Below are 98,206 nucleotides of genomic sequence, written 5' to 3'. Positions count from 1 at the left end.
TCGTGGGCGGCGTCGAGGATCTGCTGGATGCGGTGCACGTGGCTGGCGAAGGACGCCACGATGATCCGCTTCTGGGCACCCGCGAAGACCCCGCGGATGGCGTTGGAGATGTCGCGCTCGGGCGGGACGAAGCCCGGGACCTCGGCGTTCGTGGAGTCGGAGAGGAGAAGGTCGATGCCCTCTTCGCTCAGACGCGCGAAGGCGTGCAGGTCGGTGAGGCGCTTGTCCAGCGGGAGCTGGTCCATCTTGAAGTCGCCGGTGGCGACGACCATGCCGGCACCGGTACGGATGGCCACGGCCAGGGCGTCCGGGATGGAGTGGTTGACCGCGATGAACTCGCAGTCGAACGGGCCGAGGGCCTCGCGCTCGCCTTCCTTCACCTCGAGGGTGTAGGGGCGGATGCGGTGCTCCTGGAGCTTCGCCTCGATGAGGGCCAGCGTCAGCTTGGAGCCGATCAGCGGGATGTCCGCCTTCTCCCGGAGGAGGTAGGGGACGGCGCCGATGTGGTCCTCGTGACCGTGCGTCAGGACGATGCCGTCGATGTCGTCGAGGCGGTCCCGGATGGAGGTGAAGTCCGGCAGGATCAGGTCGATGCCCGGCTGCTCCTCCTCGGGGAAGAGGACGCCGCAGTCGACGATCAGCAGGCGGCCGTCGTACTCGAAGACGGTCATGTTGCGGCCGATCTCGCCGAGACCACCCAGGGGGGTGACCCTGAGGCCGCCCTTGGGCAGCTTCGGCGGCGGACCGAGTTCCGGATGCGGATGGCTCAAAAGTGTCTCCTCACCACGCACGCCACGTACCCCGGAAGGCACGTGGCGCGCATGTCATTCGTGCACTTGCTGTTGTCTGTTCGGTATGTGTTTGTTCGCGCTTATTCGGTTGTGAAGTCTGTTGTCAGAGCTGTACCCCGCCGGCGGCAAGATCGATCTTGAGCTGGGCCGTCTCTTCGGCGGTCAGCTCGATCAGCGGGAGCCGCAGCGGGCCCGCGGGCAGGCCCTGCAGGTTCAGCGCGCCCTTGGTGGTCATCACACCCTGGGTACGGAACATGCCGGTGAAGATCGGGAGCAGCTTCTGGTGGATCTCGGTCGCCTTCTGGACGTCTCCGCCCAGGTGGGCCTCCAGCATGGCGCGCAGCTCGGGGGTGACCACGTGGCTGACCACGGAGACGAACCCGACCGCGCCGACCGACAGGAGCGGCAGGTTCAGCATGTCGTCGCCCGAGTACCAGGCCAGGCCGCTCTGCGCGATGGCCCAGCTTGCACGGCCGAGGTCGCCCTTGGCGTCCTTGTTGGCAACGATACGGGGGTGCTCGGCCAGCCGGACCAGGGTTTCGGTGTCGATCGGGACACCGCTGCGGCCGGGGATGTCGTAGAGCATGACCGGCAGCTCGGTGGCGTCGGCGATCGCCGTGAAGTGCCGGAAGAGGCCTTCCTGCGGCGGCTTGCTGTAGTACGGGGTGACGGCGAGCAGGCCGTGTGCGCCGGTGCGCTCGGCCTGGCGGGCCAGCTCGAGGGTGTGGCGGGTGTCGTTGGTACCGATGCCGGCGACCACGTGGGCGCGGTCTCCGACGGCTTCGAGTACGGCTCGTACGAGGTCGTTTTTCTCCGCGTCGGTGGTGGTCGGCGACTCACCGGTGGTGCCGTTGATGATGAGGCCGTCGTTGCCTGCGTCCACCAGGTGGACGGCGAGCCGCTGCGCGCCGTCGAGGTCGAGTACGCCATCCGCCGTAAACGGCGTGATCATGGCGGTGAGGACCCGCCCGAAGGGGGTCTGCGGAGTCGAGATCGGAGCCATGGGTAACACGCTACTCGCTGCCATGCTCGCGGTGTCCCCTCGGGGGACGTCAACGGGGTGTTGGACGCCGGCACTGCCTGCTCGGGGGTTCAAGCAGTGCCGGGTCCGTTTGATCAGCCTAGATGAAGTTCACGAAACGTCGCAATACGGACACTTAGGACTTGACGCCGTACATCTGTACGCCGCGGGTGTACCGGCCCTTACGGGGCAACGCGACCGTTGCCGTTGTAGGCGGCGTACGTCAGCGGCATGAGCTTCGCCCAGTGCTGCTCCATCTTCTCGCCGACCATCTCGATCTCCCGCTGCGGGAAGGACGGGACGGCCGCGAGCTCGTGCTGCGTGCGCAGACCGAGGAAGTGCATCAGCGAGCGCGCGTTGCAGGTGGCGTACATCGAGGAGAAAAGACCGACCGGCAGGACCGAACGGGCAACCTCGCGGGCCACGCCCGCGGCGAGCATCTCGCGGTAGGCCTCGTAGGCCTGCACGTAGGCGTCCTCCATGACGCGGCCGGTCAGCTCCTGCTGCGCCCGGGTTCCCTCGACGAAGACGTACTTGCCCGGGCGGCCCTCCTGGACCAGCTTGCGCTCGGCGTCCGGGACGTAGAAGACCGGTTCGAGCTCCCTGTAGCGGCCCGACTCCTCGTTGTAGGACCAGCCCACGCGGTGGCGCATGAACTCGCGGAAGACGAAGATCGGGGCGCTGATGAAGAAGGTCATCGAGTTGTGCTCGAACGGGCTGCCGTGGCGGTCGCGCATCAGGTAGTTGATGAGGCCCTTGGAGCGCTCCGGGTCCTTCTGCAGCTCCTCCAGCGACTGCTCGCCGGCCGTGGAAACGCGAGCGGCCCACAGTACGTCTGAGTCGGCGGCGGAGTGCTTCACCAGCTCCACCGTCACGTCACTGCGGAAGCTGGGTTTCAGATCTGAAGCGGCGGTTTCGCTCACCGGGGGTCCTTCCAAACGTGCGTCCTGGGGCGCGCCCACTCTACGGCGCCCCTCGCACGGCCGGCGCCGGCGCACGCGGCCCGCAGGGTCCGCGCGGGGCGTCGCACAGCTGACGCACAGCCATGAATTTTGCCTAATGTCCCGAAATCCGGCACCGATTGACGGGCCCGTACGTCTTACCCAAGAGAACGCACGCCCTCCACCCCGAGGAGATTCACCCTGATGTTCCTCCGGCGCGAACCCGTCCCGTTCGCCTTCGTCTCCGAGGCCGACCGGTTCCGAAGCAACGTCACTCCACCGCCGCGCGAGCGCCTGGGCCGGACCCAGTTGATCGCCCGTACCCTGGTCGGACTGACCGTGGTTGCGGGGCTCGCCGGCTCACTGCTCCTCGGCATGCCCGCACTGCAGCCGAGCAAGGCGCCGGAGAAGTCGCAGCAGTCGGAGGCGTCCCAGGGGCGGTAGCCTCACGGGCATAGCCCAACCGAACATGCATGTGAGTGAGGTCCAGTCGTGCCCCTGCCCTTCTTGACGGCCGACGGCGTGTCCGATGTGGATGACGACGGCGACGAGATCCTGGCCCATGCCGACCAGGACCGCTGGCGCCGGCCCTACCGCCCCGGCCCCTGGCGCGTGGGCATCGGCGCGCTGCTGCTCCTGCTGTCGGCCTTCATGCTGCTCGCCACGATGATCGTCGCCTTCGCGGGCGGCTCGGGCGGAGCCCTCGTCTGCCTGGTCGCCGCCCTCGCGGTCGTCGGGTCGGCGGTGCAGACCCTGCGCATCGGCGTATGGGTGAGCCCCGCGGGGCTGCGCCGGGTGGGGTTCTTCGTGACCCGCACCACCGCGTGGAGCGAGATCGGCGAGCTCCGTACGGTGCAGCAGCCGGTGCGCTGGCTCGGGCTGCCGAGGACCGTACAGGGTCAGGCCCTGACGATGGGCGCGCAGGGCGGCGCGGAGGCGCCGGTGCTGCTGACGGACCACAACGCCGACTTCCTGTCGCGGACCGAAGCCTTCGACCGGGCCGCCGACACGGTGGGCGCCTGGGCCGACGAGTACCGGCCCGTGGCCGCCTGACCGGCCCGAACCGCCCCCGGAAGCCCGTACAGGGTCAGACCTGTACGGGCTTCTTGTCGTGCAGGGCGATCGCCCGCTGCATCGCCTTGCGCGCCCGCGGGGTGTCCCGGGCGTCGTGGTAGGCGACGGCGAGCCGGAACCAGCTGCGCCAGTCCCCCGGCGCGTCCTCGGTCTCGGCCTTGCGGCGCGCGAAGACCTCGTCGGCAGAGTCCCGCAGGATCCGCCCGTACGCGTCCCGTTCCAGCTCGTCCACGGGCAGCCCGCCCTCGGCCTCCAGCTCGGTCGCGAGGTGGTTGGCCCGCGTGACGAAGCGGGTGTTCTGCCAGAGGAACCAGACGCCGATGACCGGCAGGATCAGCACGGCCACCCCGAAGGTGACGGTGAGCCAGGTGCCGTGCTGGATGAGCATCAGGCCCCGGCTGCCGACCAGGACGAAGTAGACCACCAGGACGGCGGCCGTGATGAAGTACGTGATCTTCGCGCGCATCGTGAAATCAGTCCGGTCAGCCCAGGTCGAGGAAGTGTTCCAGGCCGAAGGTGAGGCCCGGGGTCTGCGCCACTCGGCGCACGCCGAGCAGGATGCCCGGCATGAAGCTGCTGTGGTGCAGGGAATCGTGACGGATGGTCAGGGTCTCGCCCTCGCCGCCGAGGAGCACCTCCTGGTGGGCCAGCAGGCCGCGCAGCCGGACGGCGTGCACCGGGACGCCGTCGACGTCCGCGCCGCGCGCTCCGTCGAGGGCGGTGGCGGTGGCGTCGGGCTGGGCGCCGAGGCCGGCCTCGGCGCGGGCGGCCGCGATGAGCTGCGCCGTACGGGTCGCCGTGCCGGAGGGGGCGTCCACCTTGTTGGGGTGGTGCAGCTCGACGACCTCGACGGATTCGAAGTAGCGGGCGGCCTGGGCGGCGAACTTCATGGTGAGGACGGCGCCGATGGAGAAGTTCGGGGCGATGAGCACACCGGTCTCCGGCGAACCGTCGAGCCAGGTGCCCAGCTGCGCGAGGCGGTCCTCGGTCCAGCCGGTGGTACCGACCACTCCGTGGATGCCGTGACGGATGAGGAAGTCCAGGTTCCCCATCACCGATGCCGGGGTGGTCAGCTCGACCGCGACCTGGGCGCCGGCCTCGGCCAGCGTCTCCAGCTTGTCGCCGCGGCCGAGCGCCGCGACCAGTTCCATGTCCTCGGCGGCCTCGACCGCCTTGACGGCCTCGGCGCCGATGCGACCCTGGGCGCCGAGGACTGCCACGCGCAGCTTGCTCATGTTGCTTCCTTACTCACGTACGGAACTAGGCGACCGCTTCGTCGAGACGGGCGGCCTGCTTCTCCTTCAGCGGGCCGATCACCGCGAGCGAGGGCCGCTGGGCCAGTACATCCTGTGCCACCGAGCGGACGTCGTCCGGGGTCACGGCGGCGATCCGGGCCAGCATGTCGTCGACCGACATCTGGTCGCCCCAGCACAGCTCGCTCTTGCCGATGCGGTTCATGATCGCGCCGGTGTCCTCCAGGCCGAGGACGGTGGATCCGGAGAGCTGGCCGATGGCCCGCTTGATCTCGTCGTCCGCGAGGCCCTCCGTCGCGACCTTGTCGAGCTCGGCGCGGCAGATCCGGAGCACGTCGTGCACCTGGTTCGGGCGGCAGCCCGCGTACACGCCGAAGAGGCCGGTGTCGGCGAAGCCGGAGGTGTACGAGTACACGCTGTAGGCGAGGCCGCGCTTCTCCCGGACCTCCTGGAAGAGGCGCGAGGACATGCCGCCGCCGAGGGCGGTGTTCAGCACGCCCAGCGCCCAGCGGCGCTCGTCGGTACGGGCGAGTCCGGGCATGCCGAGGACCACGTGGGCCTGCTCGGTCCTGCGGTTCACCAGGTCGACGCGGCCGGCGGTGCGGATGCGCTTCGTCCCGGTGCGCGGGCCGATCGGCTCGGCGTCGGTGCGGGTCAGCGCGCCGGCCTTGTCGAAGGCGGCGCGGACCTGGCGCACGACCTTGTTGTGGTCGACGTTGCCGGCAGCGGCCACGACCAGGTGCGTCGGGTCGTAGTGCTTCTTGTAGAAGCGGCGGATCCGGTCGGCGCCGAGCGCGTTGATCGTGTCGACGGTGCCGAGGACCGGACGCCCCAGGGGGGTGTCCCCGTACATGGTCTGCGCGAACAGGTCGTGCACCATGTCGCCCGGGTCGTCCTCGGTCATCGCGATCTCTTCGAGGATGACGCCGCGCTCGGCGTCGACGTCCTCCTCGCGGATCAGCGAGCCGGTGAGCATGTCGCAGACCACGTCGATGGCCAGCGGCAGGTCGGTGTCGAGCACCCGGGCGTAGTAGCAGGTGTACTCCTTCGCCGTGAAGGCGTTCATCTCGCCGCCGACCGCGTCGATCGCGGAGGAGATGTCGAGGGCACTGCGCTGGTGGGTGCCCTTGAAGAGGAGGTGCTCCAGGTAGTGCGTGGCGCCGTTCAGCGTGGGCGTCTCGTCACGGGAGCCGACGTGCGCCCAGATGCCGAAGGTGGCGGAGCGGACGGAGGGCAGCGTCTCGGTGACGATGCGCAGTCCGCCGGGCAGGACCGTGCGCCGGACGGTGCCGATGCCGTTGCTGCCCTTGAGGAGGGTTTGGGTACGGGCGACGGCCCGCCCCTCCGAAGAGGGGCGGGCCGTCACACGGGAACTACGCGACATCACTTGTCGGAGTCGTCCTTGTCAGCGTCGTCACCGGCGGCCTCGCCGTCGATCACGGGGATCAGGGAGAGCTTGCCGCGCTGGTCGATCTCGGCGATCTCCACCTGGACCTTGGTGCCGACCGCGAGCACGTCCTCGACGTTCTCCACGCGCTTGCCACCGGCGAGCTTGCGGATCTGCGAGATGTGCAGCAGGCCGTCCTTGCCGGGCATGAGGGAGACGAAGGCACCGAAGGTGGTGGTCTTGACGACCGTACCCAGGTAGCGCTCGCCGACCTCCGGCATGGTCGGGTTGGCGATCGAGTTGATCGTGGCGCGGGCGGCCTCGGCGGCCGGGCCGTCGGAGGCACCGATGTAGATGGTGCCGTCGTCCTCGATCGTGATCTCGGCGCCGGTGTCCTCCTGGATCTGGTTGATCATCTTGCCCTTGGGGCCGATGACCTCACCGATCTTGTCCACCGGGATCTTGACGGTGATGATCCGCGGGGCGAACGGGGACATGGCGTCCGGCGTGTCGATCGCTTCCATCATCACGTCGAGGATGTGGAGGCGGGCGTCGCGGGCCTGCTTGAGGGCGGCGGCCAGGACGGAGGCCGGGATGCCGTCGAGCTTGGTGTCCAGCTGGAGCGCGGTGACGAACTCCTTGGTGCCGGCGACCTTGAAGTCCATGTCGCCGAAGGCGTCCTCCGCACCGAGGATGTCGGTGAGGGCGACGTAGTGCGTCTTGCCGTCGATCTCCTGGGAGATCAGGCCCATGGCGATACCGGCGACGGGGGCCTTGAGGGGCACACCGGCGTTCAGCAGCGACATGGTGGAGGCGCAGACCGAGCCCATGGACGTCGAACCGTTGGAGCCGAGGGCCTCGGACACCTGACGGATCGCGTACGGGAACTCCTCGCGGGTCGGGAGGACCGGCACGATCGCGCGCTCGGCGAGCGCGCCGTGGCCGATCTCGCGGCGCTTCGGCGAACCGACGCGGCCGGTCTCACCGACGGAGTACGGCGGGAAGTTGTAGTTGTGCATGTAGCGCTTGCGGGTCACCGGGGAGAGGGTGTCCAGCTGCTGCTCCATGCGGAGCATGTTGAGGGTGGTGACGCCCAGGATCTGGGTCTCGCCACGCTCGAACAGCGCCGAGCCGTGCACGCGCGGGATGGCCTCGACCTCGGCGGCGAGGGTACGGATGTCCGTGATCCCGCGGCCGTCGATGCGGACCTTGTCCTTGATGACGCGCTCGCGCACCAGGGCCTTGGTCAGGCTGCGGTACGCGGCCGAGATCTCCTTCTCGCGGCCTTCGAAGGCCGGGAGGAGCTTGTCGGCGGCGAGCTCCTTGACGCGGTCCAGCTCGGCCTCGCGGTCCTGCTTGCCCGCGATGGTCAGCGCCTGGGAGAGCTCGCCCTTGACGGCGGCCGCGAGGGCCTCGTACACGTCGTCCTGGTAGTCCAGGAAGACCGGGAACTCGCCCTCGGGCTTCGCGGCCTTGGCCGCCAGGTCCGCCTGGGCCTTGCAGAGGACCTTGATGAAGGGCTTCGCGGCGTCGAGGCCGGAGGCCACGATCTCCTCGGTCGGCGCCTCGGCGCCGCCCTTGACGAGGGCGATGGTCTTCTCGGTGGCCTCGGCCTCGACCATCATGATCGCGACGTCGCCGTCCTCGAGGGTGCGACCCGCGACGACCATGTCGAAGACGGCGTCCTCGAGCTCGGTGTGCGTCGGGAACGCCACCCACTGGCCGCGGATCAGCGCGACGCGGACGCCGCCGATCGGACCGGAGAAGGGCAGGCCGGCCAGCTGGGTGGACGCGGACGCGGCGTTGATCGCGATGACGTCGTACAGGTGGTCCGGGTTGAGCGCCATGACGGTGGCGACGACCTGGATCTCGTTGCGCAGTCCCTTCTTGAAGGACGGGCGCAGCGGGCGGTCGATCAGGCGGCAGGTGAGGATCGCGTCCTCGGAGGGCCGGCCCTCACGGCGGAAGAAGGAGCCGGGGATCTTGCCGGCCGCGTACTGCCGCTCCTCGACGTCCACCGTCAGGGGGAAGAAGTCGAGCTGGTCCTTGGGCTTCTTCGACGCGGTGGTGGCGGACAGCACCATCGTGTCGTCGTCCAGGTAGGCAACGGCGGAGCCGGCGGCCTGGCGGGCCAGACGGCCCGTCTCGAAGCGGATGGTGCGGGTACCGAAGGAACCGTTGTCAATGACGGCCTCGGCGTAGTGGGTCTCGTTCTCCACTAGCGTTTTCTCCATTTTCGTCGTCTCCGTCCGCCGCCCGTGTGGCGGTGGACGGTTGCGGAGAAGCGCTCCTGGCGTGCGGGCCGGTCTTCGATCGAAGCATCCGGTTCGTTGCCCCCTGGGGCATTCCGGGTGCCACTACCGAGGACCGGCGGCGTGGGAGGGCGCTCCTCCTCTTCAGTTGTGCGCGTCTTCCTCAGACGCGCACGTGCGTCCGTTCCAGACTACAAAGGGTCCGGTCCGGTGCGCACGTACAGCAAAGGGAGCGGCCCCCTGATGTGGGAACCGCTCCCTCCACAGCGCTTTACTTGGCGCCGGCCGCACCGCGGCGGATGCCGAGGCGCTCGACCAGCGTACGGAAGCGCTGGATGTCCTTCTTGGCCAGGTACTGCAGCAGGCGGCGACGCTGGCCGACCAGGATCAGCAGACCACGACGGGAGTGGTGGTCGTGCTTGTGCGTCTTGAGGTGCTCGGTCAGGTCCGAGATGCGGCGGGAGAGCATCGCAACCTGGACCTCGGGGGAGCCGGTGTCGCCCTCCTTGGCACCGAACTCGGTGATGATCTGCTTCTTCGTAGCGGCGTCGAGCGGCACGCGTACTCCTCGTAATAGGTCTTCGTTGCCACCGAGTGCCCCAGGTCTGAGTCTCTGGGGAGCTTCCGTTACTCGGGAGGCGGGGTCCGCTGAGCGCAGTCCACAGACCCCCTTGGTGAGGAATCCGGGGGACGCGTACACAAACGGCCGTCACATAGCGTACCAGGCTGCCGCTCCGCCAGGTCTCAGCTGGTCAGGGACCTGGCGCGGGAGTACACGTCCAGCACGGCCAAGGTCAGCGGCACGAGGCTGAGCAGGACCGCGGCCTCGGTGAGGTCGAGCAGCCGCCCCCAGAAGGGTGACAGGCCCTTGCGGGGGATGACAAGCGCAATTCCCGCGAGGAGGGCCGCGCCGGCGGCGACGGCAGCGGTCAGCCAGATCGTACGCAGGTCCAGGCCGCTGCTGTCGTGCTCCCGCAGGAGGGCTTCGAGCAGGTCGGTCGGCGGGTTCAGGGCCATGCCCAGGATCAGCAGGGCGATGGCGGCGAGGCCCGCGGTCAGGGCGCAGACCACCTGGGAGGTGTAACGGAAGAGGCGGGCGCGCAGCAGCATGGCGAGGCCGGTGGCGAGCGCCAGCAGGCGGCCCCAGGTGTTCTCGGAGAAGCCGAGGACGGCAGCGGCGCCGACGGCGACCGCGGCGCAGCCTCCGACCAGGCCGAGCAGCATCTCGTGGCCGCGGCGGGCCTGGGCGGCGATGGCCTCGGCGTCGAGCGGGGCGGCGCCCGGCTCGTGCGGGTCGGAGCCGGGCTGCTCACCGTACGGCTCGGTCTCGTAGCGGTCCGGGGTCTCGTAATCCTCGGTGGCGCTCTGCGGGGCGGCGTAGCCGATGGGCAGGCGGGCGAAGCGGGCGGAGAGGCCGGGGAGGAAGGCGACGAGGCCGATGGCGACGGGGGCGCAGACGGCGGCGGTGTAGGTGGCGGAGGCCTCGGCGGCGATGGCCACGAAGGTGGCGATGGTCCCGGTGGCGGCGACGAAGGTGGCCGCGACGAAGGGGGCGTCCCCACTGGGGGTGAGCGCGACCAGGGCGACGGAGGCGATCAGGGCGCAGACGCAGCCGAGCAGGAACTGCAGGCGCCCGGGTCCCTGGCCGACGGCCGGGGCGATGATCCCGGAGCCGGCGATCATCAGGTGCGGGAGGGCGCCGAGGCCGAGGGCGACGGCGGAGAGGCGGTCGCGGTAGACGCGGGCGCGCACTCCGGCGACGGCGGTGAGCAGGATGCCGACGGCGCCCGCGATGATCCCGGGCAGGCCGTGCATGTCGTGGCGCAGCGGGTCGGCGTACCAGAGGACGAAGCCCAGCATGACGAGCAGCACGGCGGCGCCGGCCAGGCCAGCGCCGCGCAGCATGTCGTCGCTCCAGCGGTGCCGGTCGCGGACGACGGCGGCGGCGACGGCGTCGGACACGTCGTCGAACACGGCGGGCGGCAGGGACTCGGCGAAGGGGCGCAGGCTCAGTACCTCGCCGTCGAGGACCTGCTGGCCGGCGAGGGTCCGGGCGCCGTCGAGGACGGTGCCGGAGCGGCGCACGAGGTGGAAGCCGGTCGGGGCGCCCACCGGCTGGGTCTGGCCGGTGAGGCGCAGCAGCTCGGGATAGACGTCGGCGACGGCGATGTCCTCGGGGAGGGCGACGTCGATGCGACTGTCGGGGGCCACGACGGTGACCCTGCAGAAACCCGTCGTCCCGGCCGTACTCACCTGTGTGACCCCCCTGGTTGGTACCCGCACCGGCGGATGATTCGCGGATGCGCATGCTGCGCGCGCCACCCTACCGGGCTAATGACCGACTGTCGGCAAGTAGGATCACCGTCGCGTGGGGGAGACCCCCTTCGCGCCCGGGACTTGGGGGCGCCGGTTGCGACGTCCCGTCCGTTTTCGAGGGATTGATGCTCCGGTGAGCCAGATCGTCGTCAAACGCCCGCCGCGGTCCCTGCCGCCCGAGGTTCCGACGGAGGAGCTGCGGCTGGAAGCTCCGCCCGAACTTCCGCGCGGGCAGCAGGAGGGCATGCTGATGCAGCTCCTGCCGATGCTCGGCATGGGCTCTTCCGTCGTCTTCTTCTTCATGCCGGGCGCGGCCCCCTTCATGCGCATCATGGGTGTGCTGATGCTGGCGTCGACGGTGGCCATGGTGGTCGCCCAGTTGGTGCGCCACCGGCGCGGTACGCAGGGGCAAATGGCCGATGTGCGCCGGGACTACCTCAAATATCTCGCGCAGACGCGCCGTCAGGTACGCCGGACCGCGCGGGCGCAGCGCGACGCGCAGCTGTATCTGCACCCGGCCCCCGAGCAGTTGTGGTCGGTGGTGGCGGAGGGCTCCCGGCTGTGGGAGCGGCGGGTCGGCGACCAGGACTTCGGGCAGGCGCGGCTCGGACTGGGCGCGCAGCGCCTGGCGACCCCGCTGGTGGCGCCGGAGACCGCACCGGTGGACGAGTTGGAGCCGCTGACCGCGGGCGCGATGCAGCGGTTCCTGAAGGTGCACTCCTCGCTGGACGGGCTGCCGATGGCGCTGTCGATCCGCGCCTTCTACCACGTGACGGTGTCCGGCGAGCCGGAGTCCGCGCGCAGTACCGCGCGGGCGATGGTGGCGCAGCTGGCGACGCTGCACTCCCCCGAGGACCTGATGGTGGCCGTGGTGGCGGCGCCGGGTGCGGTGCCCTCGTGGGACTGGACGAAGTGGCTGCCGCACACGCAGGTCCCCGGTCAGGTCGACGGGGCCGGTACGAAGCGGCTGTTCGGCGATGACCTCGTCGAGCTGGAGGGGCTGCTGGCCTCCCGGTTGGAGGGCCGGCCGCGGTTCAGCCGCGAGGTGTCCCCGGTGCTGGACCAGCCGCACCTGGTGGTCGTGCTGGACGGGGGCACGGTGCCGCCGGACTCGGTGTTCGCCGCGGCCGAGGGCCTGCAGGGCGTCACCATCGTCGAGGTGGTCGCGGGCGAGCTGGACGACCCGCGCGGCGGGCTGTCGGTCGTGGTGCGGCCGGGTCGGCTGCGCCTGGAGTCGAGCACGGGGGTCGCGTACGAGGGCGCGCCGGACGCTTTGTCGCTGCCCGCGGCGGAGGCGCTGGCCCGGCAGCTGGCGCCGATGCGCACGGGCGGCGGGGACGAGGACGAGCCGCTGCTGGCCAATCTGGACTTCACCGACCTGCTGAACCTGGGCGACGCGGCCGCGGTCGACGTCGCGCGGACCTGGCGGCCGCGGTCGGCCGGCGAGCGGCTGCGCGTGCCGATCGGTGTCGGTGAGGACGGCGCCCCGGTCATGCTGGACCTGAAGGAGGCCGCCCAGGAGGGCATGGGTCCGCACGGTCTGTGCGTGGGTGCGACCGGTTCCGGCAAGTCGGAGCTGCTGCGCACGCTGGTGCTGGGTCTGGCGGTCACGCACACGTCGGAGACCCTGAACTTCGTGCTCGCCGACTTCAAGGGCGGTGCGACCTTCACGGGCATGGGGCAGATGCCGCACGTCGCGGCGGTGATCACCAACCTGGCCGACGACCTCACGCTCGTGGACCGCATGGGCGACTCGATCCGCGGTGAGCTGCAGCGCCGTCAGGAGCTGCTGCGTTCGGCGGGCAACTACGCGAACATCCACGACTACGAGAAGGCCCGTGCGGCGGGTGCCCCGCTGGAGCCGCTGGCTTCGCTGGTGCTGGTCATCGACGAGTTCAGCGAGCTGCTGACGGCGAAGCCGGACTTCATCGACATGTTCATCCAGATCGGCCGCATCGGCCGTTCGCTGGGTGTGCACCTGCTGCTGGCCTCGCAGCGCCTGGAGGAGGGCAAGCTCCGCGGGCTGGACACGTACCTGTCGTACCGGATCGGTCTGCGGACCTTCTCGGCGGCGGAGTCGCGGACCGCGATCGGTGTGCCGGACGCCTACCACCTGCCGTCGGTGCCCGGTTCGGGCTATCTGAAGTTCGGTACGGACGAGATGACCCGCTTCAAGGCGGCCTACGTCTCGGGCACCTACCGTTCGGGCGGGCCGGACCTGTCGGTGGGGCAGTTCCCGGTGGAGCGGCGGCCCGCGCTGTTCACGGCGGCCCCGGTGCCGGTGGTGTACGCGGCCCCGGACCCGGCGTACCTGGCGGCGCAGGCGCCGCGGGAGGACGACGCGCTGGCGGACACGGTGCTGGACGTGATCGTGAGCCGGCTGGAGGGTCAGGGGGTGCCGGCGCACCAGGTGTGGCTGCCGCCGCTCGACCAAGCGCCGCCGCTCGACCAGCTGCTGCCGGCGCTGGCGCCGAGCCCGGAGCGCGGGCTGCACGCGGACGGGTACACGCGGCCCGGCGGGCTCGTCGTCCCGCTCGGCCTCATCGACAAGCCGTTCGAGCAGCGGCGCGAGGTGCTGTACCGGGACTTCTCGGGTGCGGCGGGCCACATGATGGTGGTCGGCGGTCCGCAGTCGGGCAAGTCGACGCTGATGCGGACGCTGATCTCCTCGTTCGCGCTCACCCACACCCCGCGCGAGGTGCAGTTCTACGGGCTGGACTTCGGTGGTGGCAGCCTGTCGTCGATCGCCGAGCTGCCGCACGTGGGCGGGATCGCGTCGCGCCTGGACCCGGAGCGGGTCCGGCGCACGGTCGCGGAGGTGGTGGGCATCCTCAACCGCCGCGAGGAGTTCTTCCGCTCGAACAACATCGACTCGATCGGCACCTACCGGCGCCGTCGGGCGGCCGGTGACCTGCCCCACGAGCCGTGGGGCGACGTGTTCCTGGTCGTCGACGGCTGGGGCAACTTCCGGGGCGAGTACGAGGGCCTGGAGCAGATCGTCACGGACATCGCCTCCCGTGGTCTGGGCTACGGCATCCACGTGGTGATCACCGCGGCGCGGTACATGGAGGTGCGGGCCGCGCTCAAGGACCAGATGCTGAGCCGTCTGGAGCTGCGGCTCGGTGACACGATGGACTCCGAGTTCGACCGCAAGGTCGCGGCGAACGTCCCCACGGGGATGCCGGGCCGCGGCCAGGTCCCGGAGAAGCTGCACTTCCTGGGCGCGCTGCCGCGGATCGACGGTTCGCACGAGGCGGCCGACCTGTCGGAGGCCACGGCCTCCTTCGTGGCCGCGGTGAAGGAGAACTGGGCGGGGCAGGCGGCTCCCGGCGTACGGCTGCTGCCGCGGCTGCTCCGTTCCGACCAGCTGCCCAAGGGCGGGGAGTACCCCGGCCGCGGGATCGCGATCGGCATCGACGAGATCGACCTGGAGCCGGTGTTCGTCGACTTCGAGTCGGACCCCTTCCTCCTCGTCTTCGGTGAGAGCGAGTCGGGCAAGACGAACCTGCTGCGGCTCATCGCCAAGCAGATCTCCGAGCGCTACACGCCGGACCAGGCGCGTCTGGTCGTCGGCGACTACCGGCGGAGCCTGCTCGGGGCGCTGCCGGAGGAGCACCTGCTGGAGTACGCGCCGATGGCGAGCTCCCTGCAGATGCACATGGAGGCGCTGGGCGGGGTGTTCTCGCGGCGGCAGCCGCCGACCGACGTCACTCCGCAGCAGCTGCGCGACCGCAGTTGGTGGACGGGCCCGGACGTGTTCATCATCATCGACGACTTCGACCTGGTCTCCACGAGCCAGGGCAATCCGCTGGCGCAGCTGGTGGAGTTCCTGCCCTTCGCCCGTGACACGGGTGTCCGCTTCATCATCGCGCGCAACTCGGCGGGTGCCTCGCGTTCGCTGTACGAGCCGTTCATGCAGCGGATCAAGGAGCTGGGCGCGCAGGGTCTGGTGCTGTCCGGCGACCCGTCCGAGGGCGATCTGGTGGGCACGGTGCGGCCGCGTCCGATGCCGCCGGGCCGGGCCAGCTTCGTCTCGCGCAGGCGGGGGACGTCGCTGGTGCAGCTCGGCCGGATGCCGGCCGGCACGTGAGCCGTCCCTCCGGTGACCGGCGCCATCGCCGCCGGTCACCGGAGGATCGGGCCATCGGCCGGAAAGCTGTCCCGGCCGATGGCGCAGCCCCGATAATCGGCCGTGAAGACCGCGTCACCGAGGGAAAGGCCGCCCATGGGCACCCAGCAGGAGAAGGACGAGCTGTACGCGCTCGACATCAGCGGTGTGGAGTGGGAGGGGCCGCCCGGGACCAGTCCGGACGAGGAGCGGGTCGAGATCGCCCGGCTCCCCGAGGGTGCGGTGGCCATGCGGTCCTCGCTGGACCGGGACACGGTGCTGCGGTACACGGCCGCCGAGTGGGAGGCCTTCGTACTCGGGGCCAGGGACGGTGAGTTCGACCTCGACCGCCCACAGCCTGAGTGAGGGTCCTGGAGCACACGCCGAAGGGGCGCGCCCGGTGCGGGCGCGCCCCTTCGGCACGTACGGACCCTCGCGGGTCCCGGCTCAGTACGCCTCGGTGAACAGGCGCGAGGCCTTCACGTCGGTGGCGCGGTAGTCGCCCTTGCCGCGCTCGATCAGCTGGGCGACGTGCTCCAGCTGCTTCTGCATGCTGTCGGCCTTGCCCTTGTACTTCGTCTGGAGCTGGACGTACTGCTCGTGCGCGGTACCGTCCCAGGTGTCGGTGACGACCTTCAGGGCCGAGTCCATCTCCTCGAGGTCCTTGAGGATGTTCTTGGAGACGGTGCGGATGCGGTCCGCCATCTGCTGGACCGTCTCATACCGGACCCGAGTGTGCCCGTCGTTAGCCATGTTCTTCTCCTTGTCGGTGCGGCCGGGTGGTGAAGGGCCCGGTGTCAGACGCTGTTGAGGCCGGAGCTGTTGCCGGACTGGCTCTGGACGGCCTTGAACGCGGCGCGCACCTCGTCGTCCTGGGCGTTGCTGAGGTTCTTGGTCTGCGCCACGGCGTTGTGCAGGACGCCGAGCATCCGGCGGATCTCGTCGTGGTCGTCGTTGACCATGGTCTGCGCGGCCGTGAAGCCCGAGGCACCCACACCGGTCCAGCCGGCGCTCACGGTGGCCAGGATGTCGGCCAGCTCGCGGGCCTGCGTGGTGACGGCGTTGGCCGTCTGCTCGATCTTGTTCTTCGCCTGGACGACCGGATCGTCTGCAAGTCCGAAGGTGTTCGTGCTCATCGAAGCTCCTCACTTCTCAATTCGCCGGCAGAACCGACGGATTGCGCAGCGGAGTGGACGTGCCCGACGCGGTTGTCAACCACGCGCCCGGGCCTTCCCCCTCCGCTTCACGCGATCCCCCGATCACACTCGTGAAGCCTGGTGCCACTCTAGCCAGTTCACCGCCCGCCCCCAACACCAGTAGGGCGCTTCCGTAGATGAACTGTGACCGTTCACTGCAAACGGCGCTTGCGGCTGCGGGCATCCCGAACGACGGTCGCGGTACCGGCGATGACGGCGATCAGGATCGCGCCGATGCCGAGAGCGTACGTGCCGAACCGTTCCTCGCGCTCCTGGGCCGTCTCGGTGAGTCGCAACGGCGCCGCCTCCGGGGCGGTCGCCGGGGGCGGGCCGGGGTCGGGGACCGGGGCCTTGGGGGCCTGCTGGTCGTGGGAGAGCGCGCGCACCGGGTCGACGACGCCCCAACCCACGTAGTCGTCACGGCCGTTGACCGCGCGTTCGGCGGTGTTCTGGATCTGCCAGATGATCTGCTGCGCGGACCAGTCCGCATGCTTGGCGCGGAGCAGGGCGGCGACGCCGGCGACGTACGGGGCGGAGAAACTGGTGCCGTTGTCGATGCACTGGCCGAAGCCGGGGACGGTGGAGACCATGTCGACGCCGGGCGCCGCCACCCCGATGAAGTCACCGGGCTGGGAGAACCCGGCCCGCTCGTTGTTGCGGTCCGAGGATCCCACCGCGAGCACGCCGGGGAAGGCCGCCGGGTAGGTCTTGCGCTTCTGGCCGCTCAGGCCGTCGTTGCCCGCCGAAGCCACCACCACGACGTTGGCGGCGACGGCCTTCTGGACCGACTTGCCGAGATCGGAGTCGACGGACAGCTGCGCCTCGGTGTCCTGGGAGATGTTGATCACTTGGGCGCCCTTGGCCACCGCGTGGTCGATGGCCTGGCTCAGGTTCGCGGCGGTGCCCTTGCCCTGCCCGTCGTTCTGCCGGATCGGGATGATCGTGGATTCCGGGGCCAGGCCGACGAAGCCGGTGCCCTGCTGGGGGCGGGCCGCGATCAGCCCGGCGACCTTGGTGCCGTGGCCGATGGTGTCGACCGTGCCGTCGCCGCCCTTGGGGTCTACGTAGTCCTTGCCGGCTCCGGTGTCGATGGCCGCGCTGAGTTGCGGGTTCGCCCGGTCCACGCCGGTGTCGATGACCGCGACGCGGACGCTGTTGCCGCTCTTGTCCTTGCCCTTGGTCTGCGCCCACAGCTCGTCGAGCAGCAGCCGCTGGAGGGACCAGGGCCGGTCCTCGATCTGCTGCTTCATCGGGAAGGTGCACTCCCCCGCGCCGTCGAGGTGCAGCGCGTACGGGAGCCGCGCGGACGCCACGGGCGCGTACGGGGGCTGCGGCGCGGCGGCTGCGGCCGCGGCGGCCGTGCCCGCGCCGCCCGGGGCCAGGGTGAGGACGAAGGCGGCGGCCAGGAGGGCCCGCCGGGGGGCGTGGGTCTGGGTCATCGGCGGCTTCCTCACGAACCCTGGGGCTGGCGGGCGGAGTTGGTGTCCAGGCGCGGCCCCTTGGAGAGGAACTCCGACCAGGCGATGGGCACCATGGCCGGGTTGACCCCGCCGTAGCCGAGCCGGACCTGCGCCTGGCTGGGCTCGGGACGGCCGTCCGTACCGGTCTTCGACTGGTCGGGCGCACCGATCTTCGACTGCTCGGCGTCGCTGTCGCCGTTGGCCTGGACGGCGTACCGCAGACCGGTGTCGGTGACCAGGAAGAGGGAGCCGCCGGCCGTGGTCTGCTTGCCCTGGACCTGGGTGTACAGCAGGCCCGAGCCGGGGGTGACGTACGCGCTGGTGCCGCTGGCGGTGATGTCGATGGGGAAGCCGGTACCGGCCCACGTGCTCAGGGTCTGGTTGCCCTGGCCGTCGACCGAGCGCAGGACGCTGCAGACCGTGTCGCGGTTGTTGGCCCCGCCGGTCTGGGTGCCGGCGGGCGGCGCCGTCTGGTTGATCCGTTCGGTCTTCTTCTGGGGCCACTTGATGTCGCCCGCGAACGGGGTGCCGTCCGGATTGATCGACTGGAGGTCGACCTCGCGGGGCTTGCCGTGCATGTTGAGGCCGTCGGTCGCGGGAGCCGAGATCAGCAGCCAGGCGACGAAGTCGGAGACGGGTGCGACCTTCCCGGGCAGCACCACGTAGTGCTGTGCGCCGGAGCCGGTCTGCGCCTTGAGCACCATCCCGACCTTGTTGTCCGCGGTGCTCAGGCCCTTCACCCCGGCGTCGGTATTGGCCTTGCCGGGCAGCGGCGGGAAGGACAGGTCGTCGCCGGAGTTGAGGGTCCCCAGCCATTCCGGGCTGACCTGCTGGGGGGTGGCGCCGGTGCCGACCAGCGCGTTGGTCATCGTCCCGGCGGCCGGGGTGCCCTCCGGGAACTTGTACTTCGTCCCGGCCGCGTCGACCAGGTAGCGCTCCTGGCCGGCGGCCGTGCTCTGCACGTACAGGGCCTGGGTGTCCGTGAGCCTGCGGGCGTCGTCCGTCTTGGTCGCCTCGCGGTCGGCGAGCACGAAGGTGGCGGTCTGCACGCCCCGGCCGTTGCCGCCCGGCTGCTGGCAGACGGCCCAGCGCTTGGCCTTGCCCGCGTCGTCCTTGGAGGGGAGCCGGTCGGGGGCGTACGGGATGCCGATGATGGGGCCGCGCGGCGGGTCGCCCGCGTCGAGGACCTTGTCCTCGACCTGGATCACCTTGAACTTCGCCGGATCCAGCAGGAGTCGGGCGGAGGCGAGGTTCAGCACCGGGTGCAGCCGGGTCTGGTCCTTGCCGCCCACCTTCGTCGTCAGGACCACGTACCGCGTCGTCGAGTCCTTGCCGACGATGACCCTGGTCCCCGGTTCCGCCCAGCCCTTGGGGGCGGTCGGCTTGAACATGCCCCAGGCGCCGAATCCGGCGAGCACGAGCGCGCCGACGATCAGCCCGGGAAGGACCGCGCGGAGCGGGCGCGGCGCGCCTTCCTCGGTACCCGTGGCGGATGGCTGGAGGAACGCGGCCACCGTGCGCCGCTTCGCAAAGGTGTACGCGTTGAGCTCATCACGTCGTGATGCCATGACCGCCTGTTTCTCCCCGCACGGCCCGGCCGGTGAGTACGGTCCCCGGGCCTCGATTGTCGGACCGGGCACCTACTATGCCTCTTGACGGACGGTATGAAGGGGCCGGGTAGGGTGAGGCTGCCGCCCAGCCCCTTCCGCACCGGGTCAATCAGGGCTTGTTGGGGTGGATTGGGGAGATTCCGGGGTCGTGCGGCAGGTGTCGCGCAGTGCCGGAACTCATGGGGTCTGGCCCCGGAAAGGGGAAGTGCGCGAGTGATGGCCACCGCGACGGAGCAACAGACCGGCGCACCCGCACCGGCGCGTGTCGGGGTGACGCCGCATCCGAAGTCGAGCCCCGGCCGCTTCGGTCCGTTCCGACTGCAACAGCTCGTGCTGCTCCAAGTCGCAGCAGCCTCCCTCCTGGTGGCCTGGGTGGTCGAACCGCTGCTGCTGGTTCCCACCGGTGTGCTCGCGCTCGTGCTGGTGGTGCTCGCCGTCGTACGCCGCCACCAGCGCTCCCTTCCGGAGTGGATCGGCGGCGTGCTCGCACTGCGTTCGCGCCGGCGCCGGGCCGCCTCCTTCACCGTGCCCGCGGGCACGGAGCCGGGACTCGCCCCGCTGGTCGAGGCCGATCCGGCGCTGCGCACCCTCACCTTCAGCGACCGTGACCGGCGTCCGGTCGGGATGGTCGGCGACGGGACCTTCCTGACCGCAGTCGTCCAGGTGGACACGGACGCCACCGCGCTGCGGCCCGACCGGGCGGCGCGGCCGCTGCCGCTGGCCGTCGTACGGGACATCCTCGAAGTGGACGGCATCCGGCTGGAGTCCGCGCAGCTGGTGCAGCACACCCAGCCGGCGCCGGCCCCGCACCTGCCCGCGCAGTCGATGGCGACCCGCAACTACGCTCCGCTGCAAGCCCGGACGGGTACCCCGGCGGTCCGGCTGACGTGGATCGCCCTCAAGCTCGACCCGGAGCTGTGCCCGGAAGCGGTCACCGCGCGCGGCGGCGGGCTGGCCGGTGCGCAGCGCTGCCTGGTGCGCGCGGCGGACCAGTTGGCGAGCCGGCTGGCCGGGGCCGGGTTCTCGGCCACCGTCCTGACCGAGCAGGAGCTGACGGCGGCGCTGGCCACCTCCTCGTGCGCGAACCCGATGGCGATCACCCAGGCCGGGCGGTCGAACAGCACCGGACGGCGGACCGAGGAGACCTCGCGGACCTGGCGCTGCGACGACCGGCGGCACACGACGTACTGGATAGGCCGCTGGCCGCAATTGGGCGGCGCCGGTGCGGCGCTGCCGCAGTTCGTGGCGCTCCTCACCTCCCTGCCCGCGCTGGCGACGAACTTCAGCCTGACGATGGCCCCGGCGGAGCGACAGGGCGTCACTTTGAGCGGACACGTACGGGTGACGGGGCGGAGCGACGAGGAACTGGTGGCGGCACGACGGGAGTTGGAGAGGACGGCACGGGGCGTGAAGACCGGGCTGGTCCGGCTCGACCGGGAACAGGTGCCGGGGCTGCTGGCTTCGCTGCCGCTGGGAGGGGCCCGATGAGGGGCGGATTCGGGCTGGTCGGCCCGCGCCGGGAGCGGCACGTGGTCCCCGTCGCGGACCTGGATCTACTGGCGCTGCCCGTCGGGGACGACGGGGTCGTCATCGGTGTGGACGCCGAGGGCAGGTCGGCGGTGCTCGGCATCAACCGGCCGACGCCGTACGAGGTGACGCTGATCGGCGGCCTGTGGACAGCACAGGTACTGGCGCTGCGCGCGGCGGCCACGGGTGCGCGCGTGGCCGTGGAGACCGGGCGCGGGCAGGTGTGGTCCGGGCTGGCCCAGGCGGCGGGCGGCGGGCAGCAGTGCGTGACCCTGCACGAGGTGGGCCGGATCCCGCCGCAGGGCGCCTCGGCGGGCAGCCCGGTGCTGGTGATCCGTGACTGCGGGATGCGGCCGCCGCGCGGGCGCGTGGTGGCCGGGCCGTGGCAGTCGGTCTTGACCCTGCTGCCGTACCTGAGCCCGACGGCGCCGCGCCTGCTCCAGCAGTCGTCCCTGGTGGGGGTGCAGCGGGTGTCCCCGGACGAGGCGGAGCAGATCGGCCGTCTGATGCGGCTCCCGAGACAGGCGGTGGACTCCCTGCCGACGCTGGGCGACGGGGTGACCCTGTGGTGCACGCCGCGGGACCGGCAGTTCGTGATGACCCAGGGGACGGACGCGGAGACGGGCCTGCTGGGCGGGGCCCGGCGCATCGACTGACCCGGCCCTCCGAGGGGGGCGGACAGTGGTGTCGGGGCGCGATTAGGCTGGGTCCGGGCGCGGCGAGGTGGGCGCCGGACCAGTGTTCGACAGACCAGGAGGACCAGTGAGCGGCGATCGGAACGAGAGGCGCGGCGGGGCGTGGGACGTCCCGACGGACGATCAGTCCGACGCGGAGCCCGAAGTGACGGGCGAGTTCACCATCGACTACACCCCGCCCGCCTGGTACATGCAGGGCGGGACGCCGGCCGTGCAGGTACCGGGACTCCCCGAGGGCAGCGGCTTCGAGCCCCACCGCCCGTCGGAGCTGGAATCACCCTCGACGATGCGGATCGCTCCGCCGGTTCCGCGGACGCCGTCCGACGGCGCGGGCCTGCCCGCTCCCTTCCCGCCCGCTCCCGCCGCCCCGGTCGAACCGGCCCCGGCGCACCAGGCTCAGGCACTGCCGTACTCGACTCCGGCTCCGGTACCCGCCCCGGCCGAGGTTCCCGCACCGGCACCGGCCGAGCCTCCGGCTCCGGCTCCGGCTCCCTTCGAGTCTGCGCTGCCTTACGCGACCCCTGCTCCTGCTCCTGCCGAGGCTCCGGCCCCGGTTACGGTTCCGGCTCCCGCCCCTGCTCCTGCCCCGGTCGAGGCTCCGGCTCCCGCCCCTGCCCCTGCCCCGGTCGAGGCTCCGGCTCCGGCTCCCGCCGAGAACGCCCCGTCAGCGCTCGACGCCCCGACCCCGGTCACCGACGTGCCCGTACCCGTGCCCGCGGCCGAGGAGGTCGCTCCGGAGCCGGCTCCCGTCGACCCGCCGCCCGTGACGCCGTTCCCCGCCCTGCCGCCCGTCGACGTGGTCACGCCGTACCCGGCCCTTCCGTCGGCCCCCGTCGTGGAGCCGGTGGCGGAGCCGGTCGCCGAGCCCGTCGCGGAACCGGCGGCGGAGGCTCCGCCCACGCCCTGGGCCGGACCGCAGAGCACTCCCGCCGAGGGAACGCCCGTACTGCCGCCGGCCGAGCAGCCCGCCGAGCAGCAAGCAGCGGCGCCCGCGCCGGTCAGCCCCGCGGACGCGCCCCCGGCCGTCGCGGAGACCCCGTTCCGGGGACCCGTCAACGAACTGCCTTCGCCGCCCCCCGCGTTCGGGGCCCCGGACGCCTACCCGTTCGCGCCGCCGGCTCCCGCGCCGCAGCAGCCCCAGCAGCCCCAGCACTACGACCCGCGCACCGCCGGTCAGTGGTCGGCCGGGCCCGGGCAGCAGCAACCCCCGCAGCACCAGCCGCAGCACCAGCCGCAGCACCAGCCGCAGCACCAACACCAACCGCAGCCGCAGCCGCAGCCGCACGACCCGCGCTACTCGGCCGGCCAGACCGGTGGCGGCGCGCCCCTCGGCTACACCGCCGCCGTCGAGCTGTCGTCCGACCGCCTGCTGCGCAACAAGCAGAAGCCCAAGAACAACAACGGCGTCGGCGGCCTGTTCCGCTTCGGCGGCAAGGCGGCCGAAGCGGAGCGCCAGCGCAAGCTGGAGCTGATCCGCACCCCGGTCATGTCCTGCTACCGGATCGCCGTCATCAGCCTCAAGGGCGGCGTCGGCAAGACCACGACCACCACCGCCCTCGGTGCCACCCTGGCCACCGAGCGCCAGGACAAGATCCTGGCCATCGACGCGAACCCCGACGCCGGTACGCTCGGCCGCCGGGTCCGCCGCGAGACCGGCGCCACCATTCGGGACCTGGTCCAGGCGATCCCGTACCTGCACTCGTACATGGACATCCGCCGGTTCACCTCGCAGGCGCCCTCCGGTCTGGAGATCATCGCCAACGACGTGGACCCGGCCGTCTCCACGACCTTCAACGACGAGGACTACCGCCGCGTCATCGAGACGCTGGGCCGCCAGTACCCGATCATCCTCACCGACTCGGGCACCGGCCTCCTCTACTCCGCCATGCGCGGCGTCCTGGACCTGGCCGATCAGCTGATCATCATCTCGACGCCGTCCGTGGACGGCGCCAGCAGCGCCAGCACCACCCTCGACTGGCTCTCCGCGCACGGGTACGCCGACCTCGTCTCGCGCTCCCTCACCGTCATCTCGGGGGTCCGCGAGACCAGCAAGATGATCAAGATCGAGGACATCGTGCAGCACTTCGAGACCCGCTGCCGCGGTGTCGTCGTGGTGCCGTTCGACGAGCACCTCGCGGCCGGCGCCGAGGTCGATCTCGACATGATGCGGCCCAAGACGCGCGAGGCGTACTTCAACCTCTCCGCACTCGTGGCCGAGGACTTCCTGCGGGCCCAGCAGCAGGCCCCGCAGGGGCACTGGGGTGCGCCGCAGCAGCCCCAGGCTCCCCAGCAGCCTTACGGGCAGCAGCCCCCTCAGCAGCCGCAGCCGCACGGTCAGCCCCAGGGCCAGCCCCCGTACCAGCAGCCGCCGCAGCCGCAGCCCTACGGGCAGCCGTACCCCCAGCCCGGGCAGCCCTGGCAGCAGCCCCAGGCCCCGCAGCAGCAGCCGCCCCAACCCCAGCAGCCCCCGCGCGACCCGCGCCTCGGCTGACCGGCGACACGACGAAGGGCCCGTACCACCCCGAGGGTGGTACGGGCCCTTCCGCTTCGTTCGTCAGCGCTTCAAGTCGTACGCGTCCGTGAGCACCCGTGCCCGCTTCACGTCGTTCGCGATCGCTTCCAGCAGCCCGTCCAGCGACTCGAACTTCGCCATCCCCCGCACGTAGGCGAGGAAGTCGACGGCGACGTGCATCCCGTACAGGTCCAGCCCCACGCGGTCGATCGCGTACGCCTCCACGGTCCGCTCGGTCGCGTCGAACTGCACGTTCGTCCCCACCGAGATCGCCGCGGGCATCCGCTCGCCGTCCGCCGTCAGCCAGCCCGCGTAGACCCCGTCCGCCGGGATCGCGGTGTGCGGCTGCGTCTCGACGTTCGCCGTCGGGTAGCCGAGTTCGCGCCCGCGCTGCGCACCGCGCACCACCACGCCCTCGACCCGGTGCGGACGTCCCAGGATCTCGGCCGCGCCGTCCATGTCGCCCTCCGAGACCAGCCTGCGTGCCAGCGTCGAGGAGAACGGCACCCCGCCGCCCGCCTCGCCCCGCTCGACCAGGTCCACGACGTCCACCTCGTAGTCGTACGTGGAGCCCAGCTCGCGCAGGAAGTTGACGTTCCCGGCGGCCCGGTGGCCGAAGCGGAAGTTCGGGCCCTCGATGACGGCGCGCGCGTGCAGCTTGTCGACGAGGACCTTCACGATGAAGTCGGCCGGGGACAGCTGGGAGAACTCCGCCGTGAACGGCAGGATCAGCAGCGCGTCCACGCCCAGCCCGGCCATCAGCTCGGCGCGCCGGTCGTACGGCGCCAGGATCGGCGGGTGGCTGCCGGGGCGGACCACTTCGCTCGGGTGCGGGTCGAAGGTGACCACCACGGAGGGGACGCCGAGCTCGCGCGCCGTGGCCACCGCCCGCCCGATGATCAGCTGATGTCCCCGGTGCACGCCGTCGTAGGAGCCGATGGTGACGACGCTGCGTCCCCAGTCCTGGGGGATGTCCTCCAAGCCACGCCAGCGCTGCACTGTGACCGCTCCTCGCCCGAACCCGTTTAGTCCTTGAACTGATTGCCGATTGCAGGTCTAAGACTGCCATGCCGGTGGCCGGTGCCCCGCATCGGCATCTGACTGGACGCGCCACCGTGTCTGTCGTCACGTCACGTCCGCGGCCGCCCTGCTCAGCGTCTCCACCGTCCGCCGGGCGCTCGGCCCGAGCAGGGCCGCGGCCTCCGCTTCCGCCGTCGCCTGCCAGCGGGCCACCAGCGCCCCGAAGGCCGGTTCGGCCCGGGCCAGCTCCACCGTCCGCCGTTCGAAGACCGCCGCCCCGCCCGGGGCCCGCAGCAGCTGCCGCCCGGTGCGCCGCAGCAGCTCCCGCGTACGCTCCTCCCGGCGCCCGGCGGCTCCGGCCGCGACGGCTCCGAGGAACACGTCGAGCACGTGCGGATCGACCTCCTCGCGCAGCAGGGTGTCGGCCAGCTCCCCGCGCAGCGGGTGGGAGGCCTCGCCGCCCGGCGCGGCGAGTACGACGGCCAGCGCGGCCCGCACCACGGCCGGGGCGCCGAGGAGCAGGTCCACGACCAGGGGCCGCACCACCGGGGCGGCGGCCGGGCCCTGGTCGAGCCGCCGGTCCACGAAGAAGGCGGCGTGCGGCGCGTCCCCGGGGTTCCGCGCGAGGTGCTCCCGTACGAGGTCACCCGCGCGCCGGGCCAGCCCCGGCGTGGTCAGCGCGGCCAGGGCGCGCACCACCTCCCCGTCGGCCCGGGCCCGTAGGGCGGCGAACACCTCGCCCGGATCGGGCAGCACGGGCAGGGCCGCGACCAGCGCCGCCGCGGGCAGCCGGGAACCGGACTCGGGATCGCGGAAGCGGGCGAGGGCGTCGGGCAGGTAGCGGCCGCGCACCTGCGGGTCGCGGAGCAGGATCGCGAGGGCGCTGCCGTGCAGGGTGGTGTCGGCGGAGCGGGCGAGCAGCGTCTGTGCGGCGCGGCGCAGCAGTTCGCGGTCGGCGGGAGTGCGCACGTGCGGGGCGGTGGCGAGCCCGTAGGCGGCGGCCGCGACCCGCCGCCCGGGCCGTTCGTCCTGCGCCCAGCGGTCGACGGCCCGGCACAGGGCGGCGGGCTCCTCCTCGGCGAGTACGGCGAGCAGCTCGTCGGCGCGCGGGTGCGCGGCGGTGACGAGCGCCTCGGTGAGGTCGTCCACGGCGAGGCCCCGGTGGGTGTGCAGCAGGGCCTGCGCCGCGGTGGCGACGGTGGCCCCGGGGCGGCCGCGCAGCCGGCGCCCGTCGGTGAACCAGGCGCAGAGCAGCGGCTGCGCGCGCTGCGGGTCCCGGGCGAGGCGGCGGGCCGCGGCGTCGAGGTAGCGGTCGCCGGGAACGGCCTCGGCGGGGTCGGCGGGCAGCAGCCGGCGCAGCAGGTCGAGGCGGTCGGGCTCGGGCAGCCGCAGCCGGTTCCAGAACCAACCGCCGAACTCCCCCGGGCCGGCGCGGGCCACGTGCTCGGCGAGGGCGTGCAGGACGGGGAGGTGGGGCCGGGCGTCGGGGGCCCGGAGCAGGGTTTCGCGCAGCAGCCGGGCGGCCCACCAGGCACGGTCCGCCGTAGCCCGCTCCGGTTCCTCCGTGAAACGGTTGAGCCGGTGGACCAGCCCGGTGAGCTCGCCGCGCAGCCGGTCGGGGGCGAGCCTGCGCAGGGCCTCCAGGACGGGCCCGATGCGGTGCCGGGGCACCGGTAGCCCGGGCTCGGCGGGGCCGTGGACGAGCAGGCCGAGGGCCGCCGGAACGTCCAGGTGGCCGGCCTGGATCCAGTCGGACAGCTCCTCGTGGGCGAAGCGGTAGCCGGGCCCGGCGGGCACCAGCAGTCCCTCGGTGAGCACGGCGGAGGCCCAGCCGGTGCGCCAGGGGAACAGCTCCTCGAAGGACGCCCGGTCCAACTGCCCCTGCCCGGGTCCCAGAGCGCGCCGCGCGGCCTCGTGGACCCGGCCGGCCACGCGCGCCGCGAGCCGCCTGACCCCGGGCCCGTGCACCTTGGCGCCCCCGGCGTCGGCACCGGCCGCGGCGATGCGGACGGCGGTGCGCAGGCACAGCAGGTCCAGGTGCGCGGCGAAGACCTCGTCGCGGCCGGGGCGTCCGGCGGTGACCTCGGCGGCCCGGATCCCGGCGAGCAGGTGCAGGGTGAGCGGGTGCCGGGCGTCGGCCTGCCGGACGGCGTCCGCGGGGATGCCGAGGCGGGTCCGGACGGTCTCTGCCTCGGCGGCGTCGAGGTCCGCGAGCGGGAGGGCGGGCGGCAGCCGCCGGGCGGGCCGGGCCGGGGTGTGCAGCGCCCCGGGCGGGTACAGGGCGCCGGCCCCTTCCCAGAACTCGGGCCGGGCGGCGACGACCAGCCGGGTCCCGGTGTCGTCCAGCCACCCGGCGGTGGCGGTGGTCCAGGGGCCGAGCCGGTGGGCGAGCTCCGGCGGCATCTCCTCCGGGGCGTCGAGCACGACGAGCAGGCGGCGGCCGGCGCGGGCGACCACGTGCGCAAGGTGCGCTGCGGCTCCCGCCGGGGCAGCGGTTTCCCCGGCGGGGCCGGTGCTGCCGGTACCCGGTGCGGATGGGCTGCGCCGCCCGGCGGGGGCGGTTCCGCCGGAGCGGGTTCCGCCCGGGCCCGGCGCCGGATGGCTGGTCCGCTCGACCGGGGTCGTTCCGCCGGAGCCGGGTAGCGGTTGGCTGCACCCCTCGGCCGGTCCGGTTCCGCCGAAAGCCGGCACCGACCGGCTGCGACGCCCGGCCGATGCGGTTCCGTCCCGGTCGGCCCGCGGTTGGCTGCGCTGCTCACCGGGACTGGGCGCCGGCTGGCTGCGCCGCTCGACCGGGGTGGTTGTGGTGGGGTCGGGCACGCGCCGGGGCGCCTCCTCGGACACCGGACGTGGTGAGGGGTCGGGGGGCGCGGCGGCAGCACGTTCGGCGCCCGGCGGGGTTGGCCCCGGCACGCTCCCGGCCCCGTCGGAGCCCGCGCGCGGGTCGGGTCCGCCCCGAGCGGAACCGACCCGGCCGGAAACAGGGCTCGGGCCGACGGTGTCCCGCCCGGAGCTCCCGGCCCTGTCGGAGCCTGCGCGCGGGTCGGCTCCGCCCCGAAGGGAACCGGCGGCCGCGACGATCCGGGCCGCCTCGGTCAGGGCCCGGGTCGCCGCGTCGGCCAGGGAGCTGTCGGTGGCACGGAGGTCCGCGCCGCGCAGCCACAGGGTCGGCGCCGGGCAGGCACCCCGCGCGCGGCGTACGGCCAGGGCGGCCAGGGTCGTGGTGCGGCCCGTGCCCGGGTCTCCCACGAGGCCGAGTACCGGGCGGTCCCCGGTGGTGAAGGCGGCCAGTTCGGCAGCGATGCCCGGGCGTTCCACGGGTTCCGGCTCGTCCGGGGGGACGTGGGCGCCGAGCGTGGTCGCGGTCAGTTCCAGTGCCCCGGCGAGGTTCAGGTCGGCGCCGTGGCCGGGCACGGTCGCGGCATTGCGCTCCAGCAGTGCGGCCAGGGGGCCGTCCGGATCGGCGTCGGCCGCCGCCCGCAGGGCCACCGCGAAGCCTCCGGAGCGGTGTTCCGCCCGCAGGGCGGTGCCCACCACCGCGAGCACCGCTCCGGTCTCGGCGTCGAGCACCGGGCCCCCGCAGGCCTCCCCGCCCAGCAGCAGCGCGTCCCGGCCGTCGGTGCCGATCGCCAGCTCCACGGCGACGCCCCCGGGCACCGTGTGGGACCGGTCCGCCGCCGGGTAGCTGACCTCCGCGCCCCCCAGCACCCGTGCCTGCCGCCATCCCCGCGCGGGCAGCCGTACGTAGGTCCCGGGATCGATCGCCTCGCGCAGCGCCACTGGGAGCGGCCGCATCCCGAGTCCGTCGGTCCGCACCAGCGCCAGTGCGAGCCCCGGCAGGGCGGTCACGTCCGCCGCCTCGGCCAGCCAGGTCCGCCCGGCGGGTCCCGGCGCGTGCAGTACCACTCGGGTCAGCCCGTCGACGGCCTCGTGACTGGTGATCACCGTCCCGCGGTCGTCGGCGACGAATCCGCTGCCGCGCGCCCGCCCGGCGGGATCGCAGATCTTGACGAGCTCCGCCATGGCCGCACCACTCCCCGCACCGCTCCCCCGCAACACCCCGTGCTCACGACGGTAGGCAGGTGAAGATCAGCACGAAAAGCACGCGAGGCGAAAGCGCCCCCTTGCGCTCCCTCCATCACTCCGAGCGCCTGCTCGGACGGGTGAATAGAGGGGCCCGGGTGGATAGAGACCTACCCGAGGGGGGTCGTGGAGCGGTGAGCGGCAGTCCATGTGCGCTCACCGCTCCACGTCAACACCCGATCGTCAGGCGAAGACCGCGAGGGACTTCGCCTTTCCGTTCTTGTTCTCGACGAGCCCGAGCAGCTGCCCCTGCGGCCCGAAGACCGCGACCGTGCGGCCCGCCCCGTACTCCAGCGGCATGTCGATCCGCACGCCGTTGGCGAGCAGCGAGGCCCGCCGGGCGTCCAGGTCCCAGCGCGGGAAGGCCGCGGCTGCCGCCTCGCCGATGGGCATGACGGTCAGCTCCTCCTGGAGCTGGTCCAGGGTCCGTGCCTTGTCGAGCTTGTACGGGCCCACCCGCGTGCGGCGCAGCGCCGTCAGGTGCCCGCCGACGCCGAGGTCGGCGCCCAGGTCACGGGCGAGGGCGCGGATGTACGTACCGCTGGAGCAGACGACGGAGACGACGAGGTCGACGACCTTCGTGCCGTCCTCGGCCTCCGCCTCGCGCATGTCGTACACCTGGAACGACGAGATGGTCACCGGCCGGGCCGGGATCTCGAAGTCCTCGCCGTCGCGGGCGCGCTTGTATGAGCGCACGCCCTTGATCTTGATGGCGCTGACCTTGGACGGGACCTGCATGATCTCGCCGGACAGCTTGGCGATGCCCGCGTCCACGGCTTCCCGGGTGACCCCGGTGGCGTCCGTCGAGGAGGTGATCTCGCCCTCGGCGTCGTCCGTCAGGGTGTCCTGGCCCAAGCGGATCGTGCCGAGGTACTCCTTCTCCGTGAGCGCGAGGTGGCCGAGGAGCTTGGTGGCCTTCTCGACGCCCAGGACCAGCACGCCGGTCGCCATCGGGTCGAGCGTGCCGGCGTGGCCGACGCGGCGGGTCTTGGCGATCCCGCGCATCTTGGCGACCACGTCGTGCGAAGTGAAGCCGGACGGCTTGTCGACGATGACAAGACCGTCCGGAGTCTTCCCTGCGTTGGTGCTCATTCCGCGGCTGCGTCCTCGTCGGAGTCGTCGGCGTCCTCGCCCGGCTTCTTGTACGGGTCGGCGTCGCCGGCGTACTGCGCACCGGAAGACACCTCGCGCACCTGGGCGTCGGAGGTCCGCGCCTTTTCGAGGAGGTCCTCGATGGTCTTGGCGTTCTCCGGGAGTGCGTCCGCGACGAAGGTCAGGGTGGGCGTGAACTTGGTGCCCGCCGCCCGGCCGACCGCGGAGCGCAGTACGCCCTTGGCGCTCTCCAGGCCCGCTGCCGCGCTGGCGCGGTCCTCGTCGTCACCGTAGACCGTGTAGAAGACCGTGGCCTCCCGCAGGTCGCCGGTGACCCGGGTGTCCGTGATGGTCACGTGCGTACCGAGGCGGGGGTCCTTGACTCCGCGCTGCAGCTTCTCCGCCACCACCTCCCGGATGAGGTCCGCCAGCTTCTTCGCCCGCGCATTGTCGGCCACTGGTCCGTCTCCTTCTTATGTCTTGCTATCAGTCTTCATCACCGTGGAGGCGCCGTCGTACGGACAGCAGCTCCACTTCCGGACGCGCCGCGACCAGCCGCTCACAGCGGTCGAGTACGTCCGAGAGGAACCCCGCGTCCCCACTCACCAGAGCGACCCCTATGCGGGCCCTGCGGTGTAGGTCCTGGTCGCCCACTTCCGCCGCGCTCACGGAGAACTTGCGTTGGAGCTCGGCCACGATGGGCCGGACCACGGAGCGTTTCTCCTTCAGCGAGTGAACGTCGCCGAGGAGCAGATCGAAGGACAGAGTCCCCACGTACATGCAGTTCCGGATATCCCGCCGGTGCGGGTTCGGTGGCCTGCCGGCCGTCGCTCGGCAGGGTCACCAAACCGTACACGCAACGGCCGGGGCCGATCGACGGATATTCCGCCGACCGGCCCCGGTGTTACGAGCTACGACACGGTGCGATGTGCCTCGCGCTTACGCGCGCGGCTTCTCGCGCATCTCGTACGTCGCGATGACGTCGTCGATCTTGATGTCGTTGAAGGAACCGAGGTTGATACCACCCTCGAAGCCCTCGCGGATCTCGGTGACGTCGTCCTTGAAGCGGCGCAGACCGGAGATGGTGAGGTTCTCGGCGACGACCTTGCCGTCGCGCAGGAGCCGCGCCTTGGTGTTGCGCTTGACCTCGCCGGACCGGATGAGGACACCGGCGATGTTGCCCAGCTTGGACGAGCGGAAGATCTCGCGGACCTCCGCCGTACCGAGCTCGACCTCTTCGTACTCCGGCTTGAGGAGACCCTTCAGGGCCGCCTCGATCTCCTCGATGGCCTGGTAGATCACCGAGTAGTAGCGGACGTCGACGCCCTCGCGGTCCGCCATCTGCGCGGCACGGCCGGCCGCACGGACGTTGTAACCGATGACGATGGCGTCGGAGCCCATCGCCAGCGAGATGTCGGACTCGGTGACCGCACCCACACCGCGGTGCAGGACGCGGATGTCGACCTCTTCGCCGACGTCGAGCTGGAGCAGCGAGGACTCGAGGGCCTCGACCGCACCGGACGCGTCGCCCTTGATGATGAGGTTGAGTTCCTGGACCAGACCGGCCTTGAGGACCGAGTCGAGGTCTTCCAGGGACACCCGGCGGACGCGCTTGGCGAAGTTGGCGTTGCGCTCGCGCGCAGCACGCTTCTCGGCGATCTGACGGGCGGTGCGGTCCTCGTCCACGACGAGGAAGTTGTCGCCGGCGCCGGGGACGTTGGTGAGACCCAGGACCAGGACGGGGGTCGACGGACCCGCTTCCTCGACGTTGTTGCCCTTGTCGTCGAGCATGGCGCGCACGCGGCCGTAGGCGTCGCCCACGACCATCGTGTCGCCGACGCGGAGGGTACCGCGCTGGACGAGGACGGTGGCGACGGCACCGCGGCCGCGGTCGAGGTGGGACTCGATCGCAATACCCTGAGCGTCCTGCTCCGGGTTGGCGCGGAGGTCGAGCGAGGCGTCGGCGGTGAGGACGACGGCCTCCAGCAGGGAGTCGATGTGCAGACCCTGCTTGGCGGAGATGTCGACGAACATCGTGTCGCCGCCGTACTCCTCGGCGACCAGACCGAACTCGGTGAGCTGACCGCGCACCTTGACCGGGTCGGCACCCTCGACGTCGATCTTGTTGACCGCGACGACGATCGGGACGCCGGCGGCCTTGGCGTGGTTGAGCGCCTCGATCGTCTGCGGCATGACGCCGTCGTTGGCCGCGACCACGAGGATCGCGATGTCGGTCGACTTCGCACCACGGGCACGCATGGCGGTGAACGCCTCGTGACCCGGGGTGTCGATGAAGGTGATGCGACGCTCTTCGTCGTTGACCTCGGTGGAGACCTGGTACGCACCGATGTGCTGCGTGATGCCGCCGGCCTCGCCCGCAACGACGTTCGTCTTGCGGATGGCGTCGAGCAGTCGGGTCTTACCGTGGTCGACGTGACCCATGACGGTCACGACCGGCGGACGCGGCATGAGGTATTCCTCGCCGCCCTCGTCCTCGCCGAACTCGATGTCGAAGCCCTCGAGGAGCTCGCGGTCCTCTTCCTCCGGGCTGACGATCTGGACGACGTAGTTCATCTCGCCGGCCAGCATTTCGAGCGTCTCGTCGGAGACGGACTGCGTGGCAGTGACCATCTCGCCGAGGTTCATCATCACGGCGACGAGCGACGCCGGGTTGGCGTTGATCTTCTCCGCGAAGTCGGTGAGGGAGGCACCGCGCGACAGGCGCACGGTCTCGCCGCCACCGCGCGGCAGCATCACGCCGCCGACGGACGGGGCCTGCATGGCCTCGTACTCCTGGCGCCTCTGACGCTTGGACTTGCGACCACGACGGGCCGGACCACCGGGACGGCCGAAGGCGCCCTGCGTGCCACCACGGGCACCGGGACCACCGGGACGACCACCGAAGCCGGGACGACCGCCGCCACCGGCACCGGCCGGACCGCCGCCGAAGCCGCCGCCACCGGGACGCGGGCCGCCGAAGCCGCCACCGCCGCCGGGACGCGAGCCCGGACCGGCCGGACGACCGGCGAAGCCGCCGCCCGCGGGACGACCGGCACCGCCGGGACGACCTGCGCCGCCCGCACCGGGACCACGGCCGCCGGGGCCGCCACCGGGACGGGGACCGGGACCACCGGCAGCGGGACGCTGCGGCATCATGCCCGGGTTCGGACGGTTACCACCGGGAGCACCACCGGGACGCGGGGCGCCGCCCTGCGGACGCGGCATGCCGCCCGGGGTCGGACGGGCGCCGCCGGGACCCTGCGGACGCGGAGCGCCGCCGGGACCGCCCTGCGGACGCGGAGCACCCTGGCCGCCACCGGCGCCGGGGGCACCGGGACGGGGCGCGCCGGCCGGACGGGGCGCCTGGGGGCGCGCCATGCCGGTGGAGCCGCCGGAGGTGAAGGGGTTGTTGCCCGGACGGGGACCCGCCGGACGGGCACCCTGCGGACGCGGCGCCTGGGAGCCGGGGGCTCCGGCGGGACGCTGCGTCTGGGCACCGGGAGTGGCGCCGGCCGGGCGCGGGGCGCCGGGACGGGCACCGCCCTGGCCGCCCTGACCCTGGGCCGGACGCTGCTGCGCCGGACGGGGGCCGGGAGCCGCGGCGGGACGCTCGGTGCGCGCCGGGGCGGCCGGAGCCGCCGGGGGCGCGGAGAACTCGGTCGCCACGGGCGCCGCCGGAGCGGGCTTCGGGGCGGCCGGAGCCTTCGGGCCGGGACGCGGGCCGGGGGCGGCCGGAGTCACCGGGGTGCTTGCGGCCGGAGCCTCGGCGACGACCGGCTTGGGGGCCGGTGCACCGGGCTTCGGGGCAGCAGGACGTGCCGCAGCGGCCGGGGAGGGCGCTGCGGGCTTGGCGGGCGCGGCCTTGCGGGGCGCGCCGGGCTTTGCAGCGGACTTGCCGGCGTTGCCGCCGGGCCCCTGCAGTGCGTCAGTCAACTTGCGTACAACCGGCGCCTCGATCGTCGAGGACGCCGAACGGACGAATTCACCGAGTTCTTGGAGCTTGGCCATGACGACCTTGCTCTCGACCCCGAACTCCTTGGCGAGTTCGTATACCCGGACCTTAGCCACTTCGCTCCTTTTAGGTCCGGGTTACGCCGGACCGTCGCTACTTCATGGGCGTACTCATCGCGTACTCATCGAGTGCTCATCGCAATCTCGACCTACTTCCAACTCGCGAGGTACCTGACCGCACGGGGTATCCGTGCCGTACTACTTCTTTACGGTGTGGCCCCGGCCTCACGGGCCACGGCTTTGCGCAGGTTCTCCGTGTCGAGCGCTCCGGCGGACCGAAGGGCCCGGGGGAACGCACGGCGGCGAATCGCCTGGTCGAGGCAGACCACGGCGGGGTGCACGTAAGCACCCCGTCCCGGCCGCGTACCGCGTGGATCGGGGACGCATGCGTCCCCATCCGCCACGACGCGCAGCAGATCGTTCTTGGCCGCTCGCTCCCGACACCCCACACAGGTGCGTTCGGGGCATGCGCGGGCTTGCGTCCGGCCAGACACGCCTAAGTCTACCTCCCCGCACCGACCTCTCCCCCGGCAAGTCGCGGGGGAAAGATCGAACGGTTGTCGTGTTGTCTTGTATCCGCTGCCGGAGCAGCGGCCGTGCACCCTGTCTACCGTCCGGGGAAGCCCGGACGGTACCGGTTTATTCCCCGCCCCGGCCCCGGTCGGCGTCCGGGGACACCTCGGTGTCGGGACGGATGTCGATGCGCCAGCCGGTGAGCCGCGCGGCGAGGCGGGCGTTCTGGCCCTCCTTGCCGATGGCCAGCGACAGCTGGTAGTCCGGGACGGTCACCCGGGCGGACCGGGAGTCCCAGTCGACGACCTCGACCTTGCTCACCCGGGCGGGTGACAGCGCGTTCGCGACCATCTCCGCCGGGTCGTCCGACCAGTCGACGATGTCGATCTTCTCGCCGTGCAGTTCGGCCATCACGTTGCGCACGCGGCTGCCCATCGGGCCGATGCAGGCGCCCTTCGGGTTCAGACCCGAACGGGTGGACCGGACTGCGATCTTGGTGCGGTGACCGGCCTCACGGGCGATCGCCGAGATCTCGACGCTGCCGTCGGCGATCTCCGGGACCTCCAGCGAGAAGAGCTTCTTCACGAGGTTGGGGTGGGTCCGCGAGAGGGTCACGGACGGACCGCGGACGCCCTTCGCCACCCGCACGACGTACGCCTTCAGGCGCAGACCGTGCGTGTACTCCTCGCCGGGCACCTGCTCCTGCACGGGCAGGATGGCTTCCAGCTTGCCGATGTCGACGAGGACGTTCTTGGGGTCCTTGCCCTGCTGGACGACGCCGGTGATGACGTCGCCCTCACGGCCGGCGAACTCGCCGAACGTCAGGTCGTCCTCGGCGTCGCGCAGACGCTGCAGGATCACCTGCTTGGCGGTCGTCGCGGCGATCCGGCCGAAGTCCGACGGGGTGTCGTCGAACTCCTTGGGCTCCTGGCCCTCTTCGAGATCCCTCGGGTCTTCCGTCGCCCACACGACCACGTGACCGTTGGTGCGGTCCAGCACGACGCGGGCGCGGCGGAAGCTCCCCTCGGTCCGGTGGTACGCGATGAGGAGGGCCGACTCGATCGCCTCGACGAGCAGGTCGAAGGAGATCTCCTTCTCCCGGACCAGACCCCGCAGGGCACTCATGTCGATGTCCACGGCTACGCCTCCTCTTCCTTCTTGTCCTTGCGGTTGAACTCGATCTCGACACGCGCCTTGGCGATGTCGGTGAATGCAATGCGTCGGGCGGTCGCCTTGCGGCCCTTCACGCCCGGTACTTCGAGGTCCAGGCCCTCGTCGTCGACGTCGAGGATCCGGGCGACCAGTTCCCCGGCACCCTTCTCGCCCTCGGCGGACAGCTGGAACTTCACGAGGCGACCGATGGCCCGCACGTAGTGACGGTGCTCGGTCAGCGGGCGGTCGGCGCCCGGCGAGCTGACTTCGAGGACGTACTCGTCCTCACCCATCACATCGGTTTCGTCGAGCTTGTCGGAGACCTCGCGACTCAGCTCGGCACACGCGTCCAGCTCCACGCCCTCGTCGGAGTCCACGATGATCCGCAGCATCCGACGCTTGCCCGCCCGCGACATCTCGATCTCTTCGAGGTCCAGGCCCTTGGCGGCGACGAGCGGCTCCAGCAGTTCGCGCAGCCTGTCGCTCTGGGTGGTGCTCATCCGGGTGACTCCTCGGCCGCGTGTGCTGTTGTGGTTTCCGTCGTGCGTCAGGTCAAAGGGTATCCGGTGTCGGAGGGTGTTGCCGTCCGCCCTGTGGACAGGGCCCCGGGTACCGTGATCACACCCTGCCCCGCCATCAGCCCCGTCATCACCCGGAGGACGTCGCCGTGTCCTGGACCCTGCCTTCGAGACCCTCGCGCAGGAGCCTGCTCGCCGGCGCGGCCGGCGCGGCCGGCGCCGCGCTGCTGACCGGGTGCTCCGGCGACCTCCCGACGGAGGCCACCCTCACGATTCCACTCGAACGGCGGATGCGGGAGACGGCCGTCCGTGACAGTACGCGACTGCTGGAACGTTACGACGCCACGGCGGCCGCCCATCCGGCCCTGGCCGCGCGGCTCGCTCCGCTGCGCGCCGCCGTCGCCGCCCACGCCGCGGCCCTGTCCCCCACCCGTTCGGCCCCGCCGTCCCCCTCCCCGTCCCCCTCCGGCGGAGCGGGGGCCGCCGCGCCCGCGGCGAGCGGCGAGCCGGTGCCGCCGAAGCCCGACGAGGCCCTGACCGCGCTCGCGGACGCCGAGCGGAGCCTGTCCGAGTCCCGGACCATCGACCTGGCCGGGGCCCCCGGGGAGCTGGCCCGGCTGCTGGCGTCGGTGGCCGCCTGCGGCGCCGTACACGCGTACCTGCTGACCTCGACCCCCGGAGCCACCTCGTGAAGCCCGAACCCTCCCCCGCCGGCCGGGTCCTGGAAGCGGCCCAGGCCGCGCTCGCCGCCGAACACGCGGCCGCGTACGGATACGGGGTGATCGGTGCCCGGTCCGCCGGCGCCCGCGCCGCGCAGGCCCGGGAGTCGTACGGCGGCCACCTCGCGCGGCGCGACGCGCTCGCCCGGACCGTACGGGAGCTGGGCGGCGCGCCCCGGCCCGCGGAGGCCGCGTACGCCCTGCCGTTCGAGGTGCGCAGCCCGGCCGACGCCGAGCGGCTGGCCGCCGAGATCGAGGACCGGGTGGCCGGCGCGTACTCCGATCTGGTGCGCGCGGCGGAGGGTCCGCTGCGCCGCGAGGCGGCGGACGCGCTGAGTGCGGCGGCAGTGCGCGCGGCACGCTGGCGTGGTGTCGGCGTAGCCTTCCCTGGGCTCACGGAACGCGCTGACGAGGCGCAACGGGCCCAGCACAGCTGAAAGGGACCACGCACGCATGGCTTTCGAACCGCCGCAGCGGCTTGTACGGGCGCTCGGCGAGATGCCGGAATCGGCGCAGGACGCGGACTGGCTGGGGCAGTTGCCCCGACTCACCGAGGCCGCGCTGTCCCGGCGCGGGGTGGAGGCCCGGCGGGTGCAGGCCCCGGGCGGCCGCAGCAGCCTGGTGGTCCTCGTCACGTACGCCGACGGGACCCCGGCCGCGCTGAAACTGGCGCCGCCGCACGCCCGGCCCGACCGCGAGTTGGCCGCGCTGGCCCACTGGGGCGGTTTCGGGGCCGTACGGGTCCTCGACACGCGGCATCACGACGACGACGGGGCGCTGCTGCTGGAACGGCTGCACCCCGAGGTGTCCCTGCGGTCGCTGCCGGAGGCGAAGGCCCTGCTGGAGGCGAGCGGCACGCTGCGCAGGCTCTGGGTGGCGCCGCCGGCCGGGCACGGGTGGGAGACGGTGGCGGAGCGCACCGAGTGGCAGTCGGCGGCCCTGCGGGCGGCCCCGGCGGAGACGCGGGCCCTGGCGGACGCGGCGCTGGCGATGCGGGCCGAGCTGGTGGCGGCCCCGCCGGAGGAGCTGCTGCTGCACGGGAACTTCCGACAGGGCAAGGTACTGGCGGGCGAGCGGGCTCCGTGGCTGACGGTGGGTCCCGATCCGCTGGTCGGCGAGCGGGCGTACGACCTGGCGCGGCTGGTCCGGGACCGGCTGGAGGACCAGGTGGCCTCCTCGGCGGGGGCGGCGGGGGCCCGGCGCCGGGTGAACAAGCTGGCGGACGCGCTGGACGTGGACCGGGAGCGGCTGCGGGGCTGGACGGTGTTCCGGGCGGTGGAGTCGGGCAACCGCGCGCTGGCCGCCGGGCGGCGCCGCGACGCGGAGCTGCTGCTGGAGTTCGCCGCCTGGCTGTAGGGCATACCGTAGTTAGGTAGATATGTCCGGCAGGGGGCCGTCATGGTCGAAGAACTGCTGACAGCGGCCATCGCCGCGGGCGTGGGCGTCGCGGTGTACATGGGCGCCGCGGCCCGCGTGGTGAAGCAGTACGAGCGGGGTCTGGTCTTCCGCTTCGGCAGGCTGCGGGAGGGCATACGCCCGCCCGGCTTCGCGATGATCGTTCCGGTGATCGACCGGCTCCACAAGGTGAACATGCAGATCGTGACGCTGCCGGTGCCCGCGCAGGAGGGCATCACCCGGGACAACGTCACCGTGCGGGTGGACGCCGTCGTGTACTTCAAGGTCGTCGACCCGGCGAACGCGATCGTGGCGGTGGAGGACTACCGCTTCGCCGTCTCGCAGATGGCACAGACCTCCCTCAGGTCGATCATCGGGAAGTCCGACCTGGACGATCTGCTGTCCAACCGGGAGATGCTCAACCAGGGCCTGGAACTGATGATCGACAGTCCGGCGGTCGGCTGGGGCGTGCAGATCGACCGGGTCGAGATCAAGGACGTCTCCCTGCCCGAGACGATGAAGCGGTCGATGGCCCGGCAGGCGGAGGCGGACCGCGAGCGCCGGGCCCGTGTGATCAACGCGGACGCGGAGCTCCAGGCCTCGCACAAGCTCGCCGAGGCGGCGGGGGTCATGTCGGAACAACCGGCGGCGTTGCAGTTGCGCCTGCTGCACACGATCGTGGCGGTCGCCGCCGAGAAGAACTCCACGCTGGTGCTGCCGTTCCCGGTGGAGCTGTTGCGCTTCCTCGAGCGCTCGGCCCCTCCGCCTGCGGCGGCGCCCGCGCGGGAGGAACCGGCCCCGGCCGGCCCGGCTTCCGAAGGCCCCGGGCCGGCCGAGGTCGACGGCGCGCTCGACGCGGCCCCGGCTCCGGACGCGCTCGACGGGGCCCCGGCTCCGGACGCGCTCGACGGCTCCGTGGACGGGCTGATGCTGGACGCGCCGCCGCCGGAGCACGAACGGGACGGGCTGCGCGAGTAACCGCTGCGCCCTTCCACCGTTGCCCGGGCTCCGCCCGGACCCTCCCCCCCCGCTACTGCTGAAACTGCTCGGCCTCGGCCAAGATCCAGCCTCGCCGGCGTTCGAGGCGCGGGGGGCGGGGGCGGGGTGCGGGGCGGAGCCCCGGTTACGCCAGGCGGGACAGGGCCTCCGCCAGGGGGAGTTCCTCGCGGGTGCCCGACGCGCGGTGCTGGAGTTCGACGACGCCGTCGGCGGAGCGGCGGCCCGCCACCAGGATCCACGGCACGCCGATCAGTTCCGCGTCCGTGAGCTTCACGCCGGGCGACAGGCCGGGGCGGTCGTCCAGCAGCACCCGCAGACCCGCCGCGGCCAGGGCCGTCGCCGCCTCCTCGGCCAGTGCGAGCGGCACCGCCTTGCCCGCCGCCACCACGTGGACGTCGGCCGGAGCCACCGCCGCGGGCCAGCACAGCCCGCGCTCGTCGGCCGTCTGCTCGGCCAGCGCCGCCACCGCGCGGGAGACGCCGATGCCGTAGGAGCCCATCGTGACCCGGACCGGCTTGCCCTCGCGGCCGAGGACGTCGAGCCCGAAGGCGTCCGCGTACTTGCGGCCCAGCTGGAAGATGTGCCCGATCTCGATGGCCCGGTCGAGCTTCAGGCCCGCCCCGCAGGACGGGCAGGGGTCGCCCGGCTCCACGACCACCACGTCCAGGTACTGGTCGACCTCGAAGTCCCGCCCGCAGACCACGTTCCGGGCGTGCGTGTCCGCCCGGTTGGCCCCCGTCACCCACGAAGTACCGGGCGCGACCCGCGGGTCGGCCAGGTAGCGGACCTTCTCCAGACCCTGCGGGCCCACGTAGCCGCGCACCAGGTCCGGGCGGCCCTCGAAGTCCTCGGCCGTCACCAACTCCACCACGGCCGGGGCCAGGTGCTCGCCCAGCTTGCCGAGGTCCACCTCCCGGTCCCCGGGCACGCCGACGGCCGTGATCTCGCCGTCGACCTTGACCAGGAGGTTCTTCAGCGTCGCCGAGGCGGGTACGCCCAGGTGCGCGGCCAGGGTCTCGATCGTCGGGGTGTCCGGGGTGTCCACCTCTTCCAGCGCCGGGTGTTCCGCGGAGCCGGTGGCGGGGGCGAGGGCGAAGGTCACGGCTTCCGTGTTGGCCGCGTAGTCGCACGAGGGGCAGTCCACGAAGGTGTCCTCACCCGCCTCGGCCGGGGCCAGGAACTCCTCCGACGCCGAGCCGCCCATCGCGCCCGACACGGCCGACACGATCCGGTGGTCCAGGCCGAGCCGCTCGAAGATGCGGACGTACGCCTCGCGGTGGAGCCGGTAGGACTCCTCCAGCCCCTCGTCGGACACGTCAAAGGAGTACGAGTCCTTCATCTGGAACTCGCGCCCGCGCAGCACCCCGGACCGGGGCCGCGCCTCGTCGCGGTACTTGGTCTGGATCTGGTACAGCATGACCGGCAGGTCCTTGTAGGAGGTGCACTGGTCCTTCACGACGAGGGTGAAGATCTCCTCGTGCGTCGGCCCGAGCAGGTAGTCCGCACCCTTGCGGTCCTTGAGCCGGAACAGCAGGTCCCCGTACTCCGACCAGCGCCCGCTGACCTCGTACGGCTCCTTCGGCAGCAGGGCCGGGAGCAGCACCTCCTGGGCCCCGATCGCGTCCATCTCTTCGCGGACGACGCGCGAGACGTTGTCCAGGACCCGCTTGCCGAGCGGCAGCCACGTCCATACCCCGGCCGAGCTGCGCCGGACGTAACCGGCGCGGACCAGGAGCCGGTGGCTGAGGGTTTCGGCGTCGGCCGGGTCCTCGCGGAGGGTCTTGGCCATGAGGCGGGACATGCGCTGCACGTGTTGCGTAGACATGTCGGGAGGTTACCGGGGGCCCGGCGGCCCGCGGTACCGGTTTCAGGGCCTGGTCAGCGGCAGGGTGGCGCCCATGACGGCGTACGGCATGCTCGCGCTCGGGAAGTGGACCTGGCGGGCGAGGTCGCTGTAGCCGAGGGCCCGGTAGAGGCCGCGGGCGGGGCTCTCGGTGTCGATGGCGGAGAGGATCGAGCGGGGTTCGGCCGCGTCGTCGGTGATGCCCGTGATGAGGGCGCGGCCGACGCCGTGGCCCTGGAAACCGGGGTGGACGTGCAGCTCGGTGATCACGAAGGATCCGTCGAGCCAGTCCTCGTACCCGCCGGCCCGCAGGTAGGGCTCGACGATGGTGGACCACCAGTGGGTGCGGTCGTTCGGCATCCCGTACACGAAGCCGGTGAGCGCGCCGTCCTCGGCGAACGCCCCGAGGGCGCGGGCGCCGCGGCAGGTCATGTGGCGCTGGACGATGTACCGCCGGATGCCGACCTCCTCCTCGCTGAGGCCGAAGGCGACGGCCTGCACGCGCAGGGCCTCGTCCACGCGGGCGGCGAGGTCGAGGGGACCGATGCGGACTCCGGAAGGCAGCATGCGGCGACCTTACTTCGCGGTACGGGGCTGCCGGAATGCCATGGCCGAGGTCCGTGGCCCGCCGTCCGGATCAGGTGCGGCCGGGTGTCAGAAGAGCACGCTCATGAACGCGCCGACCTCGCGGAAGCCCACGCGGCGGTAGGACGCCCGCGCGGCGGTGTTGAAATCGTTCACGTACAGGCTGACCACGGGGGCCACGTCCCGCAGCGCGTAGGCGACGACGGCGGCCATCCCGGTCTCCGAGTGGCCGAGGCCGCGGAACTCGGGGTCCACCCACACGCCCTGGATCTGGCAGGCGCGGGCGGTGGCGGCGCCGATCTCGGCCTTGAAGACGACCTTGCCGTCGTCGACGCGGGCGAAGGAACGGCCGCTGGCGACGAGTTCGGCGACGCGGGCCTGGTAGAGCAGCCCGCCGTCACCGGCCATCGGCGAGATGCCGACCTCCTCGGTGAACATGGCCACGCAGGCGGGCATGATCAGGTCCATCTCGTCCTTGCGGATCCGGCGGACCTGCGGGTCGGCCTCGACCGTGGTGGACGGGCGCTCGATGACCATGAGCGGCTGGTGGGAGCGGATCTCGCGGGCCGGGCCCCAGCTGGGCTCCAGGAGCTGCCACAGCAGCCGGGTGGCCTCGGCGGGGCCGACGATGGAGGAGCAGCGGCGGCCGGTGCGGCGGGCCCGGTCGGCGAAGGCGCGTACGGCGTCGGGTCCGGCGCAGACGGGGACCAGGTTGGCGCCGGCGTAGCAGAGCGAGCGGAGCTCGCCGTCGGCGTACCAGCCCCACATCTCGCCGCCCAGGCGCCAGGGGTCGAGTCCGGCGACCTGGACCCGGGAGGTGACGAAGGCGTTCTCGACCGGCTCGCGTCCGAGGATTTCCATCGCGGCGTCGAGATCACTGGGCTCAAGGACCCGGGTGGTGGTCTGCGTCAACACTGGGGCCTCACCATGCAAGTCTGCTGATCTCCGCACTGTACCCGGCGGGGCCCGGGGATGCCGCGTCCGAGGTCACGAAAGAGCCCCGGACCGCCCCCGAACTGCGGGAACGATGCCGGGGCCACTGACGAAGCCCGCACCGGGCGAGCGAGCCGAAGGGGCGCGCCGGGGAGTGACGGTGAGCGCGCGCAGGAATCGTGAGGCACGAGCGATTCCGAGCACGCACGCCGTCACGAGCCGGCCACCGGCGCCCCGGAGACGAGCCGAGCCCAAGAACACAGGCGAGCGAGCCGAAGGGGCGCGCCGGGGAGTGACGGCGGGCGCGCGCAGGAATCGCGAGGCACGAGCGATTCCGAGCACGCACGCCGCCACGAGCCGGCCACCGGCGCCCCGGAGACGAGCCGAGCCCGGAAGGTCAGACGCCGATGGCGACCGTGGGCTCGCCGCTGGTGATGCCGTCGGCCTCCATCTGCGCGGCGATCTTCATGGCCTCTTCGATGAGGGTCTCGACGATCTTCGACTCGGGGACGGTCTTGATGACCTCGCCCTTCACGAAGATCTGGCCCTTGCCGTTGCCGGAGGCGACGCCGAGGTCGGCCTCGCGGGCCTCGCCGGGGCCGTTGACGACGCAGCCCATGACGGCGACGCGCAGCGGGACCTCCATGCCCTCCAGGCCCGCGGTGACCTCCTCGGCCAGCTTGTAGACGTCGACCTGGGCGCGGCCGCAGGACGGGCAGGAGACGATCTCCAGGCGGCGCGGCTTGAGGTTCAGGGACTCCAGGATCTGGATGCCGACCTTGACCTCCTCCGCCGGCGGGGCGGAGAGGGAGACGCGGATGGTGTCGCCGATGCCCTCGGAGAGCAGTGCGCCGAAGGCGACGGCGGACTTGATGGTGCCCTGGAAGGCGGGGCCGGCCTCGGTGACGCCCAGGTGCAGCGGGTAGTCGCAGGCGGCGGCGAGCTGGCGGTAGGCGTTGACCATGACGACCGGGTCGTTGTGCTTGACCGAGATCTTGATGTCGCCGAAGCCGTGCTCCTCGAAGAGGGAGGCCTCCCACAGCGCGGACTCGACCAGCGCCTCGGGGGTGGCCTTGCCGTACTTCTTCAGCAGTCGGGCGTCGAGGGAGCCGGCGTTCACACCGATGCGGATCGGCGTGCGGGTCTCGTTCGCGGCCTTCGCGATCTCCTTGACCTTGTCGTCGAACTGCTTGATGTTGCCCGGGTTCACGCGGACCGCGGCGCAGCCGGCGTCGATCGCGGCGAACACGTACTTCGGCTGGAAGTGGATGTCGGCGATGACCGGGATCTGCGACTTCTTGGCGATCACGGCGAGCGCGTCGGCGTCGTCCTGGGTCGGGCACGCCACGCGGACGATGTCGCAGCCGGAGGCGGTGAGCTCGGCGATCTGCTGGAGCGTCGCCCCGATGTCGGAGGTCCTGGTGGTGGTCATCGACTGGACGGAGATCTGTGAGTCGCCGCCGACGGCCACCTTGCCGACCTGGATCTTGCGGCTGACCCTGCGGTCGGCAAGCTTCGTCGGCACGGCCGGCATTCCGAGAGAGATGGCAGTCATCTGCTGTGCAACCCCAAGGTGTGGATCAAGGTCCCGAGATCGGCGGGCTCCAGGCTTCGAGATTACGCCAACCCAGGAGCGGGCCGTGCATCCGAGGGGGTGCGCCACCCGATCGTAGGGAGCCGGGCACGATCCGTGCCCGGCTCCGGTACGACTGGGTCACGCCCCCGGCAAGCTAGGTGATCTTGATCGGGTTGACCACGTCGGCCACCATCACCAGCAGCGTGAAGCAGATGAACAGGCCCGCGACCACGTACGCGACGGGCATCAGCTTCGCCACGTCGAACGGGCCGGGGTCGGGGCGCCGGAAGATCCGTGCGACGGTGCGCCGGACCGACTCCCACAGGGCGCCGGCGATGTGTCCGCCGTCGAGCGGGAGCAGCGGCAGCATGTTGAACAGGAACAGCGACAGGTTGAAGCCGGCCAGCAGGTTGAGGAAGAAGACCAGCTGGTGCTGGGCGGGGATGTCGAGGGTGAAGATCTCACCGCTGACCCGCGCCGCGCCGACGACGCCCATCGGGCTGTCCTGCTTGCGCTCGGCCCCGTTGAAGGCCGCGTTCCACAGGTCGGGGACCTTGGTCGGGAGTTCGACCAGCGACTGGACGCCGGCCTGCATCATCTCGCCCATGCGGTCGACGGACTGGCCGAAGGACTGCGGGACGTAGCCGGAGGCGGGGGCGAAGCCGAGGAAGCCCGCGGTGACGTACTCGTCCTTGACGTACCGGCCGCTGCCGTCCGTCTTGGCGACCTTGTTCTCGATCAGGTTCGCCTTGAGGTCCACGCGCTGTCCGGCCCGCTCCACCGTGATCGTGGCGGGGCCGACGGTGGCGCGGATGTTCTTCTGCAGGGCGGACCAGTCGCCGACCGATCGGCCGTTGAAGGCGACGATCTTGTCGCCCGCCTTCAGGCCCGCGGCCTTGGCGGGGGCGGCCGGGTCACTTGGGGCGCACTTGTCGCGCTTCTCGCTCTGCTGGATGACGCAGTCCGAGACGGTGGCGACCGAGGTGGTCTGGGTGTTGAGCCCGAAGGTCATCAGGGTCGTGAGGAAGATCGCCACGGCCAGGATCAGGTTCATGAACGGCCCGGCGAACATCACGATCACGCGCTTCCACGGCTTGCGCGTGTAGAAGAGCCGGCTCTCGTCCCCGGGCTGGAGCTCCTCGTACGCCGCCGAGCGCGCGTCCTCGATCATCGACCGGAACGGCGAGGTGGAGCGTGCGGTGACCTTGCCGTCCTCGCCGGGCGGGAACATCCCGATCATGCGGATGTAGCCGCCCATCGGGATGGCCTTGATCCCGTACTCGGTCTCGCCCTTCCTCCGCGACCAGATGGTCGGCCCGAAGCCCACCATGTACTGCGGCACGCGAATGCCGAAGACCTTGGCCGTGGAGAGGTGCCCCAGCTCGTGCCAGGCGATGGAGACCAGCAGGCCGACCGCGAAGACCACGACCCCGAGCACCGTCATCAGTAGTGTCATGCGCGCGCCTCCACGGCGGCCCGAGCCGCCATCTCCCGCGCCCGGGCCCTGGCCCAGGCCTCTGCTTCAAGGACGTCCTGGACCGTCAGGGAGGTTCCCGACTCAGGCGTCCCGTGCTCGTCGACCACGGCAGAGACCGTATCCATGATTGCTGTGAACGGCAGCCGACCTGCCAGGAATGCTTCGACGCACTCCTCGTTGGCCGCATTGAACACGGCCGGGGCGGTGCCGCCAAGCGTGCCGACGTGCCGGGCGAGGCCCACCGACGGGAAGGCCTCGGTGTCCAGCGGGAAGAACTCCCAGGTGGAGGCCTTGGTCCAGTCGAAGGCGGGGGCCGCGTCCGGGATCCGCTCGGGCCAGCCGAGGCCGATGGCGATGGGGCCGCGCATGTCCGGCGGGGTGGCCTGGGCGAGCGTGGAGCCGTCGGTGAACTCCACCATCGAGTGCACGTAGGACTGCGGGTGGACCACGACCTCGATGCGGTCGAAGGGGATGTCGTAGAGCAGGTGCGCCTCGATGACCTCCAGCCCCTTGTTGACCAGGGTCGCGGAGTTCACCGTGATCACCGGGCCCATGGCCCAGGTGGGGTGCGCGAGCGCGTCCTCGACGGTCACGCTCGCGAGCTCTGCGCGGGTGCGGCCGCGGAAGGGACCGCCGGAGGCGGTCACCACGAGCTTGCGGACGTCGGCGCGGGTGCCGGCGGCGAGCGCCTGGAAGAGCGCCGCGTGCTCGGAGTCCACCGGGATGATCTGGCCGGGCTTCGCCAGGGCCTTGACCAGCGGGCCGCCGACGATCAGCGACTCCTTGTTGGCCAGGGCCAGGGTCCGGCCCGCCCGCAGTGCGGCGAGGGTCGGCGCGAGGCCGATGGAACCGGTGATGCCGTTGAGGACGGTGTGGCACTCGGAAGCGGCGAGTTCGGCCGCGGCGTCCGGACCGGCCAGGATCTCGGGCAGCGGCTCGGACGGCCCGTACCGGGCGCTCAGCGCCTCTTTCAGGGCCGGTACGACGTCCTCGCGGGCGACGGCCACGGTCGTGACCCGCAGCAGCCGGGCCTGCTCGGCCAGCAGCTCCACCCGCCCGCCGGCGGCGGACAGGGCGGTGACCCTGAACCGGTCCGGGTTGCGCAGGGCGAGGTCGATGGCCTGGGTCCCGATGGACCCGGTGGACCCGAGGATGACGATGTCCCGGAGGCCGGCCGCGGGGTCGAAGAGGAGGTGCGGGTCGGCGAGGGGGGCTGGGCGGTCGCTCATGCCCCCCATTGTTGCCGCAAGTCATGAGCGGCCGGACACGGAGCCCCCTTCCGTTACCCGCAGAAGCAGGTGCGGGAGCGTTCCGGCGAACTCCGGGAGCGTCCGGGCGACGCTCCACCAGGCCTCGGGGTCCTCGTCGAGGGCGAGGGCCAGGAGCTGGTCGGCCTCGGCGTGCGAGGCGAGGACGGCCGCGGGGCGGTCGTGCCGGTCGGGATGGTCCACGTCGCCGAGCCAGTGGTCCTGGTCCAGGGCCCAGCAGGCCGGCAGCTTGTGCCGGATCACGTCCTGGCCGGTGAGCAGGCCGCGGTCGATGCAGTCGCGCACCCAGCGGATGTCCTCGGCGACGCTGTCCATCGGCACGGCGAGGCTCGCCAACGCCAGCTCGCGCTCCACGCCCCCGTAGGGTTCGACGGCCTTCGGGGCCAGGTGGCGCACCGCGCGGACGAGGTCGGGTCCGGGCGCACCGGCGTCGGCCGCCTCGGGCACGGTGCCGTCGGTCAGGGCGGCGACCAGCGCGGGCAGCGGGCCCCGGTAGCCGGGTGCGTGCCTCAGTAGCTCGGCCCACAGGCGGGGATCGTCCCCCAGCGGGCGCAGGGTCCGTAGGACGGCCGTCTGCATGCCGGCCCGTTCGGGCAGGGTCCAGCGCAGGCCGTGGGTGTCGGGGAGGCGGGCGAGCAGCAGGGTGCGGTGCGCAGGGGCGACGTGGGCGACGAGTTCCTCGTGCGTGACCGCTCCCATCCGCACGGCGCGGACGGCGGGCCGGTGCCAGGAGCGCCCGTCCGGCGCCGCCGGGGCGGCCAGGAACGCGTGGACGGTCTCCAGGGGCAGGTCCAGGGCGAGCAGCAGGGCCTCGACCGCGCCGGTCGGCAGCGGCTCGCGGAGGTGCTCGGCGAGCAGCAGCTCCGGGTCCGGCCGGTGGCGCAGCGCCAGGACGTCCAGCGGGACCCGCGGTCCGCGCCTGCCGTGCCGGCGCAGCAGGCCGACCAGCTCGGCCGCGCTGAGCGGTTCCTCGGCGGGGTCCCTACCGAGCTCGGCGCGGAGCACCGGCAGGAGTTCGGGCGGTGTGCGGCGGCGGGCGTAGCGGATGGGGCCGGGCAGGCCGGGCAGCGGCCTGCCCACGACCCGGGGGTTGCGCGCGATGAAGGTCCGGTCGGCCGCGCCGCCGTGGCGCAGCAGCAGGGTGACGGTCGAGGCCGACAGCCACTCGTCCCGGCACAGGTACTTGCGCGTGGGCTCGTCCAGCCTGCCGATCATGTCGGTGACGACGCGGTCCGGTGCGTGGCGCAGCAGGTGCGCCACGCACCAGGCCAGCCGTCGGCTGGTGCGGTCTTCCTCGGCCGTCGGCATCGTTCGTCCGCCTCGCGCTGTGCTCGTACGGGTACCAGTACTCGTACTCATCCTCGTACGTCTGTCCGACGTCCGGCGATGATCGCAGGTCAGCGGATGGGGCGGTGCACGTTTTTCTGTGTCGAGGGTCCGGGCGTCGCGTCCGCGATCCAGGGGCCCTCGCCGGAGGGGTCGAGGACGCCCTCCTCCAGCCATGCGTAGGTGCCGGACAGGACGCCCGCGACCACCTTGCGGTCGAGGTCGTCGGTGTTGGACCAGAGCCGGCCGAAGAGCTCCTCCACGCGCAGCCGGGACTGCTCGCAGAAGGCGTCGGCCAACTGGTAGGCCTCGCGACCGTGGGCGCCGGTGGCGCGCAGGTGCTCGGCGCGGACGCAGGCCGCGCTCATGGCGAAGAGCTCGGCGCCGATGTCGACGATCCGGCCGAGGAAGCCCTGTTTGGTCTCCATCCGGCCCTGCCAGCGGGACATGGCGTAGAAGGTCGAGCGGGCGAGTTTGCGGGCGCTGCGCTCCACGTAGCGCAGGTGGGTGGAGAGGTCGGGGTGGCCGCCGGGGTGGAAGGCGCGGTAGGTGCCGGGGACCTGGCCGGGGCCGGTGGCGAGCTTGGGCAGCCAGCGGGCGTAGAACCCGGCGGCGCGGGCTCCCGCCTTGGCCTTGTCGCCGAGTGCCTTCTCGGGGTCGATGAGGTCGCCCGCCACCGAGAGGTGGGCGTCGACGGCTTCGCGGGCGATCAGCAGGTGCATGATCTCGGTGGAGCCCTCGAAGATCCGGTTGATGCGCAGGTCGCGGAGCATCTGCTCGGCGGGGACGGCGCGTTCGCCGCGGGCGGCCAGGGACTCGGCGGTCTCGAAGCCGCGCCCGCCGCGGATCTGGACCAGTTCGTCGGCCATCAGGCAGGCCATCTCGGAGCCGTAGAGCTTGGCGAGGGCGGCCTCGATGCGGATGTCGTTGCGGTCCTCGTCGGCCATCTGGGAGGCGAGGTCGACCACCGCTTCGAGGGCGAAGGTGGTGGCGGCGATGAAGGAGATCTTCGCGCCGACCGCCTCGTGCCGCGCGACCGGCCGGCCCCACTGCTCGCGGACGGCGGACCACTCGCGGGCGATCTTCAGGCACCACTTCCCGGCGCCGACGCACATGGCGGGCAGGGACAGCCGGCCGGTGTTGAGCGTGGTCAGGGCGATCTTGAGCCCGGCGCCCTCGGCGCCGATGCGCTGGGCCGCGGGGACCCGTACCCGGTGGAAGCGGGTCACGCCGTTCTCCAGGCCGCGCAGGCCCATGAAGGCGTTGCGGTGCTCGACGGTGATGCCGGGCGAGTCGGCCTCGACGACGAAGGCGGTGATCCCGCCGCGGTGGTGCTCGGACTTCGGGACGCGGGCCATCACGACGAGCAGGTCCGCGACGACCCCGTTGGTCGTCCACAGCTTCACGCCGTCGAGCACGTACGTGTCGTCGCCGTCCGGGACCGCCGTGGTGGCCAGGCGCGCCGGGTCGGACCCCACGTCGGGCTCGGTGAGCAGGAAGGCGCTGATGGCGGTGGTGGCGCAGCGGGGCAGGTAGGCGTCCTTCTGCTCCTGCGTGCCGAACATCTTCAGCGGCTGGGGCACGCCGATCGACTGGTGGGCGGAGAGCAGGGCCCCGATGGCCGGGCTCACCGAGCCGACGAGGGCCAGCGCCTTGTTGTAGTAGACCTGGGTGAGACCGAGGCCGCCGTACTTGGGGTCGATCTTCATGCCGAGGGCGCCGAGCTCCTTGAGACCGCGCACGGTCTCGTCGGGGATCTTCGCCTCGCGCTCGATGCGGGCCCCGTCGATGCGGGTCTCGCAGAACTCCCGCAGCCGGGCCAGGAAGGCCTCGCCCCGCCGGACGTCCTCGTCGGCGGGGAGGGGATGGGGGTGGATCAGGTCGAGCCGGAAGCGTCCGAGGAACAGTTCCTTGGCGAAACTGGGTTTGCGCCAGTCCTGTTCCCGGGCCGCCTCAGCGACCTGCCGTGCCTCGCGCTCGGTCACCTTGGGCTGTGTTGCGGACATGAGGGGACTCACCTCGCCGCCGGAGTCGGGGGTCCACCGGCACTACCAGCCGGTGCTACCTGTGAGTCGTACCCTGTCCGGCCCGCCGGGAAAAGCCGGGCCGTCCGAGCGGGGGAAATCCGGCCCGGCCGCGCGGCTACGCCCGGGCGAGTGAGCCGAAGGGACGCGCCGGCGAAGGACGGCGAGCGCCCGCAGGAACCGTGCGGAACGAGCGGTTCCGAGGACGCACGGCGTCCTGGAGCCGGCAGTAGCGCCCCGGAGGCGACCCAGCCCGGAAAAGAAAAAGCCCGGAAAAGAAAACCGGAAAAGAAAAGGGGACGGCCGGAGCCCCCGCACAGTAGGCTCCGGCCGTCGGCTTTTGGGCCGTACGAGATCAGATGTCGAGGCCGGTCAGGACCAGGACCCGCTCGTACGTGTAGTCGTCCATCGCGTAGCGGACGCCCTCGCGGCCCACACCGGACTGCTTGACGCCGCCGTACGGCATCTGGTCGGCGCGGTAGGACGGCGCGTCGCCGATGATCACACCGCCGACCTCGAGCTCGCGGTGGGCCCGGAACGCGGTCTGGACGTTGCGGGTGAAGACGCCGGTCTGCAGACCGAACTTCGAGTCGTTGACGGCGGCGAAGGCCTCGTCGGTGTTCTCGACCTTCTTCAGCGTCAGGACCGGCCCGAAGACCTCCTCGGTGGCGAGCTTGACGCCGTCCGGCACGTGGGCCAGGACGGTGGGCTCGTACGAGGCACCCGCGCGCTTGCCGCCGGTGAGCAGCTTGGCTCCGCCGGCCACGGCCTCGTCGACCCAGGACTCGACGCGCTGGGCGGCGGCCTCGGAGACGAGGGGGCCGACATCGGTGGCGGAGTCGGACGGGTCGCCGGTGACCTGGGCCTGGACCTTCTCGACGACCTTCTCGACGAGGCGGTCGTAGACGGAGGCGTCGGCGATCACGCGCTGCACGGAGATGCAGGACTGGCCGGCCTGGTAGTTCGAGAAGGTCGCGATGCGGGTCGCGGCCCAGTCGAGGTCGGCCTCGGAGGACCAGTCGTCCAGGACGACGGCCGCGGCGTTGCCGCCGAGCTCCAGGGTGCAGTGCTTGTGGGGCACCGACTGCTGGATGGCGTAGCCGACGGTGTCGGAGCCGGTGAAGGAGATGACGGGCAGGCGCTCGTCCTTCACCAGGGCCGGCATCTTGTCGTTGGCGACCGGCAGGACCGACCAGGAGCCGGCCGGGAGGTCGGTCTCGGCGAGCAGCTCGCCCAGGATCAGCCCGGACAGGGGCGTGGCCGGGGCGGGCTTGAGGATGATCGGAGCGCCGACGGCGATGGCCGGGGCCACCTTGTGGGCGCACAGGTTCAGCGGGAAGTTGAACGGCGCGATGCCGAGGACCGGGCCCTTGACGAAGCGGCGGGTCAGCGCGAGACGGCCGACACCACCGGCGTCGGTGTCGAGGCGCTGGGCCTCTCCGCCGTTGAAGCGGCGGGCCTCTTCGGCGGCGAAGCGGAACACGGACACCGCACGGCCGACCTCACCGCGGGCCCACTTGACGGGCTTGCCGTTCTCGGCGGAGATCAGCTGGGCGATCTCCTCGGTGCGCTCGGTGAGCCGCTTGGACACGTGGTCCAGGGCCGCGGCCCGTACGTGGGCGGGGGTCGCGGAGAACTCCGCCGTCACGGCGTACGCCGCGGCCACGGCCTCTTCGACCTGCTCGTCGGTGGGCACGCTGACGGCGGCGACCAGGCGGCCGTCCCACGGAGAGTGGACGTCGAAGCTGTCCTCGCCGGTGGCCTGGCGGCCGGCGAGCCAGAAGGCGTGGGTGGAAGTCATGCGAATCCCGGCCCTTCGGAAGTGTGCGGTGGGTCCTGACCCCTCCACCGTAGAACTCCGTCGACGTTTCGGCGTTTGTCCCTGATGGAGCGGCGGGTCGTCGCGCTTCGCCGCTTTGTCACTGTCCGGCCCGCCGGGTGCGCGCTCCTGCCCCCGGGGGGTGTCCTGCGCCGGGCCCGGCTCGACCGGCAGGACGCCCCCGGCCGCCTGGGCCGCTCTTTTGGATCTTGCCGGCCGAGCCCGCGGCGTCCGGTGCCATGGGGTCTCCCCAGGCCCGTAGGGCCGAGGGGAAGCAGGGCCGGGGCAAAGCAGGGCAGGTTGTCGGGGGGATGAGGTGCGGTGCCGGGCGTCGCGGGCCCGGCAAGATCCGAAAGAGACGGCCTAAGCCGGGGTCGAGGTCGCCTTGAGGGCGAGCCACAGTTCCATGCGGACGTCCGGGTCCTCCAGGGAGCGGCCGAGGATCTCCTCGACCCGCTTCATCCGGTAGCGCAGGGTGTGCCGGTGGACGCCGAGGTCGGCGGCGGCCGCGTCCCACTGCCCGTGGCGGGAGAGCCAGGCCTGGAGCGAGGCCACCAGGTCGCCGCGCCCGGTCGCATCGTGCTCCCGCAGGGCCCGCAGGGTGCCGTCCGCGAAGGCCCGTACGGCGTCGTCGGCCAGCAGCGGCAGGACCGAGCCCGCCGCCATCTCCTCGTGCTCCACCATCGGCCGGCCGCGGCGCCGGGCCACGGCCAGGGCCTGGTCGGCCTGTTTGAGGGCCGCCGCCACACCCCCCGGTCCGGCCGGTGCGGACAGGCCGACCACCAGCTCGTCCGGCTCCGGCCCGGCCGCGTCCCGGCCGCGCCGCGCCTCCAGTGCCTCCGCGTGGTCCACGCACGCCTGTACGGCCGAGCCGCCGTCGGTGGCCAGGACCACGAGCCGGCCCGCCTCCGGGACGACGAGCAGCGCCTCCCCGGTCCGGGCCGCCGCCGACTCCACTGTGTCGGACAGCAGCGCCAGGCCTTCCGGCTGCGCGGTGCCCGCCAGGGCCGGCTCGGCCACGATGAGCCGGAACGGTGCTTCCAGCAGGGCCCCGTACAGGTCCCCGGCCACGGACCGCGCGTGGTCCGCCTCGCCCGCGAGCAGCATCCGCAGCACCGCCGCCCCCAGCCGGGACTCGGCGTCGTGCAGCGAGCGCGAGCGCTCGGTGGTGAGGGTGAGCAGCGCGACCGCGGAGTGGACGGCGTACCGCTCGGCCGTGCCCAGCGGGGCCGCGGTGCCGACGGCGAGCGCACCGCGCGCCCGCCGGCCCGTGCCCAGGGACTGGAGTTCCACGCGGTCCTCGGAGCCGCCGACCACGGCGCTCGCGGGGGCCGGGCGCTCCCGCAGCCGTTCGACGTCGGGGGTGAGCCGGGCGGCGCGGCGCGCGGCCCAGTCGGGGGCGGCCGCGACGACCGCGCCCGAGGTGTCGTAGAGCGCGGCCCAGCCGTGCACGTGCGCGGCCAGCTTCACCAGCAGCTCGGTGGGGCCGTCGACGGAGAGCGCGGCGCGCGTCAGCTCCCGCTGGGCCTCGAATCCGGCGGTGACGGCCCGGTACTGGTCCGCCGCGAGGGCCGCGGAGACCGCCTTGCTGATCGCGAGGAAGGGGGTCCGCCGCGGTACCTCCAGCAGCGGCATGTCCTCGGTCCGCGCGGCCTCGACCAGCGCCTCGGGGATCTCCTCGTAGTTGACGCCGATCGCGAAGCCGATGCCGACGACCCCGGCCGCGGCGAGGCGGCGCACGTAGGCGCGCATCTCCTCCGGGTCCCCCGCGTCCAGCTTCATCGCGGTGATCAGGAGCAGCTCCCCGCCCTCCATGTAGGGGACGGGGTCGGCGAGCTCGCTGACGTGGGCCCAGCGCACCGGCGTATCGAGGCGCCCCTCCCCGGCCCGCACGCTGAGCTTGAGCGCCGAGTGCTGGACGAGTGAGGCGAGGGTGAGCGGCATCGGTTACCAGTGGCCTTAGCGGGAGGGGGCGAGGGGGAGGGTCAGGAGGCAGACCGCCGACGGTTTTCGCCGTGTCGTACGAACGACTCCCCTCGATTCTGCCACCTCGTACGGGTCGGGGTCCGGGTCAGGACGTTCCGGACAGGCGGACCAGCAGCGGAGCCGCCCGTTCCCCGCGCACCGAGGTGAGCGACAGCACCGCGTGCCCCGGCGGCACGGCGTGCGCCAGGTCCGAAGCGGACCACCGCTCCCGCTCCACCTGGCGCACGGTCACCGCGTCCGTGGTGACCGCCTTGCCGGTGACGAGCTTGCGGAAGGAGTGCATCAGGCGGGTGAGCGGCTGGTCGGCGAAGACGGTGCGGTGGGTGACGTCCCGCGTCTCCACCCACTCGGTGCCCCAGGCCTCGGCGAACCGCTTGCCGTCCCAGGTGGTGACCCCGGAGAAGGCCATCCGGCAGCCGACCGACCCGAGCAGCGGGGTCCGCAGCACCTCCGGTACGTCGTCCAGCGTGCGCAGGGTGAGCAGGACGCCCGCGTTCGCCGAGCGCAGCCGCTGAACGCCACGGACGGTCTCGGGCGTCAGGGTCTGCGAGGCGTCGTCGAAGGCGAGGAAGGCGAAGAGGGAGCGGTCGGTGCGGGCGGCCGCGGCGGCGTTGAACTGGGCGAGCAGCAGCCGGGCCAGCATGCGCGAGGCGTCGGCGTGCCCGCGTTCGGGCAGGTCCACGCGGACCCGGACCGGGTGCTCCAGGGCGCGCAGCGAGAACGGCCGGCCCTGGCCGGTGGTGTCGAAGAAGCCGGCGAACGCGGGCCGGTCCAGCAGGGCCACCCGGTCCGCGAGGGCCTGACCGGGGTCCGCGTGGGACCCGTGCTGGCGAGCCCGGGCATCGAGCTCGCGCAGCATGGCGTGCTGCCCGGCGAGGTCGCGGCGCAGCGCAGCGAAGGCGGTGGGGACCTGGTCGAGCAGCTCGCGGAGTTCGGGCACGGTCGGGAAGCGGTCGTAGGCCGCCCGGAACGGCCCGAGGAGCTGGGCGAGGGCGGTCGCGGCCCGGCGTACGTCGGTCCCGGGAACGTCTCCGACGAAGGACTCCGCAAGCAGGGTGGCCGCCTCGTCGGGGTCGGTTGCGCCGCCGTAGAGATCGAGGTCGTAGACGGAGGCAGGGTCGCCGACCCGGACCACGACGTCGAAGGCGGCGTCCGGCCCGAGTTGGGCGCCGGCCGCGCCGACGGCCACGACGGCGGCCTGGCCGGCGAGGGCCTGGAGCGAGAACGACTCGACGACGGGCCGCACCAGCTGCCGGGTCTTGCCGGTGCCGGAGGGCCCGACGGCGAGCAGGGAGGTACCGAGCACGTCGGGGTCGAGGGCGAGGGCGGTACCGCGGCGGGAGTACGGGTTGCGGGCACCCTCCTCCACGGTGCCCAGCAGCACCTGCCGGACCAGCAGATCGTGTCGGGCGGCCCGCACGGGCAGGTCTCGCGCCCCGGACGGGTGCACACAGGCCCCGGCGCCCTTGTCGCGCACGGCGTCGGCGAAGGCCCGCATCCGCGAGGGGTCGACGCGCACGGAGTCCCACGCCCGCCGGATCCGGGCGTAGTCCACATCGTTCATCCGCCCGCCCCCGGCTTCCGTTTCCAGCCGATCAGCAGCCTCCACCAACCCCGCCTCGCGCACTTGCGGCCACATCGCGGGGTCTTCAAGCGGATTCTCAGCAGGGAGCCGCTGCGGGCGATCCGCACCTCCCACGGTCGTCGGCTCCGTTGACCGTGAGGTGGCGGGCGAGGAAAGCAAGGGCAGTCGGCGCAGCAGCCGGGCGCCGCCACCGAGCCATGCGAATGCCGCGATCAGAACCACATCGATCACGGTCCTGGCCGTGCTCATGAGATTGAGGTTGGCCTCCTGGTCGCCCCCCGGCCTGCGGTCGAAGTCGAGGAAGCCCTCCACCAGCTGCCGCAGCGGCAATTGGTAGTTGTGGACGAGCAGCAACGTCACGTAGGCGATTGGTACGACCGCCAGGGCCTGCACCCATGGGCCCCGGGCGACGACCAGGCGGCTCCAGGCAGCCTTCCAGCTGCCGAGCCGGCCGAAACCGTAGAGGAGCACCAGGACGAACAGCAGCTCATAGATCGGTTTGGCCTGGACTCCCCCCGTGTCCCGGACCGGCTCGCCGTTCGCCGCCCACCAGCTGTGAGGCGTGAAGAGCTTGAGCGGCGCGTCCCAGAACGGGATGTAGGCGTTGCGCATGAGGGACCAGACGAGGACGCAGGCCAGGAAGGAAATGACGGCGCCAGTGGCGAGGGCCCGGTCGGGGGTCTGCGCGGCCTCCACGGCCGGACGCGGGGTGTGGCCGTACCTCCAGACACCCGGCTCGGCGACCGGGCGGGCGGTGCGCAGCCAGTCGGTGAGGGTCGGTCCCCGGCCGGGGGCGTGGCTGGGCTTCGGAGGGTGCATGGGGGGGCCGGCAGGTCTCGGTACTTGACCTGCACGGGTCGCCTGTCCCTCGTACGCACCCTCGGTGTCCATGAACCCCTGCCCCCTGCCCGTGCTATGCGCTGCGGCGCTCAATCTAGTGCCCGACGGAGGCCTGGGACCTGCACCCCGCAATGATCCACAAGATGTGCGGCGCATCCTTCCTATGGCCGTCGCGGACAAGGACACGCGGTGATCACTACCGAACGGAGCATGCAGGACCCCCGCTCCCGGGCCTAGCCTGCGGACAAAGAGACAAGTGCGTCCGAAAACACCCCCCAGGAGCCCCCTATGACCGCTGTTCCGCAGGAGCGCAAGATCGTCACCGCGATCCCCGGCCCCAAGTCGCAGGAGCTGCAGGCCCGCCGCCTCCAGACCGTGGCCGGTGGCGTGGGCTCCGTGCTGCCCGTCTTCACGGCCCGCGCGGGCGGCGGCATCATCGAGGACGTCGACGGCAACCGCCTGATCGACTTCGGCTCCGGCATCGCCGTGACCTCGGTCGGCGCCTCCGCCGAGGCCGTCGTGCGCCGCGCCTCCGCGCAGCTCGCCGACTTCACCCACACCTGTTTCATGGTCACCCCGTACGAGGGCTACGTCGAGGTCTGCGAAGCCCTCGCCGAGCTGACCCCGGGCACCCACGCCAAGAAGTCGGCCCTGTTCAACTCCGGTGCCGAGGCCGTCGAGAACGCCGTCAAGATCGCCCGTTCGTACACCAAGCGCCAGGCCGTCGTCGTCTTCGACCACGGCTACCACGGCCGTACGAACCTCACCATGGCGCTGACCGCGAAGAACATGCCGTACAAGCAGGGCTTCGGTCCGTTCGCCCCCGAGGTCTACCGCGTCCCGGTCGCCTACGGCTACCGCTGGCCCACCGGTGCCGAGAACTGCGGCCCCGAGGCCGCCGCCCAGGCGATCGACCAGATCACCAAGCAGATCGGCGCCGAGAACGTCGCCGCGATCATCATCGAGCCGGTCCTCGGCGAGGGCGGCTTCATCGAGCCGGCCAAGGGCTTCCTGCCCGCGATCGTGAAGTTCGCCAACGACAACGGCATCGTCTTCGTCGCCGACGAGATCCAGTCCGGCTTCTGCCGCACCGGCCAGTGGTTCGCGTGCGAGGACGAGGGCATCGTCCCGGACCTGATCACCACCGCCAAGGGCATCGCGGGCGGTCTGCCGCTCGCCGCCGTGACCGGCCGCGCCGAGATCATGGACGCCGCGCACGCGGGCGGCCTGGGCGGCACCTACGGCGGTAACCCGGTGGCCTGCGCCGGTGCGCTCGGCTCCATCGAGACCATGAAGGAGCTCGACCTCAACGCCGCGGCGAAGAAGATCGAGTCCGTCATGAAGGCCCGCCTGACGGCCATGCAGGAGAAGTACGACATCATCGGCGACATCCGCGGCCGCGGCGCCATGATCGCGATCGAGCTGGTCAAGGACCCGGTGTCCAAGACCCCGTTCCCGGAGGCGGCCGGCGCGCTCGCCAAGGCCTGCCACGCCGAGGGCCTGCTCGTCCTCACCTGCGGCACCTACGGCAACGTGCTCCGCTTCCTCCCGCCGATCGTCATCGGCGAGGACCTGCTGAACGAGGGCCTGGACCTCATCGAGGCCGCGTTCGCGGCCATCGGCACGGCCATCTGATCGAACGGCTAGAACGTTCGCACGCAGCGACCGGCCCCTACCGGCGGTAACGGGCGGACGCTGTGAAGAAGCTGTGGGGGGCCGATGGCGGGAGCGCGATCCTGCTGTCGGTCCCCCTTTCACTGCCGTACGGTTTCTGCAGATGAGTGAGACACCCCGCTCCAGGGAAACCGGGGGCGACACCAGTACTGGGCTTCCCCAGCACCGTACTGGGCATGCGTTCGCGCACACTCCTCACCGATCGGACAGCCGTTCGCCCCAAACCCCCCGGGGCGCCCGGCAACCCGATCTGGGCGGCCGTCCCGGAACCATCCCCCCTGTTCCGGGACGGCCGGCCACTCCTCTCCTGATCGCCGCGCTCTGCGGCCTCCTCTTCTTCCTGGTCACCTGGCAGGTGCTGGTCTCCGGCCCGCTGCTGGCCCCGGACCACGCGCTGAGCCGCGCCCTGGTGCGCTCGGTCCCGGACTCCGTCACCGAGCGCCTCTCCGACCTCGGCAACGTCCCGGTCGCGGTGCCCGTCCTCGTCCTGGCCATGGCCTACGCCGCCTGGCGCGGGCGGGCGCTGGCCGCCGGGGCCGCGGGCCTGGCGATGGCCCTGGTGCCGGCCCTGGTCATCCCGTTCAAGGCGTGGACCGCCCGGCCGGGACCCCTGGAACCCTGGGCCGCCGGCTACTTCCCCTCGGGCCACACGGCCACCGCGGCCGTCGCCTACCTCGGCGCGGCCCTGCTCGTGCGCCCGTACACCCGCCGGGCATGGCCGACGGCCGCCGCCCTGGTCCTCACGGGGGCGACGGCCGTCGGGCTGGTCCTGCGGGGGTGGCACTGGCCGCTGGACGTCCTGGCCAGCCTGCTGATGTGCACTCCCCTGCTGCTCGGTGTGGCCCGGGCCGTCCGGATGGGCCGGCCGGGCCCGCCGGCTCAGCCGCCGAAGTAAGCGTCGAAGTTCCGGCTGAACTCCCAGCCTCCGAAGCGGTCCCAGTTGATCGACCAGGCCATCAGGCCGCGCAGCCCCGGCCAGGTGCCGTGGGTCTGGTACGTCCCGCAGTCGGTCCTCTTCGTCAGGCAGTTCAGCGCCTTGTTCACCTCCGCGGGCGAGGTGTGCCCGTTGCCCGCATTGGTCGTGGCCGGGAGGCCGATGGCGACCTGGTCCGGGCGCAGGGCCGGGAAGACCCGGGCCGCGTTCCCGGCGACCGGGAAGCCGGTGAGCAGCATGTCGGTCATGGCGATGTGGAAGTCGGCGCCGCCCATGGAGTGGTACTGGTCGTCGAGGCCCATGATCGAGCCCGAGTTGTAGTCCTGGACGTGGAGCAGGGTGAGGTCGTCGCGCAGGGCGTGGATGACCGGGAGGTACGCGCCGGCGCGCGGGTCCTGTCCGCCCCAGGGGCCGGAGCCGTAGTACTGGTAGCCCAGCTGGACGAAGAAGGTCTCCGGGGCCATGGTCAGGACGAAGTCCGGGCCGTACGTGGCCTTCAGGGTCTTCACGGCCGAGATCAGGTTGACGACGACCGCGGTGGTGGGCGCCCGGAAGTCGGTGTCCCCGGTGGCCAGGGACAGGGAGCGGCCCTCGAAGTCGATGTCCAGGCCGTCGAGGCCGTACTCGTCGATGATCTTGCTGACGGAGGAGACGAAGGCGTCCCGTGCGGCCGTGGTCGCGAGCTGGACCTGGCCGTTCTGGCCGCCGATCGAGATCAGCACCTTCTTGCCGGCGGCCTGCTTGGCCTTGATGGCCGCCTTGAACTCCGCCGGGGATTCGACGTTCGGGCATTCCGCGACCGGGCAGAGCCGGAAGCGGATGTCGCCCGAGGTCACCGAGGTCGGTTCGCCGAAGGCGAGGTTGATGACGTCCCAGGAGGCGGGCACGTCGGCCATCCGGACGTATCCGGAGCCGTTGGCGAAGCTCGCGTGCAGGTAGCCGACGAGTGCGTGGGCGGGGAGGCCGCCCCCGCCGCCCCCGCCGCCCCCGCCACCGCCGGGCGTGGTCGCGGAGGCGGGCGCGCTCTGCGGGGACTCGCCCGCTGCGTTCACCGCGCTGACCCGGAAGGTGTACGTGGTGGCCGCGGCGAGGCCGGTCACGGCCGCCGAGGCGGAGGTGACGCCGAGGGGCGCCGCGCCGTCCCGGTGGACGGTGTACGAGGTGGCGCCCGGCACCGCCGACCAGGACAGTGCGACCGCGTTCGAGGAGGTGGCGGAGGCGGTCAGGCCGGTGGGGGCGGCCGGGGGCCGGGGCTGCCCGGGACCGCCGGGGTCCGGGCCGACCAGGGTGAGGTCGTCGGTGACGTGGGCGGGCTGGCCGTACCAGCCGTGGGTGTAGACGGTCACCGAGGTCGTGGACGGGCCGGTGCGCAAGGTGGCGGTCAGCTGCTTCCAGGCCCCCGGGGACTGCGTCCAGGTCGACACGTCGGTGGTGCCGGTGCCGGTCGCGCCGAGGTAGACGTACGCGCCCTGCACCCACGCGCCGAGCGTGTACGTCGAGTCGGGCTCGACGGTGACGGTCTGGGAGCAGCGGGCGTTGTCCTGGCCGGCCGGGGCGGCCTTCAGGACGGAACTTCCCCCGTGGACGGGTGTGGTGACGACGGCTCCGCTGCCGCCCGAGCAGCTCCAGCCGTCGAGGCCGGCCTCGAAGCCTCCGTTGCGCACGAGGTCGGCGTCGGCCGCCGCGGCCGGCGGGCCCGCGGCGAGGAAACCGGCCACCGCGAGGGCGGCGGCCGCGAGGAGGGGTAGGGCTCTGCGCACAACTGCCTCCGGTGCATGGGGGGATGGAGGGGGTCAGCGGCGCCCAAGATGGTCCAGACCAATACTCTTGCCAAGACGTCCGGCCTCCTCCGTCAGCACGCGCGCGGCCGCCTCGTGCATCGCCAGCTCCAGCACGGCCGGATCGGTGAGCGTCCCCTCGCCGTCCGGGAGCACCAGCCAGCGCAGCCCGACGGTCGCCCGCCCGGGGTACGGGACCACGATCCAACTCCCGTGCCCGGCACCCCGTACGCCCGTGCCGAGCCACCGCGACGCCGTGCCGGCCGGTACGAAGAAGCCCAGCCGCGGCATCGACGTGCGGCTCCACCGCGTGGCACCGGAATCGGCGAGCACCGGGCCGGGCCGGTCGAGCAGCAGGCCGAGCACGTCAAGGGTGGGCCGCCCCAGCTCCCCGGGCAGGACCAGTACGTCCCAACTGCGGCCGGCGGGCAGCAGGGCGACCCCGAGGGGGTTGCGCTCCCACTCCCACCGGCAGGCGTCCGGATCCGGCGCCACCGATACCAGCCCTTCCACCGCCGTCTTGGCCCCCGGGATCGTCATCGCCCGGCCTCCGTTCCCTGTAGGTGAGGGGTTCTCACCTGGAGAGAGCGGGGCCGGGCGCGGGTATGACGCGGGTTCCGTTACTCCTTGGTAGTGAATCGGGTCACACCGTGACGGCCGGCCGGGCGCCGGGGCGCGGCGTCAGGACGGCCTAGCTGTCGAAGCCGAGGCCGAAGCGGTCCAGCGTCTTGAGCCACAGGTTCCGGTGTCCGCCGCGGGCGTCCGCGCGGGCCAGCGACCACTTGGTGAGCGCGATCCCGGTCCAGGCGAAGGGTTCGGGCGGGAACGGCATCGGCTTGGACTTCACCATCTCCAGCTGGGTGCGCTCGGTGGTGAGCCCGTCCAGCAGGTCCAGCATCACGTCCGCCCCGAAGCGGGTGGCTCCCACGCCGAGGCCGGTGTAGCCGGCCGCGTAGGCCACCTTGCCCGAGTGCGCGGTGCCGAAGAAGGCGGAGAAGCGCGAGCAGGTGTCGATCGCGCCGCCCCAGGCGTGGCTGAACTTCAGCCCCTCCAGCTGCGGGAAGGCGGTGAAGAAGTGCTCCGCGAGCTTGAGGTAGGTCTCGGGGCGGTGGTCGTACTCGGAGTCGAGCTTCCCCCGGTAGGGGTAGATCGCGTCGTAGCCGCCCCACAGGATCCGGTGGTCGCGGGTGATCCGGAAGTAGTGGAACTGGTTGGCGCTGTCGCCGAGCCCCTGCCGCCCCTTCCAGCCGATCGCGGCCAGCTGGGCCTCGTCGAGCGGCTCGCTCATCAGCGCGTAGTCGTAGACCGGAACGGTGAACGGGCGGACCCGGCGGACCAGCGAGGGGAAGATGTTGGTGCCGAGGGCGACCCGGCGCGCGAGGATCGTGCCGTAGGGGGTCGTCACGGTCATCCCGGAACCGGCCGCGGCCAGCTTGAGGCCGCGGGTGTTCTCGTAGATCCGCACCCCGAGCTCCAGGCAGGCCCGCTTGAGGCCCCAGGCCAGCTTCGCCGGGTTGAGCATGGCGACGCCGTCGCGGTCCCACAGGCCCGCGAGGAAGGTCGGCGAGTCGACCTCGGCGCGCACCGCCTCGCCGTCCAGCCATTCGGAGCCGTCGGCGAGGCCCAGGCGCAGCGCCTCCTCGTGCAGTTCGCGCAGCTCCTCGACCTGGTGCGGTTCGGTGGCGACGTCGATCTCGCCGGTCCGCTCGAAGTCGCAGTCGATGCCGTAGCGGGCGACGGCCTCCTCGATGGCGTCGAGGTTGCGGGCGCCCAGCTCCTCCAGCTTGGCCAGCTCGCCGGGCCAGCGGGCGAGCCCGTTGCTGAGGCCGTGGGTGAGGGAGGCGGCGCAGAACCCGCCGTTGCGGCCGGAGGCGGCCCAGCCCGCCTCCTTGCTCTCGATCAGTACGACGTCCCGTTCGGGGTCGCGCTCCTTGGCGATCAGGGCGGTCCACAGCCCGCTGTAACCGCCGCCGATGACCAGCAGGTCGCAGCGCTCGTCGGAGGTGAGCGCCGGCTCGGCGGCGGGCTTGCCGGGGTCGTCCAGCCAGTACGAGACCGGCTTCGCTTCGGAAAGTGATGCAGCAACACTACGCATGGCGACTGGGGCCATGGCTTCCAACTCCCTACGGAACTGATGACGTGCTTTCCCGAATTACTTCGGTTGTGCCTTCTTGCGGCGGTTGCCGACCATCTGGCCGGCGAGGACCACCAGCACCGCGATGACGAACATCGCCGTGCCGATGACGTTGATCTGCACGGGCGTACCGCGCTGGGCCGATCCCCACACGAACATGGGGAAGGTGACCGTGTTGCCCGAGTTGAAGTTGGTGATGATGAAGTCGTCGAACGAGAGCGCGAAGGAGAGCAGCGCGCCCGCCGCGATACCGGGTGCCGCGATCGGCAGGGTGACCCGTACGAAGGTCTGCACCGGGCCGGCGTAGAGGTCGCGGGCGGCCTCCTCCAGCCGCGGGTCCATGGACAGGACGCGTGCCTTGACGGCGGCGACGACGAAACTGAGGCAGAACATGATGTGCGCTATCAGGATCGTCCAGAAGCCCAGCTGGATGCCCATGTTGAGGAAGAGCGCGAGCAGCGAGGCCGCCATCACGATCTCGGGCATGGCCATGGGCAGGAAGATCAGCGAGTTGACCGCCCCGCGCGCCCGGAAGCGGTAGCGCACGAGCGCGAAGGCGATCGCGGTGCCCAGCGCGGTCGCCACCAGGGTGGACCAGAGGGCGATCTGGAGCGAGAGGGACAGGGAGCCGCACATGTCGGCGACCCCGCAGGGGTCCTTCCACGCGTCGAGGGAGAACTCCTGCCAGGCGTAGTTGAACCGCCCGGTGGGGTTGTTGAAGGAGAAGACGGTGACGACGACGTTCGGCAGGATCATGTACGCGAGCGTGCCGAGGCCCGCGATGACGACCAGGTTGCGCCGGAGCCAGGTGAGGGGATTGCGCATCAGACCAGGTCCTCCGTCCCCGCTCGGCGGATGTAGATGGTGACCATGATCAGCACGATGGCCATGAGAATGAAGGACAGCGCGGCCGCCGTCGGGTAGTCGAGGATCCGCAGGTACTGCGACTGGATGACGTTGCCGATCATCCGGGTGTCCGTGGACCCGAGCAGCTCGGCGTTCACGTAGTCGCCGCTCGCCGGGATGAAGGTGAGCAGGGTCCCGGAGACCACGCCCGGCATCGAGAGCGGGAAGGTCACCTTCCGGAAGACCGTGGCGGGGCGGGCGTACAGGTCCCCGGCCGCCTCGTGGAGGCGGGTGTCGATGCGCTCCAGCGAGGAGTACAGCGGCAGGATCATGAAGGGGAGGAAGTTGTACGTCAGACCGCAGACCACCGCGAGCGGCGTGGCCAGCACCCGGTCCCCCTCGGTCATGCCGAGCCAGCTGGTGACGTCGAGGAAGCCGATGTTGTTGAGGACGGCCACCACCGGTCCGCCGTCGGCCAGGATCGTCTTCCAGGCCAGCGTGCGGATCAGGAAGCTGGTGAAGAACGGGGCGATCACCAGGACGAGGAGGAGGTTGCGCCAGCGGCCGGCCTTGAAGGCGATCAGGTAGGCCAGCGGGTACCCGAGCAGCAGGCACAGCGCGGTCGCGGTGCCCGCGTAGAGCAGGGAGCGTAGGAACTGCGGGTAGTACTCGGTGAAGGCGTCCCAGTAGGTCCCGAAGTGCCAGGTGACCTGGAAGCCCTCTTCGAGGGAGCCGGTCTGCACCGAGGTGGAGGCCTGGTAGACCATCGGCAGTACGAAGAACACCAGCAGCCACAGGATGCCGGGGAGCAGCAGCCAGTACGGGACCAGCCGCTTGCGCACGGAGGGCTTGTGCACCGGCGGTTCGGTGGAGGCGGGCGCCTGGGGCGGCGCCGCGGTGGTCGTCATGCGTTCTCCTCCACCGTCTCGATGCCCGCGTCGATGTCCTGGTCGGCATCGAGGCCGAAGGTGTGCTCCGGGTTCCAGTGCAGGACCACCTCGGCGCCCGGGACCAGCCGGCTGTCGCGCTCGATGTTCTGGACGTAGACCTCGAGCTCGGGGCAGACGGGGCTGTCGATGACGAACTGCGTGGAGACTCCGATGAAGGAGGAGGCGGCTATGCGGCCGGTGATCTTGTTCCGGCCCGTCGCGATGGCGTCCTCCTCCTCGGCCGGGACCAGGGACACCTTCTCCGGGCGCACACCGACCAGCAGCTTTCCGCCGGCGCGGGGCGTGGTCGAACATCGGGCGGCGGGCAGCCGGAGGGTGGTGCCGGAGGCGGAGACGACGACCTCGGAGCCTGCGGATTCCACCGAGGCCTCGATGAGGTTCGAGGTGCCGAGGAAGTTGGCCACGAAGGTGGTGCCCGGGTTCTCGTACAGCTCGGCGGGGGCGCCCAGCTGCTCGACCCGGCCGCCGTTCATCACGGCGACCGTGTCGGCCATGGTCATGGCCTCCTCCTGGTCGTGCGTGACGTGCACGAAGGTGATGCCGACCTCGGTCTGGATCCGCTTGAGCTCCAGCTGCATCTGGCGGCGCAGCTTGAGGTCGAGGGCGCCGAGCGGCTCGTCGAGGAGCAGCACCTGCGGGTGGTTGATCAGGGCGCGGGCTACGGCGACGCGCTGCTGCTGGCCGCCGGAGAGCTGGTGCGGCTTGCGCTGGGCGAACTGGCCGAGCTGGACCAGCTCCAGCATGTCGTCGACCTGCTTCTTGACCGACTTGATGCCGCGGCGGCGCAGCCCGAAGGCGACGTTCTCGAAGATGCTCAGGTGCGGGAAGAGCGCGTAGCTCTGGAAGACCGTGTTGACCGGGCGCTTGTACGGCTGCAGGTCGGTGACCTCCCGGTCGCCGAGGTGCACCGTACCGGTGGAGGGCTCCTCCAGGCCGGCGATCATGCGCAGCGTGGTGGTCTTCCCGCAGCCCGAGGCGCCGAGGAGGGCGAAGAAGGAGCCCTGGGGGATGGTCAGGTCCAGCGGGTGCACGGCGGTGAAGGTGCCGTAGTGCTTGCTGATCCCGGAGAGGCGGACATCGCCGCCCGCGGTCTTGTCAGTCATGGATGATCCCGGGGTTGGGTGGGCAAGGGGTCGAAGGCTCGGCGGAACGGGCCGGTCCGCGCCGCCGCCGGAGGGTCCTGCGGCAGTGCCGCGGTCCGGCGGGCGGCGCCGCGGTCCGGCGGGATCGGCTCGCCGCGGGCGTGCGTCAGGCGCCGATGAGCTTGGCGAACTTCTCCTCGTACGCCGTCTCTTCCTCGCTGGTGAGGGAGCGGAAGGCGTGGGCCTTGGCGGCCATCGCCTTGTCCGGGACGATCAGGGGGTTGTCCGCGAGCGCGGGGTCGATCTTGGCCAGCTCGTCCTTGACGCCCTCGACCGGGCAGACGTAGCTGATGTACGCGGCCAGCTGGGCGGCGATCTCGGGCTCGTAGTAGAAGTCGATGAGCTTCTCCGCGTTGGCCTTGTGCCGGGCCTTGGCGGGGACCAGCAGGTTGTCGCTGGAGGTGATGTATCCGGGGGCCGGGATGGCGTACTTGATGTCCGGGTTTCCGGCCTGGAGCTGGATGACGTCGCCGGCCCAGGCGAGGCAGGCGGCGAGGTCGCCCTTGTCGAGGTCGGAGGTGTAGTCGTTGCCGGTGAAGCGGCGTATCTGGTTCTTGTCCACGCCCTTCTGGAGCCGGCCGATGGCCTCGTCGAAGTCGGCGGTGGTGAAGGTCGCCGGGTCCTTGCCCTGGTCGAGCAGGGTCATGCCGACGCTGTCGCGCATCTCGGTGAGGAAGCCGACGCGGCCCTTGAGGGAGGGGTCGTCGAGCAGCTGGGTGACGGAGTCGACCTTCTTGCCGCCGGTCGCCTTCTCGTTGTAGGCGATGACGGTGTCGATGCCGGTCCAGGGGTAGCTGTAGGACCGTCCCGGGTCCCAGTCGGGGGTGCGGAACTGCGGGATCAGGTTGGCGTAGGCGTGCGGGAGGTGCGCCGGGTCCAGCTTCTGCGCCCAGCCGAGGCGGATGATGCGGGCGGCGAGCCAGTCGGTGACGACGATCAGGTCGCGGCCGGTGTCCTGGCCGGCCGCGAGCTGGGGGCGGATCTTGCCGAAGAACTCGACGTTGTCGTTGATGTCCTCGGTGTACTTGACCTTGATGCCGGTCCGCTTGGTGAACTCCTCCAGCGTGGGACGGCTCTTCTCGTCCTCGCTGGTGTCCATGTACTCGGTCCAGTTGGAGAAGTTGATCTCCTTCTCCTGGGCCGAGTGGTCGTCGGAGGCCACTGCCGCGTCGCCCTCGCGTTTGGCGGGCGGGATCCCGCACGCGGTGAGGGCGGACAGCCCTCCGAGGGTGAGCGCTCCGACTCCGGAGGCGCGCAGCAGCGAGCGGCGGGTGAGGGCCCCGCGCCCGGTGGTGAGGCTGCGCCGCATCGCGGCGAGTTGCGCCGCCGAGAGGCGGTCGGGCTCGAACTGCTCCATGCGCTGTGCCCTTTCGGGAGGTGTACCGCTGGTCAGGCGGTGGGCCCACGCGGCGTCGGCCGCGGATGGTTACGGACGGTCCCCGAAGATCGTGCGGTGCCAGTCCTTCTCGGCTACCGCCGTGTTGTCGTACATGACGTGCTTGACCTGCGTGTACTCCTCGAAGGAGTAGGTCGACATGTCCTTTCCGAAGCCGCTGGCCTTGTAGCCCCCGTGGGGCATCTCGCTGATGATCGGAATGTGGTCGTTGACCCAGACGCAGCCCGCCTTGATCTCGCGGGTGGCCCGGTTCGCGCGGTAGAGGTCACGGCTCCAGGCGGAGGCCGCGAGTCCGTACGGGGTGTCGTTGGCCAGCGCGATGCCCTCGTCGTCGGTGTCGAAGGGCAGGACGACCAGGACCGGACCGAAGATCTCGGACTGGACGACCTCGCTGTCCTGGGCGGCGCCGGCGATGAGGGTGGGCCGGTAGTACGCGCCCTCGGCGAGGTCCCCGGCCGGGATCTCGCCGCCGGTGACGACGGTGGCGTAGGCGCGGGCGCGCTCGACGAAGGCGGCGACCCGGTCGCGCTGGGCGTGCGAGACCAGCGGGCCCAGGTCGGTGGTGGGCGCGAAGGGGTCGCCGAGGCGGACGCTCTCCATCAGCTCGGCCACCCGGGCGACGAAGGCGTCGTGCAGGGGGCGCTGGACGTAGGCACGGGTGGCGGCCGTGCAGTCCTGGCCGGTGTTGATGAGGGAGGCGGCGACGGCGCCGTGCGCGGCGGCCTCCAGGTCGGCGTCGTCGAAGACGAGGAAGGGGGCCTTGCCGCCGAGCTCCAGGTGGAGCCGCTTGACGGTGGCGGTGGCGATCTCGGCGACCCGCTTGCCGACGGCGGTGGAGCCGGTGAAGGAGGTCATCACCACGTCGGGGTGGCCCACCAGGTGCTCTCCGGCCTCGCGGCCGGCGCCGGTGACGATGTTGATCACGCCGTCGGGCAGGCCCGCGTCCTTGGCCGCCTGCGCGAACATCAGGGAGGTCAGCGGGGTGAGCTCGGCGGGCTTGAGGACGATGGTGTTGCCCGCGGCGATCGCCGGAAGGATCTTCCAGGCGGCCATCTGGAGCGGATAGTTCCAGGGCGCGATCGAGCCGACGACCCCGATGGCCTCACGGCGTACGTACGAGGTGTGGTCGCCCGAGTACTCGGCGGCCGCCTGTCCCTGGAGGTGGCGGGCGGCGCCCGCGAAGAAGGCGGTGTTGTCGATGGTCCCCGGTACGTCGAACTCCGTGGACAGCTTGATCGGCTTGCCGCACTGGAGGGACTCGGCGTACGCGAAGTCCTCCGCCTGCTCGGCCAGTACGGCCGCCAGCCGGTGCAGGGCGTCCGAACGCTCGCCGGGAGTGGCGCCGGACCAGCCCGGGAAGGCCCTCTTGGCGGCGGCGACGGCCTCGTCGACGTCCGCGGTGCTCGCGAGCTCGTAGGTCAGGACCTCGTCGCCGGTCGCCGGATCGACCACGGTGTGTGACTGTCCGGAGGTGCCGGACCTCAGTCGCCCGTCGATGTACTGCGCGCCGTCCGCGAAGCGGTCTTTGACCTGGAAGCGGTTGCCCATAACGCTCTCACGCTCTCCGTAGCTACAGTTCGAGCTACAGCTCGAATTGAGTGCCGATCCTGACAGAGGTGATGCCCTCGGCCAAGTGATTCCGTTGTTGCCTTTTGATTACGCGACGGAATCGGTCGACCATGTGTCGAGGCACACCGAAAATCCCGTACGAAGTGTCAGTGGCGACTGCCAGACTCGCGTGCATGGAGATGATGGACGAACTGATCAAGCAGGTCAGCCGCGGTGAACGGGTGAAGTACCTGCCGTTCTGGGGGCACCGGCCGCAGCCGGACGGCAGGCTCGGTCCCAGCTGCCTGAGCCAGTGGTGGCCCGCTTCCTTCACCGTCGGTGACGTCCGATATGCGACTGCTGAGCACTGGATGATGGCCGGCAAGGCCCGGCTCTTCGGGGACCCCGAGGCGGAGCGCGCCGCGGTGGAGGCGAAGAGCCCGGCCCAGGCGAAGAAGATCGGTCGGCTCGTGCGCGGCTTCGACAACGCGATATGGGAGCGGGAGCGGTTCGCCCTGGTCGTGGAGGGCAGCGTGCACAAGTTCGACTCCGACCCGGCGCTGCGCGGGTACCTGCTGGGCACCGGGAACCGGGTGCTGGTGGAGGCGAGCCCGATGGACCGGATCTGGGGCATCGGGCTGGCGGCCGACGACGAGCGCGCCCTGGACCCGGCGCGCTGGCGCGGACTGAACCTGCTGGGCTTCGCCCTCATGGCGGCCCGCGAGCGGCTGCGCGAAACGGGCGGGTGACGCGCGGCGGCGCGGGTCCCGGGTAATTGTGTGGCGGCGGCCCGGACGGGCCGCCTAACGTGATCAGCGTCCAGGTGTGAAGGCGAGACCTCCTTCGGCTGTCGCGGGTTCGAGTCCCGTCACCGGCTTCGGGCCGGTGTAGCTCAGTTGGTAGAGCACCTCATGGTTTCGCCGACTTCGATCTCTGGACACCTACGTCACGCACCTCCCGGTGCGCAGGCTGCGGCTCCTTCTTTTGCAAAGAAACCCAGGCCGCCGCCACCTTGATCTCGGGAGGCCGGCGTGGGGGATGCCCGGTGCGCAGGCGACGGTTACTTCTGGGGACCCGGAGGTCGTGGGTTCGAATCCCACCCGGCTCGTCACCCGCAAGGGAACGGGCCGGTGGAGCAGCCAGGCAGCTCGTCGGGCATAAAGTCCGCCGCCGACTCCCGATCTCGGGCATCCCCCACCCAACGCCTCCCCCGCTTCCATCGAATTCGGGGGGATTCTCATGGCTCGCTTCAACCAGCGCGCGCCCAAGTCGGCGCCCGCCTCGCCCACTTCGCCGGTGCGCTCCACCGGCCCCGCCCGCACCGCTCAGGGCGGCCCGGGCCACCTGCGCGACCCGCGCTCCGAACTGTTCCTGCTCGCCGTCGCCAACTTCGTCACGCAGCGGACCGCCTACGAGGGCGGCGAGGCGCGCGACGACCGGTTCGCGGCGCTGGTGCGCACCCTCGCCGTCGAGGATCCCGCCTGGACGGCCGGCCTGCTGGGCTGGCTCCGCGGCGACGCGAACATGCGGACCGCCTCGCTCGTCGGCGCCGCCGAATACGTGAAGGCCCGGCTCGACGCGGGCGTCACCGACGGGCCTTCGAACCGCCAGGTGGTCGACTCCGTGCTGCGGCGCGCGGACGAGCCCGGTGAGCTGCTGGCTTACTGGACGGCGACGTACGGGCGCAACGTGCCCAAGCCCGTCAAGCGCGGCATCGCCGACGCCGTACGCCGGCTCTACTCCGGCACCTCGCTGCTGAAGTACGACACCGACTCCAAGGCCTACCGCTTCGGCGACGTCCTCAACCTCGTGCACGCCTCTCCCGACCCGGCCAAGCCCTGGCAGGGCGAGCTGTTCCGCTATGCCCTCGACCGCCGGCACAGCCCGGAGAGCGCCGAGGTCCCGGCGGGCAACCGGACCCTCGCGGCCCACCGGGCGTTGATGGAGCTGCCGGTGCAGGAGCGCCGGGCGCAGATCACCGCCCCGGACGGGGCGGAGCGGCTCGCAGCGGCGGGCATGACCTGGGAGTCGCTGGCCGGTTGGCTGCAGGGGCCGATGGACGCGGCCGCCTGGGAGGCGGTCATCCCGTCCATGGGTGCGATGGCGCTCCTGCGCAACCTGCGCAACTTCGACCGGGCCGGGGTCTCGGACGCGGTGGCCGCACAGGTCGCGGCGAGGATCTCCGACCCGGAGGTCGTCGCCCGGTCCCGCCAGTTCCCCTTCCGCTACCTGGCCGCCTATCAGCACGCGCCCTCGCTGCGCTGGTCGTACCCGCTGGAGCAGGCTCTCGGCCACTCGCTGGCCAACGTACCGGCGCTGCCGGGCCGGAGCCTGGTCCTCGTCGACCGGTCCGGGTCGATGTGGTCCCCGCTGTCGGACCGCTCCGAGCTCAACCGGGCGGACGCCGCGGCCATTTTCGGAACGGCGCTGGCGCTGCGGGCCGAGCGGGCCGACCTGGTGCAGTTCGGTACGACCAGCGAGGCGGTCCGGTACGGCCGCGGCGAGTCCGTGCTGAAGGTGCTGGAGCGCTTCGGGGACCTCGGCGGGACCTACACGGCCAAGGCGGTGAAGGAGCACTACGACGGTCACGACCGGGTGTTGATCGTCACCGACGAGCAGGCCGCCTCGTACGGCCACGGCGGCGATCCGACCACCGAGGTGCCGCCCGCGGTTCCGGTCTACACCTGGAACCTGGCCGGCTACCGGGTGGGGCACGCACCCTCCGGCACCGCGAACCGGCACGCCTTCGGCGGCCTCACCGACGGGGCCTTCCGGATGGTGTCCTTGATCGAGGCCGGCCGCGACGCCGACTGGCCGTGGGCTTCCTGAGGCGGCCCGGTCAGACCCTCTCGCGCACCTGGGAGTTGTCATAGGGGCTGTCGTAGGGCGAGTCGTCGACGGACCCCCGCTCCATGAAGCCGGCGAATATGATCGCGATCATGACGGCACCCAGCAGGACGCCGATCGAGCCCAGGATGATGCCGGCGAGCGCCATCCCGCCGTTGTCCGCTTCGCCCCGGGTCGCCTTGCCGCGGCCCAGCGCGCCGAAGACGATCGCGGCCGCCCCGAGCACGACCGCGAAGAAGCTGGTGATGCAGCCGACGACGGCGAGGATCCCGAGGACGAGCGCGGTGATGCCGAAGCCGTTGCTGCGCTGCACCCCGTAGGGCGGGTACCCGCCCTGGCCCGGGTATCCCTGGTACCCGGGATATCCCGGGTGACCGCTCTGCCCCGGGTATCCGGCGTCGCCGGGGTATCCGTAGCCGGGCTGGGCCGGATACCCGTACGCGGCGGACGCGGGCGGGCCGGTCATCGGGGGCGGGGTCGGCATCGGCGTCGGCGTCGGCGTCGGTATCGGAGCCGGGATCGGGGTCGGAGCGGACGGGGTGAACTGGTCGCCCGGCATCCCGGCGAGCGTCGGCTGGTCGTGCACGGACGGCGGGCCCGACACGCCCGGCGTCCCCTGCCCGCCCTGCGACTTGCCCAGCTCCACCGCCGGCCGCTCCAGCGGCGCCCACGGGTCTCGCGGCTCGGGACTGCTGTTGGTCATACGGCGCCCCCCTCTCGTACAGCCATGCTAAGCGCTGCCACCGACAGTCACGGGCGTGCCTACGATGAATCCCGACCTGCCCGCACCCGCGTCCTCCCGGAGGCACCCCCATGACCGACCTGCACCCCTTCATCGCGGGGCTGCCCAAGGCCGAACTCCACGTCCACCACGTAGGCTCGGCATCCCCGCGCATCGTGGCCGAGCTCGCCTCCCGGCACCCCGACTCGAAGGTCCCCACCGACCCCGAGGCCCTCGCCGACTACTTCACCTTCACCGACTTCGCGCACTTCATCGAGGTCTACCTGTCGGTGGTCGACCTCGTCCGCACCCCGGACGACGTGCGCACCCTCACCTTCGAAGTCGCCCGCGACATGGCCCGGCAGAACATCCGCTACGCCGAACTGACCATCACCCCGTACTCCTCCACCCGCCGAGGCATCGACGAGAAGGCCTTCATGGAGGCCATCGAGGACGCCCGCCGCGCCGCCGAGGCCGAACTCGGCGTCATCCTGCGCTGGTGCTTCGACATCCCCGGCGAGGCGGGCCTGGAGGCCGCCGCCGAAACCGCCCGGCTCGCCGTCGACCACCGCCCCGAGGGCCTGGTCTCCTTCGGCCTCGGCGGCCCCGAGATCGGCGTCCCGCGCCCGCAGTTCAAGCCGTACTTCGACGCCGCCCGCGCCGCCGGCCTGCGCAGCGTCCCGCACGCCGGCGAGACCACCGGACCGGAGACGATCTGGGACGCCATTCGCGAACTCGGCGCCGAGCGCATCGGCCACGGCACCAGCGCCACCCAGGACCCGGAACTGCTCGCGTACCTCGCCGAGCACCGGATCGCGCTGGAGGTCTGCCCGACCTCCAACATCGCGACCCGCGCGGTGACCGACCTCGACCAGCACCCCGTCAAGGAGATGGTCGCGGCGGGCGTGCTCGTCACCATCAACAGCGACGACCCGCCGATGTTCGGCTCCGACCTGAACAACGAGTACGCGGTGGCCGCCCGACTCCTCGACCTCGACGAGCGCGGGCTCGCGCAGCTCGCCAAGAACGCCGTCGAGGCCTCCTTCCTGGACCCGGCCGGCAAGGCGAAGCTGAACGCGGAGATCGGCGCGTACACCGCCGAATGGCTCGCGCGCTGACGCGTTCCCGGCAACTGCGCCCCTGAGAATGGGGACATGAGCACTCTGACTGCCGTCGGCCACCGCGGCGATCCCTACCGTGTCCGTGAGAACACCCTGGCCTCGATCCGCTCCGCCTTCGCGCGCGGGGCGGACGCCGTCGAGATCGACGTACGGCTGACCCGGGACGGGGTGCCGGTCCTCCTCCACGACGCGACGCTCCAGCGGCTGTGGGGCCACGACCTACGCCTCGACGAGGTCACGGCCCCACAGCTGAAGGGACTGACGCTGGGCGGCGTTCCCACGCTGCGCGACGCCCTGACGGCCGCCGGGTCGGGCCGGCTGATGCTCGACCTGCCCGGCGCCACGCCCGAGGCGGTGCGGATCGTCGTGGGCGAGGTCCGCGAGTGCGGGGCGCGCGAGCAGACGTACTACTGCGCGGGCCCGAACACGATGCTGGCGGTCCGTGCCGCCGATCCGGGCGCGGAGATCGCGCTGACCTGGACCTCGCTCTCGCCGCCGCGGCGGGCGCTGATCGACGCCGTGGCGCCGCGCTGGCTCAACTACCGCTTCGGGCTGGTGAGCCGGGAGCTGGTGGACGCGCTCCACCGGGACGGCCTGCTGGTGTCGGCCTGGACCGCGGACACCAAACGGACGATGAAGTGCCTCGTCGCGGCGGGGGTCGACTCGATCACCACGAACCGGCTGGACGCGCTGACGGCGGTACGGACCGGGCTCGGGCGGTGATACGGGCCTTCCGGGAGGGCGTCCGCGGCGCCGATCCGCGGTGGCAGGACCTGGGCCTGACCCTGCTGGTGCAGCTGGCCGTCACGATGCCGTTCGTCGTGCCCAGGTCGCCCGATCTCCCTCCCGTGACCTGGCTCTCGTACGCGATGACCACGGCCGGCGTGCTGCCCCTGATCTGGCGCCGCCGGGCACCCGTGGTGGTACTGGCGGCGAACCTGGCCGTCGGGGGGATCTACCAGGTCGCCGTCGACGGGCCGGGGCAACCGCTGCCGTACGCGGGCCTCATCGCCTTCTACACGGTCGCGCTGCAGTGCACCCTGCGGGTGCGCGTGACCGTGGCGCTGGCCGCCGTGGTCGTGGTGGCCGCGTCCGTGGGCTGGGAAACGGGGACGGCGCGGGAACTGCTGTTCACGCTTTTCGTCTCGGCGGCTGCCTACGCCCTGGGACGGCTCCAGCACGCGCGGCAGGCCTACACCGAGGCCGCCCTGGCCCGCGCCGCCGAGCTGGAGCGGGCCAACCGGATCGAGGCGGAGCAGGCTGCCGCACGCGAACGGGCCAGGATCGCGCGGGAGATGCACGACATCCTCTCGCACGCGGTCAGCATCATGATCGTGCAGGCGGAGGCCGGACCGGTGGCCGTGCGCAGGGCCCCGGAGCGGGCCGAGGCGGCCTTCGAAGCGATCGCGGAGACGGGGCGGGACGCAATGGCGCAGCTGCGCGCGATGCTGGGTGTGCTGCGCACCGACGCAGCCGCGCCCCGGAGCCCGCAGCCGGGGATCTCCGGACTGACGGAGCTGGTGGACCGGGTACGGGCCAGCGGGCTGCGGGTGACCTACGAACGGACCGGCGCGGTGCGCGAGCTGCCGGCCGCGTTGGAGGCGACCGTGTACCGGGTGGTGCAGGAAGCCCTGACCAACGTGGTCAAGCACGCGCGGGCATCGGCGGCGGACGTCACGCTCGCGTACGGACGGGGAACGCTCACGGTGACGGTCACGGACGACGGCCGGGGACCGGGTGGCGCCTCGGGCGGGCACGGGCTGATCGGCGTCCGCGAGCGGGCGGCGGCCCACGGCGGAACGGCCGAGTCCGGCCCGGGCCCGGACGGGGTCGGGTACTCGGTGCGGGTGTCCCTTGTAACCTCGCCGCTGGAGGTGGGGAATTGACGATCCGTGTGGTGGTGGCCGATGACCAGGAGCTGGTGCGCAGCGGCTTCGCGATGATCCTGGACGTCCAGGAGGACATCGAGGTCGTGGCGGAGGTGGGGGACGGTGCGGCAGCGGTGGAGGCGGTGGCCCGGCTCGCGCCGGACGTGGCGCTGCTGGACATCCGGATGCCGGTGCTGGACGGGATCGAGGCCTGCCGGGCGATCTCGGCCGGGAGCGCGTGCCGCACGGTGATGCTCACGACCTTCGACTCGGACGAGTACGTGTACGAGGCGCTGCACGCGGGGGCGAGCGGGTTCCTGCTGAAGGACGTGCGGCGGGACGACCTGGTGCACGCGGTACGGGTGGTGGCGGCGGGCGAGTCGCTGCTCGCGCCGTCGGTGGCGCGACGGCTGATCGAGGAGTACACGGCGGTGACGGGGGCGGCGGCACGGCCCGAGCTGCCGGCGGACCGGCTGGAGGTGCTGACCGCGCGGGAACGGGAGACGCTGCTGCACCTGGGGCGGGGCCTGTCCAACGCGGAGATCGCGGCGTCGCTGGTGGTGAGCGAGCACACCGTGAAGTCCCACGTGGGGAACGTGCTGGCGAAGCTGGGGCTGCGGGACCGGATCCAGGCGGTGATCTGCGCGTACGAGACGGGCCTGATCGCGGCGGGTACTCCCTCTGGGGAGTGAGGGGTCGGCGTGTCGCCTCCCCCGCGCCGGGTAGTTGTCGTACCGGTGAAGACCCCTCTGGATGGTGATCCGCAACTACCCCTCTGACCTGGAGCATTGAGGTCATCGGGGCAGACGGCGCCGATGACCTCACAGGGGGAGCACACCACCATGAACGCACGTACGCGCACGCTGATCGCAGCCGCCCTGGTCCTGGGGATCGCGTCCGGTCCAACCGTCGCGCACGCCGCTTCGGTTCCCGCGCCGGCGGGGGGCGCGGCGGGCGTCTCGGCGCCCCTCGCTCCGACCCCGCCGAATGCGGCGGTCCTGGAGCGGGCGATCGCCGGTCTCGGAGCGGAACACAAGGACGCGACTGCCGCGCTGGTCCGCGTCGGGGGTACGAGCGGCAGCTGGCGGGGCAGTTCCGGCGTCGCGGACATCGTCACCGGGCGCGCGGCCGTCGACCAGGGGAGGTTCCGGGCGGGGTCGGTGACCAAGACCTTCACCGCGGCGGTGGTCCTCCAGCTGGCGGCCGAGGGCCGGGTGGACCTCGACCGGCCGGTCCGGCGGTACCTGCCCGGGACCGTCCCCGATGCCTACGGCGCGGTCACCGTGCGGCAGTTGCTCAACCACACGAGCGGCATACCGGCGGCGGACGGCCCGGGCGACTCGTTCGAGGCGCAGTGGGAGCACCGCTTCGATGTGACCGACCCGCACGACCAGTTGGTCAATGCCCTGGCGAAGGAGCGGGAGTTCGCCCCGGGCTCGGCCCAGCACTACCTGAACATCAACTACACCTTGCTGGGCGTGCTCGTCGAGAAGGTGACGGGCACCTCGTACGAGGAGGCGGTCGGCCGGCGGATCCTGAGGCCGTTCGGTCTGCACCAGACCTCGTTCCCGTCCCGGACGCAGACGAAGATCCACGGTCCGCACAACCGGGGGTACCAGGCGATATCCGGGGCGGACGGCTCCCGGGAGCTGCGGGACGTGACCGAGTGGAATTCCTCGGACCGCTGGGCGGCCGGGGACATCATCTCGACCACGGCCGATCTGGAGCGGTTCACCAAGGCCCTGTTCAGCGGGCGGGTCGTGCCGGCGGCCCAGCTGGAAGAGATGTTCACGGTGCCGACGGTGAAGGCCTTCGGCACCGGGGAGGCCGCCACGATGACTGCGGGAATGTCCAGGATCGCCCTGCCGGACGGCACGGTGCTGTGGGGCAAGTCCGGTGGTCGGCACGGGTACAACACCGGCATGGGCGCGACCCGGGACCTGTCCCGCACCTTGGTCTACTCGGTCAACTCCACGAACGCCAAGGGCGAGGACATGAACCCGGTGGTCTTGGGCGTCGTGATGGCGGCCTTCGCCGCGTAGGCATCAGGCGGGCATCGCTTCAAGTCGCTTGATCATGCGGCGGAGCACCAGCAAGGGGATCACCCCGAAGACTCCGAACGACATGTCGATGACGCTCCACCAGATGGGGATGCCCCGGATCGGTCCGCATATCAGGGCCAGCGGGATCACTCCGGCGCAGGCGATCATGCCGGCTTCGACGATCCAGATGTTGCGGACCGGGTCGCGGTGGACCCCGTAGAAGAAGACGGCGATGACGAGGTGAGCGAAGGCGAGCCAGTCGGTGCCGTAGAGGAGGAAGGGGTAGTCGGCGTCGGCCTGCTCCAGCCCGTCGCCCACACGTCGCAGCCACTCGTTGTCGATCAGCGCATTGGCCCAACGGAGCTCGCTGACCAGGGGGAAGGCCGTCAGGCCGCTGAGTACCAGGCAGATCAGGAACAGGGTCAACCAGGCACGGATCCGCCGCTCAAGGGCGTTTCTCTCGCTCATGGAAGGAAGCCTACGCCTGTTTCTGAACACGTTCAGCCAATTTACTGAACGTGTTCAATATCCGCCTCCGGGTGCGTGTCAGAGGCCGACGATCGCGTTCCAGCGCTTGGCGAGGGACCGCCGCTCGGCCGAGGAGATGTCCCGGGCCACGACCAGCCGCTTGCGCATGTCGTCGTCCGGGAAGATCAGCGGGTTCTCGGCCAGTTCAGCGGTCTCCTGGTCGTCGGAGGCTGCCAGGACCTCCCGGGCGGCCGGAACGGGGCAGACGTAGTTGACGGAGGCGGCGAGCGCGGCAGCCACCTCGGGCGCGTAGTAGTAATCGATGAGGGCCTCGGCATTCGCCTTGTGGCGGGCCAGGTTGGGGACGAGCAGGCTCTCGGCCCAGAGCTCGGCCCCCTCCTCCGGGACGACGAACTCGATGTCCGGATTGTCGGCCTGGAGTTGGATGGCGTCACCGGAGTAGGCCTGACAGGCCAGGACATCGCCCTTGCTCAGATCGGAGGTGTAGTCGTTGCCGGTGAACCGGCGGATGTGCTTCTTCTTCACCATGTTCTCGACCTGCTCGCACATCCGGTGGAAGTCGGACTCGGTCCAGCGGGTGACGTCCACGCCGTTGCCCTGCATGAGCAGCGCGAAGGACTCGTCGAGTCCGGAGAAGAGGGTGACCTTGCCCGCCAGGTCCGGCTGCCACAGGTCCTTGACCGACCTGATCTCCCGCCCCAGGGCCTTGCGGTTGTAGGCGATGCCGGTGATCCCCGACTGCCAGGGGACGGTGTGCAGCCGGCCCTCGTCGAAGGCGGGGGAACGCAGCTGCGGGTCGAGGTGCCGGGCCACGTTGGGCTGGGCCGACCGGTCCAGCTTCTGGGCCCAGCCCAGGTGGACGAAGCGGGCGGCCATCCAGTCGCTGACCACGATCAGGTCGTGGCCGGTCTCCTGGCGGTTCATCAGGGCCGGGCTGACCTTGCCGAAGAACTCGTCGTTGTCGTTGATCTCCTCGGTGTACCGGACCTCGATGCCGGTCTGCTCCGAGAAGGCCTCCAGCGTCGGGCGGCGCTCCTCGTCCTCCTCGTCGGTGTCGATGTAGAGCGGCCAGTTGGAGAACACCACGCTGCGGTCCCGCTCGGAACGGTCCGGACCCTCGCGCCCTTCCTCGGGAACGTACGCGGCGGGCACGCCGCAGCCGGCGAGGGCGGCCGTGAGGCCCGCGGCACCGAGGCCGTACAGCGCAGAACGGCGGGAGAAGGCGAGTTCGGGCATGGGCACAGCCTCGATGAACGCGAAGGGGCGGGCAATAGACATGTTGTCTACTGCCCGCCCCGTCAACGCTGTGCTGTGATCGATGCGGCCGATCAGCCGTCGAGCGAGGTCATCACGTGCTTGATGCGCGTGTAGTCCTCGAAGCCGTAGGCGGAGAGGTCCTTGCCGTAGCCGGACTTCTTGAAGCCGCCGTGCGGCATCTCGGCGACGAGCGGGATGTGGGTGTTGATCCACACGCAGCCGAAGTCGAGGTTCTTGGACATCCGCATCGCGCGGCCGTGGTCCTTGGTCCACACGGAGGAGGCGAGGGCGAACTCGACGCCGTTCGCGTACTCCAGGGCCTGACCCTCGCTCGCGAAGGACTGGACGGTGATGACGGGGCCGAAGACCTCGTTCTGGATGATCTCGTCGTCCTGCTTGAGGCCGGAGACCACGGTCGGGGCGTAGAAGTAGCCCTTCTCGCCGACCTGGTGGCCACCCGCCTCGACCTTGGCGTGGGCGGGGAGGCGCTCGATGAAGCCCGCGACCTGCTTGAGCTGGTTCGGGTTGTTCAGCGGGCCGTACAGCACGTCCTCGTCGTCCGGCTGGCCGGTCTTGGTGTCGGCGGCGGCCTTGGCGAGCGCGGCCACGAACTCGTCGTGGATCGACTCGTGCACGAGCACGCGGGTCGCGGCGGTGCAGTCCTGGCCGGCGTTGAAGTAGCCGGCGACCGCGATGTCCTCGACGGCCTTGGCGATGTCGGCGTCCTCGAAGACCACGACCGGGGCCTTGCCGCCGAGCTCCAGGTGGACGCGCTTGACGTCCTTGGAGGCGCTCTCGGCGACCTGCATGCCCGCGCGCACCGAGCCGGTGATGGAGGCCATCGCCGGGGTGGAGTGCTCGACCATGGCCTTGCCGGTCTCGCGGTCACCACAGATGACGTTGAATACGCCCTTGGGCAGCACGGAGTCGATGATCTCCGCCATCAGGACGGTGGAGGCCGGGGTGGTGTCCGAGGGCTTGAGCACGACGGTGTTGCCCGCCGCGATGGCCGGGGCGAACTTCCACACGGCCATCATCATCGGGTAGTTCCACGGCGCGACCTGGGCGCAGACGCCGACCGGCTCACGGCGGATGATCGAGGTCATCCCCTCCATGTACTCACCGGCCGAGCGGCCCTCCAGGAGCCGTGCGGCACCCGCGAAGAAGCGGATCTGGTCCACCATCGGGGGCAGCTCCTCGCTGGCCGTGAGGGCCAGCGGCTTGCCGGTGTTCTCCGACTCGGCGGCGACGAGCTCGTCCGCGCGCGCCTCGAAGGCGTCCGCGATCTTCAGCAGGGCCTTCTGGCGCTCCGCGGGGGTGGTGTCGCGCCAGCCCGGGAAGGCGGCCGCGGCAGCGGCCATGGCGGCGTCCACATCGGCCTGGCCCGAGAGCGGGGCGGTGGCGTACGCCTCGCCGGTGGCCGGGTTGACCACCTCGGTGGTCCGCCCGTCGGCGGCGTCCTTGAACTCCCCGCCGATGTAGTTGCGCAGACGACGCAGTTCGGTGGTCACTACAGCCACACTCCTGATCACATGTCCAACGATTGAGACGAATACCAAGCCTAGCCTCTCGGCGGAAGCTTTCGACAGACCCAGACGCCACCAACTACGAAATCAGTGAGATCCGAGTCCTCAAACAACGAATTTCATCGATTCCGTCTTGCGGAACAGACGACCCTCGTGCACAGTGAGCTCGTGGTCAGTCGAAGCGCAGATTCCAGGAACAGACAACCGTCCCCTTCGGTCGATGCTGTGTCCCTGGCGATCATCGAGCAACTGCAGGAGGACGGTCGCCGTCCCTACGCCTCGATCGGCAAGGCCGTGGGCCTCTCCGAAGCCGCTGTGCGCCAGCGCGTGCAGAAGCTGCTCGACCAGGGCGTCATGCAGATCGTCGCCGTCACCGACCCGCTCACCGTGGGCCTGCGACGCCAGGCCATGGTCGGCATCAACGTCGAGGGCGACCTCGATCCGGTGGCCGACGCACTGACCGCCATGGCCGAGTGCGAGTACGTGGTCATGACCGCAGGTTCGTTCGACCTGATGGTGGAGATCGTCTGCGAGGACGACGACCACTTGCTCGAAACGATCAACAAGAAGATCCGCACGCTCCCCGGCGTGCGATCAACCGAAAGCTTCGTTTATCTGAAGCTGAAGAAGCAGACCTACATGTGGGGAACTCGATAGCCCGTGAGCCAGGACCTCTCCAAGACCGCATACGACCACCTGTGGATGCACTTCACCCGCATGTCGTCGTACGAGAACGCCCCCGTCCCCACCATCGTGCGTGGTGAGGGCACCTACATCTTCGACGACAAGGGCAAGCGCTACCTCGACGGTCTCGCCGGGCTGTTCGTGGTCAACGCAGGTCACGGCCGCAAGGAACTGGCCGAGGTCGCCTACAACCAGGCTCAGCAGCTCGCCTTCTTCCCGGTGTGGTCCTACGCCCACCCGAAGGCCGTGGAACTCGCCGAGCGCCTCGCGAACTACGCCCCGGGCGACCTGAACAAGGTCTTCTTCACCACCGGTGGCGGCGAGGCCGTCGAGACCGCCTGGAAGCTCGCCAAGCAGTTCTACAAGCTGCAGGGCAAGCACACGAAGTACAAGGTCATCTCGCGTGCTGTCGCCTACCACGGCACCCCGCAGGGCGCCCTGTCCATCACGGGCCTGCCGGCCCTGAAGGCTCCCTTCGAGCCGCTGGTGCCCGGCGCGCACAAGGTGCCGAACACCAACATCTACCGCGCCCCGATCTACGGCGACGACCCGGAGGCCTTCGGCCGCTGGTGCGCCGACCAGATCGAGCAGGAGATCCTCTTCGAGGGCGCCGACACCGTCGCGGCCGTCTTCCTCGAGCCGGTGCAGAACGCCGGTGGCTGCTTCCCGCCCCCGCCCGGGTACTTCCAGCGCGTCCGCGAGATCTGCGACGAGTACGACGTGCTCCTCGTCTCCGACGAGACGATCTGCGCGTTCGGCCGCCTCGGCACGATGTTCGCCTGTGACAAGTTCGGCTACGTGCCGGACATGATCACCTGCGCCAAGGGCATGACCTCGGGCTACTCCCCGATCGGTGCCTGCATCGTCTCGGACCGCATCGCGGAGCCGTTCTACAAGGGCGAGAACACCTTCCTGCACGGCTACACCTTCGGCGGACACCCGGTGTCCTCGGCGGTGGCGATCGCCAACCTCGACATCTTCGACAAGGAAGGCCTCAATCAGCACGTGCTGAACAACGAGGACGCCTTCCGCACCACGCTGGAGAAGCTGCACGACCTGCCGATCGTCGGCGACGTCCGCGGCAACGGCTACTTCTACGGCATCGAGCTCGTCAAGGACAAGGACACCAAGGAGTCCTTCACGGACGAGGAGACGGAGCGCGTGCTCTACGGCTTCCTCTCCAAGGCGCTCTTCGAGAACGGCCTGTACTGCCGGGCCGACGACCGCGGTGACCCGGTCATCCAGCTCGCGCCGCCGCTGATCGCCGACCAGGGCACCTTCGACGAGATCGAAGGAATCCTGCGCTCGGTGCTCACCGAGGCATGGACCAAGCTGTAACCGGGGCCTTAGGCCGACCGAGCCGCAGTAGTCCAACCACACGGCCCGGATCCTCCGTTCGAGTGAGAACGCGGGGGTTGGGGCCGTGTGCTGTCACCATCCAAGACGTTCATCTCTTTACATCTCAGTGTGGCGCCAGTGACTCGACCGGCTCCGCTTCGTTCCCTCGGACGGAGGTGTACGCCATGGTGGCTCCACCGGACAATGCTCCGCCTGACAATGACGTCCTGTGGACTCGGTCCCTGCACTACTCCCACAGGGGCTCCCCCCGGACGAAGTCGGGGGGAGGCTCCCCCGCCCTCGTCGAGATCTCCCTCGGCGTCCGTCAGGGCGAGGTCCTCGCCCTGACCGGTCCCCGGGGCAGCGGCAAGACCACCCTGCTGCGCTGTCTGTCCGGGCAGCTGCGCCCCCAGCAGGGCGAGGTCTGGTTCAACAGCGTCCCCGTCCACACCATGGGCGCGCTCGTCCGCGAACGGCTGCGCCGCGACCGGTTCGGCTGGATCGGCCACGAACCGCAGTTGCTGCCCGAGCTGAAGGTCTGGGAGAACGCGGCCCTGCCCCTGCTGCTCGCCGGAGCCTCCCACCGCAGCGCCCGCACGGCCGCCTGCGAATGGTTGGACCGCCTGGACATCGCCGGCTTCGCCCGCAAGCGCCCCGGCGCCCTGACCCGCGCCGAGTGCCAGCGGGTCGCACTGGCCCGGGCGCTGGTCAACGAGCCCGCGGTGATCTTCGCCGACGAGCCCACGGCCCCGCTGCACCGCACCGAGCGTGACCTGCTGCTCCGTACGCTGACCACCGCGGCCCGCTCCCACGACATCACCGTGCTGCTGGCCACCCATGACGAGGCCACCGCGGCCGTCGCGGACCGCCGGATCGCCCTGCTCGACGGCCGCCTCGCGGGGGCCGCGGCCGCCGCCTCCCCCGTCGCCGACACCACGGAGGACCAGGCCGCGTGCTCGCTCTCCGCCTAGCCCGTGGTTCCCGGCCGCTCGTCCAGCTGCGGCGGCTCCTCGTCGCCGCGGCCTCGGCCGGAACCGGATTCCTGCTCCTCTATGTACTCGCCGGTGCCGTGGCCCAGCCCGCCGGATCGTTCCCTCGCCTGCTGTGGGCCCTGATCCCGCTGGCCGTCACCGTGCACTTCGCCGTCGTCGTGGCCCGGGCCGACCCCGCGACCCAGCCCCGCGAGGGACTGGACGCCGTCGGGCTGGGACCCGTTCGGCTCATGCTGGCCGCCGCGATCTCCACCGCCGTCGCCTGCGCCCTGGGCAGCGCCGTGGCCCTGGCCGCCTTCCTCCACCTGCGCGGGGAACTGGCGGGGCTGCCGTTCGACGGGACCGGGGCCGAGCTGCTCCACGCCGACCAGCCGCTGCCCGTGGCGGGCGCCCTCACCCTGTTGGCGCTGATCCCGCTGACCGCCTCGGCCGCCACCGCCCTCGCGCTGCGCCCGCACCCGCCGCTGGCCCCCCAGACCGGACTGCCCTGGGGCATCGCACTGGCCGCCTGCGGGCTCGCCGCATCCGCCTACGCGGGCCGGGGCGATGCCGGGGCGCTCATCGGCTGGTCGCTGACCGCGGTCGGGCTCGCCCTGGCCGGACCGGGGCTCGCCTACGCCTGCGGCAGCCTGGTCCAGGCCGTGCGCCCGGGAGCGCTGCGGCTGCTGGCCGGGCGGACCCTCCAGGAGGAGGCCCCCCGGATCGGCCCCCCGCTGGGAGTGCTCTGCTCGGTGGCCGCAGGTGCCCTGACCGCCTTCGCCCTGCGCGACCGGGGCGGGCTGCCCGTCCAGCTGGGCCCGCTGACCTGGCCGGCCGTCGCCCTGGTGACCCTGTGCGCCGCCGCGACCCTTCTCACATCCGTGGTGGAGGCGCGTCGGAGCCGGCAGCCCGGACGCACGGCCCTGCTCGACCTGGGTGCCCCGGCCAACGTCCTGCGCAGCGCGGCCAGTCTGCGGGCCACCGCCCTGCTGGCCGTGTGCGTACCGCTCAGCTGGGGTGTGGCGCAGCTGACGTCGCTGGCACTGACCCGCTGACACGAGCAGCCCTTAGGGTGGGCCGAATGGTCAACCCAGACATCGAGATCGAGACGCTCGCCGAATTCGACCAGGTCGCGGCACGCGGCTCGCTCAGCGGCTACCGGATCCAGTCGGTCAACCTGCTGGAGCGGACCTTCGCTCTGCTGGCCGCCGACACCTCGGCGGCCGTGTTCCTGGGCTGCGCGATGGAGCCCGACGCGGCGGCGAAGGTCCGCGCCGACGGCGCGCTGGTCTTCCCGCCCGTACCGGACCTGCCGTTCGACCCGTACCGGGGCCTGCTCTACACGCCCGAGGAGCTCTTCGCCGGGCTGCCCGACGGGTACGAAACCACCTCCGACGCCGAGGCGTACGCCTGGTTCCAGGAGACGAAGTCCGACGGAGACGTCTTCTCCTCGATGCTCCGTTCCGTCCATGACGACGCCATCTCCGACGCCCTCGACGAGCACCTCTGCGGTGTCCGGGTCGTCGGTGTGATGGGTGGCCACGCGATGGCCCGCGGCGGTACGGACTACCGCGGCGCGGCGGAGCTGGGCCGGGCGCTGACCCGGTCCGGGTTGACGGTGGCCACCGGCGGTGGCCCGGGTGCGATGGAGGCCGCCAACCTCGGCGCCTACCTGGCCCCGGCCCCGGACGAGGCCCTCGCGGAGGCCCTGGAGATGCTGGCCAAGGCCCCCTCCTTCGCGCCGTCGGTGTCCGACTGGGCGCGCGCGGCCTTCGCCGTGCGCGAGCGCTTCCCCGCCGGCGGCGACTCGGTGGGCATTCCGACCTGGTTCTACGGGCACGAACCGCCGAACGCCTTCGCGGGCCACATCGCGAAGTACTTCGCGAACGCCACCCGCGAGGACGGGCTGCTGGCCCGCTCGACCGCGGGCGTGGTCTTCCTGCCCGGCGCGGCGGGCACCGTCCAGGAGATATTCGACAACGGGACGCCGAACTACTACGAGTCCCGGGGCGAGCCGGCCCCGATGATCCTGGTCGGCCGCACCCACTGGACCGAGCACCTTCCAGCCTGGCCGCTGCTCCAGGCACTGGCGCGGGGCCGTGCGATGGAGTCGCGCATCGCGCTCGTCGATGCGGTGGACGAGGTCCCGGACGTCCTCGCTTCGATGAGCTGAGCTCCGGAAGCAACTTCCCGGCCCGTTCTGACGTCTGGCAGAGGTACCGCAAAACCTGCCAGACGTGAACGGAGCCCTTGGTGCTCATAGGCCTGCTGACCGCTGTCGCGGCGTCCATCTGCTACGGCACGGGATCCGTGCTGCAAGCCGTCGGATCGCGCCGCGCCGCGCGCATGTCCCCGACTGCCGCCGGGGTGACCGCCCATGGCGGTCCCAACCTGTCGTCCACTGCGAAAGCCGCGATGACCTGGGAGTTCATCGTCGGAACCATCCTGGACTTCGTGGGCTTCGGGCTCGGTGCCCTGGCCGCCCGGCTGCTTCCCCTCTTCCTCTCCCAGACGGTGATCAGCGCCAACCTGGTGATCACGGCCGTGCTGAGCGTGAAGATGCTCGGCATCCGGCTGAGCCGGAAGGAATGGACCTCGATCGGTGTCGTCTGCACCGCGCTGGTGCTGCTGGCGACGGCCGCGGGCCACGAGGGCGGCCACCACGCGCCGATGTCCACTCACTGGTGGCTGCTGGGGATCACCGTGCTGCTCATGGTGGGCGGCACGGTGGCCGTGCGCCTCCTCGGCGGCAGCGCCGCAATCCTGGCGGGCCTGCTGTCGGGCCTGGGCTTCGGCGCGCTCGGCGTCGGCGTCCGGATCCTGAACGGCGTGGACCCGTTCGACCTCGGTACCTTCCTCACGGACCCGGCCCTCTACGCCATCTTGGTGGCGGGCTTCGGCGGCATGTACCTGCACACGGTCGCCCTCCAGATCGGCTCGGTGAACGGCGCCACGGCGGCCCTGGTCGTCGGCGAGACGGTTCTGCCGGGCGCGATCGGCGTCCTGTGGCTCGGCGACGCCTCCCGCCCGGGCCTCGCCTGGCTCGCGGTCCTCGGCTTCGTCATGGCCGTCGCCGGAGCGGTGGCCGTCGCCTGGCACGGCAAGCACGAGGGGGCCGACGAGGGCGCCGCCGCCCCGGTGCCGGAGCCGGTCGGCTGACCCACCGGCCGGCCGGGGTCCCTCACCCGGTCGGCCGCCCCCGGTGGTGGCGCGGCAGTGACTGCCGCTTGCTGGACCAGGGGAGAGAGTGAGGGGTTCGTGAGTTCCACGACCGATCGGCTCGATACGCCACGCGCGGCCGGGATGGCCGGAATCGCCTTCGCCCTGCTGCTCGGGGCGGCGATCGTCCTGATGCGGATCGCCGTCCCGTCGGGCAGCGCCGTCGACATGCCCATCGACCAGGACAAGCGCTGGGCGGTCCAAGTGTCACTGGAGATCGTGCCCTTCGCGGGCATCTTCTTCCTCTGGTTCATGGGCGCCCTGCGCGCGCATACGGGCGCGGCCGAGGACCGGTTCGTCGCCACCGTGTTCCTGGGCAGCGGATTCGTCTTCGTGGCCACCCTGTTCGCCTCCGCCGCGGCGGCCGGCACCGTGCTGGCCGAGGGCACGCCCTCCGATTTCGGCCGCCACTACGCCTACACCCTCCTCGCGACGTACGCCATGCGGATGGCGGCCGTCTTCGCCCTCGCGACCTCGACCATCGGACGGATGCTCGGCGTCTTCCCGCGGCCACTGGCCCTGCTGGGCACCGTCGTCGGCCTGGTCCTGCTCGTGATCGGTTCCGGAGTGCCCTGGTCCGAGCTGGTGTTCCCGGTCTGGGCGCTGATCCTCAGCCTGTACATCCTGCGCGTCCGGCGCGGCACCGCCCACCGGCCTCCGACCCCCACCGAACCGCCCTGACCTGCGGATCCATACTCCGGCAGGCGCCCTGTGGGCGCCGCATGCATGCTGGTGGGAAGGGGAGGACCCAGGGGGTTCGGGGGGTGACGGGGAGGGACGGCCAAGGGAAAGGCAGAACCGTCATGAGGCTTGTCGTCGACCTCAACCGCTGCCAGGGATACGCCCAGTGCGCATTCCTCGCTCCCGATGTCTTCGCCATGCACGGCGACGAGTCGCTGCTCTACAACCCGGAGGCGGATCCGGCGCAGCGCGAGGACGTCATGCGTGCCGTGGCCGCCTGTCCGGTCCAGGCCATTCTCCTGGAGATCACGGACGAGGACATGGCGAACATGGTGGCCCCGGACGCCGTGGCCGGCGCCGGATCTCCTGCCGGAGGCGCGCGGTGACGATCACAGGAACGCACGACGGATCCCTGGAGCGCCTCAAGCGCGAGGGCCGCATCGTCGTCGTCGGCGCATCCCTGGCCGGTCTGCGGGCCGCCGAGACCATGCGCGAGAAGGGCTTCGCCGGTTCGCTGACGATGATCGGCGACGAACCGTACGAGCCGTACGACCGGCCCCCACTGTCCAAGCAGGTCCTGCTGGGCAACGCGGTCGCCGACCACACGGCGCTGCCCCGCCGCCGGGCGATCGACGCCGACTGGCGCCTCGGGGTCCCGGCCACGGGCCTGGACATGGCCGCCCGCCGGGTCGAGCTCGGCAACGGCGACGCGGTCGAGTACGACCGGCTGCTGATCGCCACCGGCGTGCGCGCCAGGCCCTGGCCCAACGCGGAGGAAGGCGCCCTCAAGGGGGTGTTCGTCCTGCGCACCCGCGACGACGGCGAAGGGCTGCAACGGGCCCTGGCCGCCGGCCCCCGCCGGGTGCTGGTCATCGGAGCCGGGTTCACCGGGTCCGAGATCGCCTCCGCGTGCCGGGAGCGCGGCCTGGACGTCACCGTCGCCGAGCGGGGCGAGGCTCCGTTGGTCGGTGCGCTGGGCGGGGTGATCGGCGCGGTGGCGGCCGAGATGCACCGCGAGAACGGCGTCGACCTGCGTACGGGAGTCATGGTGACCTCGTTGGAGGGGGATCCCTCCGGGCGGGTCCGCGCCGCGCACTTCTCCGACGGGTCCACCGTGGAGGCGGACGTGGTGGTCGTCTCGCTGGGCGCGCAGCGCAACACCGAGTGGCTCTCCGGCTCCGGGCTGGGGGCGGGTCCCCGGGGCATCGCCTGCGACGCCGGCTGCCGGGCCTTCGACGTCCGGGGCATCGTCACCGACGACATCTACGTGGCGGGTGACGTGGCACGTTCCCCGCACGCCCTGTTCGGCTACCAGTTCCTGTCGCTGGAGCACTGGGGCAACGCCGTCGCCCAGGCCGACACCGCCGCGCACAACATGCTCAGCGCGAGCGCCGACCGCCGTCCCCACCTGTGGGTTCCGGCGTTCTGGTCCTCCCAGTTCGGCGTGAACATCAAGTCGGTCGGGGTGCCGCCGATGGGGACCGAGATCCTCATCACCCAGGGCTCGCTCGCCGAGCGCCGGTTCGCGGCCGCGTACGGGTACCAGGGACGGCTGATCGCGGCCGTCACCTTCGACAACTGCCGGTGGCTGCCGTTCTACGAGCAGCAGATCGAGGCCACCGCGCCGTTCCCGCCGCCGTTCTCCACGGTGGACCGCAGGCCCGAGGGCACCAAGCCGATGCCGGCCGACTTCCCCGACCCCTCCGTCCCGACCCACGGGCCGACGATCACGCTGAGCGGCTACTCGCCGGCGGACCGGAAGATGACCTTCACCCCCGGAAGATGACCTCTGCCCCCGCGCGCCGCCGGCCGCGCCGCACCGCGCCCTCCCCCGAGGATCACGAGGACCTGTCATGACACAAGCCCTGCTGCGGGAGATCATCGACTACGCGAACCGCGCGAATCCGTACCCCCTGTACGAGGAACTCCGCAAGACCCCGGTCTCCCACGACGGGGACGGCCCGTACGTCATCAGCACGTACCACGAGATCCACAGCCTCCTGCACGACCCGCGGATCAGCTCCGACGCCAAGAACCTGAAGGCGACCGGGGACGATCCGCTCGGGGAGCAGCCCGACGAGGAGGGGGCGACGCTGCCCCCGTCCTTCCTCAAGCTCGACCCGCCCGACCACGACCGCCTGCGGCGGATGACGAACCGCCCGTTCGGGCCGCCGCACGCCCCCCACCGGGTGCACGACATGCGCGACGAACTCAGCGGCCTCGTCTCCGGGCTCATCGACGGCATCGTGGACACCGGACAGCTGGACCGGATCGACCTCGTCGACCAGTTCGCGTACCCCTTCCCGGTCACCGTCATCTGCCGGCTGCTCGGCATCCCCCGCGAGGACGAGCCCCGCTTCCACGTGTGGGCGGAGACCTTGGCCGCCAGCCTGGACCCCGACCCGGACGCGGACCCCACGCAGCACGGCAAGGGCACGATGGACGCCCGCATGGAGCTGGGCATGTACCTGGCCGGGCTGATCGAGGAGCGCCGCAAGAAGCCGGGCGACGACATGCTGTCCCAGCTGGCGACGGCGGACGGCCCGGACGGCGCGATGACCACCATGGAGGCGCTCAGCACCTCCGCCCTGCTACTGATCGCGGGCCACGAGACCACGGTCAACCTCATCACCAACGGGATGCTGACGCTGCTGCGCTACCCGGAGGTCCTCCAGCGGCTGCGCGACGATCCGGACCTGGCCGTTCCGATCGTCGAGGAGCTGCTGCGGTACGAGCCCCCCGTGCAGTTGCTGCCCCAGCGCACCACCCTGTCCGACATCGAGGTCGCCGGGGTCACCATCCCCAAGGGCGCGTCCCTGTGGCTGATGCTGGCCTCCGGGAACCGCGACCCGAAGCGGTTCGAGGACCCGAACCGCTTCGACCCGGACCGCAAGGACATCCAGCACCTCGGCCTCGGCAGCGGGATCCACAGCTGCTTCGGGGCGCCGTTGGCCCGGCAGGAGGCCCAGTTGGCGCTGAGCGAGCTGGCCCGCCGGCTGGAGAATCCGCGGCTGCTGGAGGACCCGCCCCCGTACCGACAGAACGCGGTCCTGCGCGGCCCGCGCCACCTGCCGATCGCCTGCGACGGCATCCGCCCCTAAGGAGCGGCTCCTTCGGGCAGAACGACCACCTCGGCGGGGGTGAAGGCCACCTCGACCCGGTCCCCCACGGCCGGCGCCCCCGCCAGCCCGCACTCCGCCTCCAGCACCGGTCCCGTCACCGGCCGCAGCACCAGCGCGACGTGCGTGCCGCGGAACGTGCGGGAGACCACCTCGCACTTCAGGCCCGCCGCGCAGAGCACGACGCCGGCCGGGCGGATCAGCAGCCGCTGCTCCCCCTCGGGGGATCCGTCCGGTACCGGGACCTTGCCCCACGCGGTGGCGGCCCGCGTGCCCGAGACCACGGCCGGGACCACGTTCTCGAAGCCGAGGAACCGCGCCACGAACTCCGACGCGGGCCGCTGCCACACCTCCAGCGGGGTCCCGGCCTGCGCGATCCGGCCGTCCTGCATCACCACCACCCGGTCGGCCAGGGCGAAGGCTTCGCCCTGGTCGTGCGTGACGGCCAGCACGGTCGTACCCAGTCGGGAGAACAGCCCCCGCAGCTCCACCACGAGCCGCTCCCGCAGCCCCCGGTCGAGCTGCCCCAGCGGTTCGTCGAGCATCAGCAGCCGCGGCGACGGTGCCAGCGCCCGGGCCAGCGCCACGCGCTGCTGCTCGCCGCCCGACAGGGAGGCCACCGCCCGGCCCTGGGCCCCGGGGAGCCCGACCAGTTCCAGCAGTTGCGCGACCCGGTCCGCGGACGAGGCCCGCCCGGCTCCCCGCATCCGCAGCCCGAAGGAGACGTTCGCGCCGACGTCGCGGTGCGGGAAGAGCTGGTGGTCCTGGAACATCAGGCCCACGCCCCGCCGGTGCACGGGGACCTCCGCCTGGTCGGCCCCGCCCAGCAACACCCGGCCGGCGGACACCTGCTGGAGTCCGGCGACGACCCGCAGCAGCGTGGACTTGCCGCTTCCGCTCGGCCCCAGCACGCACACGACCTCGTGCTCGGATACCGCGAGGTCCACGCCGTCCAGGGCGTACTGGGCCGCGCGCTCACCGAAGCGGACCGACACCCCCTCCAGCTGAAGCAGTGTCATCAGAACTCTCCGGAGGTCTTGTCGGGCCGCAGTCGCTCCAGCAGCAGCAGGGACACCGCGCACACCAGCATCAGGATCGTGCTCAGGGCCATCGCCTGGCCGTAGTTCAGCTCTCCGGCCCGCCCCAACAGTCGCGCCACGGCCACCGGCAGCGTCGGCCGGTCCGCCCGCGCGATGAACACGGTCGCGCCGAACTCCCCCAGGGACACCGCGAAGGCGAACCCGGCCGCGATCAGCAGCGCCCGCCGCACCAGCGGCAGGTCCACCTCCCGCCAGGCCCGCAGCGGTGACGCGCCGAGCACCGCGGCGGCCTCCCGCAGCCGCCCGTCCACCGCGCGCAGCACCGGCAGCATGGTCCGTACGACGAAGGGCACGCCCACCAGGGCCTGCGCCAGTGGCACCAAGATCCACGAGGTCCGCAGGTCCAGCGGCGGCTCGTCCAGGGTGATCAGGAAGCCGAAGCCCACGGTCACGGCGGACACCCCGAGCGGGAGCATCAGCAGCGCGTCGAAGCCGCGTACGAAGCGGCCGCCGCGCCGGGTCAGCGCCGCGGCCGCGAGTCCCCCGACGACCAGGGCGATCGCGGTGGCGGCGAGCGCGTACTGCAGGGAGTTCCAGATCGCCTCCAAGGGCGCCACCAAGAAGGTCCCGCCACCGGCGCCGGCGTCCTGAAGGGCCCGGTAGTAGCCGAGTCCGTAGCCGCCGGGGGTGTCGAAGGACCGTTCGACCAGCACGCCCAGCGGCGCCGCGATCAGCAGCGCGACGGTCAGCAGCACCCCGCCCAGCAGCGCGCGCTGCGCCCAGCCGCGCGGCCGGTGCGTGGTGCGGCCCGGGTCGACCAGGCGCAGCGCGGTCTCGCGCTTGCGCACGGTCCGGGCGTGCACGGCGAGGATCGCGCCGATCGCGGCGAACTGCACCATCGTCAGGACGGCCGCCGTCGGCAGGTCCAGGAGCTGCGCGGTCTGCCGGTAGACCTCCACCTCCAGGGTGGAGTACGCGGGTCCGCCGAGGATCAGTACGACGCCGAAGGAGCTGAAGGTGAACAGGAACACCATCAGCGCGGCAGCGGCCACCGCCGGGGCGAGCGCGGGCAGCGTCACCCGCCGCCAGGCGGCGAACCGCCCGGCCCCCAGCACCCGGGCGGCCTCTTCCTGGCGCGGGTCCAGCTGGGCCCACAGCCCGCCGACCGTGCGGACGACCACGGCGTAGTTGAAGAAGACGTGCGCGAGCAGGATCGCCCAGACGGTGGTGTCGAGCCGGACACCCACCAGTTCGTCCAGCAGGCCGCCCCGCCCCAGCAGTGCGAGGAAGGCGGTGCCGACCACCACGGTCGGCAGTACGAAGGGAACGGTCACCACGGCGCGCAGCAGCTGCTTGCCCGGGAACTCGAAGCGCGCGAAGACGTACGCGGCGGGGAGCGCGATCAGCAGCGTGAGGAGGGTCGAGGCGAACGCCTGCCAGGTGGTGAACCACAGCACGTCGGCGATGTCGGGCCGGGCCAGCACCTCCGCGAACCGGCCGAACTGCCACCCTTCGTCGGTCTTCAGGCCGCGCCCGACGATCGCGGCGACGGGGTAGGCGAAGAACAGCCCGAAGAAGGCGAGGGGGACGGCCATCAGGGCGAACCGCACGGCGGTGGCCCGCGCCCCCTCGCGGGGGCCGGAGCCCGGCGCGGCGTCCCGCGACGCCGCGCCCGGCTCCTTGGTACCGCTTACTTCACGACGAGCGCGGTCCATGCCTTGACCCACTGCTCACGGTTCTTGGCGATGGTCTCGGGAGCCACGTTCTCGGGCTTCTCGACCACCACGCCGTGCTTGGTGAACAGCTCCGGCAGGGCGGCGTCCTTCGTCACGGGGTTCACGAACATCTGGAGCGGCATGTCCTCCTGGAACTTCTTGCTGACCAGGAAGTCCACGAGGGCCTTGCCGCCCTCCTCGTTCTTGGCGCCCTTGAGCAGGCCCGCGAACTCGATCTGGCGGAAGCAGGTGCCGGTGGAGACGCCCGTGGGGGCCTCGGTGGGCTGGGGCTCGCCGTACAGGACCTCGACCGGCGGGCTGGAGGCGTAGGAGACGACCAGCGGACGGTCGCCCTTGGCCTTCTTGCCGCCCGCGGAGCCGGAGAAGCGCTCGTTGTAGGCCTGCTCCCAGCCGTCGACGACCTCGACGCCGTTGGCCTTCAGCTTGCTCCAGTAGTCCTTCCAGCCGTCCTCGCCGTACTTGCCGACGGAGGCGAGCAGGAAGCCGAGACCCGGCGAGGAGGTCGCGGCGTTCTCGGTGACCAGCAGGTTCTTGTACTCCGGCTTGACCAGGTCGTCCAGCGTCTGCGGCGGGGCGATCTTCTTCTCGGCGAAGTACGCCTTGTCGTAGTTGACGCAGATGTCACCGGAGTCGATCGGGGTGACCCGGTGCTCCTTGTCGAGCACGTACTCGGGCTTCACCTCGGCCAGGCCCTTGGCCTCGTACGGCGTGAAGATGCCGTTGTCGAGGGCGCGCGACAGGAGGGTGTTGTCCACGCCGAAGAAGACGTCACCGCGCGGGGAGCCCTTGGTGAGGATCTCCTGGTTCAGCGCGGCGCCCGCGTCCCCGGACTTCAGCACCTTGACGGTGTAGCCGCTCTGCTGCTCGAACTCCTTGAGGACCGTGTCGGTCACGTTGAAGGAGTCGTGGGAGACCAGCGTGACGGTCTTGGACTTCGGGGCGTCGCTCGCGCCTGCGGGCTTGTCCTTGGTGTCGCCGCCGCCGCAGGCACTGAGCGTGGTGACGCCCAGCGCGGCCGCGAGCGCGACGCCCGCGATCTTCTTGGTGGTGCTCATCGGTGAATTCCTCCTGGGATGTCCAGGAGAAGACGCGGCCCTGCCCGGCGCTCTGTGGGAGCGGACGCCGGGCAGGGCGCAACAGCAAGAGTGGTGACCGAACTTCCTACCCCGAATGACCGGGGCGAGGTTCAGAGGGTCTGCGGATGACGGATACCGCACTCTCAGCGCTGTGGCGCTCCCCTGTCGGAATATGAAATTGGTTCGGCCACAGGGTACCCCGTGGCCGAATCGCATCGAACAGAACCGGAATCTAGCGCTCCGATGCAGCCAGCTGGCCGCACGCGCCGTCGATCTCCTGCCCCCGGGTGTCCCGTACGGTCACCGGCACGCCGTGCCGGGCGATGGCCTCCACGAAGGCCTTCTCGTCCTCGGGCCGCGAGGCGGTCCACTTGGAGCCCGGCGTCGGGTTGAGCGGGATGAGGTTGACGTGCACGCGCTTGCCCTTGAGCAACTTGCCCAGGAGGTCACCGCGCCAGGCCTGATCGTTGATGTCGCGGATCAGGGCGTACTCGATCGAGATCCGGCGGCCGGACTTCTCGGCGTACTCCCAGGCCGCACCGAGCACCTCGCGGACGTTCCAGCGGGTGTTCACGGGGACGAGGGTGTCGCGCAGCTCGTCGTCGGGCGCGTGCAGCGAGACGGCGAGGCGGCACTTGAAGCCCTCGTCGGCGAAGCGCAGCATGGCCGGGACCAGGCCGACCGTGGAGACCGTGATCCCGCGCTGCGACAGACCCAGGCCGTCGGGCTCCGGGTCGGTGAGCCGGCGGATGGCGCCGACCACGCGGTTGTAGTTGGCCAGCGGCTCGCCCATGCCCATGAAGACGATGTTCGACAGCCGCGCCGGGCCGCCGGGGACCTCGCCGTCGCGCAGCGCGCGCATGCCGTCGACGATCTGGTGCACGATCTCGGCGGTGGACAGGTTGCGGTCCAGGCCCGCCTGGCCGGTGGCGCAGAACGGACAGTTCATGCCGCAGCCGGCCTGCGAGGAGATGCACATGGTGACCCGGTCGGGGTAGCGCATCAGCACGGACTCGACGAGCGTCCCGTCGTGCAGCTTCCACAGGGTCTTGCGGGTGGTGTCGTCGTCGCACGAAATGTGCCGGATGACGCTCATCAGGTCCGGCAGCAGCTCCTGCTGGAGCTTCTCCCGCGAGCCGGCCGGGATGTCGGTCCACTCGGCCGGGTCGTGCGCGTACCGGGCGAAGTAGTGCTGGGAGAGCTGCTTGGCCCGGAACGGCTTCTCACCGATCGCGGCGACCGCCTCGCGGCGCTCGGCCGGAGTCATGTCGGCAAGGTGCCGGGGCGGCTTCTTGGCCCCGCGAGGGGCGACGAAAGTAAGCTCACCCGGGACAGGACGGGGGGCCATGAGTGGTACTCCTCAAGTCTGACGAACCCTGGGCGGGCGATCTCCGCACACGAGCGGAGTCGACGTGATGCCACGCCCGGTGCCCGGAGAGCTCACGGGTCCATCCCGTAGAAACGGGAAAGCGCACCACTCATCAGTGGCGCGCTTTCCAGGATAACCCGGACGGGTCAGCCGGTGCCGACGAAGGCCGCCAGCAGCAGCCACACCACCGGGGCCGTCGGCAGCAGGGAGTCCAGCCGGTCCATGATCCCGCCGTGTCCCGGCAGCAGGGTGCCCATGTCCTTGATGCCCAGGTCCCGCTTGATCATCGACTCGCCCAGGTCACCCAGGGTGGCGCTGACCGCGACCGCGAGGCCCAGCAGCAGGCCCTGCCACCAGGAGCCGCCTTCGATCAGGAACTCCATGCACAGCGCGCCGGCCGCCATCGCGAAGGCCACCGCGCCGAACAGTCCCTCGCGGGTCTTGCCGGGGCTGATGCGCGGCGCGAGCTTGGTCTTGCCGAAGCGCCAGCCGACCGCATAGGCCCCGGTATCGCTGACCACGGTCAGGAGCAGGAAGGTGATCACGCGTTCGGGGCCGTCGTCGGCGGTGAGCAGCATCGCGACGAAGGTGGCCAGGAAGGGCACGTAGAACGCCGCGAAGGCGCCCGCCGTGACGTCCTTGAGGTAGTCCTCGGGCGGTTCGGTCATCCGCCACACCAGGACCGCCAGCACGGTCAGCGCCATGGCGACCCAGGCGCCCTCGGCCCCCCGGACGTATCCGGCGATGACCATGGCGGCGCCGCCGACCGCGAGCGGGACCAGCGGAGCCTTGATGCCCTTCTGCTCCTGCAACCGGGAGGTGAGCTCCCACAGGCCGACGACGACCGCGACGACGACGACGCCGACGAAGACGGCCTTGACGATCAGCAGCGAGGCGAAGATCACCGCGCCGAGACCCACGCCCACCCCTATGGCGGCACGCAGATCCCGGCCCGCGCGCTTCTTCGGCGGCGGGGGCGAGGCGTCCTGCGGCTGCTGGGCATGCGGAGGCGGGGGGCTGGGCATGGGCTCCTGCGGCGGCGTATCGGCGCGGAAGAGGGGGCCGCTGTCGGCGGCGACCCCCCGATCGCGTGCTTCCCGGTCGTCGAAGTCACGGCCGGCGGCATCGGGCACGATGGGCATGGGCCGAGTGTGCGGGCCCACCTGCGCATCGTATGCGGGACCCGCCGGAACCGGCTCCGGCTGCCAGGAAGAGTCGTTCATCAGACTTCGAGGAGCTCGGCTTCCTTGTGCTTGAGGAGCTCGTCCACCTGCGCGACGTACTTCGCGGTGGTGTCGTCGAGCTCCTTCTCCGCGCGGCGCACCTCGTCCTCGCCGGCCTCCTTGTCCTTGACCAGCTTGTCAAGGGCGTCCTTGGCCTTGCGGCGGACGGCGCGCAGCGAGATCTTCGAGTCCTCGGCCTTGGTGCGCGCGACCTTGATGTACTCCTTGCGGCGATCCTGCGTCAGCTCGGGGAAGGTCACCCGGATGATGCTGCCGTCGTTGCTCGGGTTGACACCGAGGTCGGAGTCGCGGATGGCCTGCTCGATGTTGCGCAGGGCGCTCTTGTCGAACGGGGTCACGATCGCCATGCGCGGCTCGGGCACCGAGAAGGAGGCGAGCTGGTTGATGGGCGTGATGGCGCCGTAGTACTCCGCCACGATCTTGTTGAACATCGCCGGGTGCGCACGGCCGGTGCGAATCGCGGCGAAGTCTTCCTTGGCGACGACGACGGCCTTTTCCATCTTCTCCTCGGCCTCGAGGAGGATCTCTTCGGTCACCACGTGCTCCTGC

General features: G+C 71.6%; 81 protein-coding genes and 1 riboswitch (1 of these 82 cut by a window edge). Of the genes, 30 read left to right on the top strand and 51 right to left on the bottom strand.

Translation table 11 applies throughout. The annotated features are described in order from the left end of the window. The 3 genes from OG594_RS31690 to thyX all read right to left on the bottom strand — a co-directional run. On the bottom strand, positions 1-770 hold the 5' end (the start) of the coding sequence (locus tag OG594_RS31690) for a ribonuclease J (RefSeq protein ID WP_266605570.1). It extends 916 nt beyond the left edge of the window; 770 of the gene's 1,686 nt are visible here — the first part of the coding sequence; the start codon lies at positions 768-770; its stop codon lies beyond the left edge, outside the window. 124 nt (positions 771-894) lie between these two features. Next, positions 895-1,794, bottom strand: coding sequence for a 4-hydroxy-tetrahydrodipicolinate synthase (gene dapA, locus OG594_RS31685; protein ID WP_189745749.1), 900 nt, complete (start codon positions 1,792-1,794; stop codon positions 895-897). 200 nt (positions 1,795-1,994) lie between these two features. Further along, positions 1,995-2,735 (bottom strand): FAD-dependent thymidylate synthase, encoded by a 741-nt coding sequence (thyX, locus tag OG594_RS31680; protein WP_266605567.1) that lies wholly within the window; start codon positions 2,733-2,735, stop codon positions 1,995-1,997. Positions 2,736-2,957: 222 nt separating this feature from the next. Between thyX and OG594_RS31675 the strand changes: the two genes are divergently transcribed. Together OG594_RS31675 and OG594_RS31670 are read left to right on the top strand one after the other, a co-directional pair. Further along, entirely contained in the window at positions 2,958-3,197 is a 240-nt protein-coding gene (locus tag OG594_RS31675; RefSeq protein ID WP_030011068.1) for a hypothetical protein, read from the top strand. Positions 3,198-3,245: 48 nt separating this feature from the next. Continuing rightward, the gene (locus tag OG594_RS31670) at positions 3,246-3,806 is read left to right on the top strand and encodes a hypothetical protein (protein ID WP_266605564.1); all 561 of its coding nucleotides are present in this window, start codon (positions 3,246-3,248) and stop codon (positions 3,804-3,806) included. A 34-nt stretch (positions 3,807-3,840) separates the two neighbouring features. On the opposite strand, the gene OG594_RS31665 is transcribed toward OG594_RS31670, so the two are convergent. The 6 genes from OG594_RS31665 to eccD form a co-directional block, all read right to left on the bottom strand. Then, on the bottom strand, positions 3,841-4,293 hold the full coding sequence (locus OG594_RS31665; protein ID WP_030011066.1) for a hypothetical protein: 453 nt from the start codon (positions 4,291-4,293) through the stop codon (positions 3,841-3,843). Between the two features lie 16 nt (positions 4,294-4,309). Beyond that, positions 4,310-5,062, bottom strand: coding sequence for a 4-hydroxy-tetrahydrodipicolinate reductase (dapB, locus tag OG594_RS31660; RefSeq protein WP_189745743.1), 753 nt, complete (start codon positions 5,060-5,062; stop codon positions 4,310-4,312). Between the two features lie 25 nt (positions 5,063-5,087). Next, on the bottom strand, positions 5,088-6,467 hold the full coding sequence (locus OG594_RS31655; RefSeq protein ID WP_266605559.1) for a pitrilysin family protein: 1,380 nt from the start codon (positions 6,465-6,467) through the stop codon (positions 5,088-5,090). After that, positions 6,464-8,686, bottom strand: a complete 2,223-nt coding sequence (locus OG594_RS31650) for a polyribonucleotide nucleotidyltransferase (protein WP_266606653.1) — start codon at positions 8,684-8,686, stop codon at positions 6,464-6,466. The genes OG594_RS31655 and OG594_RS31650 overlap by 4 nt, the downstream gene beginning before the upstream one ends. Positions 8,687-8,990: 304 nt before the next feature. After that, on the bottom strand, positions 8,991-9,278 hold the full coding sequence (rpsO, locus tag OG594_RS31645; RefSeq protein WP_030011220.1) for a 30S ribosomal protein S15: 288 nt from the start codon (positions 9,276-9,278) through the stop codon (positions 8,991-8,993). Between the two features lie 185 nt (positions 9,279-9,463). Further along, positions 9,464-10,972, bottom strand: a complete 1,509-nt coding sequence (gene eccD, locus OG594_RS31640) for a type VII secretion integral membrane protein EccD (RefSeq protein WP_266605556.1) — start codon at positions 10,970-10,972, stop codon at positions 9,464-9,466. Positions 10,973-11,168: 196 nt separating this feature from the next. Here eccD and eccCa point away from each other — a divergent pair, with 196 nt between their 5' ends. Both eccCa and OG594_RS31630 read left to right on the top strand, forming a co-directional pair. Next, positions 11,169-15,125: a type VII secretion protein EccCa gene (eccCa, locus tag OG594_RS31635; protein WP_266605554.1), complete on the top strand. Its 3,957-nt coding sequence runs from the start codon at positions 11,169-11,171 to the stop codon at positions 15,123-15,125. Positions 15,126-15,260: 135 nt separating this feature from the next. After that, complete coding sequence (locus OG594_RS31630) at positions 15,261-15,509, top strand: DUF397 domain-containing protein (protein ID WP_030009525.1); 249 nt, start codon at positions 15,261-15,263, stop codon at positions 15,507-15,509. Positions 15,510-15,590: 81 nt separating this feature from the next. Here OG594_RS31630 and OG594_RS31625 read toward each other — a convergent pair whose 3' ends face one another. From OG594_RS31625 to eccB, 4 genes are all read right to left on the bottom strand, one after another. After that, a complete protein-coding gene (locus OG594_RS31625) occupies positions 15,591-15,896 on the bottom strand; it encodes a WXG100 family type VII secretion target (protein WP_030009524.1) in 306 nt (101 codons plus the stop codon). A 44-nt stretch (positions 15,897-15,940) separates the two neighbouring features. Further along, a complete protein-coding gene (locus tag OG594_RS31620; protein WP_266605551.1) occupies positions 15,941-16,279 on the bottom strand; it encodes a hypothetical protein in 339 nt (112 codons plus the stop codon). Between the two features lie 212 nt (positions 16,280-16,491). After that, on the bottom strand, positions 16,492-17,778 hold the full coding sequence (gene mycP, locus OG594_RS31615; protein WP_266605549.1) for a type VII secretion-associated serine protease mycosin: 1,287 nt from the start codon (positions 17,776-17,778) through the stop codon (positions 16,492-16,494). An 11-nt stretch (positions 17,779-17,789) separates the two neighbouring features. Then, entirely contained in the window at positions 17,790-19,367 is a 1,578-nt protein-coding gene (gene eccB, locus OG594_RS31610) for a type VII secretion protein EccB (protein WP_266605547.1), read from the bottom strand. 258 nt (positions 19,368-19,625) lie between these two features. Between eccB and eccE the strand changes: the two genes are divergently transcribed. From eccE to OG594_RS31595, 3 genes are all read left to right on the top strand, one after another. Beyond that, positions 19,626-20,897, top strand: coding sequence for a type VII secretion protein EccE (gene eccE, locus OG594_RS31605; RefSeq protein ID WP_266605545.1), 1,272 nt, complete (start codon positions 19,626-19,628; stop codon positions 20,895-20,897). Beyond that, positions 20,894-21,592, top strand: coding sequence for a hypothetical protein (locus OG594_RS31600; RefSeq protein WP_266605543.1), 699 nt, complete (start codon positions 20,894-20,896; stop codon positions 21,590-21,592). Before eccE ends, OG594_RS31600 begins: the two co-directional genes overlap by 4 nt. A 106-nt stretch (positions 21,593-21,698) precedes the next feature. Next, positions 21,699-24,122 carry an SCO5717 family growth-regulating ATPase gene (locus tag OG594_RS31595; protein ID WP_266605541.1) on the top strand — a complete coding sequence of 808 codons (2,424 nt, stop codon included), beginning with the start codon at positions 21,699-21,701 and terminating at the stop codon, positions 24,120-24,122. 63 nt (positions 24,123-24,185) lie between these two features. Here OG594_RS31595 and OG594_RS31590 read toward each other — a convergent pair whose 3' ends face one another. The 9 genes from OG594_RS31590 to rimP form a co-directional block, all read right to left on the bottom strand. Continuing rightward, positions 24,186-25,142, bottom strand: coding sequence for a bifunctional riboflavin kinase/FAD synthetase (locus OG594_RS31590; protein ID WP_266605539.1), 957 nt, complete (start codon positions 25,140-25,142; stop codon positions 24,186-24,188). 126 nt (positions 25,143-25,268) lie between these two features. Next, positions 25,269-29,186: a hypothetical protein gene (locus OG594_RS31585; RefSeq protein ID WP_266605537.1), complete on the bottom strand. Its 3,918-nt coding sequence runs from the start codon at positions 29,184-29,186 to the stop codon at positions 25,269-25,271. Positions 29,187-29,429: 243 nt separating this feature from the next. Further along, entirely contained in the window at positions 29,430-30,338 is a 909-nt protein-coding gene (gene truB / locus OG594_RS31580) for a tRNA pseudouridine(55) synthase TruB (protein ID WP_266605535.1), read from the bottom strand. After that, entirely contained in the window at positions 30,335-30,796 is a 462-nt protein-coding gene (gene rbfA, locus OG594_RS31575; RefSeq protein WP_030708679.1) for a 30S ribosome-binding factor RbfA, read from the bottom strand. Before rbfA ends, truB begins: the two co-directional genes overlap by 4 nt. A 28-nt stretch (positions 30,797-30,824) precedes the next feature. Then, complete coding sequence (locus OG594_RS31570) at positions 30,825-31,118, bottom strand: DUF503 domain-containing protein (RefSeq protein ID WP_030651158.1); 294 nt, start codon at positions 31,116-31,118, stop codon at positions 30,825-30,827. A 159-nt stretch (positions 31,119-31,277) separates the two neighbouring features. Next, the gene (gene infB, locus OG594_RS31565; RefSeq protein WP_266605532.1) at positions 31,278-34,406 is read right to left on the bottom strand and encodes a translation initiation factor IF-2; all 3,129 of its coding nucleotides are present in this window, start codon (positions 34,404-34,406) and stop codon (positions 31,278-31,280) included. A gap of 149 nt (positions 34,407-34,555) precedes the next feature. Continuing rightward, positions 34,556-34,843, bottom strand: coding sequence for a YlxR family protein (locus OG594_RS31560; protein ID WP_266605530.1), 288 nt, complete (start codon positions 34,841-34,843; stop codon positions 34,556-34,558). 145 nt (positions 34,844-34,988) lie between these two features. Further along, positions 34,989-35,999: a transcription termination factor NusA gene (gene nusA, locus OG594_RS31555; RefSeq protein ID WP_266605528.1), complete on the bottom strand. Its 1,011-nt coding sequence runs from the start codon at positions 35,997-35,999 to the stop codon at positions 34,989-34,991. Positions 36,000-36,001: 2 nt separating this feature from the next. Further along, a complete protein-coding gene (gene rimP / locus OG594_RS31550) occupies positions 36,002-36,514 on the bottom strand; it encodes a ribosome maturation factor RimP (protein ID WP_266605526.1) in 513 nt (170 codons plus the stop codon). Between the two features lie 167 nt (positions 36,515-36,681). Between rimP and OG594_RS31545 the strand changes: the two genes are divergently transcribed. From OG594_RS31545 to OG594_RS31530, 4 genes are read left to right on the top strand one after another with little or no spacing between them, the layout of a single operon-like run. Next, entirely contained in the window at positions 36,682-37,224 is a 543-nt protein-coding gene (locus OG594_RS31545; protein WP_266605524.1) for a hypothetical protein, read from the top strand. Further along, positions 37,221-37,688 (top strand): ferritin-like domain-containing protein, encoded by a 468-nt coding sequence (locus OG594_RS31540; RefSeq protein WP_266605522.1) that lies wholly within the window; start codon positions 37,221-37,223, stop codon positions 37,686-37,688. Before OG594_RS31545 ends, OG594_RS31540 begins: the two co-directional genes overlap by 4 nt. 16 nt (positions 37,689-37,704) lie before the next feature. Continuing rightward, positions 37,705-38,607: an aminoglycoside phosphotransferase family protein gene (locus OG594_RS31535; protein WP_266605520.1), complete on the top strand. Its 903-nt coding sequence runs from the start codon at positions 37,705-37,707 to the stop codon at positions 38,605-38,607. A 42-nt stretch (positions 38,608-38,649) separates the two neighbouring features. Continuing rightward, entirely contained in the window at positions 38,650-39,624 is a 975-nt protein-coding gene (locus OG594_RS31530; protein ID WP_266605518.1) for a slipin family protein, read from the top strand. Positions 39,625-39,769: 145 nt separating this feature from the next. Here the strand turns inward: OG594_RS31530 and OG594_RS31525 are convergent, their stop codons facing one another. The 11 genes from OG594_RS31525 to OG594_RS31475 form a co-directional block, all read right to left on the bottom strand. Then, positions 39,770-41,470 carry a proline--tRNA ligase gene (locus tag OG594_RS31525; protein WP_266605516.1) on the bottom strand — a complete coding sequence of 567 codons (1,701 nt, stop codon included), beginning with the start codon at positions 41,468-41,470 and terminating at the stop codon, positions 39,770-39,772. A gap of 42 nt (positions 41,471-41,512) precedes the next feature. Further along, positions 41,513-42,055: an N-acetyltransferase gene (locus OG594_RS31520; protein ID WP_266605514.1), complete on the bottom strand. Its 543-nt coding sequence runs from the start codon at positions 42,053-42,055 to the stop codon at positions 41,513-41,515. 87 nt (positions 42,056-42,142) lie between these two features. After that, positions 42,143-42,985: a GNAT family N-acetyltransferase gene (locus tag OG594_RS31515; RefSeq protein ID WP_266606652.1), complete on the bottom strand. Its 843-nt coding sequence runs from the start codon at positions 42,983-42,985 to the stop codon at positions 42,143-42,145. 418 nt (positions 42,986-43,403) lie between these two features. Further along, a complete protein-coding gene (gene ispG, locus OG594_RS31510) occupies positions 43,404-44,561 on the bottom strand; it encodes a flavodoxin-dependent (E)-4-hydroxy-3-methylbut-2-enyl-diphosphate synthase (protein WP_030651122.1) in 1,158 nt (385 codons plus the stop codon). Between the two features lie 175 nt (positions 44,562-44,736). Next, positions 44,737-46,038: an RIP metalloprotease gene (locus tag OG594_RS31505; RefSeq protein ID WP_266605511.1), complete on the bottom strand. Its 1,302-nt coding sequence runs from the start codon at positions 46,036-46,038 to the stop codon at positions 44,737-44,739. After that, the gene (dxr, locus tag OG594_RS31500) at positions 46,035-47,288 is read right to left on the bottom strand and encodes a 1-deoxy-D-xylulose-5-phosphate reductoisomerase (RefSeq protein WP_266605509.1); all 1,254 of its coding nucleotides are present in this window, start codon (positions 47,286-47,288) and stop codon (positions 46,035-46,037) included. The genes OG594_RS31505 and dxr overlap by 4 nt, the downstream gene beginning before the upstream one ends. A 21-nt stretch (positions 47,289-47,309) precedes the next feature. Beyond that, entirely contained in the window at positions 47,310-48,635 is a 1,326-nt protein-coding gene (locus OG594_RS31495; protein ID WP_266605507.1) for a hypothetical protein, read from the bottom strand. A gap of 89 nt (positions 48,636-48,724) precedes the next feature. After that, positions 48,725-50,659 carry an acyl-CoA dehydrogenase family protein gene (locus OG594_RS31490; RefSeq protein ID WP_266605505.1) on the bottom strand — a complete coding sequence of 645 codons (1,935 nt, stop codon included), beginning with the start codon at positions 50,657-50,659 and terminating at the stop codon, positions 48,725-48,727. Between the two features lie 373 nt (positions 50,660-51,032). After that, positions 51,033-52,478, bottom strand: a complete 1,446-nt coding sequence (locus OG594_RS31485) for an aldehyde dehydrogenase family protein (protein ID WP_266605504.1) — start codon at positions 52,476-52,478, stop codon at positions 51,033-51,035. 381 nt (positions 52,479-52,859) lie between these two features. After that, on the bottom strand, positions 52,860-54,440 hold the full coding sequence (locus OG594_RS31480) for a PucR family transcriptional regulator (RefSeq protein WP_266605502.1): 1,581 nt from the start codon (positions 54,438-54,440) through the stop codon (positions 52,860-52,862). Positions 54,441-54,567: 127 nt separating this feature from the next. Then, positions 54,568-56,886, bottom strand: coding sequence for an ATP/GTP-binding protein (locus tag OG594_RS31475; protein ID WP_323185356.1), 2,319 nt, complete (start codon positions 56,884-56,886; stop codon positions 54,568-54,570). Positions 56,887-57,195: 309 nt separating this feature from the next. On the opposite strand from OG594_RS31475, the gene gabT reads away from it, so the two are divergent. Beyond that, the gene (gabT, locus tag OG594_RS31470) at positions 57,196-58,542 is read left to right on the top strand and encodes a 4-aminobutyrate--2-oxoglutarate transaminase (RefSeq protein WP_030012869.1); all 1,347 of its coding nucleotides are present in this window, start codon (positions 57,196-57,198) and stop codon (positions 58,540-58,542) included. A gap of 394 nt (positions 58,543-58,936) precedes the next feature. Further along, entirely contained in the window at positions 58,937-59,476 is a 540-nt protein-coding gene (locus OG594_RS31465) for a phosphatase PAP2 family protein (protein WP_266605497.1), read from the top strand. Here the strand turns inward: OG594_RS31465 and OG594_RS31460 are convergent. The 8 genes from OG594_RS31460 to OG594_RS31425 all read right to left on the bottom strand — a co-directional run bounded on the left by OG594_RS31460 (position 59,461) and on the right by OG594_RS31425 (position 69,309). Continuing rightward, on the bottom strand, positions 59,461-61,275 hold the full coding sequence (locus OG594_RS31460) for a chitinase (protein WP_266605495.1): 1,815 nt from the start codon (positions 61,273-61,275) through the stop codon (positions 59,461-59,463). The genes OG594_RS31465 and OG594_RS31460 overlap by 16 nt on opposite strands. Before the next feature lie 33 nt (positions 61,276-61,308). Further along, entirely contained in the window at positions 61,309-61,827 is a 519-nt protein-coding gene (locus OG594_RS31455) for a hypothetical protein (protein ID WP_266606651.1), read from the bottom strand. Between the two features lie 157 nt (positions 61,828-61,984). Beyond that, positions 61,985-63,403: an FAD-binding oxidoreductase gene (locus tag OG594_RS31450; protein WP_266605493.1), complete on the bottom strand. Its 1,419-nt coding sequence runs from the start codon at positions 63,401-63,403 to the stop codon at positions 61,985-61,987. Positions 63,404-63,445: 42 nt separating this feature from the next. Continuing rightward, positions 63,446-64,252 (bottom strand): ABC transporter permease, encoded by an 807-nt coding sequence (locus OG594_RS31445; protein WP_030718627.1) that lies wholly within the window; start codon positions 64,250-64,252, stop codon positions 63,446-63,448. Then, positions 64,252-65,181, bottom strand: coding sequence for an ABC transporter permease (locus OG594_RS31440; RefSeq protein WP_030008611.1), 930 nt, complete (start codon positions 65,179-65,181; stop codon positions 64,252-64,254). The genes OG594_RS31445 and OG594_RS31440 overlap by 1 nt, the downstream gene beginning before the upstream one ends. Further along, on the bottom strand, positions 65,178-66,326 hold the full coding sequence (locus OG594_RS31435) for an ABC transporter ATP-binding protein (RefSeq protein WP_266605487.1): 1,149 nt from the start codon (positions 66,324-66,326) through the stop codon (positions 65,178-65,180). The genes OG594_RS31440 and OG594_RS31435 overlap by 4 nt, the downstream gene beginning before the upstream one ends. Before the next feature lie 145 nt (positions 66,327-66,471). Further along, the gene (locus OG594_RS31430; RefSeq protein WP_266605483.1) at positions 66,472-67,722 is read right to left on the bottom strand and encodes a spermidine/putrescine ABC transporter substrate-binding protein; all 1,251 of its coding nucleotides are present in this window, start codon (positions 67,720-67,722) and stop codon (positions 66,472-66,474) included. Between the two features lie 69 nt (positions 67,723-67,791). Next, positions 67,792-69,309 carry a gamma-aminobutyraldehyde dehydrogenase gene (locus OG594_RS31425; RefSeq protein WP_266605481.1) on the bottom strand — a complete coding sequence of 506 codons (1,518 nt, stop codon included), beginning with the start codon at positions 69,307-69,309 and terminating at the stop codon, positions 67,792-67,794. A gap of 194 nt (positions 69,310-69,503) precedes the next feature. Here OG594_RS31425 and OG594_RS31420 point away from each other — a divergent pair, with 194 nt between their 5' ends. Both OG594_RS31420 and OG594_RS31415 read left to right on the top strand, forming a co-directional pair. Further along, the gene (locus OG594_RS31420; RefSeq protein ID WP_266605479.1) at positions 69,504-70,058 is read left to right on the top strand and encodes an NADAR family protein; all 555 of its coding nucleotides are present in this window, start codon (positions 69,504-69,506) and stop codon (positions 70,056-70,058) included. Positions 70,059-70,548: 490 nt separating this feature from the next. Further along, positions 70,549-72,138 (top strand): TROVE domain-containing protein, encoded by a 1,590-nt coding sequence (locus tag OG594_RS31415; protein ID WP_266605477.1) that lies wholly within the window; start codon positions 70,549-70,551, stop codon positions 72,136-72,138. Between the two features lie 10 nt (positions 72,139-72,148). Here the strand turns inward: OG594_RS31415 and OG594_RS31410 are convergent, their stop codons facing one another. Further along, positions 72,149-72,859 carry a DUF4190 domain-containing protein gene (locus OG594_RS31410; RefSeq protein ID WP_266605475.1) on the bottom strand — a complete coding sequence of 237 codons (711 nt, stop codon included), beginning with the start codon at positions 72,857-72,859 and terminating at the stop codon, positions 72,149-72,151. Between the two features lie 110 nt (positions 72,860-72,969). On the opposite strand from OG594_RS31410, the gene OG594_RS31405 reads away from it, so the two are divergent. From OG594_RS31405 to OG594_RS31385, 5 genes are all read left to right on the top strand, one after another. Next, positions 72,970-73,995, top strand: a complete 1,026-nt coding sequence (locus OG594_RS31405) for an adenosine deaminase (RefSeq protein WP_266605473.1) — start codon at positions 72,970-72,972, stop codon at positions 73,993-73,995. A gap of 36 nt (positions 73,996-74,031) precedes the next feature. Next, positions 74,032-74,721 (top strand): glycerophosphodiester phosphodiesterase, encoded by a 690-nt coding sequence (locus OG594_RS31400; protein WP_266605471.1) that lies wholly within the window; start codon positions 74,032-74,034, stop codon positions 74,719-74,721. A gap of 86 nt (positions 74,722-74,807) precedes the next feature. After that, entirely contained in the window at positions 74,808-75,884 is a 1,077-nt protein-coding gene (locus OG594_RS31395) for a sensor histidine kinase (RefSeq protein WP_266606650.1), read from the top strand. Further along, positions 75,881-76,558, top strand: a complete 678-nt coding sequence (locus OG594_RS31390; RefSeq protein ID WP_266605469.1) for a response regulator transcription factor — start codon at positions 75,881-75,883, stop codon at positions 76,556-76,558. Before OG594_RS31395 ends, OG594_RS31390 begins: the two co-directional genes overlap by 4 nt. A gap of 150 nt (positions 76,559-76,708) precedes the next feature. Continuing rightward, positions 76,709-77,908, top strand: a complete 1,200-nt coding sequence (locus OG594_RS31385) for a serine hydrolase (RefSeq protein ID WP_266605467.1) — start codon at positions 76,709-76,711, stop codon at positions 77,906-77,908. Between the two features lie 3 nt (positions 77,909-77,911). Here the strand turns inward: OG594_RS31385 and OG594_RS31380 are convergent, their stop codons facing one another. From OG594_RS31380 to OG594_RS31370, 3 genes are all read right to left on the bottom strand, one after another. Continuing rightward, entirely contained in the window at positions 77,912-78,376 is a 465-nt protein-coding gene (locus OG594_RS31380) for a hypothetical protein (protein WP_266605465.1), read from the bottom strand. A 78-nt stretch (positions 78,377-78,454) separates the two neighbouring features. Then, entirely contained in the window at positions 78,455-79,633 is a 1,179-nt protein-coding gene (locus OG594_RS31375) for a spermidine/putrescine ABC transporter substrate-binding protein (protein ID WP_266606649.1), read from the bottom strand. Positions 79,634-79,725: 92 nt separating this feature from the next. Continuing rightward, positions 79,726-81,165 carry a gamma-aminobutyraldehyde dehydrogenase gene (locus tag OG594_RS31370; protein ID WP_266605463.1) on the bottom strand — a complete coding sequence of 480 codons (1,440 nt, stop codon included), beginning with the start codon at positions 81,163-81,165 and terminating at the stop codon, positions 79,726-79,728. Between the two features lie 168 nt (positions 81,166-81,333). On the opposite strand from OG594_RS31370, the gene OG594_RS31365 reads away from it, so the two are divergent. The 10 genes from OG594_RS31365 (at position 81,334) to OG594_RS31320 (ending at position 91,174) form a co-directional block, all read left to right on the top strand. Then, a complete protein-coding gene (locus OG594_RS31365; RefSeq protein ID WP_266605461.1) occupies positions 81,334-81,837 on the top strand; it encodes an Lrp/AsnC family transcriptional regulator in 504 nt (167 codons plus the stop codon). A 3-nt stretch (positions 81,838-81,840) separates the two neighbouring features. Then, positions 81,841-83,202: an aspartate aminotransferase family protein gene (locus OG594_RS31360; RefSeq protein WP_030008595.1), complete on the top strand. Its 1,362-nt coding sequence runs from the start codon at positions 81,841-81,843 to the stop codon at positions 83,200-83,202. Between the two features lie 185 nt (positions 83,203-83,387). Next, positions 83,388-84,173: an ABC transporter ATP-binding protein gene (locus OG594_RS31355; protein ID WP_266605459.1), complete on the top strand. Its 786-nt coding sequence runs from the start codon at positions 83,388-83,390 to the stop codon at positions 84,171-84,173. Then, entirely contained in the window at positions 84,155-85,228 is a 1,074-nt protein-coding gene (locus OG594_RS31350; protein ID WP_266605457.1) for a hypothetical protein, read from the top strand. The genes OG594_RS31355 and OG594_RS31350 overlap by 19 nt, the downstream gene beginning before the upstream one ends. Positions 85,229-85,254: 26 nt before the next feature. Further along, the gene (locus tag OG594_RS31345; RefSeq protein WP_266605455.1) at positions 85,255-86,346 is read left to right on the top strand and encodes an LOG family protein; all 1,092 of its coding nucleotides are present in this window, start codon (positions 85,255-85,257) and stop codon (positions 86,344-86,346) included. A gap of 80 nt (positions 86,347-86,426) precedes the next feature. Continuing rightward, the gene (locus OG594_RS31340; RefSeq protein ID WP_266605453.1) at positions 86,427-87,332 is read left to right on the top strand and encodes a hypothetical protein; all 906 of its coding nucleotides are present in this window, start codon (positions 86,427-86,429) and stop codon (positions 87,330-87,332) included. A 99-nt stretch (positions 87,333-87,431) separates the two neighbouring features. Then, complete coding sequence (locus OG594_RS31335; RefSeq protein WP_266605451.1) at positions 87,432-88,073, top strand: hypothetical protein; 642 nt, start codon at positions 87,432-87,434, stop codon at positions 88,071-88,073. A 122-nt stretch (positions 88,074-88,195) separates the two neighbouring features. Next, entirely contained in the window at positions 88,196-88,459 is a 264-nt protein-coding gene (locus OG594_RS31330) for a ferredoxin (RefSeq protein ID WP_266605449.1), read from the top strand. Next, positions 88,456-89,859 (top strand): NAD(P)/FAD-dependent oxidoreductase, encoded by a 1,404-nt coding sequence (locus OG594_RS31325; RefSeq protein WP_266605447.1) that lies wholly within the window; start codon positions 88,456-88,458, stop codon positions 89,857-89,859. Before OG594_RS31330 ends, OG594_RS31325 begins: the two co-directional genes overlap by 4 nt. A gap of 67 nt (positions 89,860-89,926) precedes the next feature. Continuing rightward, positions 89,927-91,174: a cytochrome P450 gene (locus OG594_RS31320; RefSeq protein WP_266605445.1), complete on the top strand. Its 1,248-nt coding sequence runs from the start codon at positions 89,927-89,929 to the stop codon at positions 91,172-91,174. Here OG594_RS31320 and OG594_RS31315 read toward each other — a convergent pair. The 6 genes from OG594_RS31315 to frr form a co-directional block, all read right to left on the bottom strand. Beyond that, positions 91,171-92,211 (bottom strand): ABC transporter ATP-binding protein, encoded by a 1,041-nt coding sequence (locus OG594_RS31315; protein WP_266605443.1) that lies wholly within the window; start codon positions 92,209-92,211, stop codon positions 91,171-91,173. The genes OG594_RS31320 and OG594_RS31315 overlap by 4 nt on opposite strands. Beyond that, a complete protein-coding gene (locus OG594_RS31310; RefSeq protein WP_266606648.1) occupies positions 92,211-93,827 on the bottom strand; it encodes an iron ABC transporter permease in 1,617 nt (538 codons plus the stop codon). Before OG594_RS31310 ends, OG594_RS31315 begins: the two co-directional genes overlap by 1 nt. A gap of 95 nt (positions 93,828-93,922) precedes the next feature. After that, the gene (locus OG594_RS31305) at positions 93,923-95,023 is read right to left on the bottom strand and encodes a thiamine ABC transporter substrate binding subunit (RefSeq protein ID WP_266605440.1); all 1,101 of its coding nucleotides are present in this window, start codon (positions 95,021-95,023) and stop codon (positions 93,923-93,925) included. A gap of 85 nt (positions 95,024-95,108) precedes the next feature. Then, a riboswitch (TPP riboswitch) is annotated at positions 95,109-95,218 on the bottom strand. A 58-nt stretch (positions 95,219-95,276) separates the two neighbouring features. Then, positions 95,277-96,392: a 23S rRNA (adenine(2503)-C(2))-methyltransferase RlmN gene (rlmN, locus tag OG594_RS31300; protein ID WP_030016390.1), complete on the bottom strand. Its 1,116-nt coding sequence runs from the start codon at positions 96,390-96,392 to the stop codon at positions 95,277-95,279. A 167-nt stretch (positions 96,393-96,559) separates the two neighbouring features. Beyond that, a complete protein-coding gene (locus OG594_RS31295) occupies positions 96,560-97,636 on the bottom strand; it encodes a phosphatidate cytidylyltransferase (protein WP_266605437.1) in 1,077 nt (358 codons plus the stop codon). Beyond that, positions 97,636-98,193: a ribosome recycling factor gene (gene frr / locus OG594_RS31290; protein WP_030016386.1), complete on the bottom strand. Its 558-nt coding sequence runs from the start codon at positions 98,191-98,193 to the stop codon at positions 97,636-97,638. The genes OG594_RS31295 and frr overlap by 1 nt, the downstream gene beginning before the upstream one ends. Between the last annotated feature and the right edge of the window lie 13 nt (positions 98,194-98,206).

Origin of the sequence: Streptomyces sp. NBC_01214, from assembly GCF_026340975.1 — a bacterium.
Taxonomy (GTDB): Bacteria; Actinomycetota; Actinomycetes; order Streptomycetales; family Streptomycetaceae; genus Streptomyces.
The sequence above is the reverse complement of the archived record's forward strand: the minus strand, read 5'-3'. Positions and strand labels throughout refer to the sequence as shown.

Coding starts and splice junctions, on each gene's coding strand:
- OG594_RS31400 (WP_266605471.1), top strand. CDS start 74,032: ATGAGCACTCTGACTGCCGTCGGCCACCGCGGCGATCCCTACCGTGTC.
- rimP (WP_266605526.1), bottom strand. CDS start 36,514: ATGAGCACCACCCAGAGCGACAGGCTGCGCGAACTGCTGGAGCCGCTC.
- OG594_RS31420 (WP_266605479.1), top strand. CDS start 69,504: ATGGAGATGATGGACGAACTGATCAAGCAGGTCAGCCGCGGTGAACGG.
- OG594_RS31675 (WP_030011068.1), top strand. CDS start 2,958: ATGTTCCTCCGGCGCGAACCCGTCCCGTTCGCCTTCGTCTCCGAGGCC.
- OG594_RS31600 (WP_266605543.1), top strand. CDS start 20,894: ATGAGGGGCGGATTCGGGCTGGTCGGCCCGCGCCGGGAGCGGCACGTG.
- OG594_RS31520 (WP_266605514.1), bottom strand. CDS start 42,055: ATGCTGCCTTCCGGAGTCCGCATCGGTCCCCTCGACCTCGCCGCCCGC.
- OG594_RS31505 (WP_266605511.1), bottom strand. CDS start 46,038: ATGACACTACTGATGACGGTGCTCGGGGTCGTGGTCTTCGCGGTCGGC.
- OG594_RS31585 (WP_266605537.1), bottom strand. CDS start 29,186: ATGGCGGAGCTCGTCAAGATCTGCGATCCCGCCGGGCGGGCGCGCGGC.
- OG594_RS31385 (WP_266605467.1), top strand. CDS start 76,709: ATGAACGCACGTACGCGCACGCTGATCGCAGCCGCCCTGGTCCTGGGG.
- OG594_RS31305 (WP_266605440.1), bottom strand. CDS start 95,023: ATGAGCACCACCAAGAAGATCGCGGGCGTCGCGCTCGCGGCCGCGCTG.
- OG594_RS31630 (WP_030009525.1), top strand. CDS start 15,261: ATGGGCACCCAGCAGGAGAAGGACGAGCTGTACGCGCTCGACATCAGC.
- OG594_RS31530 (WP_266605518.1), top strand. CDS start 38,650: ATGGTCGAAGAACTGCTGACAGCGGCCATCGCCGCGGGCGTGGGCGTC.
- OG594_RS31395 (WP_266606650.1), top strand. CDS start 74,808: ATGCCGTTCGTCGTGCCCAGGTCGCCCGATCTCCCTCCCGTGACCTGG.
- OG594_RS31405 (WP_266605473.1), top strand. CDS start 72,970: ATGACCGACCTGCACCCCTTCATCGCGGGGCTGCCCAAGGCCGAACTC.
- OG594_RS31310 (WP_266606648.1), bottom strand. CDS start 93,827: ATGGCCGTCCCCCTCGCCTTCTTCGGGCTGTTCTTCGCCTACCCCGTC.
- OG594_RS31495 (WP_266605507.1), bottom strand. CDS start 48,635: ATGCCGACGGCCGAGGAAGACCGCACCAGCCGACGGCTGGCCTGGTGC.
- gabT (WP_030012869.1), top strand. CDS start 57,196: ATGACCGCTGTTCCGCAGGAGCGCAAGATCGTCACCGCGATCCCCGGC.
- OG594_RS31620 (WP_266605551.1), bottom strand. CDS start 16,279: ATGAGCACGAACACCTTCGGACTTGCAGACGATCCGGTCGTCCAGGCG.
- OG594_RS31440 (WP_030008611.1), bottom strand. CDS start 65,181: ATGACGACCACCGCGGCGCCGCCCCAGGCGCCCGCCTCCACCGAACCG.
- OG594_RS31480 (WP_266605502.1), bottom strand. CDS start 54,440: ATGCCGCTCACCCTCGCCTCACTCGTCCAGCACTCGGCGCTCAAGCTC.
- OG594_RS31445 (WP_030718627.1), bottom strand. CDS start 64,252: ATGCGCAATCCCCTCACCTGGCTCCGGCGCAACCTGGTCGTCATCGCG.
- OG594_RS31435 (WP_266605487.1), bottom strand. CDS start 66,326: ATGACTGACAAGACCGCGGGCGGCGATGTCCGCCTCTCCGGGATCAGC.
- OG594_RS31485 (WP_266605504.1), bottom strand. CDS start 52,478: ATGACTTCCACCCACGCCTTCTGGCTCGCCGGCCGCCAGGCCACCGGC.
- OG594_RS31535 (WP_266605520.1), top strand. CDS start 37,705: ATGGCTTTCGAACCGCCGCAGCGGCTTGTACGGGCGCTCGGCGAGATG.
- OG594_RS31415 (WP_266605477.1), top strand. CDS start 70,549: ATGGCTCGCTTCAACCAGCGCGCGCCCAAGTCGGCGCCCGCCTCGCCC.
- OG594_RS31380 (WP_266605465.1), bottom strand. CDS start 78,376: ATGAGCGAGAGAAACGCCCTTGAGCGGCGGATCCGTGCCTGGTTGACC.
- dxr (WP_266605509.1), bottom strand. CDS start 47,288: ATGAGCGACCGCCCAGCCCCCCTCGCCGACCCGCACCTCCTCTTCGAC.
- OG594_RS31330 (WP_266605449.1), top strand. CDS start 88,196: ATGAGGCTTGTCGTCGACCTCAACCGCTGCCAGGGATACGCCCAGTGC.
- OG594_RS31665 (WP_030011066.1), bottom strand. CDS start 4,293: ATGCGCGCGAAGATCACGTACTTCATCACGGCCGCCGTCCTGGTGGTC.
- truB (WP_266605535.1), bottom strand. CDS start 30,338: ATGAGCACCAACGCAGGGAAGACTCCGGACGGTCTTGTCATCGTCGAC.
- rlmN (WP_030016390.1), bottom strand. CDS start 96,392: ATGGCCCCCCGTCCTGTCCCGGGTGAGCTTACTTTCGTCGCCCCTCGC.
- OG594_RS31450 (WP_266605493.1), bottom strand. CDS start 63,403: ATGGCCCCAGTCGCCATGCGTAGTGTTGCTGCATCACTTTCCGAAGCG.
- OG594_RS31315 (WP_266605443.1), bottom strand. CDS start 92,211: ATGACACTGCTTCAGCTGGAGGGGGTGTCGGTCCGCTTCGGTGAGCGC.
- eccE (WP_266605545.1), top strand. CDS start 19,626: ATGGCCACCGCGACGGAGCAACAGACCGGCGCACCCGCACCGGCGCGT.
- dapB (WP_189745743.1), bottom strand. CDS start 5,062: ATGAGCAAGCTGCGCGTGGCAGTCCTCGGCGCCCAGGGTCGCATCGGC.
- OG594_RS31475 (WP_323185356.1), bottom strand. CDS start 56,886: ATGCACCCTCCGAAGCCCAGCCACGCCCCCGGCCGGGGACCGACCCTC.
- OG594_RS31295 (WP_266605437.1), bottom strand. CDS start 97,636: ATGAACGACTCTTCCTGGCAGCCGGAGCCGGTTCCGGCGGGTCCCGCA.
- OG594_RS31425 (WP_266605481.1), bottom strand. CDS start 69,309: ATGGGCAACCGCTTCCAGGTCAAAGACCGCTTCGCGGACGGCGCGCAG.
- OG594_RS31355 (WP_266605459.1), top strand. CDS start 83,388: ATGGTGGCTCCACCGGACAATGCTCCGCCTGACAATGACGTCCTGTGG.
- OG594_RS31430 (WP_266605483.1), bottom strand. CDS start 67,722: ATGGAGCAGTTCGAGCCCGACCGCCTCTCGGCGGCGCAACTCGCCGCG.
- OG594_RS31625 (WP_030009524.1), bottom strand. CDS start 15,896: ATGGCTAACGACGGGCACACTCGGGTCCGGTATGAGACGGTCCAGCAG.
- eccB (WP_266605547.1), bottom strand. CDS start 19,367: ATGGCATCACGACGTGATGAGCTCAACGCGTACACCTTTGCGAAGCGG.
- ispG (WP_030651122.1), bottom strand. CDS start 44,561: ATGACTGCCATCTCTCTCGGAATGCCGGCCGTGCCGACGAAGCTTGCC.
- OG594_RS31490 (WP_266605505.1), bottom strand. CDS start 50,659: ATGTCCGCAACACAGCCCAAGGTGACCGAGCGCGAGGCACGGCAGGTC.
- OG594_RS31570 (WP_030651158.1), bottom strand. CDS start 31,118: ATGTACGTGGGGACTCTGTCCTTCGATCTGCTCCTCGGCGACGTTCAC.
- dapA (WP_189745749.1), bottom strand. CDS start 1,794: ATGGCTCCGATCTCGACTCCGCAGACCCCCTTCGGGCGGGTCCTCACC.
- mycP (WP_266605549.1), bottom strand. CDS start 17,778: ATGACCCAGACCCACGCCCCCCGGCGGGCCCTCCTGGCCGCCGCCTTC.
- OG594_RS31525 (WP_266605516.1), bottom strand. CDS start 41,470: ATGTCTACGCAACACGTGCAGCGCATGTCCCGCCTCATGGCCAAGACC.
- OG594_RS31345 (WP_266605455.1), top strand. CDS start 85,255: ATGGTCAACCCAGACATCGAGATCGAGACGCTCGCCGAATTCGACCAG.
- OG594_RS31320 (WP_266605445.1), top strand. CDS start 89,927: ATGACACAAGCCCTGCTGCGGGAGATCATCGACTACGCGAACCGCGCG.
- OG594_RS31375 (WP_266606649.1), bottom strand. CDS start 79,633: ATGCCCGAACTCGCCTTCTCCCGCCGTTCTGCGCTGTACGGCCTCGGT.
- OG594_RS31410 (WP_266605475.1), bottom strand. CDS start 72,859: ATGACCAACAGCAGTCCCGAGCCGCGAGACCCGTGGGCGCCGCTGGAG.